Source organism: Echinicola arenosa (genome assembly GCF_014841125.1).
GTDB classification, from domain to species: Bacteria; Bacteroidota; Bacteroidia; order Cytophagales; family Cyclobacteriaceae; genus Echinicola; species Echinicola arenosa.
In genome coordinates, this window is record NZ_JACYTQ010000002.1 from 1 (window position 1) to 115343 (window position 115343).

Consider the following 115343-nt stretch of genomic DNA (forward strand, 5'->3'; position numbering starts at 1 on the left):
AAAGACAAATGCCCATAGCACTTCACCGGCTTCGTTCAACTATGTTTTAAACGCAATCTTGATTGTCTTAAGAAAATAGTTTATTTTTTTGACTAGATTACGTTTAAAACACTTTGCGTTGTGTGGCATACAAGAAAAGCCAACCGCACAAACAGCACATTTGGTTTTTGCCTACGCAAATGCCAACGCTGAGAAAACCAAAAGAGCTGTTTTTTGCCAACGCTGACAATGAAATAATTAAATATGATAAAACTACCTGAAATTGGATTGACTTTTACTGATGGTGACGAATGGGAAGAATTTTGTCAAAGTTGCTTAAAGATAAAACACCAGCAACATAACTTTAAGTCTGTACCGGCAGATTCAGGTGGTGATTATGGTCTTGATGGTTACAATTCAATCGGTGACGCTTACCAATGTTATTGTCCCGAAAAAGAATATACTGATAAGGAACTATACGAACATCAAAGAGATAAAATAAGTACGGACGTTCAAAAATTATTCGATTATCAAGTTAAGTTGAGAAAAATTCTAAATGGTAATAAGATAAAAGTTTGGCACTTCACAACACCTTTGATTAAATCCAAGGAGTTGATTTTACATTGCAATTCAAAACAAAATCTAGTTAAAAGTTGGAATTTGGATTTCATTGATGATGATTTTGAAATTGGATTAAAGGATTATGAATATTTCCTGCCCGAAATTCCTAGCATAATTGACACAGGTCGATTATTAAAACCAATTACATATCCAGAAATAGACTTTACCAGTACAGAACCAACTAATCAAACAATAGAGGATTTTAAAGCTGTTTATGAAAACAACACTTTTGTTGAAAACGGATTAAGAAAGAATGCAAAGCTTTTTCCAGATAACCCTGACAAGAATTATGCTGAAAATATAGTTGGATTGACAGATTCACAGATAAGGGACTTTATTGTAGGTGAAGATATTTTAGAAAAGTGGTCAAATTTCAACAATAAGCTTTACGAAAAATTTGTTCGGGTTAGAAATTCGCTTGGGAAAAGAGTTTCGAAAGAAAGTCTTATACCTGTAAATGATAATAGGGAGAAGCTAAAAGAAATAGATAATACAGTTAAAGCTCTTATCAACAAAGAGTTTCATTTTTTATCTGAATCTAATAAAGAAGAACTCACCGCCTATTTGGTTTCATTTTGGATTCTTGAATGCTCACTAGATTTTAGCTAAATGAAAGAGAATAAATATATATCATTTACAGAAAGAGAAATGCCATTGTATGTTAATTATAGACCAATGTACAAGGTTTCTCAAATTCTTTTAATTCTTTATTTCAATGGATATGCAGGAAAGGCAAGTTTGCTCAAGCTTCATTTGTTTTCGTGGGCTCTTAAATCCTATGAGAACTCAAGTATCCTTAAAGATTATGTTACGTCAAATTATCAAAATAAGCTTCAGTTTTTCGGGATTGAATCAACCTTAAATAGAGCATTAAATCTTGCCTATGCAGAAAAATTGGTTGACTTTGACAAAGGCAATTATACTCTGTTAGCCAAAGGCAAAAAATTTGTCGAACAAATTAATGAAGATGAAACTTTGTTTGTAAATGAAAAACAAGTTTTGAAGTTAATTGGGAAAAAAATTCCTGAAAAAATTATTAACGGTTTAATAAGTCAATGGAAGAATGCTTAAAATAAGAGCTTTACAAATAACGATTAATACTGATAAAGGTATTTACGGCACACCACTACTTCGTTTTAGTGATAGTTTAACGATAGTCAAAGGCTTTAACTCAACAGGAAAGAGTACTCTTTTTCAATCTATTCTATATGGTCTTGGCTTAGAAGAACTTATTGGTGGGAAAAACGAAAAGACAATGCAATCTGTCCTTAAAAGTGAAATCCTTGATAATCAAAATAAGATAGAAGCCAATGTCATAGAATCAAATATACTTTTAGAAATTGAAGGTACTTCTGTCGTTACTGTAAAACGATATATTTCTAGTGAAACCAAAAATTCAGGTTTAGTCGAGGTTTTTAATGGAAAACTATTAACTGAACCAAAACAATACGACTATGTTCCTATGTATGTTCACGACAAAGGAGCTGCCGATAGTAAAAACGCATTTGGTTTCCATTCTTTTCTAGAGAAACTTATGGGTTGGGAACTACCACAAGTTCAATACAAGGATGGTAGTTATCGAAAGTTATACCTTCAAAATATTTTCCCAAGTTTCGTGATAGAGCAAAAAGCAGGTTGGACAGATTTTTTAGCGACAATTCCTTATTATTCCTTACTCGATAAAGAAACACGAGCGTTAGAGTTTCTTTTAAATTTAGATTCTTGGAAAATTCAACAACGAAAATCAAAATTAAAGCAAGATAAAAATGATTTAATATTCGATTGGAGGAATAAATTCAATGAATTTAAATCACTAGCCAATCAAATAGCTTGCGAAATAAGAGGAGTAAATAATCAACCTGAGATTATAAACTCAATTAATTCGGTTTATTTGGTTTACCTAACAGAAGAAAGAACATACAACATATCAGAGTATATTAATGTGCTTGAAGAAGAGTATGAACAATTACTTGAATTAGAAGTTCCGAACGTTGGAGACCAAGCTGAAGAATCTGAAATACGTATTAATAAACTAAACGAAGAACTAAGTAACTATTCAATCAACCTATCATCAACAATTAATAGGAAAAATTTAGCAATTAGTAAGTATAAATCTTTTAAAGAGAGATTATTAGAACTTGAAAATGATAAGGTTCAAAACGAATATCATCTTAAAGTAAAAAAGAAAGGTGCGGAAGAAGGTTTTGCCATCGCACACGATAATTGTCCATATTGCAGCCAAGGGTTGAATGATTCATTGCTTCCAAAGGATATTGAAATTGTACCAATGCAGATAGAGGAAAATCTCGAATACATTAAAGCTCAAATCAATCTGATTAAAATTTATATGTCAAATCATCAAAATGACATATCTGACTTAGAACAAAATATTGAAAAACTTAACATTAAAATTTCAGAGACTAGAAGTAATATCCGAACGCTCAAAACACAGTTAACTAGTGACAATCGCTTACCATCAATTGAACTAATTGAAAAACGATTGAAATTGAAAGCAAGGTTAGATTTGTACAGAAGAAAGTATGAAGAATTAGCTTCATTTCAGGAAGCCTTTAAAAGTCTATCTGATGAGTGGGTTCAAATTCTAAGTGAAGAAAAAAAATTACCAAAATCTCTTTCTAAATTCGACTATAAAAAAATATCAGAACTAGAAACCATATTTAAACAATTACTTAGGGAATTTCATTATCGTAGCAAACCAATCGACAGTATAAGTATTTCAAGAGATACCTTGTTACCTGTTGTAGATAGATACTCACTTAAATTTGACTCATCTGCTAGTGATTTCACAAGAGCAATTTGGAGTTATACGATTGCATTAAAAGAAACATCTGAAAGATTTGATGGAAATCACCCTAAGCTATTTATCCTTGACGAACCAGGACAACAAGAAGCAGGTGATAATGACCTTCAATTCTTGTTGAAACGTTTGGGAAATTATGGAGATACTCAATCAATAGTGTTTTCTTCATTCCACCAATCTGAAGATACTTTTAATGCCTGTACACAGGATGTTGATTTTGAACTAATAGACTTAGGAGAAGAAAAATTTATTAAGAAAATATGAACGAAAAGCCAACGCTAAAAGCCATACACAATTGCAATTCGCACAAGCCTCGACTAGGTGAAGTATGCCACTTCGCCCATATATCCTGGGAATTTGTAATTCCCATTTCCGGATTGTTTTGCTAAAATGACAAATTGATTATTAGGTCAACTGACAACCTATTAATTACCCTCCATGTTGATAACAATTTCCATTGGCACTTTTGGTCATTTTATACATCTGCTTCCTGCTTTGGTCATACCAGAACAGCGAACAGAAGTAGCCCTTGGTTGGGGTGATGGTCTTGTTGTACTGGCTTTGGCCAGAGTTACATTATTTGTTTCACTTGCCACTTTAGTTGGGATACCTGTCTTATTACTTGTCACAACTGAACTAGGCTTGCACACACTTCAAGCAGTATAATCTTTCTTTTTGGCCTCTGAGGGTTGGTGGCTTATAGCATTATACTTCAAATATTTGCAGGATGATTGGTGGTATTTGGTGCCTGTTTTGGTAACATATACCTTCTGACCATATGCCAGAGCTAATGCAAAAAAAATGTCAGGTATAGTAGGAATAGGTGTTTTTCCATTAATAGAACAGTGCTGGGAATATTAAACTTTTCAAGATAGGTGTTTTGAAGCAGGTGAAAAATACCCTAGATGGGGTATTTTATTTTTAAAAGTTTCATTTTAGGTTAGGGCTTTCTATTTAAGATAGTGAAAAAGAATAGTTAAAATGCTGAATGTCTTTTAAAATAAACCTAAGATTGAAACCAAAGTTTTTAGTAAAATATGAAGAAGAATAGAGTTAAAAGTTCAATTAAATATTTGGATTATTTGATTGACGAAGGAGACCATTTTTATGTATGTGTAGAATTTGCTGAGTACAATGCTTCTCCACTACTTAATAGATTTGGTTTGCCAAAAGATTTTAAAAATGGAGAAAAATTTATTGCGAAGCCAGTAAGCGGAAAAGCAAGAGAAAATATCCAGGGCAAATGGATAAGAAAGGTACCTGAGGCAAAAACCACAATAACAAGGCACATAAAATACATACGAAAAGATGGAGTAAGAGTGGAATTTGATAGGGATTTCCATGTATGGGAAAAAGTTTTGCAGCTTCAGCCCAAATTTGAGTTTGAATTTTTTGAGAGAGAGGATGGAGTGAAATTTGTGATTTCTCCAAAATTGACTTTTCTTAAGACGGATAAGGAAGATCTAAAAAACACTTTTGTCATAAATCTTTTTACCCAAATATTTAAAATATTTGAAATCTTGGATAAGGATTATAAATATCCCATTCCTCCAGAGAAGAGATTTGACTTTAATATTTTACCTCCAGGAACAGTTACTGATGACCTGAAAATTAAAATCGAGGCATCAACCCATAAATTCCTAGACGGCAATGAAACAGAAGTCAAGGATTTTAAAGAACGATTAGATTACATTGATGAATTCGAACCAGAGTTTTTAGGAGCAGGAAATGATGGTTTTGCTGGATATTTGGTTTTTGGATTTAATGGCCACAATAAGGTGCTTGTGGAATCTATCCGTAGAGGTAATGCAACCTATTTTTTCCCAAGAGATAATTATATCAACTTGATTAAATTAGACAAACAAGCCATTATTAACGGAAAGCTTTACGTAGATCGAGTCGTCCATGATCCTGAAAATGAACATTCTTCTTGGAAAAAAGCTATTTCCAAAATAATTGAAAATACTAACTAGATTTGAATCAATATAGAATTATCGTGCAAAGACTGAATAATACCGTTCAGTCTTTGTATTTTTGATATTAACGCAAAATAGTATGATTCCAATTTTCAATGTCTGAAAACAAAAAAATTACCCAAGCTCTATTGAAATTTCGAGATGAGAGAGACTGGAAACAGTTTCACAATTCCAAAGACCTAGCTGCAGCAATCAATATAGAAGCCGGCGAGCTTCTTGAGCTTTTTTTATGGAAAGGAAATGAGGAAGTGGATCAAGAACGACTAAAAGAAGAATTGGCTGATGTGCTGAGTTTCTGTTTTTTACTGGCAGAAAAGCACGGGCTTGACATCAAAGAAATCATATTGGATAAAATAGCGAAGAATGAGGCCAAGTACCCTGTAGATAAAGCAAAGGGGACGGCAACCAAGTATACTGACTTATGATTGTTTATAATAAGACTAAGGAAGATTTTTGTAACGACATCCTTACCAATGATATAGAGAACATTATCTCTGGGGCCATTTTTACCGTAACAGGAAAACAAGTCGCCAAAAATGAAGTGATGTCTTTTAAGAATTCACTGAGTTATATGGATAGGGTTTTGAATGATCCCTCCATCCCGAGAGATAGTGGTATATCTATAGAATACCATATTCCCCAAACCTCCAAACGGGTCGATTTCATTATTACGGGTACAGAAGGGGACAAGGAAAATGTCATCATTGTTGAGCTGAAGCAATGGGATTCAGCTCAGCTGACAGAAAAAGACGGATTGGTAAAGACTCGATTTGAGCATGGAGAGTCCGAAACCAGCCACCCTTCCTATCAGGCTTGGTCTTATGCGGCACTGTTACAATCCTTTAATGCTACTGTGGAAGAAGAATCCATTAACCTATATCCCTGTGCTTATCTTCACAACTACCCTCAGGATGATATCATTAAAAATGAATTTTATGCTTATTACTTAGATAAGGCCCCTGCTTTCCTTAAGTCTGAAGCTATCAAACTGAGGGAATTTATAAAGCGTTATATACGGCAAGGGGATCGCAGCCAAATTATGTTTAGGATCGAAAATGGTAAGATCCGCCCTACCAAGAGTCTCGCTGACAGCCTTAAAAATATGCTTAACGGTAATCGTGAGTTTATCATGATCGATGACCAGAAGGTGGTTTATGAAACCGCCTTAAGCCTAGCCAAGCAGTCACATGAAAAAAACAAGAATGTACTGATCGTGGAAGGGGGACCAGGTACGGGGAAATCTGTCGTAGCCATTAACTTATTGGTAGAGCTTAACCGAAATGGTAAAATGGCCCAGTATGTCACCAAAACCAGCGCACCGAGGGATGTGTACTTTGAAAAGTTGACCAAAGAGCATAAAAAAGCCGTACTAAAAAGTCTTTTTGTGGGTTCTGGCACTTTTATCAATACTCCTAAAAACTGCATTCAGACTTTGATAGTAGATGAGGCTCATCGCTTGACAGAGAAAACTGGATTTCTTAGACGCGGAGATAATCAAATCAAGGAAATTTTGCAAACATCCTTATCCTCTGTGTTCTTTATCGATGAAGACCAGCGAGTGCATATAGAGGATTATGGTGAGTCACTCTTAATCGAAAGTTTTGCCAAAGCATTGGGCATAAAGGTGCATAAACTGAAGTTGGCCTCTCAATTTCGATGTAATGGATCAGATGGATATTTAGCTTGGCTAGATCATGTGCTCCAAATCAGGGAAACTGCTAACTATGATCTGAATCAACTGGATTACGAATATGACTTTAGAGTATTTGACGATCCTAAGGAATTGCAAGAATTGATTTATCAAAAGAATACCATCAACAATAAAGCCCGAATGGTAGCAGGGTATTGTTGGCCGTGGAAGAGTAAAAAGGATAAAAGCCAGTATGATTTCGGTGTGGAAGAGTTCGGGTTTGATATGCAATGGAATATGACTGATTATGGCGGGAAGTGGATCATTGACCCCAATTCAGTAACGGAAATTGGCTGTATCCATACCGCTCAAGGACTAGAAGTGGATTATATAGGTGTCATTATAGGGAATGATTTAATCGTGCGCAATGGGGAAGTACTGGTTGATCCTTCTAAAAGGGCTTCAGATGACAGAACCGTTTACGGTTGGAAGAAATTAATGAAAGAAAATCCTGATGAAGCTAAACCTCTATTAAGATCTATAATTAAAAACACTTACCGTACCCTCATGACAAGAGGAATGAAAGGCTGCTATATCTATTGTACCGATAAAGAGACAAGAGAGTATTTTAGGGAGTTAGTTCTGGGAAATGAGAGTAGTAAAGTTTATGATAATTTGAACAAATATTAAATCAACAATCTATTCTATTTATTATCTATTTACTATAAAATCAACGGTATTAGTATTATATAAAAGGTTATTAAGACTTTAAACCATGAACTGGAAAACATTAAGTCCATATCTTATTGGAATTTTTTCGTTTGGAATAATTTTAATGTTTATTCCATACCTCTTAACATTACCTACAATTACCGGTTTGGAGTTTTCGGATTCAGGAGCAATTGGAGATACCATTGGAGGAACAACTGCCCCTTTTATAGGTTTCCTTGGAGTTTTTTTTACCTTTTTAGCTTTTTACATACAATATGAGGCTAATGAGCAAACTAGGAAGGATATAAAACTAGAGCGCTTTGAAAATAAATTCTACGAAATGGTCCGCTTACATAGAGAGAATGTGCAGGAAATTAAAATATCAGGGAAGCATTCTGGCAGGAAAGCCTTTGTCAAAATGTACCAAGAATTTAACGTTATTTATAAGGTCTGTAATGCTATAATAAATAAATATAAAATCAAGAATATTTCAATTAATGATCAAACTAAACTTGCCTACACCATTTTTTTCTTCGGGGTTGGGGAAATCTCAAATAGAGGACTTAATTATTACTTAGGTGAATTTGAGGAAAAAATTATTTCATCAATCATAAAAGAATTGCAAAAATGTCAAAAAAAATATTCTTCCAAAAAGAATAATGAATGGCAAAAGTTTAACCTTAAGATTGGAAAAGAAAAAATTAAGTTTGAAATGGACTTTTTTCCATTTGACGGACATGTTTCAAAATTGGGGCATTATTTCAGACATATATATCAAACCATCAAATTACCTGTTGTAGATTCAGGTTTTAAGGACAAAAATAAGGAAGTTGAATATTCAAAAAGGTATTCATATGTAAAGACATTACGAGTACAACTTTCCAATCATGAACAAGCCATGATTTATTACAACTCTTTTTTTGACGCTGGTAAAGTCTGGTGGAGTGATGGAACAATTGATTTAAAGCAAAATATCAATGGGACAGAATCCAATTTAAGTTATTTTCTTGATTATGGTCTAATTAAAAACTTACCACTTAATTTAATTGAAGGAATGGGCCCAGATCCAGTAAGAGAATTTTTCTTTAAACTAGTGGAGAAAGGTTATAAAATAAATTCAGAGGATAAGCATAATAATCTTCAAAAAAGACTTGCAGATTTATTTGAGTGGCACATTAAAAGTGATCGATTTAGCCAACTAGTAGAAGAGAAAAATAAATTAGATAATAAATAAAAAAAATCACTATGCCATTCGAATTAGGGAATATCAAGCTTCCCGCAGCGATGACAATTATCATCCTTTTGGTTTCTACATTAGGTTCAGGGATATTGATGATTTATGCCTTTAATAGACCTTTGTTTTTGGAACTTGAAACAGTCAAATTAATATTGTTAGCGACTTCCATCTCTACGCCAGTATGGTTGTTGAATACTTTTCTGATTATGCATTTCGATGTTTTGGATGAAGAGAGTGAACAATTAATCTATACCAGTAGCATTTCTGGGAGTTTAATTACGATAGGGATATTTTTTATACCTATCATCTTTCAGTTGTTTTATCCATTTCCCTTAAAATGCGCCTTAGCAGGGATAATAGTTCTACAATTACTGATTATTTTCAACTGGTATCGAGATAGAATAAGCAGAATGACTCCTAAAAGTGATAAAACAGTTTAATTTTATCTTTTCTTTTTTACAAAACACTTTTTGCCATGGATGATAATTTGGAAAGTAAATTTAATGACAAGGCATTTGAAATTTATGAAGCGGCAAAAAAATATTGCGGATATAATGCCACTCGTTTCTTGCAAAAAATCAGGAAAGATGGTGGGTTAAAAGCTGCCAAATCATGGCTTGATCCTAAAGCCATTAATAAACCGCCAACCAAAGGGTTTATTACTTTGGTCAATGAAGGCAGGCTTGATATTTCATTGGAGGCCCTGGTACTCAGGGAGCCCTGGAGAGAACTGTTTACCCCTGAAGAATTATGCGTTGCTAGTCAAAGGTTGAAGGAATATGGGTATCATAATACTGAACTTATTACGCATTCAAGTGATCAAAATATTCCTGAAGAACTGACAGAAAACAGCATATATGCTGAGGGAAGTTCTAAACGTATTCTTGTAAATTCATATGAAAGGAATAGTGGAGCGCGAAAATCATGTTTAAAACATCATGGTTACTCTTGTATTGTATGTGAGTTTAATTTTGAAGATAATTACGGTAGTGATTTTAAAGATTTTATCCATGTCCATCATCTTAGACCAATTGCTAGTATAGGAAAAGAATATCAACTCGATCCTGTAAGAGATTTGATACCAGTTTGTCCTAATTGCCATGCAATAATGCATCGCAGGAACCCTCCATATACTGTGTATGAAGTTAAAAAAATGATAAAGAGTAAAAAGAAAAAATCATCCAAATCCACCAACTAGACAGTGAAAAACGATTTGATTGACAAGTTTGAAATTGAGAAATCCTGTGAATATCGAGAAGAAGTCTATCGGGTAAGGGATAATGGTGCCATTTGTAGACTTCAAAAATCTGGTAAAAGAAAAAGACCTCTGGACGAAAAATGGACTTTTGGAAAGGTCGATAAACAAAAAGGTTATATGTATCATTCATCTGAAACGGTGCATAGAATTGTGGCGACCGCTTTCAATGGAGTTCAACCATCAGAATCTCACGTAATAGATCATATTGATACCAATAAGCGAAACAATAGACCAGAAAACTTGAGATGGATAACAAGGCTAGAAAATATACTACTAAACCCTATCACCTTGTCCAGAATAATTTTCAACTATGGCAGTATTGAGAATTTTCTTTCCAATCCCAATAAGCCTCTTAATGGTAATCTTGACCAAAATTTCTCTTGGATGAGGACAGTCACCAAAGAAGAAGCAGAGAACGCAAAAAACAATTTACTGAACTGGGCAAAAGAAGGGAAAGTTTCAAAAAGTGGCCAATTAGGTGAATGGGTATATCAGAAGATAAATCCGAAAAATGATTTATCAAATGTGGAAGAACTTATAATTACATCAAAAACACCCAATGCTCAGCAAAAAAACTGGAAAACGCCAAATGAATTCCCTAACTGTCCTGCTTCAATCAATGAGAATGGATTACTAGATTATGCGCAAAGATTGGCAAAGGGAAGTGTATTTTCTAAAAATAAATATGGAGAATCGATAGTTGACTCGGCAGAAATCAATAATACTAACAACGAGCTTTTTGTTTTAACAAATGGCACTGGCATAAAACCCTATGCACTGGCAAAGGTATATATCGTTGGGAATAATTTTATCCATGAAAGTATCGGCACCTTCTTTGAATTAATTGGAGCTCAAAAGCAGTTTAATCTAGCACTTGGAAGAGAATGGGATGGAGAAGATTCTATTGATGATTATTCGTGATTTTAAATTGAAGCAATTTATAATAGATTTAATGGGTTTAGTCTAATTGAACACCTCTCCCCTACTGGGTGAATTATTCCGATCTCCTTAATATCCTGGGAATTTATTATTTCTGTAAAGAATAACTCTATCCTTGGAGGTCCAACTTATAACGAGTGGCAGAACTTAAATGACATAGCATGACTCAGGAAGTAAAAATACCTTATAGCAAGTTGAAAATTGTTCTAGTTTTTGTCGGTTCACTTTGCTTCGTTGCCATAGGAGTTATGACTTTGCTTGATGAAAAAGGACTAACCTCGTTAATGTTTAGTAGTGAAACCATGAATAAAACAATCGGGGTTCTGTCAATTCTTTTCTTTGGAACTATTGCCGTGATAGTTCCGTGGAAATTACTTTCAAAAAATTCGGGTATAGAAATCAATGAAATCGGAATAATTGACCATTCCAACTTATCAAGTATTGGACTGATTGAGTGGGAAGATATCAAAGAAATTCAGACGCATTCATTTAAAAAAACAAGTTGGCTGTTGATCTACACTTTCCAACCACAGAAGTATGTAAACAAGGCTGAAAATGGATTTAAAAGGTGGCTATTGAAATCTAACCTAAGAACTTACAAAACCCCTTTATCCATTACCTCAACCATTTTAAGTGTAAAGTTTAAAGAATTGGAAAAGATAGTGATGGATGCCTTTGAAGAGAAAAAAGCATCACAAATGATTAAATAAAGGGGAGTCTCATCCCCCCGACTAGGTGAAGTGTGCCACTCCCCCCTACTATCCTTGGAATTTGTAATTCCATAAAGTGCATAATATTTTTAGATTTGAATGATACATATCAATATTCAAGAAGATATTGAGGTGTGAGTGCAGTCAGAACATGGCGTGGGCAACAACATAGCCGGTATACTTACTTTTTGTCTTAGACACAAAAAGTAACAAAAAAGTCAAGCCAGAAATAAAGCTTCTGACCGCAAGCCCACCGCTGGCCCGCATTTCTGGCAGCCTTCTGCACTTACTTAAATTATTCTCGAGACGAGTATTCCTTATCAACAGGCGAAGCATGCCATCTACACCTAGAGGTGAGATATCCGTGGTGGGAATATTACTCTTGGCTAATATCTTAGAAATCCTGGCTTTATTGGTGAAGGGCTTGATGGACAATAAACTAAATTGCGAGTGTTTTTCAGGCTTGGGGAATTTGTGTTGCTTTATTGCTTCGGTAATTTAATAAGCATAAAACCAAGCTAAAACCATTACCTTATTAAGGTAAGCCTAAATGAAATAGTTAGTTGCCTTTAGTAAAAATACAGGATATTGAAGATTAGTGTATATGATAGTAATTAGCAAAATACTAATAGCCATAGTTGCCATTGAGCATTTATATATTTTATATATTGAAATGTTTGCATGGGAAACTAAAGGAAAAGCTACTTTTAAATCCATTCCATCAGAGTTATTTAAACCAACCAGAATATTAGCTGCCAATCAAGGCCTTTATAATGGTTTTTTATCAGCTGGATTAATTTGGGCATTGCTTATTGAAAATACATTCTGGGCAAAAAATGTTGCTTTATTTTTTCTTGCCTGTGTAATTATCGCCGCAATTTATGGCGCCGCCACTGCTAGTAAAAGTATATTTTTAAAGCAAGGTCTGCCTGCCATTATTGCCATGATTTTTGTTTTATTATTTCAATAAATGATCTAAATAAACCATTTACATGAAGGTAAGGTATCCCTAATGCATCCCCTAGATATGGAAAAGAGAGAGGTAGAGGGAAGTCGGAAGTATGGGGTTTGAGGTTTATGTACAGCAAGTGGTTCATTTCTTCATCTATAGGTGAGATAGCTTCTCTGCCTGTCTGATGCCTAGCAGCCACAGGGGATTATGATAGCATGCTTATTAAAAGGATTGGGACTGGATAAACTGGTTCCCATAAAATTGGGGTTAACTACTCCAAATTACTTTTAAAAGGATCATAGGACATCCAGTCTACCTCCATTTCGTAAGGTTGCAAGGGTTTTTCAATTGAAAGGGGATTCGTTTCAACTGGCCAATCATCAGTATGCCAAAAATTAATTCGGTAATGCGTTCGGTGTTGTGGTATGCCCTTTTTGGATCCTTTGTAATCCCACAATATTACCTTTTCACCACTGTCAGGATGAATCATCCACCATCTGATTCGATCCTCAAACCAATCAAAACCGTAGGTATAAAATGTAGATGAAGCGTCATAATCCGGTATAGCCATAATGGTCTCAGGCTGGTTTTGTTTACCTATTAATGCTATACGTTTACCTGCATGACCTTTTCTAAAGGTCGTTTCATAGATTATTCCTTTGGCAAGATTGATGGTTCTGCCAATTCGTAACAACTCACCGGATTGCCCACCAGTCCAGGTACCAATATAAACAACAGTAGGGTCAGCAGGGAGCCATTCAAAGTCAATTTCACTTAGTCCGGCCAAACTATCATCATGATAAGTAAAATAGCCTACTACTGCTCCGACATTCGGCTGAATATCTCTCACATTTGGAACTTTCAACCGCGCTGAATAGGTGCCAAAATGCGTAAAATTTTTTGAGATAATCTCAGGTCCGCGTCCAGCACCTGCCTTATCCTCCGGATCTATTTTAAAGGAAAGAATTTTAGTACCCGGCTCAGATGGAGAATTCACGCCTACTTCGTATTTAAAACTGGCTTTGTTACCGGTAGAACCATACCTAAAATAATTTAAATCAGCATCCTCAAAATTCTCAACAAATGAACGATGGTTATTATCAGCTTGAGCAACTACACCTAAGGGGATGAAAAATAATATTGCCCATAAAATGTATTGATCCATAGTTGTAGCTGGTTGATTTCAGTAATCAATATACAAAAAGAAAAACAGGTTTGTTAAGCCCACTACGGCGAATAATGCTTGCTGTCATTATTTATGCAAAAAGGACCAAAAGGAGGATTTGCATGTATTATACCCGGGCATTAAGCTATGGATTAACTATTTTTCACCCTTTAAGTAACCCTCAGCGTCAACAGGTCGTATCTCCCAACTTAACTGGGAATTTGTATTCCCTTATGAGCTTTTTGATACTATATGGAGACAAAAGATATGAAGGTGTAGATCCAATCTACTCCAAGAGGTGAAAACCTGAGGAGGGAAGAGCAGTTTGAAACATAAAGATTGCCAAGGATATTGGATCCATTGCAGGATAAGCCTTGTCTGTCTAATTTTAACCCGGACAAAGAAAGGGAAGCCTTCAAGTTTCAAAATGCCATAGGCCACAAATTACCATTAGTGAGTTTCATATTGTAAAATAGCATCTTCCTGTTACAATAATGTTAAATTTTAATATTGAAAACCCTCAATAGATTTTTCAAAAAGAATTCCTCCCTTAAACATGCTTTTAAGTATTGGATGAATTTCTTTTCCTAATTCTGTTAAACTATATTCTACTCGTGGTGGGACTTCGGGGAAAACGGTTCGAACTATTAAACCATCAGATTCCAATTCTTTAAGCTGTTTGGTAAGCATACGTTCACTAATATCAGTTAGCAGTTTTACCAATTCATTATAGCGTTTATCTCCTTGAAAAAGGTGTAAGATAATAGTTCCTTTCCGTTTACCTTTAACAGTATTGATAAACGTATCAATCGGACAATAACTTTTTTTCATTTTTTTTCTATTCATGCCTTGAAATAACTAAAAACGGAAATAAATGTTCGTATGCATACTATTTGTAAGTTATTGGTATTCAAATGTTTTTCACTGTTATTTGCATAAGACTTAATAAAATAACAGACAGTTATGAACCAAAGTAAAACTACATTTAAAGCGTTCAGAGTTGAAGAGAATGATCATAAATATACTAGTTCTATTAAAGAAATGGAATTTAGTAAATTAAACAAGCATGAGATTTTAGTAAAAGTTTATTATAGCTCACTGAATTATAAAGATGCATTGTCAGCGTCAGGTAATAAAGCCGTAACAAGAAATTACCCTCATACACCAGGTATTGATGCAGTCGGAATAATTGAAAAATCGAATAGCGATAATTTTAATTCTGGAGATAAGGTAATTGTTACAAGTTATGATTTAGGAATGAATACTGATGGCGGATTTGCAGAGTACATTCAGGTTCCTTCTGATTGGGCTGTAAAATTGCCTAAAAAGTTGACCATGAAAGAAGCAATGATATACGGAACTGCGGGATTGACAACCGGTATGTCAGTTTTAAGGCTTACTAGTTTGATAAAACCAGAAGATGGAAAGATAGCTGTTTCAGGAGCCACAGGCGGTGTTGGAGCATTAAGTGTTGCCATATTAAGTAAGTTGGGGTATTCTGTTGTTGCAATTACCGGCAAAGAGGAAGAGCGGGAATACCTCTTAACCTTAGGTGCAAAAGAGGTGATATTACGTAATGAGATTGAAAATTTTGATAAAAAACCCTTGTTAAAACCCTTATTTGCAGGAGCAATTGACACAGTTGGAGGGGTAATTCTTGAAAATATAATTAAATCAACAAGTTCAATGGGAGTTGTAACTTGCTGTGGTAATGTTGCATCTCCGAAAATTGATTTAACAGTTTTTCCATTTATCCTGAGAGGTGTAACACTTATTGGTATAGATTCACAAAATTATCCTATGAAATACAGAGCTACAGTGTGGAATAAATTGGCACAAGAATGGAAGCCAGAACAATTAGACTATACTTGTAATGAAATTAAACTTGAGAATTTGAAACAAAAAATTGAGTTAATGTTGAAGGGTAAATTAAAAGGAAGAACTGTTTTGACTTTGACGGAATAAATCCGCTCCAAAACAATTAATATACGTAATACGGGGCGATTTTGTAAATTCAAACTTTAAAGCGTTTAATGAATATTATAGCTATTAAATGGTGATGTGGTTTGAAATCCCAAACTACGAATATTTGCATTATTCTGATGTCCTCGACTGGGTGGAGTATGCCACTGCACCCTCCTATCCTGGGAATCTGTAATTCAAGTAGCAAAAACATTATCCATGAAGACCTCGTCTAAGCCGAGGCTTTTTTGTTTTTGGGGGGGATGGTAAAAATACACTAGGTTGGTATTGTGCAGGCTTGTAGTTATCATTAGGTTTAAGGAATTTTTATCATCAATTTTTAACAAGAATCAAATGGGATTATTTTCATCATTGCTCGGCAACGCTGGAGCCGTTGATCTAGAAAAATTAAACAAGGATTATGGTCAGCTTTTAGTAAATAATGAAGAAATAGAAATCGGCTTCAAGTTGATCAGAGACACCTTCATATTTACCAATAAGCGTTTAATCTTAGTGGACAAACAAGGTTTGACAGGAAAAAAAGTGGAATATATGTCTATCACCTATAAAAGTATTAGTCGGTTTAGTATTGAAACGTCAGGAACCTTTGATTTGGATGCTGAATTGAAAATTTGGATATCTAGTGAACAGGTTCCCTCCATCTCAAAAAAATTCAACAAATCCGTCAATGTTTACGATGTACAAAAGGTCTTGGCCCAACATGTTTTGGGCTAATGGATTTATGAACTCAAGTTTGGCTAAACAATATGCTGGTCAGATTTGCTGTAGCCATAGACTCCATTCCAATTCTTGATGCCATCTAATACTAGACGAGAGAATGGGAAAGTAAGGACACAAGAGAAGATCGAAACGATCTAAATTGGCTGGCTAACTGGGATAACAAAGTCTGAATGGATTTAAATAACTATGGAGTAGAGAGTCAGAGACTCAATTTTAATCGTCCCATCCTCCGCGGCGGGATCGAGACAACAGGTGCTGGAAGAAAGAAGTTTAGTGATGAGTGATTCTGTGAGTTAGAGCCAGAAGGCCTATCTGCCGCCAAGCAGACTCATGTTCATGTGCATTCCTAATTACTGCTAGGATAGAGACGTGGAACAGCTGTAGGATCAAAACCTTCATTTCGAAGAATACATCCTGAATAACTCTCAGGTAAAGTAGATCCTATCAACCTCCTTATAATCTTTATTTTATGTATATTTATAAGTATGTAAGACCAGTACTCGACTGGCCAACATTTTTACGTTATTGGACATGATTTGTTTTAAGGAAATTTCACGGATCCCCCAATTAGCTTTTAGGACCCTATTGGTCATTGGAGTGATGGCAATGTCTTTTGGTTGCGTGTCGAAAACCAGCGAAGAAACCACCAACGCTGGACCTCTAGAGGAATATCCTAGTGAAAGTCAGGCTGACGCTGATCCTGTACCTATCGATGATGAAAATACAACAGAGAAAAACAACCAGCAGCCAAGCTCTCCTGCTACTGCCGAACCTATAGAATTGCCTACATCTGAAAATGACACTGAGCCTGATATTGCCCTAGAAGATTATAGGGCTGTCCTTGCTGTAACCGAAAAAATCAAGCTACATGAAAGAGCCAGCTTGGTGATATGGATTGGAGATAAAAATGCCGAATATAATCCCGCACCAGGAACGGCTGTGGATACAGAAGACTTTCCTGCCAGGATCGGGCAGTATGCCAGGGTAAAGCCGATTGCACCGGATTTTGAGATTAGCCCCTTAGAAAAGGGATGTATCAGGATTGACCCCAGTGGATCTAAAGTGATTTTTACTTTAACGGCCCTTCGGGAAGGAACTTTTAATGTCCGCGCAGAAATAGAACTTTATGACAACCCCAACTGCGAAGGCACACCTGTTCCCAAAACCACTGAAAACTTAAGTGTCTTAGTTGAAGTGGATAAAGGGTTTCAGTGGCAGGAAAGGTTAAAAAGAGCCGGGGAAATTTTTTGGGATAAATTCTTTTCTTTTTGGGGTGCGCTAGTGGCCCTAATCCTAGGTTTCGTGATCTATATCATCCGGAAGTTTTTAAAGAAAAAAACTGGCTTTGACGGCGGAGAAGATTGAAGTAGGGAAGAACGAAGGAGGTAGATTGAAGCTGGAAGTGAGAAACCTATCTACCACTAGGACATAGCCTTCAACCCACTTTATGCATGAGAAATCGTTATAGCCTGTCCCTTTCACTGTCGGGAAGAACTGAAACTACAAGAAAATCAGGCTCTTTGGAGACTGAATCATCCGCCGCGGCGGATGGTGAATCTGCCTACCACCTGGTAGGGCCGAAAACAGCAGCTAAACGACTGATTTTGAAGTAGTTTCAGGTAGCAATACTTGTCCGCAGCGTAGATAGGTTAATGCATAATGCGGGTTTAATTCCTTTAACTTATTGCGGGAGCTCTGGCCTTGGCATGCGGTAGATAGTGGTCGTCATAGATTGCAGAAAAGCCATCAAGTCTTCCTTTTCCTCTTGCGTCAAACCCAGAGGCTTCAATATTTCTGAGGTAGTTGGCCAAAGCGGATCATCTTTGAATTCGGGTCTGGGTTTTGGCCTGGCCATACCATGATCATACATGTTCATGATGCCTTCCATACTATGAAAAAGGCCATTGTGCATCCATGGACCTGTGCGCATGACTTCTCTTAAAGTAGGGGTCTTGAACTTACCCACATCCGCCGTGTCCTTTGTGATATTATACCTTCCCAGATCTTCATACTTCCTGCCAAAATAATGAAGGCCCAAATTGTGGAATTTATTGTCCGTAAGAAAAGGGCCATTATGGCAGTTCATGCACCTCGCCTTGGTTCTAAACAGGTGGAGCCCCCTTAGCGTCTCATCACTTATGGCGTCTTTTTTTCCTTTCAGGAACTTATCCAAATCACTGGTTCTCCCTTCTAACGTACGCTGAAAGTAAGCCAAGGCAGAAGCAATCCGGTCCACCGTAATTTGACCATCTCCAAATGCCTCTTCAAAATAAGGATGGTAGCCCGGTATTTGATCCAGTTTGGCAGGGAGGTCATCCAAACCTTGGTGCATTTCCACTGGATTGGCCACTGGTTGCTTCGCCTGGTCCTCCAAGCTATTTGCCCGGCCATCCCAAAAGAAGCTCTTGCCTGCCCAAGTATAAAATAAGCTTGGTGTATTTCTCTGGCCCAACTGGTGGTCATGTCCTATTCCCACGGTCCTACCATTGCTCCAGGAAAGCTGGGGATCATGGCAGGAAGAGCAGGAAATTTGTCCCGAAGAACTTAGTCTCGGATCAAAAAACAATACTTTACCCAAATCCACCAAAGTTTGCAGTGAGTCCACATCCTTATAGGGAGAAGGGGGAATCGGCGCAATTTCTTCCCAAACGATGCCTTCATCTACATTTGGAGAAGGCCATTCAGAAGAAGGTTTGCTGTAGATTTCCCGCAGTTCATCCGCTGTGTACTGACAGCGTTGGTAAGTAATAAAGCCACACCACAAAAGGGTGGCTAAGATTAAAATGATATTGACTGACTTATTTTGACGTGTTTTCATAGGTTTGTTCAGGATCAAATTCCCGCATGCTCGTTATTACCTGATTCCATCAAGCAATGGCTAATGCAAAATGGTAATTCCTAAATTTATATGATCTCTTCGGCCCTCAGGAGTATAAAGAGAGGCTTCCATGCTTCTTACCTGAGTGGCTATGCTTGTTTTATAGCCTATACTCCCTTGGAAACCGACCTTTTTCAGGTATTTCTCCACCTTCATCTTCACCATAGGCATTAAATAATCGGCGCTACCATAAATCCATTCAGGATAGACGATGGATTGGGAAACTATATTTTCGTATTGGGCATTGACATCGATTTGTGCGTTTATGTTATGCCTGTAACCAAGTCCAACATTAAGTTTATACACCCAGTCTGCCTTATCCCAACCCTTCTCTGCCATGAGACACATCTCGATATTGGTATAATCATAAGCATGTGAAGCATTGTAGTCTTGTTTGGACACTTGCTCAACACCCAACTTTCCGGTAAAGCTTAGTCTGGATGGATTGCTTGACAACTGATAAATCAGGTCCTGTCGGAATGCGTTATAGAAATAGTTGGCCCCAAGGAAGATATTATTAAAGTCCTTGCCTCTTTCCACCTTGGTCAATAACACCAATTGATGCATCCAGTTGCTTTGGGATCTTTCCGCGTAAAATCGGTTGTGGTAAGTTTTTAGTTTATAATCACCTATATTTTCGATGATTAATTCTCCACCATCTGAGCTACGACGTTCATAATTTGAAATGAAAGAGGAATAAGTAAACTCATCATTTATCCTCCACTGATTTTTTTGAATGCTATAATTCGCCCCAAATCTTTTACTATGGAAATCTTGGTAATACCTTGATCTTCTTACCAAGTCAAAACTCCCAAGTCCGTACAAGTTGTAAACGATATATTCCTCAGCCCCAAAGCTCTCGTTATTGTCATCATAGTACCTATATCCTCCCTTTTCATCACTATTCTGTAAGCCTGCGGTAAGCCCAATATATTGACCTTGGCCGATCTGGTATGCCAACTGCACATCCCAGGAAAGGTCATAATAGTTGATTAGGATCCTGGTGTCATTGTATCGGGCATGTTGCTGTAATTGATAATCGATACCTATACCTAATAACAGTTTTTCATTCGCTATTGGCCTGACGGCCTTTAGGAATAGGTCAAAATAGTCCTTGTCCCAATTGCCTTTCTTGATATTTCCTAGGTAATAGGGATTTGAACTGAGCTCTCTCGAGAGGTTCCAGCCGACGCTGTCACTGAAAACCTTGCGATAGCTAAACCCTCCTTCCAGCCAAAAGCCATTTACTTTCCGGATTCCTTCGGAGAAAACATGAATCCCACTTTCTTGTTCCGCTTGCTGGGCCGTGATAAAATTGTCGTTTTGCCGGGTTACGGCAAGCTGACTGCGTCCAAATTCCTCCTGCACCCAATAGGGATGAAGCGGAAGAGCCGATAATTTCAACCATTTCAGCTGAAAAGCGGGAGATAGAAAATGCGAATCCACTGAATCTACTGCTACACTGTCCATCTTCTCAGCCATCAGGGGCTGAGAAATTAAGGGCCATGCCAATAGCAACAGACAATATCGGAGGGTGTTTTTCATTGTATGTTAAAATATACCGGGGAAAGTGCTGTTCAGGGCTTTCCCCGGTACTGATTCATTCTTTAATTGGCAAAACCTTTTGGAGCAGCCATTTCCAGGTAAGTAAAGTCTTCCGATGAATTATTTGTATCCTTCAAGATCACCCTATCCCCTACTTGGGAAGCTGTTTTTCTGATCACTGATTGTGAACTGAATGAACCGCCCGGTACATAGGTATAGGACGCATCCACATCATTGGTCAACTTCTTGGGAAGCAAATTGGTCGGAGCTCGTTGAATTTCCACCCCATCAATAATATACTCTTTAGGTACTTGAATTTTCACATCCGTTTCCGAAGTGATTTCACGATCGGTAGGATCAGCATAGGTAGGTAAGTCGTTTATGTCCCCATCCATTCTGAAAATCAAATAACTGTCCCTGCCAGGGTTATCCAACAGAAAATCCCTTCCAAAAATATAATGGGCAATCATATTCGGCACACCTGGATTATCAATATCACTAGGCATAGGATTGGAGATTACATCTGCCACATATACTTCAAACTCAGCACCACTCAGGTCCACCGTCAATGCAGGATTCTGTACTGAAATGGTTTCCCCTTCTGTATCCGTAAATGGTGCTTTGTGGTTTTGCGCCGATTGGGCAATCACAATGCTTTCACCTGGTTCTAAAGGATAATCATCCCCATCACCGGGTACTTGATATAGCCATCTGGTGTAGAAATAGTCATTATTTGGATCACCATCCGCACTCATCCCCACAGATTGACTCCAGTCATATTGACCGTTGGGCTGGTCATAATCTGATTCTCTTGTACTGTTTTTACCATACGCCCCCATCACATAGAGTCCATCCACAAAGATGGTTTCATTGGAATTATTATAGATCTCAATAAACTGGTCTCTGAAAGAAGCTCCTTCCCTGGTGTTTGAACCTGCAAAATAAACCTGCTTGATCAGAAGGTCGCCTACTTTACCCACCTCCAAGGTCATCATGGCCGGCATACTGGTTTGGGCATTCACCACCAAGGCGGGAGATGAAGCATTGAATACTACCTCTTCCTCCTCTATGCTATAACCAAATGTCGAGGAAAACTCTTCTTGATTAAAAGTACGTGTAGCGACCACATCATAAGTACCAGAAGGCAATGCTTCAAATTCCACGAAACCATCGACATCTGAAATGGCAGAAAAGGTTTGAGTGGACGTGACGTTGGTAAGTTTTACTTCCGCGTTGGCCATAGGGTCGCCACCAAAGCTTTCATCCACCATCACCTGAATGGTCAGGTCAATAGGCTGAACAATAGGTTCATCATCCTGATTACAGGCACTGAACAGGGTAATTACAGTCAATAATAGTAGTAGTGACTTTTTCATTTTGATATATGATTTAAAATTTAAAGTTTAATTCCATCCCGAAATAGGGAGCTTGGTTAAGTGGGCCATAGCTTGATTCCTCTCCCGAGGACAGGCGGTAGTTTCCTTCAGGTCTGATATTCAAGAAATTGTTGGCGAAGAAGGTAAACCGTATATTTTTGCTGATGTTTTTGGATAGGTTCAAGTGCGCATTGAAATAGGCTACAGGTGGGTTTTCACTGTAGAGCGCATCATCCCCTTCCCTTGCCAATAAATCATAGGTCGAGTCATTCCTTTCACTTTCCGGGATGAAGACATAATCCAGATTTTGGTCAAAATATGCTTTGGCCCTATCCGACTCCCTTTTGGACCTGGTATAATTGTAGATGAAGGACTCTACCCTAAGGCTTATCAACAAGCCCAATGAAGAAAGGTGGTAGTTAGTCGATAAGCTACCTTGCAGTCGTCCAGACTGCCTCCAAGTTGGTGGGTATAGGACATATACATAATCTGATTCTACAAAAAAGCCAGCGTTTTTATTGTCATCATAGGTATCTGACAAACTATAGCTGATGGTATTGTAATAACTCAGCCAAAAATTAAAGCTGGCATTTAAGGCATCGACTTTGGGAATGGCCCCCATCAATTCAAAACCGCGACTGTCCGTATAATTTGTGTTGGTAATTCTGTTTGATTTAAAAGCATATTTTTTTGTTTCACCTGTTTCTGCATATTCAGGGGTACTTCCCTCTGGGTAACCTGTAATTTCATAATCTGATACCTCCACAACCAATGGGACTTTATCGATGCTAATTCCTCCTGCATTTTGGTTCCCAAAATAAGTGAATGCCAAGCTGAGACCTTTGGATTTGTAGTTGACCCCAATTTCATGTCTTTTGGAAAGCATGGGCTCAAGCCCTTGAGCATTGGATGTTTCCACATGGGTATAAGCCAAGTAAAGACTTTCATTGACCTTTCCGTTAAAACTATTGAGCAGGATTACATCTTCATAGCTAGGCCCCGGATAGAGGTGGGCCAAACCCGGTGCTTTGGTCTGAATACCATATGCTCCTGTCAGGGACCATCTTTCAGCCAGTTTATAGCGTGCATTGATTCTGGGCGATACTGTAAAATAACCAACTTGCAGGTCTCCCCTAACACCCAAACTTAGGTTTAAATCCTTATCCAGTAGTTTTCCCTTGATACCATCCTGAACATAAAAACCTTGCTGCACCAGCTCAGGTTGAACATCCCTAAATGAGTACGGCCGGTCTGAGGTAGGTGAAGAACCTCCCGAAATGGGCCTAAAAGGATCAAATACCCTTCCATCTCCCCTATTGGCACTGTAACTTATATTATAGCCATATGAAAGTGCATGCTTCCATTTTCCAGTATTGAATTCCTTGGAAAAATTGAGTCGGGCACCTGCCGATATGGGTTTGCCATGTACCCGCATGGAAGCGGTGTAGGTACCTGGTGTGAAAGTACCTTCATGCACACCTTCTTCCGTAACATCCGTTACTCCAGTTACTCCCCTATTGATCAATTGTATGGTTTCAGAGGTACTTTCTCCATAGGAATAGTTGATGGAGGCCTCCAAGCCATCGAATATTAGGGTAGAATAATTGAGGCTTATTTTATCGGATACCGAAAATGCCCTACGCTGATAGCGGTTGCGCAAAGCATATCCAATATCAGGGTCCGACTTGAAATCATCCAGGTTGGTATTGAAGTTCATACTCAGGTTATTTCTGATCTTCTTGCCTGCTCCGATATAAGTGGTCCACAGCGCATTTCCGTTCACCTGATTGTAGGACTTCATCCGGTCTATAGGATTGGCATTACTGTAGACGTAATCCAGGCCCACTGAGAGGGAATTTCTTTCATTTAGCTGGAAGCCTTTATTAGCGAAGACATTGGTATTTCCCCCGGCATAACGTACTGCAAAGTTTAAGGGTGATTTGCCCGCAATGGTTTCCACGATAATGGCCCCTTCAGTAATATCCCCGTATTCTGCTGAGGCCACGCCCTGGACCAGTTCCACCTTCTCCACATTGCCCACGGGAATCTGTCTCAGGTCAAAGCCTCCACCAGGATTGTCACTGGGTGTATATTTAGTCCCATTTAACTGTGAACTGGTATAGGAATCGAAAGCTCCTCTTTGGACGGGGTTGACACCTTGCATGTCTGAATTTTTGGTCAACTGACTGCCATTGATAAAAATCCCAATGCCGAAAGCATTGTTCAGGGCATCTTGAGAGGATATATTACTAGACCTGAAGGTGATGGTCTGGGCGCCGTGGAGCATTGGATTTTTGACGGTTTGGCCAGGTGCCATCTGCAATAAGTCCGAAAGGTTGTTGGCCCGGGCTTGCTCAACGGCCGTCCTATCGATTTTATAAGCCGAATTGGACACATTTTCTTCATCCCTTTGGGCGGTCACTTCCACCTCGTCCATATAGAGGTCATGATCCTGAAGCAAAACCTCTTCTACCTTAACAACATAAGTATTTGGTCCAATTTCGATTTCTCTTTTAAGCGCCTGTTTGCCTACCAAACTGAAATACAAGGCCAGTTTTCCGCTAGTAGGCTTACGAAACCGCAATTCATAGTTTCCTTTTTCATCAGAAAGCGCATAGGCAAAGTTGGCCGCTCTGACCGTAACATAAGCCAAAGGCTCCCGGTCGCCGTCAATGATGCGCCCCTTGATGGTCAGCATCGATTGCTCTTGTGCTACCAGTATGGTCAATGGCATTAAAATGAATATGATCAACAATAATCTTCGCTTCATAATCTGGGTGATGAAGCGGCAAAGGTATAATTATTTAGATTAAGTTTAAATAAAAACTAAGAGTAAAATTCTATTGAATAGCTACATGTCATAGCTAAAAGCTATTAGCTGTATAAAGGCACTCTTAAGGGGGAAGTGAGAAGTAGGAAGTATGAGGAGGGAAGGGGGAAGTTGGAAGAATTATCTGCAAGCTGGCTGGACAATCAATGAATAGAAATAGCTGAGTCAGAGACTCAATTTTCATCGTCCCGCAGTTCAACTGACGGGACAACAGAGAAACCTATCTACCACTAGGACATAGCCTTCAACCCACTTTATGCATGAGAAATCGTTATAGCCTGTCCCTTTCACAGTCTGGAAGAACTGAAACTACAAGAATGAAGGGTACAAAGGACGAAGTGGGAAGTTTGGAGGAGGATGACGGTGTGAATGGGGAGACCTTCTGCTGACACATAAACTCCTGAACTTATTCATTCCAGGTTATCGTATGCAATAGTCTTGAATTAGCTGTGGGATCGATCACTTGGCGGTTGTCTAGTGAGTGGTGACAATAAAATTAGGGCAAAGGTATCATTGCCAAATATTTTATTTAAAAAATCCCTTTATTGGTAAAAAACAGTTTATATTTCTCATTTTAAAAACAAAATTATTAAATTATCAACTCAAATTAACAAATAATTAATCTTATTCTATGTTTTAGATATCAGCCAATGGGTTAAATTTAAGTTTTGTGCAAACCTTAACCCACTGATCACCGGTGCTTCTTATTGGAGAAGCTGCCGCTCACAAAAACCAACTGTCCATGGCAAACCACATCAATAAAGCGGCCCAAAACCAAGAAATGGCTAATTTATCGGACCTGGAAACAATTTTTTACGCCTACCATAGGAAGTTGGTCTATTTTGCCTTTCAATACCTGAAGGACCAAGACTTGTCAGAAGATGTGGTGCAGGAGGTCTTTATTAAGCTGTCCCAAAATGACCTGCTACTTAGGCAGGACAGGCTTGCCATCCAACATTACCTGTACAAGGCCGTCAAAAACAAGTGTTTCAATCTTATACGTGATCAGAAAGTACATGACCGCGTCAAGGAACAACTGACCGAATCGGAATGGGATGATCAAACGATCATTCACAAAATCATTCAATCCGAGGTCATCGCGGAACTCTATGCTGCCATCAGCTCCCTTCCTGAAAAGTGTCAGGAAATATCCCGAATGGGCTACCTCCATGGAAAAACCAACCAGGAAATTGCCCAGGAACTGGGAGTATCTGTCAATACCGTCAAGACCCAAAAGCAAAGAGGCTTAAAGCTGCTCCGCCATAAGTTGAACCCTGAAGCTTTGGGTTGCCTTTTGATGATGGTTGAGCAATTGTAGCAGTTTCACCCTCAATTGGCTGTTTACTTTTCCTAGTTATTTTAGCCACCCTATAGGGTCTTCTATTTAGGCCTTCATTATTTTCTATTTTTTTTTACTTGCTTTCACCCCAATGCAGGAGTTAAGTGTAATGGAAATAAAGAACCATCTCTATGCCATTAAACGACCCTTATATTCAAGAATATACACAGTTGATTCTTAAAAGCTTTCGGCAGCCTTTGAGTGATCAGGAACGTGCCAAGCTAGAGGGTTGGCTGTCCGAGCATCCCGATAACCAAGATTTTTATGATAGGATGAACGGACAGGAAGGTTTTGACGAGGCCATGGACATGATGGCCTCTATCGATAGTGAGCGGGCTTTTAGATCCTTGCGCCAAAAAATATCCTCCCCTACCTCAACCGCTCTCCAAAAAAGGCAGTGGCCCCAATATGTGGCAGCATGCCTGTTGATCGGTATTTTGGTGAGTTGTTTTTTCCTGTTCAGGCCAGATATCCCTTCTATTTTCGAGGAACAGCAATTGGCCAATGATGCGCTTCCCGGAGAATCTAAAGCCAATTTGATTTTCCCAGATGGCAGCGAGGTATCTCTGGATAAAGCGTCCGAAGGATCACTAACCCAATCCAACGGAGTGGGTATTACGAAGGATGGGGCGCAAGTAATTTTCGAACCCCAGCCTACCAAAGCAGATAAGTTAAAAGCTTTCCACACCATTCAAGTTCCCCGGGGTGGAAAGTATAAGGTAGTCCTGTCCGATGGCACCAAGGTATGGCTTAATTCCGCCAGCTCCCTCCACTTCCCTCCTAATTTTCTGGACAAAGAGAGGGTGGTGGAGCTCAACGGAGAAGCTTATTTTGAAGTGGCAAAGCAGGAGGACTGGCCATTTGTGGTCATGGCCAAAGGCACGGAGATCAAAGTGCTGGGTACTCATTTCAATGTAAAAGCCTATCCCAATGAACCGTACACGCAGACCAGTCTCGTGGAAGGATCGATAGCCGTCACTTATCAAAAGCAGCGGAAGCTAGTCTCTCCGGGAGAATTGCTGATCTCAGATGAACAGCTTACCAAAAGAAAGATCAACCCCCAAGAAGCGACTGCATGGAAGGACGGGGTGTTCATGTTTAAAAGCACCCCATTGGATGAAATATTAAGGCAGTTAGAGCGCTGGTACGACATTCATGTCGCAAGCAGCACCCAGGTGCCGGACATGCATTTTAGTGGGACGATCACCATGGACACCAAGCTCAGTCAGGTACTTCAAATGCTGGAAATATCAGGAAATGTAAAATTCGAAATTAAAAATAAACTCATCTATGTAAACAAACCTTAAAAAAACAACCGACAGTTGTGCGAGAACTGTCGGTTTAGCCGATCAATGGCATTCTAACATCACATTAAAATTCTATTAATCAACTTCTAATTGGTAAAGTTATGAAATTAACCTCCTTTGGACAAGGTGGCCAGTGGCTATCTTTTACTCCTCCAAATCTACTCTTAGTTATGAAATGTACTTTTATTTTATGTTTTGCACTCTGTATCCAGGTCTCGGCCAGTGTGCACTCACAGAACATTTCCTTGAAGGCCAATGCGGTCAAGTTGGAAAAAGTACTGGAGATGATCGAAGGCCAAACCGGCTTCCGGTTTATCTACAATGATGAGCTAGTGCGGCAATCCGTACCGGTGAGCATCGATGTAAAGGATGGTCCCTTGGACAAAACGCTTGAGGAAATCTTCAAGGACCAGCCCTTTACCTTTGGGATCATGGAGAACTATATCGTGGTCAAACCCAATAAAAACAACAAACTAAACGACATTACTATTGGAGGAAAAATTTACGATGAAGAAGGCTTACCGCTTCCCGGCGCAACCATATTAGTAAAAGGAACCAACATCGGGACCGTGGCGGATTATGATGGCCAATATAAAATCAAAGCCAAAGAGGACGCCATCCTGATCTTCAGCATGCTGGGATACAAAGCGCAGGAAGTGTCCGTCCAAGGTCGTGACAACATTGACATTACCTTGCTACAGGAAGCTACTGCCCTGGATGAGGTGGTTGTCTTAGGCTATAATACGGTAGAAAAGCAGCACATCGCGTCCTCTATTTCTGAAATGGATATGGACAGGGCCAAATCCCGTCCCATTTATAAATTGGAGGAGGCCTTCAGCGGTACCCTAGCCGGGGTAACCTTGATGCAGGGCAATAACTTGCCAGGAAGTGTACCGGGTACTATCTCCATCAGAGGAATCAGTACTTTGCAAAATGCAGATCCATTGGTCATCGTAGATGGTATGGAGCAATCCCTGACGGACATTGACCCCAATGAAATCAAATCTATCAGTGTCCTCAAAGATGCAGCTTCGGCCTCCATGTATGGATCTCGTGGTGCCAATGGGGTAATCATCATTGAGACCAACCGAGGCACGACCGGCCAATTTAAAGTCGATATACACTCTTGGGCAGCCATCAATGACCCAATAGACCTGCCCAACTTTGTGGGAGCAGCCGATTATATGAGGCTAAACAATGAAGCCAGAAACATCCAAGGCCAATCATTGCTGTACACGGAGGATGAAATCGCACAAGCTGCCCAAGGTCTCTCCACGGATACAGACTGGCTGGATGAGGTGATCGAAAGGAGAGCCCATTCTTATAATTTCTCCTCCAATATCTCCGGAGGAGGCGGTGTCGGTACTTTTAACCTGATGCTAGGTTACCTGAAAGAAAATGGCCTTAACAACTTGGAAGGAACGGACCGCTTCAGCGCCCGATTCAATACCAATATCAACATAGCCGATAAGTTTGTATTGTTGGCAGACTTTTATGCCAGGAGGCTTCAGGTGGATAGACTCCATGCCAACTCTGATGGTCATGGTCTTTACCAGATTGCTTGGAGGATGAACCCTACCCAGGGCATATTCTATGATTCTGACCTACCGGAGCATTATATCCTGCACAATGACCTGAACCCTGTGGCCAGAATCTACCATGGTGGATCCAGAAATTATCTCCATGACCGCAGCACGATCAACCTGAGACCTAAATATCATATCAACGACAACCTTCATATCAATGGGAACATCTCCTATATGATCAATAAGTCTGCTGAAAAGTACAAGCGGGAAACTTTCAAGTTTTTTGATGGAGATGGAAGGCCTGTCACCACCTGGGCCAACAGTGTAGGGGCTTCCCAAGGAGTCAGTGTCAGCCAGATCACCGCCAGGGCCAATATCAACTATGAGAAAGACTTACGGGAAGAACAGGACAAACTCTACTTGGTGGCAGGGTCAGAAATCATGAATTATAACTATACGGACTACCGCGAAATCTCCAAAGCTTCCTTTTACTCCAAGCTAAACTATTCCTTCGACAACCGCTACCTCTTGGAGGTAACTGCCAGAAAAGATGGGAGCAGCAAATTTGCACCTGGACATCGGTGGGGCTTCTTCCCATCAGGTGCATTGGCCTGGAATGTCCATAATGAATCTTTTATGAACGGCCTCAAAAACAGCGGTGCCATCAATAACCTGAAATTCAGGGTTTCTTATGGGCTGATCGGGAATGAAAATGTAGATCCCTACTTATGGCAAGAAGTGGTCAACACTTGGGGATGGACCATGCGGGTTCCCAACCCTAGTTTCTCTTGGGAAAAACAAAAACAGGGAAATATCGGGGTTGACCTGACCATCCTGGACAATAGGCTTTCCCTGACGGCTGATATTTATAAAAAACATTCTACAGACCTGATCTATTCCAATTTTCCTGTACCACCATTGACAGGATCCTATTACCTGGAGTCCTCTGTAAATATCGGGGAAGTAGAAAACAAGGGTTGGGAATTGACCGCCAACTGGAGTGACCAAATAGGGGATTTCAGTTATTCTGTAGGGGGAATTCTATTTGATAACAATAACAAAATCTTGAAAGCCGGCTATTCGGATTCCGATACGTTGATCTTTAAAGGAAACAGTGATAAAATCTGGTACAGAGGAATCGCATTGGACAATTATTATGGTTATGAGAGTGATGGATATTTTCAGAACCAAGAAGAAGTAGATGCCACTCAGGCAAAGCTGCCGAATACCCTTTCAGGAGATATCCGCTATGTGGACCAAAATGGCGATGGGATCATCAATGACAAAGACAGGATCAACCTCGGAGATCCCTTCCCCCATATGAACTACTCAGTTACTTTGGACCTCCGCTACAAGAACTGGGATTTCAGCTTCTTGGGACAAGGTGTAGGCAAGAGGATGGGAAGACTCAATGGACAGGAAGGTTATCCTGTGCTGATGGATGGCAGCGGCAATGATCTGGGAGCTCCACGCCAAGAATATATGGACAACCGATGGACGCCGGAAACTCCCAACAGTCGCTTTCCAAGGGTATGGACGGGACCAAGCTCCAATGCGGTCCTCAGTGATGTCTGGCTGAGTGATGCTTCTTACTTCCGTATCAAGACCCTACAGTTGGGCTACACTATCGCCCGACCTCTAAAAGGTGTCAGAAACCTCCGCGTCTATATGAATGCCCAAGATGCTTTTACCTTCACCAAATGGGAAGGCTTGGAGCCAGAAAGGAATGGAGGAAATGGCAACTACCCCCGAATGGCCAGCTACAGCTTAGGCCTTAAACTAACCGTACTCTAAAGCATTAGCCTTATGAAAAAATATATCTTCACTATATGCCTATTGTCCCTGCTTTCCTTTAGCTGTGAAAGCTTCTTGGACAAAACCGACCCTACAGCGACCTCCTTTACGGAGTTCTATAATGACGAGGAAGACCTGAGAAGGGTAACCTACAGTAGTTACTTGGATATGTTTACCCATCAGAGTGACAGAAGATTATTATTCTATCTAAAGGATGGAAGGTCGGACAATGCCTATTCCCGCATAGCGAGTGACCATCATCAGGTCATCGCCAATGGTAACCTGAATAGCAATGCCACTGTACCAGAGTATTACTATTCCATGCATATGAAACACCTGGGCCGTCTCAATAACTTTATTGACAATATCAACGAGCCCTACGTGGAAGATGAAGCGGTTCGTACCCGCTACCACAATATCTTACAAGGACTGCGTGTGTGGCATTATTTCAGACTTACCTTCCGATGGGGGGACGTTCCTTTTGTACTGCAACCTGCTGATTTGGACGAAGCCAGGCAGCCTGCCACTCCCAAGGAGGAAATTCTGGATACGATCTTTCCACTGGGAGAAGAAATCGCCAATAGCCTTCCTGAAGATGAGTACACTTCGAACAAATACATGTTTAATAAATTCTCGTTGAAAGCGCTTATCATGCGGTACGCCTTATACAATGAACGGTATGAGCTGGCCGCCAGACTGGCCAAGGAAATCATGGATAGTGAAAATTACAGTCTTCATCCTGTATACAGGGATCTTTTCCAATATGAAGCTGCTTCCAACAACAATGAGTTCATCATGCATATGGACCAAGAAAGCCATAGTGGAAGCACCACTTACTCTTTTAGAGACCTGGGGCCCCACTTCCGTACCGGGGATGGGCAATCCTATGTGGTCCCATTGAAGTCTCTAGTGGACAGTTATTGGACCTTGCAAGGTAGGCCTATTGACGATTGTCCTTACTATAGTCAAACAGAATATGAGCTGGACCCCAACCTAAACCGTGATCCAAGGTATGAAGCTTCCATTATGGGACATGGAGATGAGTTTTATGGAGAAACCATCGATATCTATAACCCGAACAGTCCCATGTTTTATGAGAACCAGAGAGCCAGTGGTTCGGGATATTGGTTCAGGAAGTTTGTATCGGACAACGATGCTTTTCGAAGTGGTAACATGGAATTTGGGCTGCTTCGTTATGCGGAAGTACTCCTCACCTATGCAGAGGCCAAAATCATGATGAATGAAATCGATGATCTGGCCAAAGACTGTATCAACCAGGTACGGGAACGCGCAGGACTAGACATGACCGAAGCCAATGTCACCCTGCCTGAATATGCCTCCTATACCCAAGACGAATGGATCGCACTGGTCAGAAATGAGAGAAGGGTAGAGTTTGCTGGCGAAGGACTACGCTATGATGACATCATACGTTGGAGAATAGCAGAGGAAGTGCTCAACCAACCAGCTTTAGGACATACCAAAATGGAAAACGGAAACCTTGTGACTCTCAAGATTGAAGATAGGACCTTCAAGCAACACCAGTATATCTGGCCTTTTCATGAAAGCAGCCTTAAGGTCAACCCTGGATTAAATCAAAATCCAGGATACTAGATAAACTATTTTTTTCGCTTTTCGCACAAGTTGGGTCGGCCTGAATTTGATCATTCATTTTTAGGCCGATCATTTTTTGTGGTCATGCCAATGGATACCTGTCATGGCGCCGCATTTCTGGCGACATTCGCACATTGTGGAGATTTGGAGTGAGTCTGGATTGTCCACAGATGAATGGGATAAACACTGATGGATGGTGCTGGAAGTGGAAAGGGGAAAGTATGAAAGAAGAAGGACGAATTGGGAAGCTTAAAGTACGAAGACTCACTGTGGCGCAAAGGATAAAAAAGGTGTAGATGCAATCTACACCAAGACCAAGCGAAACTTTCTTACTGCACAGCTGCCTCGACAAAACTTTCTTCTTTCTGTTTTTGACTTTGCTGAAAGAGCAGGTAAATGCAGGCGATATCAAATGCTGCGCCTGTCAATACGCCAATCAAGACCAAAATCACAGAAATAAATATAAAGGCATTGACCAGTCCCAAAGCTCCTACCACTAAGTATGGCTGTCCCAGTTGTTTTTTGGACATAATCAGGCCCAATGAAAATGGAATCATAGAAATACCAAAAGCCACCACCTCAAACACACCTATCCAAATGTCTTCTGAGGCCATCCCTTTCCCATAATAAATATCCACTCCAATCAATACCGCATTGACCAAGATCAAGAACACTGCTCCTAACTGCAATACTTGGTTCCCCGTACGTTTCCCTAACAGCCAAAAACCATAGGCAAACCCAGCATATGTAACTAGCACCGCCACCTTCAGCATTACGAAATATTCAGGTTGTTGAACTTCTTCTCCTGACATCAAGGCCATATTCCATAATATCTCAAAAGAGGACAATATAAAATAAACTATACCTGTCAGGCCAGCCCACCAAAGCTGCCTTTTATCTAGATAAGAGAACAGGGGCGGGATACTTTTATCCTTCTTTTCTTCTGTTTCGATCGACATCGGGATTTCCAGTACTTCCATGATCGTCCTCACTGTATATGCTCGTGGTGTCACTTCTCCTGCCTCTATACGCTGAATGGTACGGACGTTGATGTTACACCGCTCTACAAGTTCTTCCTGGGTCATTCCCTTTGACAAGCGTCTTTGCTGTATGACCTTGCCTAGTTCAGGTTGCTTCATTGTTGTTAGTTGTTGGTTGACCATTGCAAATTGAGATTTTTAATTATACCATTGGCCGAAAAACGAGCGGATTTCACCCGACATTAACCCGACATATGCCATTAAAGCTGTTTTTGAAGGGTTTTTAAACTATCTCAGTAGATACATTTTCCCGTAGCCTTTTTTGAAGGCTTTGTCACCAGCAGTGGCACGGTGCTCCACAAACTGTCCATCCTTACGGATCAAAACGCGGTAGATATAAACTCCATTAGCCAGTTGATCCCCAAATTCATCTTTGCCATCCCAAGCATATTCCGAAATGTTGTGCCCAATTTTGATGGGGCCGAGCTCATCCTGCAAAATTTCGCGCACCACTTTTCCAGTGACGGTCATGATCTGCACTTTTACCTGATCTGGTGGCTCCATGCCTGTAACGGTAAACACAAACCTTACGCTTGTACTGAACGGGTTGGGATATGGATAAAAATGGGTAATCGTAGACTCATTGATCACCTCAAAGCTTACCTCGTAAGGCTTTTCACCCGCCTGATTCCCTGACGCATCGCTGGCATTGATGCGCAAGGTATAAATGCCATCTTCCAATGGACCGGGCAAATATTCTAGTTTAAAGTCGGAGTTTTCCGCGGCTTCAAACCACTTTAATGCAGGATTGCTGAATGAAACCCTTTGGAAAGCACAGCCTTCGCAGTCTTTCTTGAGATAAACTTCCACGCCAGTGGTATCTTTTTTCAACAAAGCTTCATTTTCATCCTTCAACAAAGCAGTGACCAACACATTGGGGGAAACAATGTCCCCATCCATAATGTATGTCCCATCAAAATTGACATCCAAAACCGGATTCTGGTCATCCGCCATAACGGTAAAATAATTGGCCAAGTCCAGAACATTGTTTTTATAAGACTGCTCCAAAAACTCCCTTGGGTTGGCAATGATGTTTAAGGAATTTTTTCCGGCCTTGCCCATTGAGTTGAAATCAATTTCAAAAACATGGCTTTCTCCTGCTTTGATCGGTGGAATTTTAATACTGTAATTTTCAAGGGTGTTATTGGTCTTGTTCTGCAAGCTCCACTCCACTGTCAAAGAATCCGTAAAATTGTAATTGGAAATATTGACAAATTCAAATTGAACGGTGGCTTCTTCCCCTTCCTGTAGATTGAAGGTTTCCTCCTTGGACTTTAAGACCAGCACCCCTTCCGGCACACCGGTATAGTTCACTTGCCACTGCTGTAGCTGTTCGGGGAGCCTTGATGCTGAGTTTTCGAGCCTGTACCTAAGTCGTAAATAAGGGTAAGTAATGGCATTGATCTCATCCAATCTGATTTCCCCGTCTACCACATTTTCAAAAAGAACCGTTTCTGCCCCCTCTTTGGTAACCCCAATTACATCAAAAGCAAATATTTCATTTTCCGCTTCCTCAATGGTTTTCGTTTGGTTGAAGAAGGCTGCCCAAGCTGATGCTGGCCCCACCCTATCGGTGGAAACCGTTCCTGCATCATAGAAACCTTCCATTGTGGTGTTAAAAGTGATGACTTGTTTAGTGGTCGGAATTTCGGAGTTTTTATCAGCCACTATTTCCTTGGCTTCCCCAGGCCGCATACCTTTTCTGCCCAGAAGAATATAAGGCTCTCCATTCTTCATATTCCGTAAGGTTGCCTCATTGGCTCCTATTTCCTTCATTTTTAGGAAAGCTTCGTCTGGCCAGTCTTCAAAAGTCACCGCTCCCACCGAGAAAATCACCACATAATCCCCTTCCTTCAATCCATCTATATAGTCCAATAGCATGGTTTGCCCCTCACCGGTAATCCAACTGTTCCTGATATTCTGAATGATCTGCGGGGTTTTTCCACAGCTTTTCCCATCCAACACATCGAAATTTGTCAAAGGGACCACTAAATAGGGAGCTAAACTCCTTTGGTCAAAAGCCATCAGGCCAAAAGAGCCATTGGTACATCTTCGCTGGAAAAGGTCCTGATTATAGGAAGAACCATCCAGCTGAATCTGCACCTGCCCATAGCTAAGTCCCTCCGCTTGCGAACCAAAAGTGTATACATCCAAATTGAGTTGGGTACCTTTGTATTTCCATTGCCTAGCAGGTTGGTCAATTTCCATGTTTTGGATATGGTTTTCTCCCAGCTGGGTAAACTGTCTTTGGACCCACCCTTCCGGGCCATTGGGAATATAGGTAAAACTACTCCTAGTCCAATCCTTGCTTTCACCTTCCTTTTGCTGAAGGAATCTGGTCCTCCAATAAAAGGTCACTGAATCACTGGCGTTGACTTTATCGGCGATACTTTGCTTCCACTTGGCAATATTACGGGTTGTCACACGGGATTCCTTTCGCCAAGCGCTGCTGAAATCAGGGGAAGTATCCAATTGAAAAACAATGGTCCTGTCTTCCGTGGATTTGCCAGGAATCTGAGCGATCATCTCCACTTCCAATCTTCGCTCAATGGCATAATTGAGCGGGCTGAGGTTTTGGGTACCGCTGGATTCGATAAACTTGTTCACCACAATGGTATTATTGGCATAGGTCAACTCTGGCACTTCCCTGGTGGTATTAACAGCAATGGTAAATACATTATCCCCAGCAGCTACTATTCCAACATTGGGCACCGAAAAATGAATGGTATCCCGGTAAAAAACAGGAGCCAAGTCTTCAGTTTTAAACGAAATGACGGTGCCATCAGGCAAAGTTCTGCTGACCTTAAAATCAATGGTATCCAGATTGACACGCCCCAAGTTTCTCACCACAAAAGCCATATCAATGGTGTCAGTCAGTGAGTTGATATTCTCTCCATTCAAATCTGTAAAAACAACCTCCTCAGTACTCAATGCATAATCAGCCTCTTTGGCTGGAAAGATCCTTACTGCCGGGTCTCCCAACATGACCATTTGGTTAACGTGAGACTGGTTGATCTCTGAAGTTCCGTACCTATTGTAAAAATATTTTTCTGCTTCTATTTTCACCTTACCGATAGGGCGGTAGATCAGAGAGGAATCTGCAAAGGATTTGGTATAAAAAGATTCAGAATATCTTCTCAAATACACATCTACCCCAATACTGGCATGGGCCAGGAAATTCGAGGCTCCCCTGTCCGGTGTCAGGATCCAATCCTCCCCAAAGGTATAGGCCGTCCCAAAAGCATTTCCAGCATCACAGCCATTCAGGAGCAAAAAGGGATATTTACCCTTATTGTCATAGCCTAGCTCGTCTTGGCTTACAAAGCCAATATCGATATCCGTCGTCGATGTGGCCGCATGCCCAAAGAAAGTGATCATGCTGACCCCTTCATTGACTTTGTCCGAAATATTGATCAGCTCCACTGGCTCATTGGACCGCTTTCTAAATGTGGTTACATCGGCTCCATAATAAATGTTCTCAGCAATATTCTCAAAGCCTTTGACGAAATTATAATACCGCTCCAACTCAAAAGCGGAAAGCCCCCCACTCAAATGGGCCATATCTTTTTGCCAAGGTGCTGAAGCACCAAGGGCCTCTTTCTCTTTTACTTTATTGAGGTAATCATTTACCTGCTCGGGTGTCCGAACAGGAACCCTACCAATGGCAATATCCTTACGCATAGGCTCATTCTCATCAAAGCCAACCGCAAAAAGGTTGTCATTATAAGGATAGCCATAAGTGGGTACCAAGTCTTGTATGCTGAATAAGTCTGGGCGATCTCTGTAAAAATAGGTTACTCCTCCCGAGTTAGTGGAATTGTACATTCCAAAAGCCCTGCCCATCATTAAAAGGTACTCGGGTGCAAACTTGCTGGAATACTGCCTTAAAAACTCCTTCACTGCTAGAGGTGATTTTTCCCCATAATTGAACTGGTTGTACAGTTCATTGGCTGTTACGATCAGGGTGTCGTAGCCTCCCCCTGCCGGGCTGTGTCGGTAACCGGCATAGGCCGCCACGGGATCGGTATTTACAGAAGTAGCTTGTCTTAGGCTTTTATGGGTTAAGATGATATAATTGGCGGCTTGGTTCATCAGGTGTCTAAACTTGACCCGCTCCAAAACATTTGGCTCGATGATCGCACTTCTCTGCTGAACCAAAATTTCACTTTCCCTTGCCGCTGTTCCGGCTGAAATGGTCAGGTCTCCTAGCTCCTTCTGGGCAATTAGCCTTATGGGATTATAAATATCAGACACCTCATATGCCAAATATTCCGCCTCCATGTTTCCAAAAGTAATGTTCTGTTCACTAGCTTTTACCCTAAACTTGTTGGAGGTAAACTCTCCCTCTTGTTTGAGGGTCTTGTAGGTTAAAGTAGCAAAGCTGATGGACACATTATCGCTGCTTCCCTCTGTACTGACAGGCTTGACCTGAACCACAAAACGTCCATCAGTACCCACATCACTTGCTTGCAAGGAAGCCTGAATGGCCCTGTATTCAAATTCTAGAAAATTTTCTGTCTGTAAAAGCCTTAATTGGTCACTATTCGGCCCCACGTAAACTTCCACCCTATGGGGTGCATCAGAACGGCCTACAAGTCCCATTTCCAAGGAAGCTTCAAAGTCTGCCGCCATTGTCCCCAACTCTCTAAACACCACTTCTTCAAAGTTCCCTCTAGTGATGGCCCTTCCTGTCCATCCTTGTCCCACATCATACTTCCCCAACCTTACCCCAAGAGAGTACGTTTGGCCCAAAGCATATTGGTCAGCAAAAACCTGACTGACCTCCTTGGTGTATTCATTGGCTTCAGGAGCTGAAGGGTCAACATTTCTCCTTCCCATTCTTTTACCATAAGTACCCGGTGTCACCGTCAAAAAGAAAGCGGTGGCATCGCTGTGGTTATTGTACTTTGGGTTGGCCATGTTGTCCGGATCAGGATACAGCTTAATGTCCGAACTGCCATCGTTACGCTCCCCTATAAACTGGATATAATCTGCCTGATCGAATCTTCCATCCTGCTCCCCAGCAATATAAATAGCCACTTCCTGCCCTCTATGATATATCCGAATGGTTCTCGGATCAACGCCATTAAGGTTCATTCCAGAAGCTGAGAGAGTCGTATAACTTATATGATAAATGCCATCTGTGGATGTTGGAATCTTATAATAGGTAAGGGCATGGTTGATCCATTCGCTTTGTCCCTTGCTGAGGTGAAAAAAGGCAAACACCAATAAGAAAAGTAGTATAAGTTTCTTCATGCAATCCTTAGTTTTGTCCCCAACCTTTGTGTAATCTAAAACCTTCTGCTAAAGGTTCAAGGCTGACCTTTAGGCTAAAAACATGCGAATAGGGAGTTTCAGAAACACCACCTATATCTGTCAACGCATAGTCTATATAAGCTTTTTCATTGAGAAATACCCCCAATCCAAAACTGGGCTTTAAGGCCAAAGATTTTTGTCCGTCAAAATCTTTGATGTATTGGAAGTTGCTGACCCCTCCCCTAAGATAGGCCACATTCTTATACCCAAACTCCAAACCCAACTTAGGGTCGATACTCATGACACGGGTACTGATCAAGGTATTTCGCTCTCCATCAAAGGTCATGTCCAAATCCAGCACTGCTTCGGCAGTCAGCAATTCCTGAATATTCACCGATCGGGAAATGCTAAAGACAGCTCTTGGCAGGGTCAACTCCACAGTATTTAAGGGCACTTCATTATTGGTTGCTGCATAGATTTCCCTGACCATTTCTGCATTATGGGACCAAGCATTAAAGGTGGTGGTGATATCTCTGAGCATCACCCCTATCCTCCACTCATCCAACAGCAGTATTCCTCCCAGGTCAAAGCCGAAGCCCCAGGCCTTGGCAAACTTCCCTACGTTTCTGTGAATGATCTTGGTATTGATCCCTGCTTTGAAAACGTCACTGACATCCCGGGCATATGATAAAAGCAAGGCATAATCCGCTGCATTGAAAAACTGGATATTGTCATAATTGACCGCACCATTGGCGTCATATAAAAAACGGGTGTCCGGAATATCGTCCACTCCGAAGCGGATCAAGGAAATCGCTATTTGATTGTCTTGTTCTATGTTGGTGGAAAACCCTGCATAATCATACTTGGCTATTCCTGCAAAGTACTCCGCATGCATCAAAGAAAATTCATATTGGTGTTTGATCCCCAACAAAGCTGCGGGATTCCAATAGGCCGCTGTCACATCATTTGTACTGGAAACCTGCGCACCTCCCATGCCTAAAGCCCTGGCTCCTACCCCTATATTCATAAATTCGTTAGAGTACTTGGGAGCAATTCCCTGCGCCATACCCTTCCCAAACACCAAAAGAAATATGAGTCCCAAAAAATACCGATAAAGACCTTTTTTTCTGTTCTTTTCCACCTGTGCAAAGTAAAAAATAAATTATAATAAACGAATACCGAACAATTAAATTATACCTTACATTACTTTTTCGACACTGTTCATAACCGTACAAACCATGTTCATTCGATATACACCTTTAATCCATTTTGACTAGGGTTCACTTGTTTTTAAAAAAATATTTTACATTTTTTCACATGGTTCAAGCGCACCCAAAAACGACACAAACCACTATTTAACAATAACTTACAACACAAACCCTATATAAGAAGTATCCTTCCCTTACAAGGAAATAGGTATAACAAGGTAGCTTCTTTAACTTTGGTATTATTTTTCGGTATAGGATGGGTGAAGTTAAACAGATCATGCACGGGCATGAGTAAAGCAATGATGAAACCTTAATCACTCTAGATTCATCTTCACTAAAATTAAATTAGATGAAAGCATCAAACACACAGGTACAAATGCGAAAAGGAATTTTAGAATTCTGCATTTTGCACATCATAGCGAGAGGGGAAGTATATGCCTCCGATATGATCGAAGAGCTCACAGAAGCTAAGCTGATTGTGGTGGAAGGCACCTTGTACCCTTTGCTAAACCGGCTAAAAACTGCTGCTTTAGTATCCTATAAATGGGTCGAATCCGAATCCGGTCCGCCAAGAAAGTACTACTCCATCACCCAAGAAGGAAGTGAATTCCTAAACAAGCTGAACGGGACATGGGACGACTTGGTCAAATCCACCACATTAATCACTTCCAAAAAATAAGATCATGAAAAAAACTATCAGCATAAATATCAGCGGTATCCTTTTTCATATCGAGGAGGATGGCTACGATAACTTGAAGAAATACCTGGAGGCTATCAACAAGCACTTCTCGCACTATGAGGACAACCAGGAGATCATCAAAGACATTGAAAATAGGATTGCAGAGATATTCCTTAGCAACCTAAAAAACAATAAGCAGGTTATTTCTGCGGAAAACGTGGATAAACTTATCGAAAAGATGGGTACCATTGCCGATTTCAAGGCAGTAGAAGAAGAGAAGGAGCCTGACGCTAAACTGCACCATGAAGAGGAAAACGAAAATGGGGACAGCGAATTCTATAAATACATTACCCCTCCAAACCAAGAAGCTGGCAAAGGCTATAAAAAGCTTACCCGCCTAGAGAGAAGCAAAATCCTGGGCGGTGTCTGTGCCGGGCTGGCCCATTATTTGGCCATCGACCCTTTGTGGACCCGATTGGTAGCGATTCTCCTTCTTTTCAGTGGGGAATTTTCACTCAGGAACTTTGATTTCTTCCCTTGGGACTGGAACATTTCCTTGTCCCTAGGTTGGTGGGCCGTGCTTGCTTACATTGTGTTGTGGGTGATTCTTCCGGTATCCTATGATGAACCTGAAGACAAGCAAATCAAAAAACTATACCGAAACCCTGATGACAGGGTAATCGGTGGCGTATCCAGTGGCTTGGCTGCCTATTTCAATATAGAAGTGCTTTGGGCCAGACTTGCTTTCGTCGGATTGATCTTTGCGGGTGGGGCAGGCTTTGTGATTTACCTGATCCTCTGGATCATCACACCACTGGCCAAGTCCATTACTGAGCGGATCAAAATGAAAGGTGGGGAAATCACCTTGAGCAATATCGAAAGTACCATTATTGAAAACCGCCAGATTCCTGAAATGCCTCAACCCAAGCAGCATCAAAAGGCTTGGCTGGCCCCCTTCAGATTTCTTGGAAATATCATTAATGAGCTGGGAAAGGCCTTAGGCCCACTCGGAAAGTTCATCATTGATGTTATAAGGGTGGCATTTGGACTGATCATTTTCTTTATCGGATTGGTCATCACCTTGACACCGCTTGCTTTCCTAGGGGCCTATTTCGAATTCTTTACCAATGATAGCTTCAAGTACATGATCGACAATATCCCTGTGGAAATGTTATCCGAGCTACTTCCTGTATGGCTGGCCCTTGCAGCGAGTGTAACAGTGCTGATTCCGGGAATTGTGATCACCCTATTGGGCATCAGTGTGCTGATCAGAAGAAGCCTGATTGACTCGAGGTTTGGCTTGGTAACTTTTGGGATTTGGTTGCTCAGCATCATGGTTTGCGCGTTCCAGATTCCTAAGACCATTGCCCAATTCAAGAATGAAGGCACTTATACCAAAGAATCAGTTATTGATATACCTGACAGTATTGTAGTGATAGAAGCCACCAAAAGAGAAAGTGAATTCAATGAACTGGGCTTGGTACATGTGGAGCTCAAAGGTACGGAAGACAGCACGCTGATGTTGGAACAGAAATTCCAATCCCAAGGTAGAAGCCTGGATGATGCAGTCAACAATGCCAAATCCATCCAATACGAATACATGGTGGTGGATTCTGTCATTTCCTTCAATAGGTCTTTGGAATTCTCATCCATGGCCAAATTCAGGGGGCAAAACTTAAGGCAGACCTTATACATCCCCTATAACAAGCCCTTCGTGATGGATAAGTCTTTACTTTCTATCATAAGAAACACCATTTACTCCAATGGCTACAAGTTGAAAGATGTTACTTCCAATAACTATTGGGTGTTCAATGAAGATGGCTTGCTATGCTTGACCTGTACTAGCGAGCATAAAACGAGTGAGGCCGACAGCCTCTCCAGGGTCCAGTTTAAAGACCAAGTGTTCATGAAAGAATAGACTTAAATATGCGTTAATTTGATTTTAGAAAAGCAAGGGTGGCTCATCCTTGCTTTTTCTTTTTTAGCTACTTTTTGACTATCTTTTTACAAACAATAAACCATTATGGACATCAGGGTTAAATTTTTGGGAGGTGCACAATCTGTCACCGGGTCCCGGTATCTTCTTGAAATCGACACCACTAAGATACTTGTGGATTGCGGCTTATTTCAGGGAATCAAAGAACTCCGAAAGCGCAACTGGGACAGTTTTCCAATCGATCCAGCCGAAATTGAAATGGTCTTGCTTACCCATGCCCATATTGATCACTCTGGCTACCTACCCAAACTGGTCAAAGAAGGCTTTAGGGGCCAGATTATTCTGACAGAACCTAGCCTCGATCTGGTCAAAATACTATTGACTGATGCAGGAAAGCTCCAAGAAGAAGAAGCGGATTATGCCCAAAGGAAAGGGTATTCCAGTCATGAAAAACCTGAACCACTGTATACCAAAGAAGATGCAGAGGCTGTGTTTGACCTGCTTCATCCTATCCAATTTGATGAGGAAGTCAGTCTAACCGACCGTATCACACTCACTGCTTATAATGCTGGTCATATCTTAGGAGCTTCTATTTTGAAGTTGCGTGTCCGGGGGGAGCACCAAACAAAAACCATTGTTTTCTCTGGAGATCTTGGAAGGTATAATGACCCCATCTTGAACCCTCCTATTGGCTTACCTAAAGCAGATATCTTGTTTATAGAATCTACATATGGCAATAGGCTCCATGAAACCAGTGCCCCCGAGGAATTACTTGCCAAAGCCATCAATGACACTTATCAAAAAGGTGGAGTGGCTGTCATCCCTTCTTTTGCTGTCGGCCGTACCCAACTGATCCTATACTACCTCTTCAGGTTGCAGCAAAAAAGTAAAATTCCACAGATCCCCATTTATGTGGACAGCCCAATGGCCATCGATGTCACCAAACTGTATAAAAACTACCTGAAGTATCACCGCTTAGGACCATCATTGCAGGAAGAACATGCCAACCCTTTTGCCCATAAAAACCTGCATTATTATCAAAGTCAAGAGTCTTCCATGTCCCTAAACAACCTCCGAGGTGATGCCATTATTATCTCCGCCAGTGGCATGGCGACTGGTGGCAGGATTTTACATCACCTTTATAATCGCCTTCCCAATGAACAGGACAGTATCATATTCGTAGGCTACCAAGCAGAAGGTACCCGAGGAAGAAAAATATTGGATGGGGAAAAATATTCAAGAATGTATGGCCTCGACATAGAAGTCAAAGCTGATATTTATTATATCAACGGACTTAGTGCCCATGCCGATCAAAACGAATTGATCAAATGGGCAGACTGCATTGCGGACAAGCCCAAAATGACCTTTGTCATTCATGGAGAAATAGAAGCAGCAACCGTGTTTGCACATAAGCTAGAGGAACTTTTCGACTGGAATACCATGGTTCCCAATTACCTTGAATCAGTAGAAATTTTTCAGGGTATTTGATTGGCACAAAATGTGATGGATCGAAAGCAACTTTTACTTTAACTTAATAAGAACTACCATGAAAACCCATTCCATTTTGAAGTCTTTTACCTTTTCATTTTTATTGCTAGGAATAGCACTCTTGATCTATGGCTGCAAAGCGCAGCGAGTAGACACCCAAGGCATTGTCGGCCAAGTGTACTGGGTGGAAGGCAATTTGATGCCCACCATCACTGAAGATAATTCTACTGTCCCTGAAAAGCCGGAAAGAGAAAAAGTAAAAAGAACCATCAGGGTGTATGAGCGTACCCATATCAATCAAGCCACTATGGGAGATGTGCTGTTTAAAGCTATTGAAACCCCTATGATTGCAGAAATAGAGACAGAAGAAGACGGAAGTTTTATCATAGGACTTGCTCCCGGCAGTTACTCAATCTTTACCGTAGAAGAAGACGGTTACTTTGCCAATATCTATGATCTCGATAGTTATATCCAACCTATCGAAGTGCATGATGGAGAATGGACGAGCACCGAAATACTCATCAATTATAAAGCCGTTTATTAGACTAATTTACCATCCACTAGACTTCAAGCACTCCCGACCCAGGAGTGCTTTTTTTATTTATAACACAATTTTTCTTCTTTTTTTTCGATAAGGCGTGCAACCCTTTTTGTGTAACTTGTATCTACCTTATTGAAAGCCAAACAATATGTTTATCAGAAAGACTTTTACAACAGAAGCTGACATCATAAAAGGTTGCCTCCAGGGAAATAGAAATGCCCAGAAGCACCTGTATGATCAGTATGCTGGAAAGTTTTTGGCCATCTGCCGCCGATACATTAAAGACCGTGATCTGGCGGAAGATGTCATGATAGAAGGCTTTATGAAGATCTTTGAAAAATTGACTCAGTACGAAAGTAAGGGAAGTTTCGAAGGGTGGATGAAAAGAATCATCGTAACCCAATCACTACTGACCTTGAGAAAAAACCAAAAACTTTCCATGGAGGTCAACCTGGAGCATCACCTGGAAGCGGGTATGCCACATTATGAGTTTGTGGACATGGAAGCCAATGAGTTGATGGAAATGATCCAAGAGTTACCTGTTGGATACAAGACAGTTTTCAACCTCTATGCCATAGAAGGTTACTCCCATGCTGAGGTCAGTGACTTATTGGGAATTTCGGAAAACACTTCCAAATCCCAATTGAGCAGGGCAAGGGCCTTGTTGAAAGAAAAGATCACCCAAATACAATCAAAAGAAAGGAGCATCAATGGATAAGCAAAAACACCCAATCGACGAACTTTTTAGCCAAAAGCTAAGAGAACATCAAGAAAAGCCAAGCGCTTTGGCTTGGGAAAAGCTGGAATCCCAATTTGGACCTGCTAAAAACACAGCCAAGTGGGTTTGGATGAGGGCGGCGGCTGTTTTCCTTGCCGTTTTTGCCTTGACCTATATACTCTGGGATCAGTCAGAAACCATTAAAACCAATAAGGGACCCGAACTTGCCCAGCAAGATATCCAAACCAGTCCTGCTGATACAAATGCAAAGGATCAAACAGAAGAGACCATAACCACTTCCGAAAGTATTTTAAATACTACAACAGAAAATGAAACTGATCAAGTGGATAAGAAAAGTATTCCGCCAACAATAATAGAAAACAAAAAACAGCCGGTTCGCAAAATCCAAAAAGAGGAGAATGTACCTCAGGCATCTTTGGTCGCAGAGAAAGTAACGCCGGTAGCAGTGCCTGATCCAAGTAATAACGTAAAGGAGTTGGTTCCTGAATTGGAGGTGCCCGAAGTAAAAATGGAAGAGCTGATTGCTGAAAACTCCCCGACTGCTCCTTCTGAAATTCAGGAAGCTGTTGCTTACAAAGTCAGCATCAAGTCCAATGGATTGACTGAAAAACCTAAGAAAGAAAATATTGTCGAAGAGATCGGAGACAAAATCAATACCCTAGGTGGATTATTGGGCAAAGTAGACCAAGGATATGCAGACCTGCAGGATGCAAAAAACAATCTCTTTGCTTCATTGATTACCAAAAAAGACAGAAACTAAGCATTAACTTTAATTTCAATAAGATGAAAAGATATTTGTTGGCCGTCATTTTTATGGCCCTGATACAGACCGCCTTTGGTTACGACAGCACCTCAGTGGCTGCTAAAGACAGCATCATCGTAGAATATGGACATTCCGGAAAGATCGTGATCCTTGTCGATAACAAAGAAGACTTCCAAAAACTAAAAGCACTGGATGTCAATCAGATCATCCGGGAATTGGACTTGGAGTTGGACGAAGAAAGCGGGGAGCTTACCGTAGTGGAAATCAAAGACAAAGATGGTAAAGGAAAAGAAATCGTCCGCGTAGAAGAAGGGGGAGCAGAAACTGCTGTATCTGTAGGCCGCCTCAAAGTGATCGTCGATGAGTCTGGTCCAAACACGCAGGTGCGTATTGAAAAGCGAAAAAAAGTAGAGCCTCCTTTCAGAACCTATTTCAATGTAGATCTGGGCATCAACAATTACCTGCGTGAAGGTGGTGGCTTCCCGACCTCAGATGACCCTTATGCAGTGAAAGGCTGGGGAAGCTGGAATGTAGGACTTAATTGGATGGCCAGCCAACGATTATCCAAAGGATTCTACTGGGATTTCGGCCTAGGGGTACAGTGGTACAATTTTAAATTTGAAAACCGGGACTACCAGGCTGTGAGGGGTGATGAAAGCGTAGAATTTATCCAAAGAACGGATGTGGATGGCTTCAAAAGTAAAGTATCTGCCTCTTATATCACCGCCATGACGCTCTTAAAATTGGATTTCGGCAGGATGAATGACAATGGCGAAAAAGGACTTAAAATCGCCGCAGGACCCTATTTTGGTTACAGAGTAGGTGGAAGGAGCAAATATGTTTACCGTGAACTTGATGGTTCTGGAAGACATAAGGACAAGTTAAACACAGGCATCTACCTTAACAATGTGAGATATGGCATTCGCGGAGAAATTGGCGTTGGCAGGGTAACTTTCTTCTCAACATACGACCTTAATGAGCTCTTCCAAGATGAAAAAGGTCCTGCATTGAATCCAATTGTTTTTGGACTGGTGTTTTAATCATCAACAGGGAGCCCATCCCTGTATTTTAAAAATGACTTTGACATGAAAAAACTGATTTATACCATCGGGCTGATATTATGCGCATCCTCTCTTTCCATGGCCCAAGAGACTGTAAGAGATAATGATATTAAAAAGACCAAAGAATTCATGCTTTTTGGAAGTGAGTGGAAATATGAAAAGTACCATGATGCAAGCTGGAGTCTGACGACAAAAGGCACCAATACTGATATCGAGATCAGTGATGACAAAAACCGTCGGCACAGGTCTTCCCTGCACTTTGACCTAGGGATCAACTCTTGGGTCAATGACAACTCTGCCCCTACTGTTAAAGCATGGGGAAGCTGGAATGTGGCCATCAATTACCAACACCAATATAAGCTTTCCGATCACTTCTCTTTGATCCCCAGCTTGGGCGTAAGTTGGTATAACTTCAAATTAGAGGACAAAGACCTTATTGCTCTGAAAACCAGTGAGGGGATAGTTTTCGAAGAGTATGAAGATGGTGAAGGCACAAAGTCAAAAATTGCAGCCTCCTTTCTCAATTTAAGTTTCATCCCTACTTTCCACAGTGCCAATCAGCGCTTAGGCGTTGGCTTAGGCCCTTATGTGGGTTATAGAGTGGGTGGTAGGGGTAAATTCGTTTACGATGACGAAGATGGAAAATCCCATAAAATTATTGAGAATTCAAACATGTATGTCAACAACATCAGGTACGGGGGAAGACTGACTGTAACTGTAAGCAATGTGGACTTTTACGTAAATTACGACCTCAATGAGCTTTTCCAACAAGACAAAGGGCCGAAGGTAAACGCCCTTAGCTTCGGTTTGATTTTATAAAATTATCAGAGCAGGATTACAATCTTTCCAACATTCATAACCAAGAACAGTATGAAAACATTGACCAATACACTAAGGATAGCTTTCCTCTTCCTTTTTTTAGGAATAGCTTCCTCCTACGGACAATCGAAAATTCAGAAGAGTTTCGAGAACATCAGCAAACTTGAAATTCAAGGTGGTAGCATAGAAATCAGCTACGAAGGTAACAGTTCCCAATCCGACATACAGGTGGAAGCAGATATGGGAAGTACAGAAAATGCGGATAAAAACCTGATATTTATTACGGTAGGCAACACATTGAAAATATCCTATCAAACTCCTTCCAACAGCTGGAAGAGCAATGACAGGGGTAAAAAATATGTACATATTTCCGGTCCTAAAAACATAGAACTTAGCGCAAGCAATTCCTCAGGAAAATTACATGTCAAGGGAGTATCTTCACCTAGCATTGACCTAAAGGCCAGCTCGGGAATGATCTTAGTCGAGGATATTGAAGGGGAGCTTAATTTGGCAGGTTCTTCTGGTAAGGTTGAAGCCAGAAATATTTCTGGTGAAGTAAACTGTAAAATGACCAGTGGTATTATGGAATTGGAATACATCAAAGGCAATACCAACTTAAGCTCTAGTAGCGGGAAGATCAAAGCCCAACATATTTCCGGGGAACTGAATGTTAAAATCACCTCAGGGAGTGTGGATCTTGAAGACATCTCCACATTGGGAGAGCTAAAGCTTTCTTCAGGAATGATGAGTGCAAAAAAAGTAGGCTTTGGTCCAAACACCTCATTTATGGGATCTTCAGGTGCTTTCAAAATCAAAGCCGCAGCTATGCTTGACCAATATAATTATGACATGAGCGCAGGAAGCGGAATGGTAAAGGTAGGTAAAATGTCCTCTAGTGACCACTTGGTAATCGACCATGATGCCGATCATACCATTATCGGAAAGATTGGATCGGGCATGATCTCCATTGAAGAATATTGACAAAAAAATCCCCGGAAATCTATAGATTTCCGGGGATTTTTTTATTCTTCTCTTCGGCCGAAATCCACCACAGTTTGCAGGTCTTCTCCTTTTAACTTCAGAAGCCTGATAATCCTATCAGGAGTGGGCTTGCCCAAGGAAACAAAAACCAAGGTCACTGCATAAAGCACGGTAAAACCAGCATTTTGATATATCAGAAGCCCTATGGCACACAAAAAACCTGACGCAAACAATTGCCAAAACCTGGTCATGGTCATATTACTGTATCTTTCCAGTTTTGCTTCCAAGGGCATTAACGGGTTTCTTAACTTTTTCAATCCTTGATTGAAGTTCACAAAGCTGATCAGTAGCAAAGCTGAAACCAACCCCAGCAACACCGGCTTTAAGGCATCTGGCAAACTAGGGATGTCCAGGTCCATATTACTGCTGGTTGTATACAGGTAGGCAAATGCGAAAGCGGGCAAAGGAATGGCAATCAAGATGAGTACATTCCTTTCCAATACCCTAAAATTCTTTTTCAGCATATTCATCAGCTTATCCGATATCTACTTTGACATCTTCTGAGGTAGGGTGAGAAACACAGCAAAGAATGTAACCTTCTTTCTTTTCGTTTTCACTTAGTCCTGCATCTTGTTCCATGCTTACCTCTCCACTGGTCAGCCTGCCCCTACAAGCTGTACAAAGCCCACTTTGACAGCTATAGGGCATATCATGTCCTTCGTCCAAGCCTGCTTCCAGGATGGTCTTCCCAGGAGGTACTTCAAAAGTATAGGTCTCCCCTTCGAGATTGATACTTACCTCACGTGTCAAAGCTGTTTGGCCCTCGGATTTTTCTTTAGCGGCTTCTTCCGCCTCATCAGAGGAAGATGTATAGAAGCTCTCCCTATGGATAGAATCATGAGAAACGTCCATTTTCAACAGTGCTTCCACACTCGCTTCCATTAATCCTTCTGGACCACATAGAAAATACAGTTCTTTTTCGGCTTCTGAATAATGTTTTGTCTTCAACACATCTTCTATCACACTTTCATTTAGCCGGCCCTTAAAACCTGACCATTCTTCTGATGGCTGGGAAAGGATATGCACCACTTCAAATCGGCCTTCATATTTCTTGGTCAAATCCTGAATCTGCTGATCAAAGATGATTTGATCTTCCGATCGGTTACAATAAATCAAAGTCACCTTAGACTGTGGTTCATTGACCAAAACGGACTTACCAATCCCTATAATCGGTGTAATACCACTTCCTCCTGCAATCATAATGAAGTGGTTTTTGTTCTTCGAATGAAAATCAGTAGTAAAGTGGCCTAGGGGTTTCATCACCTCTATGGTCTTTCCGGGCTTAATATTTTCATTGAGAAAATTGGACACCACGCCACCGTCAATCCTCTTTACCGTGATACCGGGATGTGGGTCTAAATATGGAGAGGTACAAAGGCTATAAGACCTTCTTTCTTCCTTCCCGTTTACCTCTAATATCAAGGTCAAAAATTGACCCGGCTGATATTCCAAGTATGGTTCTGGCTGCTCAAAATATATACTGACTGCATCAGGAGTTTCCTTCACCACCTCTCTGACTTTCAGCGATAAATATTGACCTCCTCTTTTCTTCTCTTCTTTATTTTTTTTGAATAGGCTAAATAACATTCCTCTTTGAATTTTATCCTGTATTGTTATTTGGCTTCAAAATTAAGGCCGATTTTTTTAAAATCCCCCTAATCCTAAAGTTAAAATCCTTTATACAACATATTATTCAAAAAGATGTTCCCAAAAGCGGAACAATAGATCAGTTCAAACCATACATCTAACATTGATAAGCGCGTTTTGTACCTATATAGATCACTGCACGGATATTTTTTTTTCACGGCTTTGTAGCGTTTTTACATAAGCTTACGTTTCGAGAACAAAAGCAGAAAAAGAAAGAGAAGTAATAGATTAAACCAACATGATTATGTTAACCGGAGTAAACAAAAACAAAATGCTTATGAATTGGAAGAGAACACTTGGACTCTTTTTCCTAGCCCTATCACCTTTAGTGATTACCAGCTGTTTGGATGATGAAGATGCAGCAGACATTCCTCCTGTCGCTTACGTGGCTTACTACCATGGATCACCTGAAACGGGAGCTGTCAGTATCTATGCGGACGGAAGACTATATAACACCAATAACTTTGAGTATACTGACTTCTTTACTTATGGAAATTATTATACGGGTGAGAGAAACCTTTCATTCAAAAACAGGAATGCGGCCAATTCATTGTTGGACACAGCCGTAACGCTCAATGAGAACCAACCCTACACTTTCTTCTTTATTGATGGAGAAGAGTCAGCCATGGAAACGGTCATAGCTGAGGATAACTGGGATGAACCTTCTGAGGGTAAAGCCATGATCAGATTGGTGCACTTATCTCCTGATGCTCCAGCAGTAAATCTTGTTGTAAATGATGATGAAGCAGCAACATTCTCCAATCAGGAATACAAAAATGTTACTGATTTCGTAGAAATAGATGCGGAACTTACTTCCTTTAACATCACCAATGCGACAACAGGCGAAGTAATCTTGACGGCTGAAGACCTTGACCTTCGCACACAAAGAATCTATACCGTTATTGTAAGAGGTTACGCAGCTCCTGAAGAGGCCTCTTCTTCTATCGATGACCTAAGCTTGCAAGTCATCAGGAACTATCCGAATTATTAAAAATTATTCCAACTATTGTTCATAAGCACAGGGGTAGGTTGTCCAAGGGACAGCCTACCCTTTTTCGTTTGAGCCAGTATAACAAGCCTTTGAATGAAAATAAAACCAAATAAGGGGGCTTTTACGTTATAAAAAATTATTTTTGCAGCGTCATTCAATTTCAAACAGAAGTTATCATGAATTTAAATACGCTGACCGCTGTATCCTCTGTAGATGGAAGGTATGGAAGTAAAACAGCCCCTCTAAGAGCCTTTTTTTCTGAATATGCCCTAATCAAATATAGAGTACGGGTTGAGGTGGAATATTTCATTGCCTTATGCGAAATGCCTTTACCTCAGCTAAAGGGCATCTCCAAAGATCTTTTCCCAAAACTCCGTGCCATAGTAGATAACTTTTCAGAATCAGATGCAGAGGCCATCAAAGAAATAGAAAAGACTACCAACCATGATGTGAAAGCGGTGGAGTATTTTTTGAAAAATGAGTTTGACAAGCTGGGACTGGAAGCCCAAAAAGAGTTCATCCATTTCGGGTTGACTTCTCAAGACATCAACAACACTTCTACGCCTCTTATGCTGAAAGAAGGTTTGGCAGAGGTTATACTTCCTTGCTTAAACGAAGTTATCAGCAAACTCAAAAGCCAAGTCGAAGAATGGAAGGATATCTCCATGCTCGCCAAGACCCACGGACAGCCTGCTTCTCCTACCCGTTTAGGAAAAGAGTTCCAAGTGTTTGTCACGAGACTTGAAAACCAACTGGCCCTTTTGGAACAAGTTCCCCATTCAGCCAAATTCGGTGGAGCTACCGGAAATATGAACGCCCATAAGGTGGCCTATCCTGAACTGGAGTGGACTGCTTTTGCTAACAATTTTGTGACGCAATATTTAGGCTTAGAAAGAAGTTTCCCAACCACGCAGATTGAACATTATGACAACCTTGCTGCTCTATTTGATGGTCTAAAGCGTATCAATACCATTTTGCTGGACCTCTCGAAGGACGTTTGGCAATATGTCAGCATGAACTACTTTAAGCAAAAAATCAAAGCAGGTGAAATTGGTTCTTCAGCTATGCCCCATAAGGTCAACCCTATTGACTTTGAAAATGCAGAAGGTAACTTGGGCATTGCCAATGCCTTGTTGGAGCACCTGGCGGCCAAACTCCCTATCAGTAGGCTTCAAAGAGACCTTACAGATAGTACGGTATTGCGCGTAATCGGTGTGCCATTGGCCCATATGTTGATTTCATTTGAGTCCTTGAAAAAAGGTTTGGGCAAATTGGAGCTTAACCAAGCGGCGATTGAGGCGGATTTGGAAGAAAACTGGGCTGTAGTGGCAGAAGCCATCCAGACTGTCCTCAGAAGAGAGGCATATCCTAAACCGTATGAAGCATTAAAAGAACTTACCAGAACCAATTCCAAAATCACCGAACAATCTATTAAGGAGTTTATTGAAACTTTAAATGTTTCGGATGAGATCAAAGCAGAATTGAGGGTAATTTCTCCATTCAACTACACTGGCTTGTAATAATTATAGGATTTAAAAGAAAGAGGCTTTCCCTGAAGCATTAAGTTACAAGGAAAGCCTCTTTTTATTTTATCAGTTTCTTAGGCAAAAAAATCTCCGCCAACATGCAGCGTACACTACCTCCCCCGACTTTTTCGATGGTTGGGATTTCCGGGATAATCACCTCTGTATATTTTTCAATAATCTGCTTTTGCCCTGCTTTCAAACTTTTATAAGCTGTCCTTGACATTACGGTAAACTTCTTCCCTTTGTCATTATGCAATTCCAGCATGTTACCTGCAAAAGCAAACTTTTGTGGAATAGTAATGGGTACAATTTTCTTTCCATTCTTTTCCAGACTTTCCTTGATCTTCATCTTTTCGGCTTTTCGCTCGACACTGTCCAAGCAAACTACTGCCAACTGCGTCCCAATGTGCATCATCACATTAGTATGATAGATAGGGATTTTCTCTTTTTGCAGCACTTGTACAGCCGAAAACTCTATAATTTCATATCCCATCAACTGTTCAAAATAATGTAAGGGAACTAGATGGGTTCTTTCTGAAATACATGCATAGGCCAATTGATATTGTCTATCCAGCACCAAACTCCCTGTACTTTCCAGAAATTGACCATCATCCTCAAAAAATGTAAGATCTACAATTTCCTCTACCTTATACCCCTCTTTAGAAAGTACATCAACCAGGTCTTTTCTTCTTTCCTTTCTCCTGTTTTCTGATAGCATGGGATATAGGAGCAATCGACCATCCTGGTGGGTGCTGAACCAATTATTGGGAAAAATAGCGTCTGGCTTAGTTGGCCTTTCACTATCCTCCATAACTATGATGTGAATGCCCTTTGATTTGAGCTGTTCCACGACCCCATCAAACTCCTTCAATGCTAAATCTTGCAGCTCCTTCTCATCTCTTCGGTCAGATTGTTGGTATAAATTGTCCTCGGCTGTCTCTGGATTAAACCCAAAAGCTGCCGGCCTTACCATCAATACCGTTGAAGTTGTTTGTAATGCCATCTTTTCATTTTATCCCAAAACACAATCGCCCCTCTTTATCGAAAGTGTAAAGTTACAAAACAACAGCTTTCTAGCTTATTGTTTTTTATAGTACTGGTATAAAATTGGTTTGATCCGGAATCGCTCTTCACTTAATGAAAAATAGCTGTTTCCATTTTTGGCAAACCCAATCGCTTCACCCTGAGGTTCTGGCACATAAGGCAATTGAACGGGGTTTCGTGATAGGGCTTCAGCTAGGCTCTCTCCTTCATTTCTTTCCCAATGATAAACCACCCAATAGTTTTTGATGATGATCTCCTTGCCATCTGGAGAAATATCTCCTCCAACGGACATGGTAATAGGCAGTTTCTCTATTTTTTCAAGTTCCAGTTCTTCCTGCTCTCTCAACTGATCTACTGGAGCACGGTATAAAATATTACTGGAATCCCTCTTACTAACTATATAAACATCACCGTTCCATGGATCTACCATGAGTGTTTCAGCGTCCTTAGCTCCATCAGGATAAATTAGTTTGATCACCTCAGGCTCTACCTCCACTTCTGATTCATCAGCATTCGGTTCCTCAAACCTTAATAGTTTGATGGAATGATATTGAGCTTCATTATCTCCTATTTCTCCGACATAAATATAAGACTTTCCTTCATCTCCACCTGGCCCTACTGCGATATCCTCCCAATCCCTATTGTGAGTATTCAACAGCTTAATTTTACCGATAGAGTTCCCCATTGAATCAAGCTTATAGATAATAGGTTCTCCTCCGCTATCATTATGGGTATATAGCAAATTATCATACGTTCTGGAAGCGGCTATGCCACTGGCTTCGTTTAGAAGTTTTGGGTCAACTTGTCCTCTTTCCTTGCCGCTATAATACAAGGAATCCTGAACTTGTGGATTAATTCTGACTTCATACTTGTTGTAGATTTTCTCTGACAATAAATAGGGCATCAATGAAGCCAAAAAGGTCAGTTTCAGAATGATGTGGAAAATAAATTTCATAAGCCAGCATTAGCAAAAGAAAGACCAATGAATAACAGGAACACGGGATTTAATGTTAAAAAAGCCTAAAAAAAGTGGTCCGCCAAGGCGAACCACTTTCGAATAAACCGTTTATTAAAATCTAATCTGCTTTTTCTTTTTTCTGTACTGTAATCGTCAGCTCATCCCCTTTACCGGAATAGTCTGCCTTGATCACATCCCCTTCGGACAGCTCACCACGAAGAATTTCCTCAGCAATAGCATCTTCCAGGTATTTCTGGATTGCCCTGTTTAGTGGTCTTGCACCATATTGCTGATCATATCCTTTGTCGGACAAGAAGTCCTTGGCTTTATCAGAAAGTTCAATTTTGTAACCTAAATCAGTAATTCTACTGAAGAGTTTTTCCAAACTGATATCGATGATTTTGTGAATATCCTTTTTATCCAAGGAGTTAAAGACCACTACATCGTCAAGTCTGTTCAAGAATTCTGGACTGAATGCTTTTTTCAAAGCACTTTGGATAGTTGACTTCATCACTTCATCCATGTTCTCTTCCTTGGCTTTAGAGGCAAATCCGATTCCTGAACCGAAATCTTTCAAATCCCTCACACCAATATTGGAAGTCATGATAATCACTGTATTTCTAAAGTCCACTCTTCTGCCCAAACCATCAGTAAGGATACCATCGTCCAACACTTGTAATAATAAGTTGAATACATCAGGGTGAGCCTTCTCTATCTCGTCCAATAAGACTACTGAATAAGGCTTTCTACGAACCTTTTCAGTCAGCTGTCCACCTTCTTCATATCCGACATAACCCGGAGGCGCTCCTACCAAACGGGATACGCTGAATTTCTCCATATACTCGGACATGTCGATACGTACCAATGAATCTTCTTTATCGAACAAATAAGTAGCCAGCGTTTTTGCCAACTCTGTTTTACCAACTCCTGTTGGGCCAAGGAAAATAAATGACCCAATTGGTTTTTTAGGATCTTTCAAACCTACTCTTGTACGTTGAATGGCTTTGGTTAGCTTCTTGATCGCGTCGCTTTGGCCAATAACCTTACCCTGCAATTCATTACCCATGTTTAACAACTTGCTGCCCTCATTTTGCGCAATTCGCTTGGCAGGAATGCCTGTCATCATGGCAATAACCTCAGCCACATTGTCTTCCTCTACTGTGTATCGCTTGGTTTTGCTTTCTTCTTCCCACTTGGCTTTCGCATTTTCCAACTGTTCCAGTAGTTTTTTCTCGCGGTCTCTTAACTGGGCAGCCTCTTCATACTTCTGACTTTTGACTACCCTGTTTTTCTCAACTTTGATATTTTCTACCTCTTCTTCCAACTTTAGGATTTCGTCTGGCACATGGATATTGTTGATATGTACACGGGCACCCGCTTCATCCAAGATGTCAATTGCCTTATCCGGTAAGAATCGATCTGAAATGTATCGATCTGAAAGTTTCACACATGCATCTATGGCCTCAGGGGTATAGTTTACATTGTGGTGATCTTCATATTTGTCCTTAATGTTGTTTAGTATCTGGATGGTTTCTTCTGGTGAAGTGGCATCTACCATCACCATCTGGAACCTTCTGGCCAAAGCACCATCTTTTTCGATGTATTGTCTGTACTCATCCAAAGTAGTCGCACCGATGCATTGGATTTCTCCACGGGCCAAAGCAGGCTTGAACATGTTGGACGCATCCAACGAACCGCTTGCTCCTCCTGCACCGACAATAGTGTGCAACTCATCAATAAAGAGAATCACATTTGGAGATTTTTCCAACTCGTTCATCACCGCTTTCATCCTCTCCTCAAACTGACCTCTGTACTTGGTTCCAGCCACTAAAGAAGCAAGGTCCAAAGTCACCACTCGCTTGTTAAAAAGCACTCTGGAAACTTTCTTCTGAACTATTCTTAAAGCCAAACCTTCCGCGATGGCAGTTTTTCCCACGCCAGGTTCCCCGATAAGAATAGGGTTGTTTTTCTTTCTCCTGGAAAGAATTTGGGCAACTCGCTCAATTTCTTTTTCCCTACCAATGATAGGATCCAGTTTATCATCTTCTGCCATTCGGGTAAGATCTCTACCAAAATTATCCAAAACAGGAGTTCTGGACTTTTCTGTCGAACCTTTTCCTCCACCACTGGAAGAACCACCGGACGAACCAAATAATTTGCTGCTTTCCTCATCTGTATCATCCGCCTCTGCACCTGAGCGAGGGGTCTGATCAGTTTGGAACTCTAACATTTCTTTTACGGTATCATAAGTGGTATCGAATTTATGCAGAATCTGGGTAGCAATATTGTCTTCATCCCTAAGGATCGACAATAATAAATGTTCCGTTCCGATAAGTTGGCTTTTAAATATTTTAGCTTCCAAGTAAGTAATCTTCAATACTTTTTCAGATTGCCTTGTCAATGGAATATTGGCCAAGTTTTTTACATTATGGTTGGCCGTCCCTTTGACCGCACGCTCCACAGAGTTGCGAAGCTCATCCAAAGGCACTCCTAATTTCTTTAATATGGAAACAGCGACACCCTCCCCTTCACGGATCATGCCCAGTAAGAGATGTTCGGTCCCAATGTAATCGTGTCCCAGACGCAAAGCTTCTTCACGACTTAGAGAGATCACCTCTTTCACTCTATTTGAAAATTTTGCTTCCATTTAGTTCCTTTCTGAATTGTGAATAATTCTATACTTAATTTTACCGAATTTGTTTTAAAAACACAATTCTTTTAAAGATTGTTCAGTTGTTTTTTTTGGATCTTGCAATAACCTCTTTAGCCAGAGGGCCTTCGCAAAACAACAAATCGATAATACTTAAATTCGGTACAAAGTCTGAGCCAAATAATTGGTGATAGGGGCTGGGGTAATATATTTCTCTGGACTCAAATGCCTCCTTTGCAACGATTTTACTTCTTAGGTCTACCCCCGTGGGCTTATTGGTGTAGTTGGATGTTAGGGTAATTCTTGTCTTGAACTTTAAGAGTTTCAGACAAAGTGTCAGTAATTCGAGATTGAAATCAAACAAATTGTCAACTTCTTTCTGAAATACATCCTCAAAATACGGAAAAAAATATTCAAAAAAAGGAGCCTTCCCATAAGCACTTTTGATCCCTCTTAGATGAACATTCTTCCATTTTTGGTGATAATCGATCTTTATCTTACTATATTTTACTTTTTTGTTACCTCCAACTACAGGTATACTGAGTGTCTCCACCTTATTGGCCAAACGAACCAACGACCTATTTCTGTATGTCTGCTTCTGATAATTGTCATGCGCTTCCAGCCTTAATTCATCAAAATCCTGTACGACTACAAAAAACTCGATTGGCGGCAAGTAAAACAAATCAGCTAAAATCACTTTATTTTCCATGCCCAAAAATAATCAAATCATGCCAGCCTCCACCTGATTCCTTCAATCTTACAGCATTTCCTCCAAATCACCTTGCCCCTGCCTTACCACTTCGATATCTCCCCCTGTACAATCCACCACTGTGGAAGCGACATTGTTTCCATACCCTCCATCAATCACCACATCTACCAAATCCCGATATTTCTCATAGATCAATTCAGGATCTGTACTGTATTCCAATACATCATCTTCATCTCTTATGGAAGTTGTCACTATGGGCTGCCCTAGCTCCTTAACCAATATACGAGGAATACTATGGTCGGGGATTCGAATTCCCACAGTTTTCTTTTTACTATGCAGCAATTTGGGCACATTATTATTGGCATCCAATATAAACGTGAACGGCCCCGGCAAGGCTTTTTTCATTACCTTAAACACTGGTGTACTCAGCGCCCGGGTATATTCTGCAATATTGCTAAGGTCATAGCAGATAAAACTAAAATTCTGTTTCTGAGGCTTCACCCCTTTGATCAAGCAGATTCGCTCTATCGCCTTTTGATTATAGATATCGCATCCAATACCATAAATGGTATCCGTTGGATAAATGATAACCCCTCCTTTCCTCAGCACATCAACCACTTGATTTACTTGGCGGGGGTTTGGGTTTTCAGGGTAAATTTTAATCAGCTCTGCAGGCATAACATTCAATTAAAATAAAAGCGTTAAACTAAACTAAAACAAATCAAGGGCCAAAACACGGCATTTTAATCTCTATACATTTCCTTCTTGAAAGTCTGAAGACTTAAAAATACCTTTTAATTTTATTTAGCTATTTTTGCCCAAAGCTAAAACCTGAGCCGTTTATTATCTTATGATCACAAAAAAGAATCAAAAATATTACATGGTAGGAATGGTGGCCTTTTCCGTATTGGTTTCCTCCTTTGTTTTTTACTTCTACCAAGTATTCTTCAGTCCTAACACCCTAACAGAAACTGACCAAGCAGCTGTATTGTATATTCCGAGTAATGCTACTTTCCAACAAGTTTCTGACAGTCTCACCCATAATGAAATCATCACTGATGTCATTTCTTTTAGCTTTGTAGCCAAAATGATGAAATATCAGGAGAATGTCAAACCTGGACGCTACACCATCGAACCTAAATTGTCCAATAAAGAACTGGTCACCTTGCTTCGATCAGGAAAACAAACACCTATCAACCTGACATTCAACAACATCAGAACTAAGGAAGATTTAGCTGAGAAAATCAGTAAAAATCTAGAAATCAGAGAAGATCAATTTCTCGAATTAATCCGTGACAGCTTATACATTCGGAAATTTGACTTCAACGAGGAGACCATTATGAGCATGTTTATACCCGATACCTATGAGGTATATTGGGACATGACTCCGGAACAACTCTTTGACCGCATGTACAGGGAATACAACAAATTCTGGACCGATGACCAGAAGGCGAAAGCGGAAACCTTGAACATGAGTCCAGTGGAAGTTTCCACGTTAGCATCCATTGTACAAGCGGAAACAGCCAAAAAAGATGAAAGGGCCAAAATAGCAGGTGTATATATCAACAGGCTACAAAGGAATATACCTTTACAGGCTGATCCTACTTTGGTCTTTGCCTTGGGAGACTTCAGCATCAAACGTGTCCTGAATGTACATAAGGAGATCGATAGTCCCTATAACACTTACATGTATGCAGGTTTACCTCCAGGACCAATCAACCTCCCTGACAAATCTTCTTTGAATGCCGTATTAAATTATCAGGAACACAATTACCTTTACTTCTGTGCCAAAGAAGATTTCTCTGGTTACCATGTGTTCTCTACCAATCTCCGGGACCATTTAAACCAAGCAAGGAAATACCAAAACGCATTGAACGCCGCGAAAGTATTTTAATATGTTTACAGCTGAAACCCAAGTACGTGTAAGGTATGCCGAAACAGATCAGATGGGCTATGTATATTACGGCAATTATGCTATGTATTTTGAAGTGGCCAGAGTGGAGTCCATGCGCCAAATCGGCTTTTCCTATAAAAGAATGGAAGACGAGGGTGTCATGATGCCTGTTTTGGAAAATCACAATAGTTATATCAAAGCAGGCAAATATGATGAGCTTTTGACCATTAAAACCATCATCAAGGAAATGCCTGGCATCAAAATCAGGTTTGATTACGAAATAATGAATGAGACCAAAGAACTGATCCATAAAGGGTATACCATATTGACTTTCATAAAAAAAGACAACTACAGACCGTGTAGACCTCCCAAGGATTTGTTAGATTTATTAAAAGCTTACTTTTAGAGATACAGCACTGATGGTCAAAAAGAAAGTGCATGATATATTGGAAAGGCTGGACAAGCAAGCCCAAAAGCTTCGATGCATCCACCTCAAGAACCCTAATCAGAACCTTTACGATGTTGGGAAAATCTTTATTCACCAACTGAAAAAAGATGAAATTGATGACCGTGCCAATGCGGTGGCCTTTAACTTTACGGTAGCCCTCTTTCCATTGATTCTATTTTTGCTGAACATGCTTCCCTTTGTGGAAATCTTTTTCCCGGAAGTCACTCCTGAAAACATCCTTATTTTTATTAAGGAAGTAATGCCTCCTCCTTTGTATGAAGGCACCGAAGCCACCATTCGGGACATCATCAGCAGACCCAGACAAGGCATGCTTTCCTTTGGATTCTTTTTAGCACTTTATCTCTCTACCAACGGCGTTGTGTCTCTGATGAGTGCGTTTAACGCCTGCTATAGAACCAAAGAAAACCGAGGCTTCTTTCAAACCAGGGCTATTGCTGTCACCATTATTCTCATTTTGGTTTTGGATATTTGTGCTGCTGTACTAACTATGATTCTTGGCAATAAAACATTAACCCTGCTCACAGAATACGGTGTTGTCTCCAACAATATCCTATATTACCTTATTACCTCCCTCAGGTTCTTTGTTCTCCTGGTGCTCTTTATGGTGGCCACTGCATTCATCTTCCGAATTGCTCCTGCTGTCCATGACAAGTGGCATTTCTTCTCCATAGGGTCTACCACTGCAGGTCTATTGATTACTTTGGGGTTCTACCTCTTCTCTTTTTATTTGAATAATTTCGCCAGCTACAATAAATTATATGGTTCCATCGGCACCTTGATTGCACTAATGCTCTGGTTGCTGATTACCTCCTTTATCATTTTGATCTGCTTCGAGATCAATGTAAGCTTGGACAAAGCCGCCGAGGGAAAAAGATATTCAAAAATTTAGTCGCCCAAAACCAGTGAGTTAGGAAAAATAAAATATTTTTATCAAGCCAAGTATTGCAAATATCAAACTAAGCCGTACCTTTGCAAACCGTAAGACAAACATAAACGTCTTCAAAAAATACGCATCAGACCCAGAGGAGTGGCAGAGTGGTCGAATGCGGCGGTCTTGAAAACCGTTGTACCGCGAGGTACCGGGGGTTCGAATCCCTCCTCCTCTGCACTAAAAAGCTAGGCATAAAGCCTGGCTTTTTTCGTTTGGAGTCGTCGGGGCTACCCTGCTTGCTGGCCCCTCGTTAAAACAGTCCACCGGACTGTTTCTTAACACTCGGTCCTCTCCTCCTCTGAAAGACAAAACTTAATATTCTGAAATAGTGATATTTAGCGTTTTTTTTTATTTTTAGATCAGTAGCGAATTTAGTAGCGATTTTATCTGATTTTTGGATCATAGAGCGTCACATTAGCATTTCTTTCCTAAAGCAAGTTCAAACTCTAGTACAATTCGTACTGTACGAGGGATACAAGCTGTATGAAGTGTACGATTCGCAAAAACTAAATTTTGGTGAAGGAAGATTATGGGAATAAAATAGTTGACTCATTTGTCGGAAAAGCATGAAATTCCTTTTGAATTTCTAGGTATTGAATTTTCAAGGATACTTGATGTATTTTCAAAAAAACCTGAGGGTCGTCAAATTTATTGAGTCGCCCAGTTATGAAATATTGGAATACAGAATGAGTATAAGATCTATTACTTTAAAACTTCATATATCATCCTACAAACTAAAACTCTCGCTTCAAGTCAATGTCATAGGAGAAAAAGTCCGTGGCATAATAGACCACATTATACTCCACAGGCCTATCCCCTTGATCTAAGACAATTCTTTCTCTTTTCAATACAGGATCTCCTTTTTTGATATCAAGTGCTTTCGCAATTTTGCTGGATGCGGCTACTGCTTTGAGTTTTTCCTTGGAGATGGCCACAATCACATGAAATTCCTTTTCCAACATCTCATAGAGAGGCTGGTAAAAATCTTCCTTCCCCGTCAAGCCTATCCTAGGATGGAAAAATGAAGTACTGTAGAGATACTTCGCGTCTTTCGCACCTCTCACCCTTTCCATACAGCACAATACTGTCTCTGTAGAAAGATTTAAGGCTTTTAATATTCTTTCCTCCGGCAATTCGAATCCCACTTTCACAGAATACTCCACTACCTCAATCCCCTTATCCTTCATTTCTTTGGTAAAGGAGATCCACTGATCTAGCCTTGTGGAGATATTCTGACTAATGACTTTGGAACCTACTCCCCTCTTCCTTTCCACCAGCCCTTCCTGCACGAGCTTATCAATAGCCTGCCTGACGGTATTCCTAGATATACCAAACCGCTTAGCCAAACTTTCCTCTTTGGGCAAAAAGGACTCTCCCGATGCATATTCCTTTATTCGAATAAGTTCTCTTAGGTATTTTTCTACCTGTACATGGTAAGGAATAGAACTTTTGAGATCTACTCTAAAATCTTTAATCTGCATGTTTCACTTTTAAAGTTATTCGAAGTAAAGTATACAGACATATCTCCGACATTACTTTACATTTCTCCTGAATCATACTATTTCTTTAAATTCGAGATGCATTTTTCCAGCACCTTTAATAATGAGGCAGGCATTTTAAAACCCAACTTATGATTCTACAATATGATTTTTTTTCAGTATACTCGCAAAACCAGTAAGGATTTTAGATACATCATTTTGATAAACATACCAATTCCCCTCTGTATCATTGGATCTACGATTTATTTAAACTTTAAAGCACTTCCAGTTTCAGACCTTTTGAGCACCCGGTGAGAAATGGAAATTATTACAGCAGAGACAATCAGTACAATAAACCCTTCATTCACGGTAAAGCTTTTCTGCACCAATCCCATAAGCAAAGGAACAATCGCCCCGCCAATAATTGCCATGGTCATCAAACCGGAGATTTCATTACTTCTGGACGGTCTTTTATTGATTGTCAAAGCAAAGATCAAGGGAAACAGATTAGCTGATGCTAACCCTACTAGGACTATAAATGCCAGGGAGGTAAATAGGCTGGAAGAGAAAATCAACCCCAAGAAAAACAATACTGTAAGTAAACTAGACCATTTTAGAAATTTCAGATGGCTCATTTTATTGAGAATAATTGCACCTACAAACCGGCTCACCATCAAGGAGAAAAAATAAAGACTAATCCCTAGGGAGGAATCTTCCAGACTCAAACCATAGTTGGAGACGAGCAATCCTTGAATGTTGGTATTCATGCCTACATCTATTCCTACTATCAGGAAAATCGAAAGCACCATAAATGCAATCAAGGGATCTCCAAGTAATGCAAAACATTTTCTGAAACTGGTCGCATCTGCCTTGAATTTCTCATTCACCACCGTCTTACTAAGCCACGCAGCTGTCAGGATAGAGATCAAACCGTATGCAAGGAACACATTCTTCCAGTCCCCGGCAAACGTCACCATAAATGCTACAATAAGAGGCCCCAACAAGGAACTGATAGCCTTCACAAATTGCGAGATACTCAACAGGCTTGGATACTTTCCTTCAGAAACCACCTCCCTCAGCAGCGGGTTGGAAGACACTTGGATGAAGGTGTTCCCTATTCCCAACAATACAAATGAGAAGAGAAAAACAGGATAGGTATAGCTGACAAATGGCGTAAACATCCCTACTGCAGTTGCAGCAATTCCAATTAGCAGTGTATTCTTTTTCCCAATCTTATTCTGTAACAGGCTTACAGGAATGGAAAGAATAAAAAACCACACAAACACCATTGATGGAATCAGTTGTGCAAGTGTGGGAGTCAAATTGAAATCTTTCTGGGCAAATCCTGTGGAGACGCCCACGATGTCCACAAACCCCATCACGATATAGCTCAGGAGAATTGGTGCGATTGATTTATAGTTTATTTTCGCTTTATTGGTCTGATGCATCACATTTCCTCGATTAGATCTGACAATTCCCCAAAATATTCATCACCCATTAATAATGCCCCGCTGATCAAATCCGCCTGATCCATCATTCCTGACAGGTGTATCTCAGCTATCGGCAACTCAGCTATCAACTGTTCTTTGAAGTTCTCAAAAGCATTGGAAATATTACCGCCCAATACCAAAAACTCTGCCCCAAATTCCTCTATAAAAGGAGCCAAAAATCTCCCCAGATCCCGACTACACAACTGGAAGGTTTCTCTAACTTTGATATAGTCAGTAGCCAGTTGGTAGATTTCCAATGCATTGGCTGCAAATTCCCTACTTACTTGATAATAAAGATAAAGTAAACCTTTGGTCGGAAACAACTCACCAGCCTTCACTCCATCTATCGATTGATCGTATAAAAAGCCTCCTTTAGGAACCAAAGGATCGGAAAATACCGGCTTGCGGTTAACAATAAACGAAGCTATAAGACCGGTACCTAACGTAATTGCCAAGCATCTGTCAAATGATTTGACTTTGCCAATCATAGATACAGCAATGGCAAAAACTGATGCATCATTGATAAATCTCACCTGAGAAACATCCATTTCCAACCAGGTAGCCAATTCATTTTTAACATTCATGTCGTAGAGACATTCATATTTATTAACACCTTTGATTTGAATAATCTCTTCATAGTAATCAGAAGGTCCCGGAATGGCCATTCCAGCACCTAGTACATTACTCAGAACATATGATGAGATGGTTTTGCTGATCGCTTCGCTCCACACACCCAATATCCTCTCAGCCTCCCAGTTGGGATTTACAGAACAGGTACTTCTGGAATCCAAAATCAACTTCTGATCTCTGACTTTATAGTGGCATACCATAAAATGACTCCCTCCTATATCCATACCGACCTGAATCATTTTAAATCCAGCTTTAAAACCATTGAGTATTCCTTCATATCCGATATAATTGTTACTTCAGATAAATTTATAAGGGAAGTTGAGGTTAGCATTCTAAATCTTTGACATAAGATATCACGACTTTGGCTCGCTTAGAACCAAGGTTCTTAAGCCTATAACTCCCAGTGGCTGCAGGAATAGCGAATGTTTCGGCGAAATGGAATTTCGTGTTGCAGTCAATAGAAATGTCCAGTTCAAGACTTTCCCCTTCCACAAGCATCAATAAATGACACTGTCCACCTGTAGGTATGATGACTTCAGAATCAAATTCATATCTGATCACTTCATAAAAATGATCCGGATGAGTCTGAAGGAGGATTTTTTCCCAATCCTCTCCGGCCTCAACCACTTCTGGCCTTGAGATCAACGTTTCTTGAACCACCTGGCCTTTTTTGGAAAAATCGAGATTTTCAAACGCTCGGCCCACATTTAGTGGTCTGGGCTCTCCGTTCAAATCCAACCGTTGCCAGTCGTAGATTTTGAAAGTATAGATGTAAGGAGTAGCACTGATTTCCAGCACCAGATTATCAGTACCACTACAATGGATAGTTCCATTTGGAATCAAATATAAACCATGTTTTTCTGAAGGAAGCTTTTGAACAAATCTCTCCACATCGATGGTGGATTTGGTAGCAATAGAATTCTCCAGTTCCTCCCTAAATTCATGAGGATTAATATTTTCTTGAAATCCCAGATATACATGTGACTCCGGAGTGGTTTCCATAATATAATACGTTTCATCTTGGGTGAAATTCTCTCCAAAATGCTCCTTAGCATAGGCAGTAGATGGGTGACACTGCACGGATAGATTATCCCCGTCAAAGGTGTCAAGAAAATCAAATCTAATTGGAAAATCATCCCCAAACCGTTCATATGCCTTGCCCAAAACTTTCTCCCCTGCCCTATACATTAGCCAATCAAATGAGACTTCGAGTAATATTCCTGATGAAGAAAAAATCAGCCCGTTTTCCGGGACGATCATTTCAAAAGACCATGCATAATTGGGCTCGTTTTTTGGCAAATCCGGAATATTTTTTGCCAGCCATTGGCCTCCCCAAACACCAGGCTCAAACCAAGGCCTCACGCGAAAATAAGTTTCAGACATCGCATCCAGTCCAGTCCTTAAGACCACTCCGCTCATCCAAGCAGGGTTGTTGGATCTTTGCTGATCGACAATGAAATCCACTTGGGGCAACAACCTTTTTTTCTCTTTGTTGCAAACCACCCAATCCACGAAAAAAAAATGCTTATACGCTTGCTTCGGGTCTTTTATCTCATCCGTGGCTAAATTGGTGACAGAGCCTGCCCTCATCCTGTATTGAAGCTCATTTTTAGGAAGATCGAAATAAACAAGAATGCCGTCTAATCCGCTTAAAGATGCTCCGCAACCATACACAACTGTAGTGACTTCGCTTGCCTTATCAATATCTAAAGTAAAGGAGGAAGTAAAAAAATCGCTTAGATCAAGATCTGTTTTCTTACCAAAAACCGGATCATCACCTCCCAGATAAGGGGCGACCATTTGTAGGATTTCTGAAGATGGTTTATAATAATCGGCACAATTGATCAAATTAACCGCTTTGTTTTTTACGGAAAAATTGGTTTTGATTGCAGATGAAACTTCATCCCAGTCCACGCCGATATACCCATCTAAGATTATATTTTTAGAAGACTCAAGCTTCTCGAAAAGACTTTCATAACCTGCATGTATTTTCTCCGAACCTAATTCAAACGCAGGAAATATATCGTAAACGGCTGAATCCTGTTTTTTCTTTACTAATGGAACTTGGGGCTGATTGCTTAATCTTTTCATAATTTCTAACTAAGGGGTGTGCACACGGTAATTTATGCGTATGTTTTAAATGGAATAATCAGAAAATAGAGACACTCTCCCTATTCCAACTTAGGTAATAATTAAATTGATTTTGAATTTAAAACCAATGTTCATATGTTTAAACATTTAAACTTATGTAATAAACTCTTCTTCACAAAAATCTTAGCACTTAAAATCATAAAACGGCAATGAATACTCCACGTCTTAATTAAAAGCAAGCAGGCCTAGTTGGAAAAATCCGTAACGATTTGCCAACTACCAATTCAAATTCAGTGCTTAAACTAGCTTATCAATTACCCCATACAAACCCATGAGAAAACTACTCGTATCAAGTTTTATACTTTTCATTTCTTTCTTGCCTGAGCTATTCGCCCAGGACCCAATCAAGTCAGTTGATCCGCTGATTGGAACTGCGCATGCAAGATATTTTCATTTTGCACCTGGCGCGATGCCTTTTGGTATGGCTAAACCTGGCCCCTCTACCAATGGAAGTCTAGGAAATAAAAGCGGATGGGAAGCCACTGGATATGATTTTAGGGATAGTTCTATCGAGAGTTTTCCAAATTTCCATGAGTTCCAAATTGGAGGAGTATCTCTCATGGCTACCACAGGGGAATTGAAGACCGTTCCTGGAAAAATCGATGACCCAAGTTCAGGATATCGCTCCAGCTTTGATAGGAAAGATGAGGTTGCACAAGCAGGGTATTATAGCGTTCTGCTAAAGGATTACGGAGTAAAGGCAGAACTCACTTCAACTGAAAGAGTCTCATTTCACCGTTATACTTTTCCTAAAAGTGATCAGTCACATATCCTTTTTGACATAGGAAATATGATGGGTGAGAGTGGAAGAGTCAAGGATGCTGAAGTAAAAATCAACTCCGATGGGACTGTAGAGGGCTTCGTGATTACAGCTCCGGTTTATGTGGAAAAGTATCAGGCAGGTGCTGATATCAGAATGTACTTCTATGCTGTTCCAAGCAAACAACCTCAGAACTTTGGGGTATTTCAGGGAGAAAAGATCATAAAAGATGCAGCGGAAATAAACGGCAAATCAAGCGGTGCATATTTTACTTATTCAACTAAAAAAAATGAAGCTGTAGAAATAAAAATTGGCTTATCCTACACTTCTGTGGATGCTGCCAAGGTAAACTATTTCGCTGAGGCAAAAGACCTGAATTTCGATACTGCAAAGGATAGGAATCAAAAAACCTGGAACTCTATGTTGGGAAGAATCAAGGTTGAGGGAGGAAAAGATGAAGACAGAACAAAGTTTTATACTGGACTTTATCATGCCTTACTGGGAAGAGGGTTGGCAAGTGATGTCATGGGAACCTATCCTAAAAACGATGGTTCTGTAGGACAGATAGCACTGGACAATAATGGCAAACCAATCCATCCTCATTATAATACGGATGCGATATGGGGTGCATTTTGGAACTTGACTCAAGTTTGGACAATTGCCTATCCAGAATACCTATCCGAATTTGTCAATTCCCAGTTACTGGTTTACAAGGATTCCGGTTGGTTGGCTGATGGTATTGCCAACAGCAAATATGTCTCCGGTGTAGGAACCAATTTCGTGAGTTTGGTCATAGCAAGTGCCTACCTTCAGGGGATTAGGGATTTTGATGTGGATCTGGGATATGAAGCTGCTTTAAAAAATGAATTGGAGGGAAAAGACAGACCTCGTGGAGCCGGAAAACTGGATGTAGATCGCTTTGTTGAGAAAGGTTATGTCGCCCATATTGATGAGTCGGACAATGAAGTACAAGAATCATGGATGTTCTCAGCCTCACATACCATGGAATATTCCTTTAGTTCCTATGCCGTAGGACAATTTGCAGAAGCTCTGGGGAAGACTCAAGATTATGAAAAACTGGACAAGCTCTCTACTGGCTGGAAACACCTGTTTGATCCCAACCTCAAATTAATCCGTCCAAAATTTGAAGATGGTTCTTTTATAGAAAACTTCAATCCCACCCAGGCTTGGCGTGGATTTCAGGAAGGCAATTCCTATCAATATACATTCTACGTACCGCATGATGCCGAAGGGTTAATCGAAGCCATCGGAAAAGATGAATTTAATGCAAGATTGGACAGTATATTCCTGAAAGCTGAGCCTTTAGAATTTGGCGGAGGTAAGACAATAGATGCATTTAGTGGCTTGGAAGGTATGTACAATCAGGGAAATCAACCGAATCTACATGTGGCATGGATGTTCAATTATTCTGGGAAACCGTCTTTAACACAAAAATGGGTACAGGAAATAAGCAATAAATTTTATGGAACTGAAGGTGTTCATGGATATGGATATGGACAGGATGAAGATCAAGGGCAGTTAGGTGCTTGGTATGTTTTAGGAGCAATAGGATTGTTCGATGTAGCTGGACTTACAGAACCTGATGCAAAAATGGGATTATCCTCTCCTCTATTTGATAAAGTGACTATCTCTCTGAGTCCCAAATACTATTCAGGTAAGGAGTTTGTAATCAAGAAAAAATCAGGTCACACTAAGGGAATCTATATTCAGAAGATTATGCTAAACAATAAAACAGTGAATGAGCCTTTTATTCCATTGAAAGCAATTACTTCTGGTGGTATATTAGAATTGGAAATGGGGAATACTCCAAGAGATTCTTACAAATAATCTATGATGTTGATCTGGCTATCTTTTTAGCCAAGTTATTTATTTTCCGAACTTTAAGTCCTGAAGTGACATCAGTTGTCTCGTTTAGTCGTGTGCAAGGTTTCGTAAAGTCAGAATAATTAACATGCATTATATTTCCCTAATTCAAGGCATTCACAAAATTGTCTCTCCCAAATATGCTTCTTGAAAAACACTAATTTACATATTTAGCCACAAAGCTGTTTATCCGCTCTACATACCAACCTCCAAATCCTTTGCTATCAAACTGATGATGGAAACCTGTTAAATGTTCCCCTGGATATTGAACCACCTCACAATGATCACCAAGGATTCCTTGAAGAGCCAATGCATCTTGATAGGTAGTGATGGTATCCTCAGAGGCAGCAAGCACCATTAGGGGGACATCTATTGAACGTATTGCTTTCTTATACTTCCTATACTTTTCTGGAAGTTTTAAAGCTTTATCCAGCGACTTGTAACGATCTATTATAGCCAAAGTATCTGTTACATAACCTTCCCCAATGATAAAATCTATTTTCTCCTTTATATTGGGATATGCCCGAGAAGTAATGGTGGTTCCCATGGACATGGCCCAAACTCCTATTTTTTTACTCTTGAACTTTAATTCGACTGTGTTTATCACAGCTTCAAGATCCTTGGAAAACTCAGTATAGTAAAGGTAATCCGCCTTGATTTCGAAATCATCACTTTTCCCAAATCCTCTATAATCGAATGTAACTACAGTATAACCTGCATTTGCCAGTATCCCTGCATAATAGACAAAATAGGACATGTTTCCTGCATCAGGATATGCTAAAATCAGTACCGTATCTTTATTATTCTCAGCCTTTGCTTCATAGATCCATGAATTTAGGCTGTAGCCATCTTCAGTAGTGATTTTAAGCTGCTCATAATCCCAATTAATAGAATCAGGGGTCATAAAATATTCTCGATCCGGCTTAATGGCAAAGGCATCATTCAAACAATAAAAGAGAAGGACAAAAATAAAGAGAGATGCTAAAGTTTTCATAATCAATTCTCAAGTATTCCAACTATAAATAACTGGCTTTAAAAATTTGTTATTGATTCTATTAAAACAAAACTGCCCCTAATATAAAAATTTAATACTATTCCCTATTTATTTCTTCATTGGTAATTCACCCAACCTCTCATAACACTCCTCCGCCAACTTACTTAACTCTTCGCCTAAACTGGAAATAGGATATTCTAGGCATCTATCCATATAGCCCATATAAGTATCTAAAAAATCATTCTCCAAAGGTTCTGCAACTTCCATCAGTCGCTTGACCAAATCCCTAATACCCAGATGATGGCGATGGCCAGCATCCAAGTCCAAATTATCCAAGCCTTTAATCAGCTGATTATGCTTAAGATCTCGAAGGATCAATTCTATGATAAGCTCGTCTTTTTGAATATTGATCATAATGCTCTTATTAAGTTTAAACAATAGCCTCCTTTATCAGGCTTTTTAAAGTATCATTACTGTCTTTGAGTTCGCGGAGTATTTCGAGTAAGGCATCAAACTGCTTGCTATCCATTTGAACTTTTCTTTTTTCGAGTTCATAAAAATACTCAATCAGCTGTCCCGGCCTAATGGTCAATACATGAATGGGATCAACCTGTACATAATCAGCATATCTTTTAATCAACTCCACGGTGATTTTGGTTTCCCCACGTTCATACTTGGTATAAGCGGCCTCGCTGATTCCTAAATGGAAAGCAAGCTCAATGGCCTTAACCCCCCTCAGTTTTCTATAGTTCATCATATTTTGTCCTATTGATTGATTATCAAGGAGCGCTTCTTTAAATTGGCTTAGATCATTCATACCTGTTATGTTTAAAAAGGATTATGACTACAAATACAATTTCTTCAACCTCCCATTTCTAAACTATTCCTACAGGAATATCTTATTCCTTCATTCCTTTTTGGCTCTAAATGAATTAGAAAATCACCTTGCTAAAATCTGAAGGGAATTACTCAAACATATAGATAGATGATCCGCCTTGCATATATTGAGCGTTAAGAAATTAAAGAAGAGGGTAAGCAAAAAGGCAGGCATGTTTGACGCAATGGAGATCAAAATGGCAGTAGGCTATATATCAGGAGGAGTTTGCCTGCATGTGGGCTGGCTTTAATTTTAGCTCAATAGATGCATAGCGGCGGGTTTTTTGGGTTACTTTTTTGACCTGCAGCAAAAAAGTAACAAAGTATGAGAAGCTTATTAGGGTAAAATTATACCAATAAATCAACTTCAGAAAATCCTATAAATCATAAGAAAACAGCTTTTCCAACCATTTATAAAAACACATTTCCCAAATTCCACCAATTTCCTTAACTTGTCTTTTAGTTTTTTAATAGCCAAGACTTATGACCAATTCAGCTGCACGAAATATCCATCAGGGACGCAATATCAAACGCTTTAGGGAAATGCTGGGCATCAAGCAGGATGCCTTGGCCCACGAACTGGGAGAAGAATGGTCCCAAAAGAAAATCAGCCTACTGGAACAAAAAGAAAGCATAGAAGAAAATATCCTAAAGCAGGTGGCAGAAATTCTCCATATTCCTGTTGAGGCCATCCAGAACTTTGATGAAGAACAGGCAGTGAATATTATTTCAAATACATTTTCTAGTCACGACACTTCAACACTAAATGCCGTAAATCCTCACTGTACCTTTAACCCGATTGATAAAATTGTACAGTTATATGATGAAAAAATTGAATTGTATGAAAGAATACTAAAGGAAAAGGATGAAATGATGGCGAGGCTGGAGAAGTTGATTAACAATAAGTAACTAATCCTTACAATTAACGAACTCCAAACTTTTAAGCATGCATCTTTTTAAATCAAGGGCGGTATTTTTGACCGTCATATATTTTTCCCTTTTCTCATCCCTACATGCTCAAAACATTGAAACCTATGTTAAGAACAATCTAACCCCCATTAACTCCATTGATCCCAAAACCAATGATTACAGGGAATTAGAAAAACTTGGGGAGGCCATCGGTGATTCAAAAATAGTTATGCTTGGAGAGCAGGACCACGGTGACGCACCTGCCTTTCTCGCTAAAACCAAAATCATAAAATATCTTCGTGAAAAGAAAGGATTTAATGTAATCGCATTTGAAAGTGACTTTTATGGATTAACCAAAGGATGGGAAGAAGTTCCAAAGAAACCTGATTCGATCTATCAATTTTTAAAAGCCAATATTTATCCTCTCTGGACAAAAAGCGATGCTTTTGAATACCTACTTAAAGAATATATCCCGGAAAGCTACCAAACTCCTAAACCTTTGCAATTAGCGGGTTTTGATAACCAGCTTATTCTAGATTACTCTTACTTTCATCTTGTAAAAAACTTAGATGGATACCTTAAGCAGCAAGGATGGCATAACACCTTATTTTCAGGTAAAGAGTATCAAGATTTCCTAGAATCTGTTCGTGCATTGATAGCCAAAGCCAGAGAGAAAATTGATTTTAGTAAGGATATGCACAAAACTTTAAAAAATGGACTAGCCCGAATATCCGATGAACAAAAAAAGATTGACGGCAAGTCCTATTGGGCTTTAGTCATTCAAAACCTTATCTCCTACAACCTAAATTCAAATGAGATTAGAGATAAAGCCATGGCTGATAATCTTAGGTTTTTAGTAACACAAAAATACAAAGATGAAAAGATCATTGTTTGGGCAGCCAATAGCCATATCATGAAATATACCGACCTTTTGAACAGCGATAAAAAGGACTTTGGTCAAGTTATATGGAAAAATATGGGAACTGACTTTACAAATGATCCTTCATTATCTCAAACCACTTATGTTTTAGGATTTACTTCCAAAGAAGGTACCGCGGGCAGATTGGGAACAAGTCCTTTTCCGATACAAAGCCCTCATAAAAAAGGGCTAGAAAATTGGATACCTGATAACTTAAATTATTGTTTCATAGATTTTGAAGACTATAATGCAAAGTTCAACAACCCCAATTCACCATTTCTGATGAAAGGTCCAATGCATTTTACCGTCCCTAAAAAAGTGGTTAAAATTCCTTGGAACAAGGTGTATGACGGCATTTTTTACATTAAAACCATGTATCCTACCAAAAGAGTATCAGAATGATGCTATACCTCAGTATTTAGATCAAAAAAATCAGCAACTCTTGTTTCTACAGAATAAATTATCCACTTAGAGAATTTTCTAGCACCTAGTTAAAAATGAACTTCCTTCAGCGGGGAGAGTTTATGTCAATAAAATATTACAATCATGAAATTAATACTAAATCTGCTAATACTGCTCACGACAATTGCAATTAATAACGTACATGCTCAATCAAGTGTCCCTGATACATATCAATTGGTTAAAGGTGGTAAATCATATCCTAAAATAAATTTGTATTTATTTTATAATCCTGATCATGGATGGACAAAGGATACAATAAACAATAAAACCGTTTTTAAAAATGGGAAAGACCTTTTCAGTTTAGCCCCATCGAAAACACAAGGAATAGAAATCAGTGAAGATGAATACGACGAGATTGAATTCACCAACGTTAAAAATTTATATGAAATAGAAAGTTTGGAAATAAACAAAAGGTCTGAACAGATAGAGAAAACCGAAAAAAGGAAATTAATCCCTCAACTGGATCATCGTGTATTGAAACTACATTTGATTAAAGAATACAATGGTTCTTATTATGTCTATATTGTAGATTGGACTTCCCTTACTTATTAGACCAGTTCAAACCTATTCTTCTAATCCTTTTTACGTTTCTTACTTTTCTTCTTTGGAATTCCCCCTACCTCCACAGTATCAGGAATAGGCCTAAGCAGCAAATTAAGAATATCAATGGTGCCACCAACAATTTGATGACTAAGGTCAATTTCTTTTCGATCTTTTGTTGCTGTTCGTGCTGGTGTTGAAGCTCCATTTTTATCACCTCCAGTTTAGAATTCATTTTGACCCCGCACTGATTATTGGTATCGATCTGATCGTTCTGCCTGTCCAGCTTTCTGCTGATGTGCAGGAGACTGTCCTGTATCTTGGGAATGTACCCCAGGCTGGGTGTAATTTGCAATTACACCCTTCTATCTCTACCAATTTGTAATTGGCTTTTTCAAAACAAAGGTACTACGAAAGCCATATCTTTAAATCACTGAATTGCAAATTCAAAGGGATATTAGGGTGTAGTCACAGACATACACCCAGGCCAACGTCTATTCTACGGCTAGGGGGAGAACAATAACCTTAAATTGTATGGCTTTGTGCACCATTGCGGTTACGCATTCAAAAACGACCGCTATCCAAGTGGCATGTCATAAAATATTCTTCAGACGAATTTTCTAGTTCCTGGTTAAAAATGAACTTCCCCCCATGTTTCATCTAAACTTTTAAGCTATGCTAGTGATCAATAATTTCAATACAGGAAATAATAGTCGGACCATTATTGCCGATCAGGTTTTTGCCACAGATGAGGAGATCTATATCCCCTCACTCCTTTCCCAATCCGAGAAAGAAGATTTACCCGCCTTTTTCACCCATTTTTTCACGCAACAATATGCCTTACCAGAAGCCAGGGCTGCTTTGGGTGCCTTATCCATAAAAATTATTCATGGGGGACTGGTTACTTATTGGGAATCTGTAAGCCATGCATTTAATTTTAAGCAGGATTTCGCCAAGCTGATTGAAGCGGCATTTCTGATTTCACAAGAAAACCACCCACACTTGAAGGTAAAAACCATCTCAAAAACCAATCTTGTCCCCAAACACATTTTAAAAAAGAGCAGAAAGCTTTCCCATATCCTGCCCTATTTACCTTATTCCACCGACCCGAAAGATTCCTTAGATCCACTCCTTAACCTAAAGATGCTTTTTATCGACCCAAAACCTAAAAAACTACTCACTGTATTAAATGAATGGAGCCTTTGCACCTTAGGGGACTTAAAGCCTTCCTTTGAGTTAAAAAGCGACCATTATTTTTATGATATGGTATTTCATCTGGTTTTGGATGCTTGCCATTTGATTTATGTAAGAAGTGAGGATTAGTAGAAATATCCCCTTTCTTAATTGAATGTACCAATCAATAATTATCAAAACACACATTATTTTTCATATTATACTATGAAAAACACTAACCTATCCCATAAAACTATTAGGAAACACATTTATTTTCACACTATAATGTGATTTATATTGATTTACAATTGACTTTTTGCTATTTTTATCAAAAATCACATTATAATGACAATTAATGAGATAGGAAATAGCATTAGGGAGCGTCGCAAAATGTTGTCTATAACCCAACCAGACCTAGCGGAAATGGCCCAAATCAGCATCAACACCCTCTACAAAATCGAAAGAGGTGAGGCAAACCCTTCGGTAAGGGTCTTGAACAAAATTGCCAATATCCTGGGACTGGAAATTTCAATAGCTGTCAAAAAAGTAACTGATCGATGAAAAGGGCCAAGGTATTAAGAAACGGGGAATTGGTAGGCTGGCTGACCAAGGAAGGCCCCGAAAAGTACACCTTTTCATATGACCAGACCTGGTTTGATGATCCCCAAAAACCTGCGCTTAGCCTTACTTTGCCCAAAAGCCAAAAAGATTATCGATCAGAACACCTATTTCCTTTCTTTTTCAATATGCTTTCCGAAGGTGTAAACTTAAAGCTCCAAGCCCGTGAATACCAGATTGATGAATCCGATTACTTCGGACTTTTATTGTGCACCGCTGACAAAGAAACCATTGGTCCCATCACTGTCCACCCCATAAATGAACCATGATTAAGATTACAAACTGCCCTGGCACACTAGCACCCGATCACAAGACTTATAGTACCCGATGTATCAGGCATATGTTTGAAGGTAAAAAAACAAGCCATTTTTTACCTTACCAGAGCCATCTGTCCAATAATGATCAGGAAATGGCAGCCTTGATGGATAACCGGAAACGGATATCCATTTCCGGAGTCCAAGAAAAATTATCTGTGATTTTGGATAAAGGAGTAATCCGCTTGACCAAAGCAGGTGAACAGGGCACTTATATCCTTAAACCAATCCCTAGAGATTTGGAAAGAGTGGACCAGGTTCCCGCAAATGAACACCTGACCATGCAGATCGCCAAGCAAGTGTATGGATTGACAACCGCCGAAAATGCCTTGATATTCTTTCAAAATGGAGAACCCGCATATCTCACCAAAAGGTTTGATGTATTGAATAACGGAAGAAAATTAGGGATAGAGGATTTTGCCACACTAGCGGGTAAAACAAAGGAAACCGATGGTGATGAATTCAAATACAATTACAGTTATGAGGGTATTGGAGACCTCATTAAACAATATGCCGCTGCTGCTCCCATAGCTTTGGAAAACTTCTATAAATTGGTATTGTTCAATTTCCTGTTTTCCAATGGAGATGCCCACCTGAAAAACTTTAGCCTTTTAGAAACCCCTGCAGGAGATTACCAATTGAGTCCTGCCTATGACCTGACAAATTCCCGACTCCATGTAAAAGATCCAGAACTCGCCCTAAAGGATGGACTTTTCAAGAACGATTATGAGACCGAAAGCTACAAAGCCAATGGGTTTTATGCGTACGATGATTTCCTTGAATTTGGAATAAGGATAGGAGTTCTAAAAACAAGGGCACTGAAGATTTTAGGGGATTTTAAAACCGAACAAGAAGAGGTTGCAACCTTAATTTCCAGAAGTTTTCTGGGGGAAGATGCGAAACAAATCTATTTGCAAACCTATCAAAAACGATTAAGCTCCCTCAATTACTCATTTAGCAACAACATCTAACAATTCACCATTCTCTTCCACTTACTTACTTAAACCCGCATCTTGGGAATGTAGCCTAAGAACTCGAGTTGTTTTTTTGATCATTGCTCCACCATAAAAGGCCCCATCCATTTTCCTTTAATCGAACACGATGGTCCGCTAAGATTTATTTAATTTTAAGCATGGAAAACGTACATGACTTAAACCGATTAAAATTCCCTATTGGCAATTTTGAGAAAAAAGAGTTCTATTCACATGATGAATTGAAGGAACTTATTAGGATCAATGAATCAGCACCTGCCAAGTACAGAAAAATAGTCGAAAAACTGAAACCTGAAGACTTGAACAAAACTTACCGTGAGGGGAGTTGGACTATCCAACAATTAATCCATCATGTTGCGGACATCCAATTGCTTCATTTTTTGAGGCTAAAAAAAGCATTGACAGAGCCAAATTACAAGGAAGTGACGCTTATTGACATGGATGGCTGGGCCGGAACAGCTGATGGAACCAAAGCGCCAGTTGAAGATTCATTGATGATGTTTGAAGGAGCAAATAAAAGATATGTATTTCTTCTCAGGTCATTGAACGATGAGGCCTTGAAAATCGAGTACTATCACCCGGTACGGAAATTCACCATCAACCAAGCACAGGCCATAGCGATGTCTGCATGGCATGTAGACCATCACCTTGCCCATATTAAAATAGCTTTGGGAGAATCACTTTAAATTTGGCTTATGTGAGCAGTGAGATATAGTAGAAATAGTCTCTTACCTAATTGAATATCTCAAACAACAATCATTAAAACGCTTAGCTGTTTTTCACATTATATTATGAAAAACATAGAATGATTGATGATATAAGCAATTTTCTAACCCTTTTTTCACACTATAATGTGATTTATATTGATATTAAATCTTAGGTTAACTAAACACTTCTAACCCGCGTTTGCAATGGAGGTTGCTAAATAAAGCATTTGTAATGCGACCATTGATAAAAAATCTGAAAACCAAATTCCACGGGTACTTTTAAGGGCCGGAGAAAATGGGAGGCCATGCCGAATTTGTTCCTGTAAAGTTGCTGGATGGGGGAAGGCTCACCGACCTTGGGTTCCTCTACATACTCCCTGACATAGGTCTCTCCGTCTACTACATAAAAAACAACTCCCCCCCTACTTTCCCCCTGGTTTTCCTGAATATTCCATCTGCTTTTGCCATCGTCAAAAAAGGTTAAAGCTAAAACTGGCTAATAATAAGTCTCAATAAGTTAAGCAATTACCTTACATCAGTCAAGCATTTAAGTTACACTTCCTCTGGATTGATCAAGGAACAATTCCAAATTATCTTCGGATTTCACTCGGGTATTTCCGAGCTTGATCCGAAGGTGATCCGAAGGAGATCCCTGAGTGATCCGAAGATTATTCTGTTTTCACCCAAATGGAAGTAAAGGATGTGTAAGGACTATAAGGGAGTTGGAGGTAATAAGACGGGACTATTATCAGATCCTCAGAGAGGAATTCCATACATAGAAATTATAACAATACAGAGAGGATTACTGCCATCAATCCATGTGATACCAAAAAGTAGACATCTCGACTAAAAGCAGGGTTCACCGTCCTCGCATTCATGACCTACATCTACTTCATCAACTACCTCAATGTGCGTAAATCCCCCCATAAAGAGTCGGAAAAGCCCCTTAGAATTTATGAAGGAATTATCGAAATTTGATATATTGATAATTTTCACGGATCATTACAACAACTAAACACTATGGCAGCAGTAAGTACATACCTGAATTTTGAAAGAGATACCGAAGCGGCTTTTCTCTTTTACCAATCTGTTTTTGGAGGAGATTTTTTTGGCGATGGTTTTATGCGTATGGGAGATATCCCTCATCAAGAAGGCATGCCTCCATTGGCAGAAGAAGACCGTAACCTGGTCATGCATGTTGAGCTGAAAATCCTTGGGGTGCACCATCTCATGGGAACTGATGCTCCGGAAAGTATGGGTTTCAAGCTCAACAAAGGAAACAATGTCAGCATCAACCTCCAACCCGATACCAGAAAAGAAACCAAGAGACTGTTTGATGCGCTATCAGAAGGCGGTCAGGTCACTATGGAACTCCAAGACATGTTTTGGGGCGATTATTTCGGAAGTTGCTTTGACAAATTCGGCGTTCAATGGATGTTCAACTGCGGTGAAAAGCCATCCTAAATAGGGCCCTTTGATAGTTCATCAGTATGGAACATGATAACCGAAAATTTGTATCTTCCCCAATGATTAATTTATTTTCGTAAACGTACCAAGCTAAGCCCATTAAAATCTATCTGATTATCCACTATGATGCCAGACCATACATCCTTTGCTCAAGTGGTCGGAAGTCTGCCTAACTGCCAGATAAAACTGAAGTCTGAAGACCGAAGCAGTTGATACTTTAATCAAAAGGGTAGTTTCTACTCACTTTTAATCTTTACTGGTAAAATTACGGATATCTATAAAAACCTATCAATAACCTAAAGCAAACCACTATGAGTCGGAAAATTTTAAATGTCGTGGCCATAATATTTTCATTACTTATGGTCAATGCTGGCCTAAACAAATTCTTCAACTACATGCCCATGCCCGAAAATCTACCAAAAGAAATCCTACAGGTAATGGAAGCATTTTTACAAATTGCCTGGCTATTTCCTTTAATAGCCATAGGGGAAATCCTAGGAGGAGTATTCTTTGCCATCCCAAAATACAGGGCATTAGGCGCCATCATGCTCTTTCCCATTATAGTCGGAATCAATTTGCATCACGCTTTTTATGCTCCAGAAGGAATGCTCATCGCACTTATCGTATTAGCGATAGACCTTTGGGCCATTGCTGAAAACTGGCATAAATACATCCCAATGATTCGCTAAATCTAGAAAACACTCAGATATCTTCGAGTATTACCCTAAAACAACAGAAACAATTCTTCCCACTATAACATGCATTTTATCTTGACCTATCACACCGTTCCCAATTATACAGAATTAAGAAAACCTTATAGGAGTGAGCACCTTACTTATATTCAGGACTTTTATGAGCGCGGATTGGTAACCATGGCTGGAGCTTTGGAGGACCCCGCAGACCAAGCGGTGATTATTTTCAAGTGCGATAACCCCTCAGAGATTGAAAATTTTGCTAAAAATGATCCTTATGTTAAAAATGGCCTAATTGCTTCTTGGAGTATTCGTCCCTGGAATGTAGTCATTGGTAAACAATAATTATTCACTGCTTTTATTCCAGAAAATAAGTTAAAATACCAGCGCATATCAAGCACTAAAAAATTCGATTTTTTATTCATTAGACCTCTTGGATTCCTTAAATTATGCTGGAATCTGACCATTCAATTTACTTTAAACATTTAACTTCAAATTCACAAACCTATCATCTTTAAAAACCCACCTTAAAATACAAAGCATGCAGTTGTTTATCATTGGCGACATTCACGGGTGCTACCATACTTTTCAAAAAATGCTCAATCATTGGAACCCAGCGGAAGAACGACTGATCCAAGTCGGAGATTTAATCGATAGGGGAAACCATTCTGTCGAAGTATTACAACTGGCAAAGAATCTTTCTAGCGAGCATCTGGAAAAAAGTATTTTTCTAAAAGGCAATCACGAACATATGATGGTCGAACATATAGAAAACGGGTACATCGGCGGGAGCTGGCTTTTCAACGGGGGAAAAGGCACATTGACCCAATTCAAAGAAAGAAATGTAAACCCTGAGCAAATTCTCCCATGGATAAAGGCCCTGCCACTAAAATGGGAAAATAGCCATGTAATGGTCTCCCATGCAGGTATCTCAAAAAGCCTGCATCCTCTGGACCCAAATAGCCGGGACGGTATACTCTGGAATAGAAAACCTTTGAAAAAACTTCCCAAAATCCAAGTGATCGGACACACTCCCCAGCAAAATGGCAAGGCCAACTTCACCACTTCTTCCCAATCTTGGAACATTGACACTGGAGCTTACCGGGGCATCTGCCTAACAGGCTTAAAGCTCAGAGAAAATGGTGATTTTTTGGAAGAAATCAACATCCCTACAGATGAACGGGATCTGGAGCAGCAATTGTAATTTCCCTTTTCAGAGCCTTCTCCAATACAAAACGGTGACGCATTGCATCCCAAATCTCCAAATCAGGATTCTCCTCACCTTTTACGGTAATGGCTATGTGTTCTGCTGTCCACTTGCATGATAAAGAGTCCACCCATTGGTTTTTGGTCTTGTCCAAACCTATGGCAATCCTCATAATTCCTGACAAGGTTCGCACGAGGTATTTTTGTGCCTTGGTCATTTTTTTAAATTTAGAATGCCTTTTCTTTGGTCCAGACTTCCTATGGTACCTTGCCAAATGCCCGAGCAAGGTGATCTCCTCATTGGTAAATCCTCTCAATCGGGAATTAGAAATAATATAACGGGAATGTTTATGGTACTTCGGAAAACCGATAAAATGCCCCACTTCGAAAATCATACAGGCAAACTCCAACAATTCCTTTGCAGCATCATCCAATCCATGTAATTGCTGAAGTTGGTCATAAAGCTGAAGAGACAGATGGGCAACATGTTTCTTTTGCTCAATATCACTTTGGTACCGTAATGCCAAATGCAGCACACTTCTGTACCTGAGGTTTCCTTCAGGGCCTAGTATTGTTTGTTTCCTCCCCAAACTGTCTAAATAATCCAAAATCAATCCTTCTCTCAAAGAAGCATCACAAAGCGTGATTTCACTGGCTTGAGCCATTTCAAGTAAATTCACCAAAAGCATGCTCCCCAGGTGTATCGCATCCGCTCTATTGCTGCTGATCCCTGGCACTTTTTCCCGCTCTTCCAAAGTCATCTTCAGTAACTTCTTGGACAGTTTGGAGAGTTCTTTTGTACTGACCACTTCTGCATTGACGGTATCCAAAGAACTGCCCTTTCCGGCCAGATGAGCAGCTTCACCTAATGCCCTGATGGTCCCTGAAGTACCTATCACCTTGGTAAAGCCTTCGGTAAGTACTTCCTTCATCACCTCCTCAGCCGCCAACTTAATATGTCCCAATAGCTCCGTCGCATCTGTTTTTGTCAACGTTTCCTTTCCTCCTGCCATATCCAGTAGACGAAGTACACCCAGCTTGATACTTTTCTTAAAATAAATATTTTCTTGGTCCCCTACCGTAGCTTCGGTACTTCCTCCACCGATATCCAGCACCAATACCTTTTCATTTCCAAAAGCAATCGCCCTGCGAACAGCTAAAAAAATCAGTCTCGCTTCTTCCTTTCCTGAAATCACATGAGGTGTCAAGCCAGTCTCTCTTGCTAAGGCATCCAAAAACTCGCCACCATTTTTGGCTTCTCTGGTTGCACTGGTTGCAGCCGTGATGATCTCATCAACCCCAAACTGATCTGCCAATTGAACATATCTTTGGATCACGGCAATCCCTCGTTCAAAGGCCTCTTGGGAAAGTTGGTTGGTCGCAAATACCCCTACCCCCAGCTTCACCATTTCCTTTTCATCAATCAGCACCTTGAGGTTTCCCCTTTGGGTCACCTCTGCAATTACCAGATGAATGGAGTTGGTACCGATATCTATCGCTGCTAAGTTCATATGGATTTATAATTTAATCTGATTATCCGCAATGATGCCAGTAACCTTACATCCTTTGCTTAAAGTGGTCAGAAGTTTGAAGCCTGAAGACCGAAGCAGTTGATATTTTAATCAAAACGAACATTTCGACTCGTTTTTAACCTTTACTGGTACAATTGCGGATATACATTTAATTTAATCTGATCATTTTCACTGAAACCAATATCCCCATGCCATATTGCCTTCCTTATTGGCCTTTCCCGCCTTTATTCTGGTCGTTCTTTTTATTTAAAGAACATCACAAGTATTCCACAAGGCCATCATAAAAGAAGGTAAATTCGAATCGCTTAGAAAATAGAGAATAGAACTTTCAATCTATTGACTTTACAAAAACGAAAACCTATTCCATAAATACCTTGCCTTACTCCTTATTCCAATTGTTCTTATAAACACTTCCGGAAGCATCATTTGCGAGACGATAACCATGTTCACCAAAATAATCCCTTTGTGCTTGTACCAAGTTGGCGCTGGACTCTCCGGTGCTCATACCATAGAAATAATTGATGGCTGCAGACATGACCGGCATGGCCACCCCTGCTTTCAGCGCAGCACCTACCACCTCTGCCATAGCAGTTGCTTCCTTTTCAAAATTTTGCTGAAGCACTGGAGACTCCATCAAGCTACTGGCTTTCTTGAAAACGCCTGAAATCTTCTCCATCAAACTGGATTGGATGATGGAACCACTGGTCCAGCAGCGAGCAATTTCACTCATGTCCAAGCCCCAATTTTCATCTTCCCCTACTTTTCTGATCAATGAAAACCCGATTTCATGGTTGATCAAGCGCCCCATTTCATAGGCACCTTTTAATGAAGTTAGCATTTCTTTCTGATCTAACTCCACCGCTTTACGGTCATATTTTTTTGCCATTGCTACCCTTTGAGCTTTCTTACTGGATATCAACCTTGCTGTCACCGCAGCAGTTAGCGGCGCATAAGGCACTCCGTATTTTGCGGCAGTGCTGACAGCCCATCCCCCTGTACCGGTTTGCTCGGCCACATCCAGTATCTTATCCAATAACAGGTCTCCGTCCTCCTCGTAATTCAGTATGGCCAAGACCGCATCCATTAAATAACTATCTGCACCCTCCTTGGACCACTTTTTAAATACTTTCACGATTTCTCCAGTCGACATTCCCAGGGACTTGCGCATCAATGCGTAGGTTTCTGCCAATAGCTCCATTTCACCATATTCGATGCTATTATGTACCATTTTTATGAAATGCCCTGCTCCATCAGGCCCCACATAATGCATACAAGGCTTCCCATCCTTATCCTTTCCTGCTATTTTTTCTATAAAAGGTTTAATCAAGGCAAAGCCCTCAGAAGTCCCCCCTGGCATTAATGAAGGGCCTTTTCTTGCTCCTTTACGGCCACCGGAAATCCCCATGCCTACAAAATGAACCCCTGGCCCTTTGAGGTATTGCTGCCGCTTGGCACTGTCCTCAAAGTAAGAATTCCCCCCATCTATGATTACGTCCCCTTTGTCTATAAATGTCAACAATCTGGCAATCTGCTGGTCTATGATTTGGCCTGCAGGAATCATCATCAGGATTTTGCGGGGCTGTTCTAAGGATTCTACAAATTCATCCAATTTGTCAAAAGGTAAAACTCCCTTCATATCCGGATTGGCATCCACAAACTTCTGTGCTACATCCTCCTCCACACCTTGAAGGGTTCGGTTGTACACACTGATCTTGATGCCTTTTTCAGCCATATTCAGGGCGAGGCTACTGCCCATCACGCCCATTCCAATAATTCCGAAGGAAGAAACTGCTTTTTTGTTTTTGAGGTTGCTCATAATGTCTTGAAGTATTTTTTCAGGTGTTTGATCAATATTGATGTGTTCGGCATGCTTGGGAACTTCCAGTGTGTCAAATTGTGAATTCAACAGCTCCTCAGGCATATAGTGCCCCTTTCTTTGTGCCATCCGACTGCTGATCAGCTGTGGATCTCCCTTTAGATAAAACCAACTGACCTGTACCGCCTTGCTTACCAAAATCCTTCTATAGTCTTCCTTTAATGCCGAACAGGCCAATATCGCCCCGCCTTGCTCTTCCCAGTTGACCATTTCCTTGGATAGACGCTCCAGCCAAGGTGCACGGTCATTGTCATTGAGCGCGACACCCGAAGTCATTTTGTCCACATTTTCTTTGGGATGAAAATCATCTGCATCATAAAAAGGGAGGCCCATTTTTTTACTGAGCATCCCGCCGATGGTAGTTTTTCCGCTTCCGGACACACCCATTAACAAAATTATCATGCTTTAATTTATGGAATAATTTCAAAAATTTAGTACCACTGACACTTAAAAATTGAAGGTTTAGTTGTCTGTAAAATCCTCTCAGTAAAATTGTAAATAATGAAATTTAAGGCACCAAATATTATTGATCAGCTAGCTGTGCACATCATTCACTTTGGCCATATTTGAGAACAATGATTATATTTTTAGAATCCTTGGTCTTTGATTTCAATCGACCCGTTTCTCCAAAACCTATTGGGATAAAGTTTTCATCCCGCCTGAAAAACTTTATCGTTTTAGTATATTTGAACAACCTTAAAAAAAGACTTATGACAAATTCCCCTCTTCGGATTTTAGTAGTAGGATGTGGCAATATGGGAGCTTCCCATGCTTTAGCGTACCACCAAATGGATGGCTTTGAGATTTGTGGACTAGTTGCCAGAGGCGATAGCAAACAAGTACTTAATGAAAAACTAAAGGCCGATTATCCATTATTTTCAAGTTATGAAGAGGCCTTGGAAACCACCAAACCAGATGCTGTTTGTATTTCCACCTATCCTGACACCCATGAGGAATATGCGTTGAAAGCCTTGGCAGCCGGCTGCCATATTTTTATAGAAAAACCCTTAGCAGATACCGTTGCCGGTTCTGAGAGGATAGTGGAAGCCGCAAAAGAAGCCAACAAAAAAGTGGTGGTAGGCTATATCCTTAGGCACCATCCATCCTGGATGAAGTTTACGGAGATCGCCCAAGGGCTGGGACAGCCACTGGTGATGCGCATGAACCTCAACCAGCAAAGCCACGGCAGGATGTGGGATGTCCATAGAAACCTAATGAAAAGCCTGAGCCCGATCGTGGATTGTGGCGTACATTATATTGATGTGATGTGCCAAATGACCGGCTCCAAGCCAGTGAGGGTATCGGCCATCGGGGCAAGGCTGACCGATGATATCCCTGAGGACAATTATAATTACGGACAATTACAGATCACCTTTGAAAACGGCTCGGTGGGCTGGTATGAAGCTGGCTGGGGACCAATGGTGAGTGAAACGGCCTTTTTTGTCAAAGATGTATTTGGGCCAAAAGGTTCCGCTTCCATTGTGGCCAAGGAAGCCAGTGGAGCGGGAAAATCCGATTCTGTGGATGACCATACCAAAACCGAATCCATCCGCATCCACCATGCTGCCATTGATGCCAATAATGAATTTGTAAAAAATGATGAATGGGTAGAAATGAAGGATGAACCCGGCCACCAGGAACTTTGCGATCGTGAACAAGCCTACTTCCTCAAAGCGATCCAAGAGGACATCGACCTGGCTTCCCATCTGGAGGATGCCGTCAATAGCTTAAAAGTAGCCTTTGCCTGTGATGAATCCGTAAAGACGGGCAAGATGGTAGAGTTGTAATTTGGAATACTTGAATCATCAATTAGGGGACTTATAAATCACCTTATGATGACCTGTAATATAAAATAGCCAAAGGTGTACCAAGCCAATAGAATATGGTGGCTTGGTACACCATTGGTTTACGGATATACTACTTTGGGTGCAATTACAACAGAGCACTGTGCTAAAATATTGAAAGATGAGATTTGATATATTTATTGATAAGCATTGGGATATTTTTATTTCACACATTTGTGAGTTTCATCCCTTAAATACAGAATTTATTGATAAGTTTAATTATGAGCTTAGTTGGACTTCTATTAGCAAAAACCAAAATTTAAAGTGGAATGTTGATTCCCTTGAAAAGTATGAAAATCGATTTTTGTGGCATGAGTTAGCATGGAATTCTGGAATTAATTGGTCTACTGATTTAATAAAGAAATTTAACAAACGACTGGATTGGTATTACTTGGGAAGAAATAATAAACTTCCAATTTCAGAGACTTTTATTAATGAACACAGAAAGAAGATTTTTATAATAGAGTCAAATGTATTTTTAACTGAGCAGTTAGAAAAAGTTTATGGTAAACCTCTTTTGCCAGCACTAAAAGGCAAAACTGAAAAAATACTAATTGACGACTTTAATGATGTTGATAAATTACTCATTGACAAGAATAAGGAACTCAGACAAAATAGCAGATTGTTCTATGAAAACTATATTAAAAAAGAGATAGAAGGTAGAAATCTAAATGATATTTTTGAAAGCAAGTTTGATTATTCTCAGCGATTCTTTTTTATGCAACCTATTGAAAATGACGAATACGGATTAACTCCTGAATTTGAAGTTGACGGTAGAAATCCTTTTGATATATTGCAAAATGACCGAAATATAATTGAACTTAAAAACAACCTTGTTTTAAAAAGTGGTTCTTTACAAGAAGGAAAATCAAGATTGTTGGAAATGCCACGTTTTTCAACATTTTCCTACAATCCAATTTTGTTAGTAAGTGAGAATATTAAAACCATTTTAGAACAATTTAATCTTCCTGACTATACCCTCACATTGGTAAAATTAAAACCGAAAAAAATAAATACTAGAGATAAATTCTACTTACTCCAGATAAATCACGATACTTTAACAAAAGAGTTGGATTTCGAGAAAGTACATTTTTCCTATCGCCTTAAAAAAGGAATCATTGCTTCTCAAGCTTCATATAGTGAATGGAAAAACATAGAAACTCCAATTACTTCATATGCTGATTTGCAGGAGTTTTTAAACAATTTAAATAAAGAATTAAAAAATAAAGGAATGAGGGAAAGCATCGAATTCCGACCATCAGAATTTATTTTAAACACAAAATATGATTTGTATTCTTATTCAGTTCATAACAAATTCATAGTTTCAGAATTTTTAAAAAATGAACTTGAAAAACATTTGCCAAGTCAAATTTCATTTCATTCTGCACAACTTCTCTCCATAAAAATAGAACAAGAACAATACGACTTGATGTCAAAGAGAGAAATCGATTTGATTGACAAAGTTACACGAATTAAGTACACTAATGCTTCAGAAGACTTGTTCTATTATGACAAAATGCAAAGATTAGAGGAGGCTGATTCCGAATTACCTGAGAACAGTTTTAAAGGAGATGAGTTCACTAATAAAGAGAAAGAACTAAATGTTGTTCTTCCTGAAAAATTTAAAAGACTTTTTAGGAAAGGGAATATCGATGATGAGTATGAGCTACTATCAATTGATGATTTTTATATACAAAACGAATTTGCAGATAGAATTCCCGAGACTTATAAATCACTGATATTTGCTGAGAACGGCTGTGGTGATTCATTGGGCTTAATTTTAAATAAGAAAAGTGATTATAAATTGAAGTCTCAGATTTATGAATTTTTACATGAAACAGGTGAGGTTGAAAAGAAGTAAAAGCACCCAGTCGAGTAGGCAAAGGGGAATACCACCACTTTACCTTATGTCATCGCTGTTGACAATAGCTTTGGTTTCAATTAACTACTCGCCAATTTTTAGGACATCACTTAAAACTACATGACCCCCACTAGGTGTAGTCTGAGACTACACCTTCCTATCCATGGAATTTGCAATTCCCAGTTTAGAAAGAGTCATGAATGGGTAAAGCTATTCCATTTGGACTGACTCATACTACGATGGTGCGTATCTTCAGAAAAAATACTTACCCTCCGTTGACGCTAGTGAACATCAATTCCAATAAATATCTTAGGTAATTTTTCCATTTTAATGATTGATAAGCTTTGGTTCTGATTCTTAAATGAAACAGTTATATCATGACCATCTTTAATAAGTAGAGGTTTTAGTGCTTTATAAAAAGTTAATTTTAAAAATTTAGATCGGTTGTAAATCGAAAATAAGTTCGTAATATCCACTACTTTTCATCTAAAAGACCATTGTACTCAAATTGACCTAAAATGAGAGAATATCAATTAGAGATTTTTGCTGATTATTTCCAGTTTCATCTTTATGATGAAAAACTGAACCCAAATTTTGGAGAAGCATGGAATCAATTTTCAGTGGATAACTTTCTTGCATTAAGAAGAGAGGGCATTGGAATTGGAACAATAAGAAATATGGACGTTCCAGTGAATATTAAAATATACGATTCTGAACCCAAAATAAAAGAAGACTTGAATCAAGTTTTCCAAATTAACGAAACCGATTTAACTATAATCTCTGGAAAATTAGTCGTGATTGGATGCACCGAATATTTTCCTGATGCAAAACGCATTGAATTGGATAGAGGGATATACAGAGTTAGAATTTATTATTCTGACTTAGACAAACTATCTGAGGACGGACTTGATGGCGAGGACAATTACCATTTAGAGATTTGGAAAACAGATAATACTAAAGAACCGATATTTAATAAAATAAAACCTGCGCCCAAAAAAGTATAAGTAATTGCTTGCTCTCGCCTATTTTGGAATTTGCAATTCCCAGTTTAGGAAGGATCATGAATGGATAAATCGGAGCCATGCTCCACCACCTCCGTTTTGGTACAAACCTAATCGATAACATAGCCTGACGTATTTTATCCCCCTCTAAGCCCTTTTCCTTATCAATTCCCTTTCCTTCCATTCTGTTGGGGACATGCCTTCAAACTGTTTGAATACCCTGGAAAAATAATTCACACTGCTAAAGCCACTTTCAAAGCAGGCTTCGGTGATATTGCTGCCCTTCCAGAGGATTTGCTTCTTGGCCAATTCCAACCTTTCCCTGTTGACAAACCTTACGGGCGTTTCTCCTAGCTCCCTTTGGAAAGCCCTGAAAAACTGGGCGCGTGAAAGACAGGCTTGACTGGCTAAACCATCTACGTTCATCACTTGATGCAAATTCTGGCGGATGTACCGCACCACATGGGCCAGCCTGTTTCGGGTGCTGAGCTTATCGACATTTTTCAATAAGTAATGTCTGGCTTGGGTTTGCATCAAGCTGGCAATCAGCTCCCGGGTGGTATTGGAGGCCTTCATTTGTTTCCCAAAGCCATTGTCCACCATCACCCTGATCAGGCTATTGAGGTTTTCCTGAACCAATTGGTTGTTCATCAGTAAAAAGTTATCCTTGCTCCAAGTCCATTTTTCCTCATCTATTTTGGGAAAGTGTTCATTGAGCCAAGCCATAGTTTCCTGTACAAATCCCTCACTGATTTCCAATGCCAAACATTGTGTGGGGTCATCGAAAGTAGCTTCTGGAAAGTCGATGTACATCAATTCGGATGCCGGCATCACAATGGATTGTCCGGGTAAAAACTCAAATGCATCCTGTGACCTGAGGTGCATGATTTTCTTGCCCTGAATCATGCTTACAATAACCGGATTGTCAAACTGCAGGTCAAAATTATGGGCCAGCTTACTGGTTTCATAGACGTTCAAAACCGCATGGTCTGCCTGGTGTGCCGTCCTGTGCTCCACCTCTGATTTAGGAGAGCTAAAAATCTTATACTTCTCTTTGATATGGATGGTGTTCAGCATCTTAGCTTTTGGGTTTATTCTTTTCTCTCGGATAAATTACTCAAAATGAGACGGTACTCCAAGGCTTTGATAAAAATGAGATTATTGTGCTAATGGATGAAACTATCCTGAAAGAGTAATTAATAGAAACTGGTCAACTTTATCCTAAACCAAAATAATCAGTAATAATGACAACTATTGCACAAGAGAAGCCAAGTACCCAGTTGGCACGCCCAGAATTTAAATCCCATTATGACAATTTCATTGGCGGTAAATTCGTCGCTCCCGTAGGTGGAGATTATTTCGATGTCATCAGTCCGGTAGACGGCAAAGTTTTTACAAAAGTAGCTCGTAGCAAAGCTGCAGATGTAGAATTAGCCTTGGATGCCGCTCATAAAGCTTTCCCAAAATGGAGCAATGCTTCTGCAACAGAAAGAAGCAATGTCATGCTTAAAATTGCAGATAGAATAGAAAATAAACTGGAATACCTAGCAGCCGTAGAAACCATTGACAATGGTAAACCAGTGAGAGAGACCATCAATGCTGACTTGGCGTTGGTGGTCGATCATTTCAGGTATTTTGCTTCGGTGATCAGAGCTGAAGAAGGCTCTGTCTCTGAACTCGATACCCACACGGTCTCCATGAACATCAAGGAGCCTCTTGGTGTGGTTGCTCAAATCATTCCATGGAATTTCCCCATCCTGATGGCCACCTGGAAAATTGCCCCAGCCATGGCGGCAGGTTGTTGCACAGTGGTCAAGCCTGCCGAACAGACTCCTGCATCAATTATGGTATTGATGGAGCTGATCGGTGACCTGATCCCTGAAGGCGTGGTCAATATCGTCAATGGCTTTGGTCCGGAAGCGGGCAAACCTTTGGCCCAGTCACCCAGAGTGGCAAAGGTTGCCTTCACAGGCGAAACAACGACCGGAAGACTCATCATGCAATATGCCTCTGAAAACCTCAATCCTGTGACCATGGAGCTGGGAGGCAAGTCTCCTAATGTCTTCTTTCCTTCGGTCATGGATGCTGATGATGAGTTTTTGGATAAGTGCATTGAGGGGGCTGTAATGTTTGCCCTCAATCAGGGAGAGGTTTGTACCTGCCCAAGCCGCATTTTGGTCCACGAAAAAATATATGATGCCTTTATGGAAAAAGTAGTGGCCCGAACAGAAGCCATCAAAATGGGCCACCCCTTGGACAAAACCACCATGATGGGCGCCCAAGCTTCGCAGGATCAGTATGAAAAAATCCTCAACTATATTGATATCGGAAAGCAAGAAGGTGCTGAAGTCCTTACCGGAGGAAAAGCGGCCGGCCTGAACAGCGGCCTTGAAAACGGCTACTATGTCCAACCAACATTGCTTAAGGGCAACAACAAAATGCGGGTCTTTCAAGAGGAAATTTTTGGCCCCGTCTGTTCTGTAACTACTTTCAAAGATGTGGAAGACGCCATTGACCTTTCCAATGATACCTTGTATGGTTTAGGAGCTGGGGTGTGGACAAGAGATGCCCATGAAGCCTATCAGGTTCCAAGATCGATCAAAGCTGGCAGGGTATGGGTCAACTGCTACCACGCCTATCCAGCACATGCCCCATTTGGAGGTTATAAAAAATCAGGATTTGGGAGAGAAAACCATTTGATGATGCTAAACCATTATCGTCAAAACAAAAATATGTTGATCTCTTATGATAAAAACAAACTAGGATTCTTTTAGGAATATTGTTTGGGTTAAGAAGGGAGCTGAGTGGATGCGGCTCCCTTTTCTTTTCATAAAAATAACATATCATGAGTTTTCAAAGAATAGACATTACCAACGCTGCAAAAGAACTAATTGACCAACTCAGGGCTGACCATGGCCCGCTGATGTTTCATCAAAGCGGAGGGTGTTGCGATGGTTCCAGTCCCATGTGCTACGCCAAGGGGGAATTTAAAACCGGCGCGTCCGATGTGTGGATGGGGAATATCCATGATTGCGACTTTTACATGTCCAAAGATCAATTTGAATATTGGAAACACACCCATTTGACTTTGGACGTAACGGATGGCCGAGGAGCAAGCTTCTCTTTGGAAATCCCCTATGGAAAGCGCTTTTTGATCAAAAGCCGCATGCTGACAGAGGAAGAGTTGGGTGACCTTGAGCCTATCCAATCCGGAGATAACAGTTCTTAACCGTTGCCTGTTTGGCGTTAGGAAAAAAGTAAAACAGTTTAAATGACAAAGGGTGGTGACTTGCTAAAGTTGAAGTCACCACCCTTTTAGGTTTAACCCAAAGATCTGTCAATCTACGAGTCTTATCACATAGCTATATTCAAACTGCTTCTCAGTCAACAAGTATTCCCTGTGGGGATAAGCACCCCAGCTGTTGTCTCCGCCTAGACCACGCTGCTTGTAATCAATGTGCAAATAAACCGTATTTTTAGCTTTAACATCTGTAGGGTGTTGTTGCTTTTTAGTCAATCCTGGATCCAAATCTTCAGTAGCTACATTGGTAGCGCTCACACTCAAAGGCTGAACGCCTTGGATTTGTATACCCTGTCCTTGTTCATTCCTCAACTCAAGCCACCTTACATCGGTCTTATTTCCTGACTCCTGAGGCCTGATATAATCCCAGTGAAATTGATTGGCTACTTTATCCTCATAAATCCCCACGAAAGAGGAATGCTTTCTATCAATATAGTTTTCCCATGGTCCCCGGCCATAATAGCTCAGGTTATCATATTCTCCCGGGACCAACATGCGCATACCATATCTTGGCAATTCCGGTAATTCCCTGCCCTCCAAGTCCAGTGCTGCGGTGACCTTTACAGAACCATCTTTTTGGATCAGGTACTCTATCGTATAGGGTGCTGCAATGTTAGTTAAATTATATTTCACCATTATCGGTAAACCCTTTTCGGTCTCCTCCCCAAGTGCTACATCCAACACTTTCTGACCTTCATGTGCTGCTCTCCAAACACCTAGCCTCTCCGGCATGTGATTGCCAAAGTCATTGTCCGTTGGTGCTCTCCAAAAATAAGGGCTTGGAAAATCCCTGATCAACCAAGGCGCTCCATCTTTCAAGGTGTATTTTCTAAACCTTCCTCTCTTCAGGTCAAATTCTCCTACAACCTTAGCTGTAGTGAAATGCAATATATCGTCTTTCTCCTCCCACTGAAGGTCCCCAGAAGGTGCTTCTAAATTACTGAAGTAAAGCCCATCATTGATCCCAAACTGCTCACGAGCGACTTCATGCTTGGCAGGGATCAATGGACTGGTCTCTTTGGTGTAGGCAAATACGTTTAAGAAGCTTTCCTTTGCATCTCCAGAAACCTGAGGAAGATCCAAATTTATTTCCTTGGTACCGTGTGGTGCCAAGTCTATAGAAAACGACGCTGATTCCACTACTTCCCCATTCTCTATCCATTCCCATTTGAAATCATAGTCTGTTAAATTGGTGAAATCATTTAGGTTTTGAACCTGAAGCTTGCCAGCTTTCCAGCCGAAAAGGATGTTTTGGTAAACTTTCTTTACTTCATTTAAACCGGGGTGTGGGCTTCTATCTGCCGTAACCAAACCATTGGCGCAAAAATTCTCATCATTTTGAAAGAAATAACCACCAAGGTCGCCTCCATAGGCCCAAAACTTTCTTCCATTGTCATCTTCTGTCAGCAAGCCCTGGTCTACCCAATCCCAGATAAAGCCCCCTTGCATTTGCTTACTGCTCATGATAATGTCCCAGTATTCTTGGAAGTTCCCCGTACTGTTACCCATGGCATGTGCATATTCGCACATGATGAATGGACGGGTTTTGTCAGTAGCTTCTGCGTATCTTTTCATGCTATTGATGCCTGGATACATGGGGCACACTATATCCGTATCCTCATTTTCACCTGCCTGTTCAAACTGCACCAGCCTTGAATTATCCCTATCCTTCATCCACTTATACGCTTCATAAAATACCGGACCATTGCCACATTCATTGCCCATAGACCAAATGATGATAGATGGATGGTTTTTATCTCTCTCCACCAATCTATGAATCCTGTCCAAATGCGCCGGAGCCCATTCTTCCAGGTACGCTGGATGCTTCTCTTTGTTGAACCTACCTTGCCATTCGGCACCCATGCCGTGCGTTTCGATATTTGCTTCATCCACTACATACAACCCATATTCATCACATAACTCATACCATTCCGGAGCATGAGGATAGTGGCTCATTCTTACTGAGTTAATGTTGTTTTGTTTCATCAGCTGAATATCCTTCAACATAATATCATGATCTGGAACGTGCCCTTTGGTTTCATGGTGCTCGTGTCGATTGACCCCTTTGACCAATACAGATATCCCATTGACCATCAATTGGGCATCCTTGATTTCTACTGTTCTAAAACCAGTTTTCTTGCTCACTACGGCCAGGCTCTTGCCCGAACTATCACTTAACTTGATCACAAAACGGTAAAGGTAGGGTGTCTCGGCACTCCATTTTGTTACATTTTTGATGGTACTGGAAAAACTCACCGGCTGATCATAATCGCTGATTGATTTTTTCTGTGCATACACGACCTTACCCTCAGCGTCTCTCAGCTCAAAACTTAAAGTAGTGGCGGCATTGGCCTCATCAAAATTCCTCAAATCCACCGTGGCATCTAATTTACCATGCTTGTAATTGGCGTCCAACCCACTTTTTACGAAGAAATCCCAAATGGTCTGCTTTGGCACCGCCTGCAAAAACACCGTTCTTTCTATGCCACTCAGCCGCCAGAAATCCTGATCTTCCAAATAACTGCCATCATGCCATCTAAAAATCTGAACAGCCAAGGTGTTTTTTCCCGCTTTCAAATCATCAGTAATGATAAACTCCGCAGGGGTTTTGGCTGCTTTGGTCATGCCTACTTCTTTCCCATTGAGGTAAACCTTGGCATAACCTGAGATAGAACCAAAATGAAGGATGACTTCCTGCTCATCCCAATCGGCTGGAATGGTAAAGGTCCTTCTGTAAGTTCCAACCGGATTATATTGGTTGTCCACCATAGGCGGATTAGCAGGAAACGGATAAGACACATTGGTATATATAGGCATGTCATAACCCTCCAACTCCCAATTAGAAGGTACCTTTATTTCATCCCAATGCTGATCATTAAAACTTTCTTCGTAGAAATCGGTAGGACGGTCTTGAGGACGCTTCACCAAAGAAAACTTCCAAAGACCATCCAGGCTTTTATAAGTTTCATTGGTTTCCCTATTGCCCTTAGTGGCTTTGTCTTCTGTGGGATAGGTAATAAAATATGCCCGGGCTGGCTCCTTATTTCGATCAACTATGCTGGGGTTTTCCCATTCATTTTTCTCAGACTGCGCATGAAGGAAGCCTGACAATAAGGCCACCATACCGCTGGTCATCAAAAGTTTTTTTAAATACATGATTTATAATTTGTTTAATAGGTTTTATGAAGATACCAGCAAGAAATGCTGACTTTGGATTTAGTTGTTAATAGCTGTATAAAGTACAATGTAAGAGAATCAACTATTGAATCCCTTTGACACCCTCCACCGAAGGTTCTACGGGTATAATATTTCCCTCTGCATCGAAGGTCAGCGGATCAATACACACTTCCCTATGGTATCCCGCAGCTCTTCCCATTGCAATGCCATGAGGACGCGTAAATCGGTGATAAATAATGTACCATTCATCCTTTCCAGGCACTTGAATCACTGAATTATGACCTGTCCCATATATTCCCTGATCGGGCGCTTTAGCGATCACCAAGTTATTATCAGGAATGGTCAAAGGCCCCATTGGAGAATCCGCAAAAGCATATCTGACACGGTAGTCTTCATCACGGGTATCATTTTCTGACCAAAGGAAATAGTACTTACCATTCCTAAAGAAAACTTCTGTGCCTTCACGGAAGGTGTTATCTGGAGTCAGCACCTTCAGCTTACTTTTATCAAAGCTGACCATATCCTCATTCAATGGAACCGCTGCCAAGTAGCCATTGCCCCAATACAGATAATCCTTTCCTGTTCTTGGATCTGTAAAGACATCTGGATCGATTTCCTGACCACCTCTGACGCCTTCAGGTCTAAAATCTACCAAGGGTTTTCCTAAATCTTCAAATGGGCCTGCAGGATCATTCGCCACTGCAACACCCACTTTTTGTCCAGCGGTGAAATAATAAAAGTACTTGTATTCTCCGTCTATTTTCTTTTCAATGGCACAAGGAGCCCAAGCATTTCTGCTTGTCCATGCTACATCTTTGGTCAAATCCAGGATAACACCATCATCTTGCCAGTTGGTCAAATCCTTTGATGAGAAAGATTTAAAGTAAGTTCCTGACCATCCCGTAAAACCATCGCTGGTAGGATACAAATGAAACTTGCCCGTCTTATCCGAATAAATGATTTCAGGATCGGCATAGTATCCCTTTAGAGCGGGGTTATTGTCTTTTCTGGCCACCACTTGAAATACTTTCTCAGTCTCATCAGGCATGGTCAAGGTATAATCCACCGATCCATTGTTGAAATCCTGTGGACCTGAGGGGCTGATCTCAAACCCAGAAAACATTTCAAATTGAGGATCTAGTTGACCTAAATCTGCTCCTTCCTTCAAAGGAAGATAAATGGTACCCAGCTGCTGATCCAACATCACATTGTTTCCATAAATCTGTTCCGAATTAGTACTTAGGATCCAGTTTTGATCATCAATCCCATATGCTTCCACCAACCGATTGACCTCTTCCATAGTGATCGGCAATACGGTGCCATGACGAGGATGGAAGTTCATTTTTACTTGATCGTCTATGATCCTGAAATTTTCCAAATCAGTACTTTCCGTAAACTGATAAGCCCCTTTCATGTAAACATCGTACATCAAAATATAATTATCAGTGCCATTTAGTTTGAAAATGCCAGACCCCTCTACGGCTTCTTCTGTTTGTTGTAAGTACCTATCTTCCATGACGTACCCTGTGGTCAATTGATCAGAAACAGCTTTTTTAATGCCATTTCCATGCCCTTCGGTTTTAAAGAACAGGTGATATTTGCCTTCATGAAAGATGATATCACCATCAATACATGATTTACCCTCTGGATGAAAAAACAGTTGTTTTGGCGTCGTTTCCAAGCCAGTAAAATCTTCATTGGCATAGGCATAATAAATGATATCATGCCCACCTTCCTGTAACATGGAAAAATAAACCATGTATTTACCTGCATCCTGGTCATAAAAGGTTTGAGGAGCCCATACACGTTTGACATCACCAAACTCTGCAGGAAAAACCTCAGGGATTTGAATGGTACTGTGCGCCCAATGAATCAAATCATCAGACTTCAAAAACACCATCCCCTGATTGGTCCATCCATCTTCAGGAACATACAAATCTGTCAATACCATATAAAAACTCCCATCTTCACCTCTCAAAATATGAGGGTCTCTTACCCCTCCTCTGGTACTTATAGTGTCTGCGCTGATCACGGGTTGGTTGTTGTTCAAAGCCCTAAAATCAAAGCCATCTTTACTGATGGCATAGTGAACAGACTCTTCTCCCGGCCCATTGCCAGTAAAATAGGTAAAAAGATACGCTTCGGTATTTTGAGGAGGTGTGCTACAGCCTGTTCCTATCCATAATGCACAGGCTAGAAAACACGATAAGTTCAATAGGTTTTTCATTTTGGTTTTTTCTGATGCTAATTTGGTTTTAACCTCCAAATTATTAAATGTTTAATCTACACTTTTGTAAAATCTCTATTATTTTATAAAAGTATATTTTTTGTCTTTGAGGGGTAAAGCAACGCCAAGATAAACTCTAGATCATTTGGGGTAAATCACTGCCCCTCCTTCAGGTAGTAGTTTCAACTTTACTTTACCATTTTTATTTATGGTCATTTCTTTGAGTCCTGCTGTTCGATCTTCTTTGTCAAACAAAAAGTTTACTTCTTGATCGGCAAGCATAGGAAGTTCTACCATGATGTCCTTTTCTGTCTTCTCTCCATTCACAGCAACAATGTACCAATTTTCTCCTTTTCTACGAGCCATCACCACATGCTGACCAATAGCTCCAGATATCAAAACAGTTTCATCCCAGGTGGTAGGAACCTCACGCATAAAATCAAGCACATAAGCGGGCTGTTCAAACAGATTGTTTGGGGTAATTCCAAAATGCTGAACTGGCGAAAAATACAACACTGAGGTGGCCACCTCGAAGGCATCCGTTGTTTTGCGGTGGTTTCCTTGGTTTTTAGGATCTTTGGCTAACCTTTTATTAAAAAAGACGGGTGCAAAATCCATCGCTCCAACTGCATTTCTGATAAAGGGTAAAACCGTTGCATTGTAAGCTTGCTTGTCGGTATGATACTGATTAAAAATCAGGTTTTCCGAGGCCAATACAGCTTCCGAAGTTACGAAATTGGGATACATCCTTTCCCAGCCTCTCGGTAACGTACAGCCATGAAATGTGATAACGAGGCCGTAATCATTGGCATCAGAAAGGATATCTTCATAGAGCTTCATGGTCTCCTGCTTATCCCCTCCAAAAAAGTCAACTTTGAGCCCCTTTACACCTATGCTTTGTAACCATTCCATTTCATTTTTCCGGGCAGGGGCAGAATTCATACAATCCTGAGGCCCTTGTGGAGCATTGTTCCACCAACCATTGGAATTGTACCAAAGCAATACACCCACCCCTTTAGAGCTAGCATATTTAACCAAGTCTTCCATTCTCGCCCTGCCAATGTTATTATCCCAATAATTATCTATCAGCACAAACTCAAAGTCCATTGCTGCTGCCAAATCAATGAACTTGATCTGATCATCATAGTTGATACTCTGATCTTGCCATACAATCCAGCTCCAGGTAGAACGGCCCATTTCATAGGACTGGGAAGCTTCATATAATGGTTTGACGACATCGAAAGCGACGGTTGATTCCACAATGGGCTTGAGGTTTTTTCCGACAGTGATGGTTCTCCAAGGCGTTTGCGCAGGAAGTGCCATTGCTGCAAAAGTACCCCCGATGGAATTGTTTTCGCCAGCTTGCGGGAACTCCAATGGATACAGGCCTGTTGGACTCCCTTCTCCCAGTCTGGCTCCAACATACTTACTGTCCACGCCTGTTTCTGAAATCAGTGCCCAGCCCTTATCTCCAATTTTAAACAAGGCAGGAAAGGTATATCCGACGCCATATTTGGAAGCGGTCCCCAAAGGCTCATCAAAGGTATATTCCTCTTCATAGCTTGGTTTTGTATTCATCCATCCTGTCATGGGCAAAGCCTGAGGACTGAGATACGTCTTAGCATCATCCGGAAGATCAAAACCGGTAGCTTCTCCTGTCACCAACAAATTAGTGGCTTCTCCAGCCGTCATCACTTTATATGAAAAAGCCACATCATGATTGCTCACTCTAAAAATTGTGTTCAGCGTATCACCCTTGGTATTGATAAACTGGCAGGTAAGTTCATTGGCTTGGTAATGAATGTGACTGACCTTGCCCCTATCCATTTCATAATGCTCATCAATGGACCGGTTTGAATGCGCCACATAAGTCAAAGAATCAGAAAAGTTCCCTATGGAGGTTTTTAAACCCAAGGGTGAAGGCTCCAAAAAAACCGCTCCTTCATAGGCTATCCCATACCATACCTTTCCCCCATCCATTTTTATCTGTACCTCCAAGAGGCCATCAGGCCCTTTTACACTCTGGGTCTGGGCTACCACACAAGCCCCTATCAAGTATAGAATTCCTCCAAGAATATATTTTTTCATCATGCGATTCATTATTAATGAAACAATCATTTAATCACCCACTTCCACCCTGTTCAACATGGGGCAAGAGCCACTATTGAACGTAACGCAACATCGCTTCGACCAAATAATAGTCTCCATAGGTAAGCGGTACATCTATCTCGGAATTTTCAGGAATATGGCCAACACCATGTTTCAGTAAAAATCCTCCGTTGGTGCCTGCTGCTGCAATATATTCCGGGCCTGTCAAGGTAGTGATCATTTCCTTGGCATTTCCCCAATACTTCTCTGATTTATCAGCATCTACATAGCCCGAAAGCTCCAATAAAGCCGACGCCATGATGGCGCCCGCAGATGAATCCCGAAGTTCATTGGGAATTTGGGGTGCATCAAAATCCCAGTAGGGAATTTTATCATCGGGCATATTTGGATGATTGAGTACAAATTCAGCAATGGCAACTGCTTGATCCAAGTATTTTTGGTCTTTGGTCACCCTGTACATCACCGTGTAACCATATAAACCCCAAGCCTGACCTCTTGCCCAAGCTGATTCATCAGCGTATCCCTGAGCAGTTCTTTTTTTGTTGACTTCTCCTGTTTCTGGATTATAATTCAACACATGATAAGAACTATGGTCCTCGCGAAAATGATTCTTCAAGGTGGTGTCAGCATGCTTGATAGCAATATCATAATAAGTAGAATCACCCGTAGCGGCTGTCGCCCAAAACAGCAACTCCAAATTCATCATATTGTCGATGATTACCAAAAAATCTCCTTCCCTTGAATCCCAGGATTTGATCGCTCCAACCTTCTCGCTAAAGCGGCTGGAAAGGGATTTGGCGCTTTGAATCAACACGTCTTTGTAGGCTGGATTGGGATCAAGGCGAAAAGCATTGCCAAAACTGCAATACATCATAAAGCCCAAATCATGGGTAGAAGTATTGTACTGCTCCTTTTCCAATAGATCCAGGGCACGTAACGCTTCATTTTTTATGGCTTCATCTTTATGGTATTCATCTAAATACAATAGGGTCCCAGGGTAGAATCCACTGCACCACCACCCCGATCCACTTGCCTCGAATCGATCTGTTTTAGGATGATACGTTTTAGGAAATTTGTCTTCCGGCAACCGGGTCATCATGTACTTATACTGCTCATTAGCCCTGTCAAAGGTACTACTGATTTGTTTGCTGAGATTTACTTCCTCCACTTCCAAATCTTCCTTATGTTGGGATCCATTTGTGTTTTGCCCACAACTGGCCAGCAAGCCCGATGCTACTACCAATCCAAACAAGTGCTTTTTCATCAATTTATTTTCCGTTTAATAGGTTGTTCTTTTATTTTACTTCGATGACTTTCACGGGCGTCACCAAACCCTCCAACAAGCCCTCGCCGTCGATTTGCTCTACCCTTTGGACAAATAACTGGAGCCGTTGGCGTTGTTTCCATAATTCAATATCATAAGACGGTTCCCACTGTCCTACCGTCTCCTTAGTCAAATCGATCAATTCCCATTGGTTTTCATGGAGATCTGGCGAATAGGCCATGGACACTTTATTGCCTCGCTCTTCATCTCTAAACAGTAAATAAAGCTGAGTTTGCTTTCCTTTTTGTTTTACCAAAACCTGAGGTCTTGAGATAGGGATTCTCTTGGTTCCACCGCCTCCAAGCTGAAAAGTCGTTGATCTAAATTCCGGGCTAGCCCTCTTCCATTCCTGATCATGTTTATAGACCACCTGATATTGGGTCTTTCCGTTTTGATTCCAATAAGTAGCAATGTAGGGGTTCCCCTTTTTATCAGCATAAATAGCTGTTTGGTTAATCAAACTACTATTCTGGGGAATTTCCCATGCATATTCAGCTTTTTGTAAATTGATGGGCAAGTTATAAGCTGCTCCATTGGACTTCATCCAAGTCTTCCCACCATCTTCAGATTTGGCGTAAGCTAAATCGTGATTGGTGGAAACATCCCAGGTCTCCCGCCATACCCAAGACAGGTGAATGGTACCTTGCTGATCCACACAGGCCTGCCAGTAGGCATTACGTTCCCCTTCACCATCTATCAAATTATCGTGGATTTGCCGCCATTGCTTGGTACTAACATCATATCTGTTCATGACCAAATTACCTCTTCCAGACTCACCTGATCGATAAAAGAAAAGGAGATCTCCATTGGGCAGGTTGTGAAATTCCGGATAGGTAACATCCTGCTCCAGCTTCCCTGTCATGGATTGCATTTCACCTAATTCCAAACCCAAAGCTTCCTTGCTTTGGGCATAATGCAAAGGATTATTATGATGATCCCAACTGACGTGAAGAAACCCTTCACCATCAAGGGCAATACTGATGGTATTGTGCGCATCTGCCGTATTGCCAGTAAAGGTCGTTTGATTTACTTCCCACTCATCACTACCCAATTTCCGCTTTGCCAAAACCAAATGGCTACTTGAATCATAATAAGCGGTAAACTGTGTGTCTTTGTAGGTTGTTATGGAATTCCTTCTAAAAATCACCGCATTGACAGAGTTGTTGGCCCAACCTTTTCCCACAACCGTTTCATTTACCGATGAACCAAAGGGCTTACTGCTGATGCAAGCAGACAATAGGCCTACTATCAAAATCAATATACTGCTTGCGACGATTCTACTCATTTTATCCTCTTCAAATTTATTTTGGACTTGATACAGCTCTTGCATTGTTTTTTCTATCGTTCGGCATGATCACGGGTGGCATCACCACCTGACCATATTCTTTTTTGGGTCCAGTCCACTGCTGGATCAGCCCAAAAAGGAGCATTTGCAGGAAGCCCTAATACCAAAAAGACCTCTGCACAGAGATAAAGGCTTCCCGTAGAAATGTAAGGTTCCGCTACTTCCGGTTGATGGCCATAAAAGCCTAAAGTCAACCATCCTTGGTCATCAAACATATCTTCTGCCTCCATATGCCTCCGGATAACAGATGCTAGGGCACCTCTCACTTGAGCAGGCTTTACTTTATCGGGCAATTCTTGCCATAAGGCTATTTGGGATAAACATTGAAAAGCGCCAAAACGATAAGCCATTGACCTTCCAATGATTGGATAAGTCCCTTCTGGAGAGATCAGCCTTTCTTGAATGGCCGCGTACCTTTGGGCGCGCTCCAAGAAAAGATCAAAGTCTCTACCCATTCCTAGATCTTTTTCTTTCAGCACTTTGGTAATGTCCAATAACATGGGTTGAATGACAAAACTGTTGTAATAATCCCAATGAAATTCAGGACCATCACCATACATCCCATCGCCCAAATACCATTCTTTATGTTTGTTAATGGGATAGGCCAATCTTACCATATCCGCTTCTCCATCAAACTTCAGCAACGCTGCTTCTACCATTCCGGTAAACAGCAACCAGTTGCTGTAAAAGGGAGAAATTACCCTTGAAGACTTCAATGCGGCAATGACATTGGCTTTAGTTTCCGGGGAAAGAGGCTCCCAAAGTTGGGTAGGCGCTCTTAAAAGTCCCTGTGCAAAAAATGCCGCATCCACCAAAGGTTGCCCGTTTTCGGTGAAGTTCATAAAGTCTGCTGATTCAGGATCCGTAGCATTGTGGATGGATTGTTGCGCCAAAAGGATGTATTTTTTCCTCAATTGTCCCTCAGGGGTATCGTCAGGACCAAGCTCTAGCCAAGGTCCTATCCCCGCTAAAAGTCGACCAAAAGCTTCTAAGTAAGTTACCTGCTCTCTACCTCCATAGGCATCTTTGGTTTTTTCTACCGGCATGGTCGCTTTAAGCTCCTGCTTGCTCAACGCCGATAGGACAGGGTCTGCAATTTTAGTCAACACTTCCACATAATACTCCCGAGATTGTGCTTCACCTTTATTTTCTCCAGTTCCCTGAGCAAAGGAAGCTTGGCACAGCAATAGCAATCCCAATAAAAGTCCTTTTTGAATCTTATTTTTTCTCATCTTGAATCTATTCATTTTATTACTTTGGACTATATTTCAACATCCATCAAATGCGGTTCACCCCACCCTTTTTTCACGGTTAGGTTATTTATCCTTCTGATAAACACGCACATAGTCCACTTGATAGGTCCTCGGAAAACGGGTGTTCGTCGGATCTCCACCATTGCCTCCAATGGCCAAATTGAGCAAAATATAATGGGGCTGATGAAAAGGATTAAAGCCATCAGGGTTGATAGTAGTCTTCAGGTCCACCTCGTTTAGCAGCTCATCATCAAGGTATAGTTTGATATAATCTTCGGTCCAGTCCATTTTCCATATGTGAAACTTACTGGGCCAGTCCGGGTCTTTTTCCAGGAATTTGCTGAAAAGGATTTTCTCTTCATCCCATTGAGAGGCGTACTGACCTCCCGCTTTTTTCCAGGCGGCATTGGCCAATATGGTGGCTTTCCCATCTACCCGATAATATTCCATGATATCCACTTCTCCATTAGCCGGCCATCCTTTTGAGACACCCAATGTCCAAATGGCAGGCCACATGCCCAAGGCTGTATCGATTTTGGCTCTGACTTCAATCAGACCATATTTGAATTCTTTTTTCCCTCTTGTATTGATACTGGAAGAACTGTAGTGTGCATACGCTTGATTCCTTCGCCAATCTTGGCTCTTGGCATCATAACGTGCATTCTTTACTTCTTCTCTTTTGCCTTCAATCACCAATAAGCCATTGCTCACTTGGGCATTTTCGGCTTGATAATATTGTAATTCGTGATTTCTTACCAAACCGGTTTCATAGGACCAAAAGGCCTCATTCGGCTTACCCTCGTAGTCAAATTCATCCTGCCAAACCAATTCATATCCCACTTTTTGGGAAGCATGGTGGGGATTTTCTTTGCTCTTGCTTTTTACACTGGAGCAAGACCATGACATGAAAGCAGATAGCAAAAGGAATAATAAATGTATTGCTTGGGTTCTCATGCCGTTTACTCCTCTACGGATAAGTCCTTAATTTTTATCTCTTTGAACATTACTCCTTGTCCTTCAGATTGAAGCCCTATGTATCCTTCTTTTAAAAGCTGTCCATCGACCTTCAAATCTGGATTAAATCCATGAGCTACACCACCTCCAATTTGTGGGCGTGTGTATTGCAAAACAGTATCTCCATTGACCAAATGAATTACCAAAGAGTCACCATAAACAATGAGGTCCGCTTTAACCCATTCATCCCATTTGTAAGTTTCAGAAGTTGAATTGATACAATGTCTTGGATCCATTTCTCCTTCAAAATAGACTTCAGTCCCCGGCGAACACATATTTCCTGTAGGTCTCGGTACTCCTTCTTCTGCTTCTGCCAGCATTTGCCATTCCACAGAAATCGGCCAATCCTGTTCTTTCAACTGACTTTCTGGAGATTGGGAATGGAACATCACACCACTATTTCTATAAGTATAACTTGGGGCATCTTCGAGCCATTCATCTGTAAATCGGTATTCCCATTTTAAATGAAAGGAAGAAAAAGGTTTTTTATAAAATAAATGGCCATAGCGTTCATCAAAGCCTTCATCATAACCATCGTACTTTACCAAGATTGCTCCGTCTTTAACGCGGAAAGTTTCTCGATAATTTTCTCCTGATTCGTGGTGATGAATTTTTGGAATCCACCCGTCCAAGTCTTTACCATTAAAAAGCGTTTTCCATTCTTCTTTGGACGCTTCTAAATCTTTTTCTTGTGAGGAGGTGCAAGCTGCGCCCGCAAGGAAACTTACCACGGCAAGTCCTAAAATCTTCATGTTCATTTGCTGCTTTACATTTAGTAAATCACTAAAATAGCTTAAGACTTCCTTATAGAAAAATTGGCCGCCCAAAGATAAAGCATATATTCTCTTTGGACAGCCAATCATTAACCTTATCAATAACCTGTATTCTGACCTAGATCAGCATCTTTATTCAAATCAATTTCAGTTTGTGGAATTGGCATCAACATATTATAGTCCTCCAAGCCATTTGTAGTTTCAATAGCGCCACCTGCTAAAGGTGTGGTTCCTGTTAATCTGGTCGCCCTTTCGACTAATGTACCTGTTCTGACAAGGGTTTTTCTTCTGTTTTCTTCCGCCAACAACTCACGCACCCTTTCGTCCAAGATAAAATCCAAATCAATATCAGCACTACTCACCAAGCTGGCATTTGCACGGTCTCTCAAAACATTGATATCTGCTGCTGCACCATCCAAATTTCCTTGTTTAAACCTTGCTTCAGCTCTCAAAAGATAAGTCTCTCCTAACCTCATGAGGATAAAATCTTTCCACATACCATAACCGAAATTATCTCTTTCATCATATTGACCCCACTTGAGGGTATATGGAACATACTTGTAAACGGTATCCGCGGCGAATATTTTCACAGATGAACCGTCGCTCAAAACAAATTCGGAATCGACACCGTAAGGTACTTCTTGCCCTCTGATGGCATCATATTTTGCCTCAGGATTATTGAAGTATAGGGTTCTTTTCAAATTGTACTTCGAATTTCTCATGTCCATTTCTTCGTACAAGTCATACACTACCCAATTGTTCAGCCTGATTCTGGCAATTCCTCTTCCACCAGTAGTGTCAGATGGATGCATTCCAGGAAGGTCATGATAAGAAGCTACCCATATCCTCCTTTGTTGAGGGGATCCAGAACTTCCGCCAGTCACATCTGCTGGATTTTCAGCTTCCAATACCCATATGCCTTCTGTATTACCCTGACTTCTTCTTTGGTTTCCAAAAAGGAACATATCCGAAAAGGCATCTCCGGGATCATTGGCTCGAACCCCGTACCTGTCTTGTACCAGGCTCAATCTACCGCCATTGATAATTTCTGTGCATTGTGCTTCCGCTTTGGCATCTTCTCCCATTCTTAGGTATACTTCTGCCAAAAGCTGTCTGGCCATTTCCTTATTAGCTCGGCCGCCTTCGGGTGCATCACCAATATTTGGCAAAAACTCCACTGCTTCAAGCAAATCTTCCTCGATGACATTGTCCACCTCGGCGACTGCTGTTCGCACAAAATCTGTTTTGGGGGCAGATAAAGGCTCCGTCAACAGTGGAACATCACCAAAATGGGTCACCAAATTGTGATAAGCTAAAGCTCTGAAGAACTTCCCTTCAGCTCTAAAAATAGCCATTTCATCTGCTGTAACACCAGCGACAGACTCTCCTGAAGTACTCTGGATCAGGATGTTGGCATTATTGATCAGCCTATAATATGCCCCCCATATTTTTCGGGCAGCATTATCTGTCGAGTTAAGGACGTCATAGTCAAAGTGAGGCCTTGCATCACCATTGGACCGACCTGCTGGCGCCCAGGCAATATCAGTACCTAATTGCCATACTCCACGGATGGTTTGGTCATCGGTAGTGGTAAACATCGTGCCATATTGATAGTGCAAACCGATCACGGCAGCTTTAAAGCCGAGTGCGTCTTTTAACACTTCTGGCGCATAACTGTCCAGCACTTCTTCATCCAGAAAATCTTCACCGCATCCGGACAAAACGCCCATTAAACACAGGCCACTGAAGAATAGTTTTATATGTTTTTTCATTGGAATTTTCATAATTCAATGGGTTATTAAAGGGTTAAATTTAGACCAAAGGAGAATGTTCTGATCAATGGGTAGTTATTTTCCCAACCATTAGATCCTCGGGATACCTGGTTGTTTTCAGGATCCCAGCCAAACCAATTTGTAAAGGTATGTAGGTTTCTTCCCGCCGCATAAAGGGTCAAACTACCAATGTTATACCGATCCAAAAAGGTTTGCGGTACCATATAGCTCAATCTCACGTCTTTGATCCTTACATAGCTGTAGTCTTCGGCAAACTGGAAACCTCTGTAGCGATTGTATGCTGACAAGGAAGGCCAGTAGTCACTAGGGTTATCCGGAGTCCAATATTGGTAATCTGCCGGAAGGTTTCTTCTCCATGCCTCATCCGCATAGGTAAGGTCTCTGTTGCTTTTGAGTCCACCCTGAGAAGTTTGGATGAAAACACTTAAGTTCCAGTTTTTGTATCGGAAGGTATTGGTAAGGCCTCCGATCCACTTTGGATCTCTTTGTCCTACAATCACACGGTCTTCTGCAGTGATCTGCCCATCACCATTCTGATCCTTAAATTTAAGGTCTCCAGGTTGTGCCACAGGATCTACTGAAGAAGCATCTTCTCCTTCTTGCCATATGCCGGTTTTCTCATAATCGAAGATCACCCGCAAAGGCTGACCAATAAACCATTGGTTCCCAATATCATCTTTACCATCTCCATAAAGATCAACGATCTCGTTTTTATAGGTGGAGAAGTTCAGGGATGTTTCCCAAGAAAAGTCCGAATTTTCAATATTCACGGTATTAAGGGTCAGCTCAAAACCTTTGTTTTGCATTTCACCAAGATTGGCCCACACATTATTATACCCTGTAATCGTTGGGAGATTTCTTCTTAGTAGAATATCCTCTGTATTGGTTTTATATACTTCCACCGTACCACGGATTCTGTTTTGAAGAAAACCAAAGTCCAAGGCCAAGTTAGCAGAAGTGGTCGTTTCCCAAGTAAGATTGGCGTTACCAAGTGAGTTATACAATACGCCTACTTGAGCGGCTCCTCCAAATGGCTGCAATACCGTATTGGCAGTAGAAACAGTTTGGTTAGGATCGATGGCCTGATTACCAGACTGACCATAAGAGAACCTCAGCTTCAACTCACCCAATCCTGAATGATTTTGCATAAAATCTTCATTGTGGATATTCCATCCCAAAGCCATAGACGGGAAAAGACCATACTTACTGGTATTGGCTCCAAAAGCAGAATAACCATCTCTCCTAGCGGTAACAGTCACCAAATACTTACTGTCATACGAATAATTCAACCTTCCCATTTGAGAAAGCAAAGTATAGTTGTTGGCATCAGACCAGGTTGCCTGTGTGGTACCTGCTTCCATGCCGTTGTACGAAAGGGCATCATTGATAAAGCCTCTGGACTGACCTGCAGACCTGAAGTATTCCACGCTTTGCGCACTGTACAATGCCGTAACATCAAAATGGTGCTTTTCAATGTCTCTGGCATAAGTCAGGATATTCTCTACCACCCAGTTGGCACGCTCTGTATTGGAAACATCAGCTGTCCCATTTTGATCATTAAACTGTCTTCCGGTATACCCTGCAAAACGATCAAAATTATATACGTAAGTGGCATTGAATCGATAGGTAAGCCCTTCTACAAATCCCGGTGTAATATCAGCATATCCTGAACCAGAAAGGGTTCTCCTTCTATCCAAACGGTCTGTAGTCAGCCCTAAAAGCGGGTTTTTGAATAATTGCTCAGGATTCATTGGGAAAATAACATATTCTCCATTTTCATCATAAGGAACCGAATATGGGCTCATAGCAGTTGCTTCCAACCAATTGACCCTACCACCATCGTAATTGTTGTCCGTAAAAAAGGAAGAAGTACCCACTTTCAGCCAATCTGTGATTTCTGCATCAATATTGGTTCTGAAATTTGTTCGCGCATATTGATATCCTTTGACCACCCCTTTTTGCTTGAGGTGACTTCCTGATACATAGTATTGAATTTTTTGGGTACCACCAGAAATGCTCAAGTTGTGCTCAGAAATTCGACCAGGCTGTGTGGCCTCATCCAACCAATCGGTTGTAATACCTGCTTCGTAATTCTCCACTTCAGAGGCATTGGGAAGTACATTGGTTTGAGGCTGATTATTAGCGGTTAGATAATCTGCATATTTCTGCACATAAGCATCTGGGCTCATGGGGTCAAGTACGTGGGACATTCCTTCAAACCCCACATAACCACTATAATTGATCTTTGGTGTTCCATCTGTTTGGTTTCCCCTTTTGGTAGTCACCAAGATTACCCCATTGGCACCCCGCGTACCATAAATAGCTACGGCCGAAGCGTCCTTTAAGATCTCTATGGATTCAATATCACTCGCATTCAAATCATTGATTGAACCAAAAAATGGTGATCCATCAACCACCAAAAATGGACTGGTATTGGCGTTAATGGAGTTAACGCCCCGAATCTGAAGACCTCCAGTACTACCGGGTACAGACGAACCCTGACTGACTGTCAAACCTGCCGTGGTACCCTGAATCGCCTGGGTGAGGTTAGTTACAGGTAAATTGCTTAACCGGTCTTTAGGAACCGAAGCGACCGAACCTGTGATATCTGACCTTTTTTGAGTTCCATATCCTACAACGACCACTTCGTCTAGTTGGCCAACATCCTCGCTTAAGCCTATCGAAAGTTCAGATGCATTACCCACCGTTACTACTTTGCTCTCATAACCAATAAATGAAATGTTGAGCACTGCATTTTCCGTCGTTAGTGATAAGGTGAATTTTCCATCTAAGTCTGTTGCAGTACCATTAGAGGTGCCCTGCTCTAAAATCGTCGCCCCTGGGATGGGCTCTTGTGTAGATTCGTCAATGACGACTCCGGTAATTGTCCTGTTCTCTGTTTGCGCTAGCAATGAGGAGCAGAAAAGGCAGGATATGATCAAAATCCCCACCATTTTTAATACATAGTGCTTCATAATTTTAAAGGTTATATTGTTAATTTTTCTTGGGTAAATCATCAGTACTTTTAAAATGCCCGTCTTCGAATTCTTTTTTAAAAAAACCTCGAAGGACTTTTTCTTTCCTTCAAATTCACAATTGAAATATGGCTATTTAAAACAATTAATGTAAGTTTAACACTTATTTAACGGTAATCTTAACGGTTAAACAAATGCCTTTAGAAGCCCTACAGGCTTATTATGAAGATTAATGCCCGCAAAAATGAAACAAGCTAAATTGGACAATAAGGAAAAGCTCGAAATAATTGAAAATATTATAAAAAGTAAGACTTTCAATAGAGCTCCTTCTAGCTGCGTACTACTGAAGTTTCTTGCAGAAGCAACCCTTGCAGGAAGAGATTTAAAAGAGACCACGATTGGCATGGAGCTCTATGGGAAGTCCTATGAAGATGAAAAGAGTGCCGCACATATCCGTGTTAATGTTTATCATCTGCGAAAAAAACTGGACAAATATTATCAGGAAGAAGGGGCTGATGATGCCTGGAAAGTGCAAATAAAAAAAGGGCAATACCAAGTCAACTACTTTAAAAACCAAGTGGGTAAAACAGCCTCAAGCCTAGCCATACTGGGTATAGGAGTTGCCGCTTTTGTGCTACTACTTGCCGTGGCCTTTTGGCTGCTCAGCAGAAAAGAAAATATCCCGCTTTGGCAAGTCTATTTTGACAATGGGAAAGAAACCAAGCTATTTATTGGTGATTTTTTTGGTATAATGGGAGAAACCGCCACTGGTGCAATTGGATGGAACAGGGATTACAATATCAATAACTTAGAAGACTATTATCGCTACCTGGAAGACAACCCTGAGAAAAAAGGCATGATCAATCCAGCCAACTATCCCTATGTTACGGGCATGGCCGCTACTGGCACCATGAACATCTCTCGACTTTTTCATCGAAAAGACAATGATTTCAATATTTTATTTAGCTCTCAGACATCCATCAAGGACATCACCGAATCAAACTCTATTTACATCGGCCCTATTAAAAACGGAAATCCATTTATTGACTTTTTTAATGATGCCAACCCCCATATCTCCATCAACCGTGGAATGCTTGACTTTAGGGACCCTGACCGAAGCATCGACACCCTGATCAACTTAAGTGTGGACGATGGACAAGTTTACGAACATGCGGTGGTTTCAAGATATAATGGTCCAAATGACACCGAACAATTTGTTTTCTTCTCTGATCACGATATTGGTGTAAAAGCCACTACTGAGAAATTCACAGACACCGAATGGCTCAATAACCAATTCAAAAATTTGATCAAAGACTCGGAGCATTTCACCGCCATCTTCTTGGTCAAAGGTAAAGAAAGGACCAGCATGGAGCTGGAATTACTGCTTTGGGATGTTTTGGAGGAAGAATAGTTCTTCCTCATTAGGGAACATAAGGCTGTACTATTACCAACTGATCTCCCGACAAATCCACTTCAAATAAGTGGGGAATTCGAATATACCTTCCATTCTCGTCCCGATGGCTATGTGCTGCCATCAACCATTTTCCATCAAAAGTTTGAAAAAGCATCCCATGACCAAAATTAGGAGGAGTGATCGGTTTTTCTTCTTGGATCCAAGGACCATCTAGTGTTCCACTTTTGGAATAGGCCACTCCTTGAGTATATTCATCAAAAACCCAACTCGTCCAGATCATACCCAGACGTTCGGTTTCAGTACTGAAAAGATAAGGACCATCGGTCACTACATTGGGTACTACTTTTCCATCTTTACGTCCCCTACTCCACGGTGAATCACTAGCCAAAAACAAAAGCTTACTTTCTCCCACTGTTCCACTCAAATCATCCTTCAAAAGGATCTTTTCCATGGTCCCATCTCCAGTTTGCAGCCACTCATGACAAAAAACCATATACGGTTTCCCATCCTTATCCACCCAAAAAGTACCATCCAAAGTGGCCCAGTTTTCTGGCAAATAGTCCTCATTCCCAATAGGCTTATATGGTCCATCCGCTTGATCACTAACCAGCACATGGCTCGCCCGGCGAGGAACTTTGGTTTCAGCCACCGTATCAATGATGATATCATTATTGGTAAAAGTGGCAAAATTATAGTATTTCCCTTGATAATGATGGAGTTCCGCTGCCCAAATGGCAGGGCGCTCTCCCATCCATGAATCGGGATCTGTCTCTACCACCCGGTACGGGCCCGACCAGTTTTTCAAATCTTTGCTTTTCCACAACCAGCCCCCTGTCCCGGTCATATAATACATTTCCGTTTTTTGATCGGCCAGTATACATGGATCGCTGAGTCTAATGGAATCCAAAGGAATATTGTCCCTAACCCTTCTTTGTCCCTGTACCTGAGATGGCAAAACATTAAGTGCCAAACAGAACAAAAACAGCAAACATTTATAATTACTCATCGTGATTGTTTTATGGTTATTTACATTCGTGATTTACTTATTTTAATGGAGGAACACTTTCTGAAGTCATGACCACTCGCTTGATAGTGCCATCTGGATTATACACCAACTTATCGATACAAACTGATCTACTGTAACTATTCCCCTCTCGCTGCATTCCACCATTATGGTAAAGGAAATACCAATTGCCTTTAAATTCCACAATGGATTGATGATTGGTATTACTATTCCCAGCAATTTCATTCAAAATCCCTTTGTATTCATAAGGCCCCTCTATTTGATCCGCCATAGCATAGGCGATTTTTTCCGGGAAGCCGGAAGCATAAGTTAGGTAATATTTCCCGTCCTTTTGATGGATCCAAGGAGCTTCCTCAAAGACAAAACCTTCAAATTTGACCTGTTTGATTTCTCCATCAATCTCAATCATATTATCCTTGAGCTTGGCATAATAACATTCGCCGTTGCCCCAAAATATCCAAGACTGACCATCGTCATCGGTAAAAATTGCAGGATCAATACAGGCCCAAGAGTGATCTGAGGCAAAACAGTCCTCATTGGTCAAGAGAGGTTTGCCCAGCGCATCTTTGAAGGGCCCCTCAGGGTGATCACTAACTGCCACACCTATGCCCGTCCAGTTGGTACTGATATACCAATAATATTTACCATTTTTCTTGGCCACATGACCTGCAAAGGCATCTCCACTTTTCGCCCAACTGAAATCAGTAATTTTCAATGGAACGGGGTGCTCCGTCCAATTTTGCATATCTGTGGTGGAAAAAACGCACCAATCCTTCATTTTATAGCCTTTCTGCCTACCTTCAAAATCGTGTCCTGTATACATCCACAAGGTACCATCCTCAACAATGGCCGCTGGATCAGCAGTAAATTTATGGGTAATAACGGGATTGCCTTTGGCCTTGAAACGGTATAGCGAATCTTGGCTATGTGCCTGTAACAT

Annotated in this window: 94 protein-coding genes and 1 tRNA gene (1 of these 95 running past the window's edge); 56 read left to right on the forward strand and 39 right to left on the reverse strand. The window is 40.6% G+C overall.

Features of this window, described 5'->3' with window-relative positions; genetic code table 11:
• Positions 1-243 precede the first annotated feature (243 nt).
• The 12 genes from IFO69_RS04935 to IFO69_RS04990 all read left to right on the forward strand — a co-directional run bounded on the left by IFO69_RS04935 (position 244) and on the right by IFO69_RS04990 (position 11882).
• A complete protein-coding gene (locus IFO69_RS04935; protein ID WP_192008983.1) occupies positions 244-1209 on the forward strand; it encodes a hypothetical protein in 966 nt (321 codons plus the stop codon).
• A complete protein-coding gene (locus tag IFO69_RS04940; protein ID WP_192008984.1) occupies positions 1210-1671 on the forward strand; it encodes a hypothetical protein in 462 nt (153 codons plus the stop codon).
• Positions 1664-3685, forward strand: coding sequence for a mitotic spindle assembly checkpoint protein MAD1 (locus IFO69_RS04945; protein WP_192008985.1), 2022 nt, complete (start codon positions 1664-1666; stop codon positions 3683-3685). Before IFO69_RS04940 ends, IFO69_RS04945 begins: the two co-directional genes overlap by 8 nt.
• 174 nt (positions 3686-3859) lie before the next feature.
• Positions 3860-4087 (forward strand): hypothetical protein, encoded by a 228-nt coding sequence (locus IFO69_RS04950; RefSeq protein ID WP_192008986.1) that lies wholly within the window; start codon positions 3860-3862, stop codon positions 4085-4087.
• Positions 4088-4458: 371 nt separating this feature from the next.
• Positions 4459-5394 carry a hypothetical protein gene (locus IFO69_RS04955; RefSeq protein WP_192008987.1) on the forward strand — a complete coding sequence of 312 codons (936 nt, stop codon included), beginning with the start codon at positions 4459-4461 and terminating at the stop codon, positions 5392-5394.
• Positions 5395-5492: 98 nt separating this feature from the next.
• A complete protein-coding gene (locus IFO69_RS04960) occupies positions 5493-5822 on the forward strand; it encodes a nucleotide pyrophosphohydrolase (RefSeq protein WP_192008988.1) in 330 nt (109 codons plus the stop codon).
• Positions 5819-7717, forward strand: a complete 1899-nt coding sequence (locus IFO69_RS04965) for a DUF2075 domain-containing protein (RefSeq protein ID WP_192008989.1) — start codon at positions 5819-5821, stop codon at positions 7715-7717. The genes IFO69_RS04960 and IFO69_RS04965 overlap by 4 nt, the downstream gene beginning before the upstream one ends.
• A gap of 85 nt (positions 7718-7802) precedes the next feature.
• On the forward strand, positions 7803-8972 hold the full coding sequence (locus IFO69_RS04970) for a putative phage abortive infection protein (RefSeq protein ID WP_192008990.1): 1170 nt from the start codon (positions 7803-7805) through the stop codon (positions 8970-8972).
• Between the two features lie 11 nt (positions 8973-8983).
• Positions 8984-9415: a hypothetical protein gene (locus tag IFO69_RS04975; protein ID WP_192008991.1), complete on the forward strand. Its 432-nt coding sequence runs from the start codon at positions 8984-8986 to the stop codon at positions 9413-9415.
• A 35-nt stretch (positions 9416-9450) separates the two neighbouring features.
• Positions 9451-10173 (forward strand): HNH endonuclease, encoded by a 723-nt coding sequence (locus tag IFO69_RS04980; protein ID WP_192008992.1) that lies wholly within the window; start codon positions 9451-9453, stop codon positions 10171-10173.
• Between the two features lie 3 nt (positions 10174-10176).
• Complete coding sequence (locus IFO69_RS04985) at positions 10177-11154, forward strand: HNH endonuclease signature motif containing protein (RefSeq protein ID WP_317173425.1); 978 nt, start codon at positions 10177-10179, stop codon at positions 11152-11154.
• A gap of 179 nt (positions 11155-11333) precedes the next feature.
• On the forward strand, positions 11334-11882 hold the full coding sequence (locus tag IFO69_RS04990; protein WP_192008993.1) for an STM3941 family protein: 549 nt from the start codon (positions 11334-11336) through the stop codon (positions 11880-11882).
• Positions 11883-12026: 144 nt separating this feature from the next.
• Here the strand turns inward: IFO69_RS04990 and IFO69_RS04995 are convergent, their stop codons facing one another.
• Entirely contained in the window at positions 12027-12317 is a 291-nt protein-coding gene (locus tag IFO69_RS04995; RefSeq protein ID WP_192008994.1) for a hypothetical protein, read from the reverse strand.
• A 169-nt stretch (positions 12318-12486) separates the two neighbouring features.
• Between IFO69_RS04995 and IFO69_RS05000 the strand changes: the two genes are divergently transcribed.
• Positions 12487-12852 (forward strand): DUF1304 domain-containing protein, encoded by a 366-nt coding sequence (locus IFO69_RS05000; RefSeq protein WP_192008995.1) that lies wholly within the window; start codon positions 12487-12489, stop codon positions 12850-12852.
• A 253-nt stretch (positions 12853-13105) separates the two neighbouring features.
• Here the strand turns inward: IFO69_RS05000 and IFO69_RS05005 are convergent, their stop codons facing one another.
• Both IFO69_RS05005 and IFO69_RS05010 read right to left on the reverse strand, forming a co-directional pair.
• A complete protein-coding gene (locus IFO69_RS05005) occupies positions 13106-13999 on the reverse strand; it encodes a glycoside hydrolase family 16 protein (RefSeq protein WP_192008996.1) in 894 nt (297 codons plus the stop codon).
• Between the two features lie 504 nt (positions 14000-14503).
• Complete coding sequence (locus tag IFO69_RS05010; protein WP_225444004.1) at positions 14504-14845, reverse strand: winged helix-turn-helix transcriptional regulator; 342 nt, start codon at positions 14843-14845, stop codon at positions 14504-14506.
• Positions 14846-14962: 117 nt separating this feature from the next.
• Here IFO69_RS05010 and IFO69_RS05015 point away from each other — a divergent pair, with 117 nt between their 5' ends.
• The 4 genes from IFO69_RS05015 (at position 14963) to IFO69_RS05030 (ending at position 18315) form a co-directional block, all read left to right on the forward strand.
• Complete coding sequence (locus tag IFO69_RS05015; RefSeq protein ID WP_192008997.1) at positions 14963-15964, forward strand: YhdH/YhfP family quinone oxidoreductase; 1002 nt, start codon at positions 14963-14965, stop codon at positions 15962-15964.
• A gap of 351 nt (positions 15965-16315) precedes the next feature.
• The gene (locus tag IFO69_RS05020; RefSeq protein WP_192008998.1) at positions 16316-16696 is read left to right on the forward strand and encodes a PH domain-containing protein; all 381 of its coding nucleotides are present in this window, start codon (positions 16316-16318) and stop codon (positions 16694-16696) included.
• A 537-nt stretch (positions 16697-17233) separates the two neighbouring features.
• On the forward strand, positions 17234-18067 hold the full coding sequence (locus tag IFO69_RS05025) for a hypothetical protein (RefSeq protein ID WP_192008999.1): 834 nt from the start codon (positions 17234-17236) through the stop codon (positions 18065-18067).
• Between the two features lie 86 nt (positions 18068-18153).
• On the forward strand, positions 18154-18315 hold the full coding sequence (locus IFO69_RS05030; RefSeq protein ID WP_192009000.1) for a hypothetical protein: 162 nt from the start codon (positions 18154-18156) through the stop codon (positions 18313-18315).
• A 68-nt stretch (positions 18316-18383) separates the two neighbouring features.
• On the opposite strand, the gene IFO69_RS05035 is transcribed toward IFO69_RS05030, so the two are convergent.
• The 4 genes from IFO69_RS05035 to IFO69_RS05050 form a co-directional block, all read right to left on the reverse strand.
• Positions 18384-19520, reverse strand: coding sequence for a cytochrome-c peroxidase (locus IFO69_RS05035; protein ID WP_192009001.1), 1137 nt, complete (start codon positions 19518-19520; stop codon positions 18384-18386).
• A 60-nt stretch (positions 19521-19580) separates the two neighbouring features.
• Positions 19581-21125, reverse strand: coding sequence for a DUF6850 family outer membrane beta-barrel protein (locus IFO69_RS05040; protein WP_192009002.1), 1545 nt, complete (start codon positions 21123-21125; stop codon positions 19581-19583).
• 62 nt (positions 21126-21187) lie between these two features.
• Complete coding sequence (locus IFO69_RS05045) at positions 21188-22501, reverse strand: DUF4876 domain-containing protein (protein ID WP_192009003.1); 1314 nt, start codon at positions 22499-22501, stop codon at positions 21188-21190.
• A 13-nt stretch (positions 22502-22514) separates the two neighbouring features.
• A complete protein-coding gene (locus IFO69_RS05050) occupies positions 22515-25271 on the reverse strand; it encodes a TonB-dependent receptor (RefSeq protein WP_192009004.1) in 2757 nt (918 codons plus the stop codon).
• Between the two features lie 320 nt (positions 25272-25591).
• Here IFO69_RS05050 and IFO69_RS21680 point away from each other — a divergent pair, with 320 nt between their 5' ends.
• The 5 genes from IFO69_RS21680 (at position 25592) to IFO69_RS05070 (ending at position 32908) form a co-directional block, all read left to right on the forward strand.
• Positions 25592-25720: a hypothetical protein gene (locus IFO69_RS21680; RefSeq protein WP_262891606.1), complete on the forward strand. Its 129-nt coding sequence runs from the start codon at positions 25592-25594 to the stop codon at positions 25718-25720.
• A gap of 353 nt (positions 25721-26073) precedes the next feature.
• A complete protein-coding gene (locus tag IFO69_RS05055) occupies positions 26074-26649 on the forward strand; it encodes an RNA polymerase sigma-70 factor (protein ID WP_192009005.1) in 576 nt (191 codons plus the stop codon).
• 152 nt (positions 26650-26801) lie between these two features.
• Positions 26802-27977: a FecR family protein gene (locus IFO69_RS05060; protein WP_192009006.1), complete on the forward strand. Its 1176-nt coding sequence runs from the start codon at positions 26802-26804 to the stop codon at positions 27975-27977.
• Positions 27978-28078: 101 nt separating this feature from the next.
• Complete coding sequence (locus IFO69_RS05065) at positions 28079-31297, forward strand: TonB-dependent receptor (RefSeq protein WP_225444005.1); 3219 nt, start codon at positions 28079-28081, stop codon at positions 31295-31297.
• Positions 31298-31309: 12 nt separating this feature from the next.
• Positions 31310-32908 carry a RagB/SusD family nutrient uptake outer membrane protein gene (locus IFO69_RS05070; protein WP_192009007.1) on the forward strand — a complete coding sequence of 533 codons (1599 nt, stop codon included), beginning with the start codon at positions 31310-31312 and terminating at the stop codon, positions 32906-32908.
• 329 nt (positions 32909-33237) lie between these two features.
• Here IFO69_RS05070 and IFO69_RS05075 read toward each other — a convergent pair whose 3' ends face one another.
• From IFO69_RS05075 to IFO69_RS05085, 3 genes are all read right to left on the reverse strand, one after another.
• Positions 33238-34047 carry a helix-turn-helix domain-containing protein gene (locus IFO69_RS05075; RefSeq protein ID WP_225444006.1) on the reverse strand — a complete coding sequence of 270 codons (810 nt, stop codon included), beginning with the start codon at positions 34045-34047 and terminating at the stop codon, positions 33238-33240.
• A 129-nt stretch (positions 34048-34176) separates the two neighbouring features.
• Positions 34177-39204 (reverse strand): putative type IX secretion system sortase PorU2, encoded by a 5028-nt coding sequence (gene porU2 / locus IFO69_RS05080; protein WP_192009009.1) that lies wholly within the window; start codon positions 39202-39204, stop codon positions 34177-34179.
• Between the two features lie 7 nt (positions 39205-39211).
• Positions 39212-40345 carry a putative type IX sorting system protein PorV2 gene (locus IFO69_RS05085; protein WP_449390407.1) on the reverse strand — a complete coding sequence of 378 codons (1134 nt, stop codon included), beginning with the start codon at positions 40343-40345 and terminating at the stop codon, positions 39212-39214.
• A gap of 416 nt (positions 40346-40761) precedes the next feature.
• On the opposite strand from IFO69_RS05085, the gene IFO69_RS05090 reads away from it, so the two are divergent.
• The 9 genes from IFO69_RS05090 to IFO69_RS05130 all read left to right on the forward strand — a co-directional run bounded on the left by IFO69_RS05090 (position 40762) and on the right by IFO69_RS05130 (position 49419).
• Positions 40762-41091: a PadR family transcriptional regulator gene (locus IFO69_RS05090; protein WP_192009010.1), complete on the forward strand. Its 330-nt coding sequence runs from the start codon at positions 40762-40764 to the stop codon at positions 41089-41091.
• Positions 41092-41095: 4 nt separating this feature from the next.
• The gene (locus tag IFO69_RS05095; RefSeq protein ID WP_192009011.1) at positions 41096-43009 is read left to right on the forward strand and encodes a PspC domain-containing protein; all 1914 of its coding nucleotides are present in this window, start codon (positions 41096-41098) and stop codon (positions 43007-43009) included.
• A 105-nt stretch (positions 43010-43114) separates the two neighbouring features.
• Positions 43115-44515 carry an MBL fold metallo-hydrolase RNA specificity domain-containing protein gene (locus IFO69_RS05100; protein WP_192009012.1) on the forward strand — a complete coding sequence of 467 codons (1401 nt, stop codon included), beginning with the start codon at positions 43115-43117 and terminating at the stop codon, positions 44513-44515.
• A 58-nt stretch (positions 44516-44573) separates the two neighbouring features.
• Positions 44574-45059, forward strand: a complete 486-nt coding sequence (locus IFO69_RS05105; protein WP_192009013.1) for a carboxypeptidase regulatory-like domain-containing protein — start codon at positions 44574-44576, stop codon at positions 45057-45059.
• Between the two features lie 145 nt (positions 45060-45204).
• Positions 45205-45774 carry an RNA polymerase sigma factor gene (locus IFO69_RS05110; RefSeq protein WP_192009014.1) on the forward strand — a complete coding sequence of 190 codons (570 nt, stop codon included), beginning with the start codon at positions 45205-45207 and terminating at the stop codon, positions 45772-45774.
• A complete protein-coding gene (locus IFO69_RS05115; protein WP_192009015.1) occupies positions 45767-46555 on the forward strand; it encodes a hypothetical protein in 789 nt (262 codons plus the stop codon). The genes IFO69_RS05110 and IFO69_RS05115 overlap by 8 nt, the downstream gene beginning before the upstream one ends.
• 23 nt (positions 46556-46578) lie before the next feature.
• Positions 46579-47598, forward strand: coding sequence for a porin family protein (locus IFO69_RS05120; protein WP_192009016.1), 1020 nt, complete (start codon positions 46579-46581; stop codon positions 47596-47598).
• A 45-nt stretch (positions 47599-47643) separates the two neighbouring features.
• The gene (locus IFO69_RS05125) at positions 47644-48438 is read left to right on the forward strand and encodes a porin family protein (protein WP_192009017.1); all 795 of its coding nucleotides are present in this window, start codon (positions 47644-47646) and stop codon (positions 48436-48438) included.
• A gap of 51 nt (positions 48439-48489) precedes the next feature.
• A complete protein-coding gene (locus IFO69_RS05130; RefSeq protein ID WP_192009018.1) occupies positions 48490-49419 on the forward strand; it encodes a DUF4097 family beta strand repeat-containing protein in 930 nt (309 codons plus the stop codon).
• A gap of 41 nt (positions 49420-49460) precedes the next feature.
• On the opposite strand, the gene IFO69_RS05135 is transcribed toward IFO69_RS05130, so the two are convergent.
• Positions 49461-49943, reverse strand: a complete 483-nt coding sequence (locus tag IFO69_RS05135) for a hypothetical protein (protein WP_225444007.1) — start codon at positions 49941-49943, stop codon at positions 49461-49463.
• A gap of 10 nt (positions 49944-49953) precedes the next feature.
• On the reverse strand, positions 49954-51066 hold the full coding sequence (locus IFO69_RS05140) for a ferredoxin--NADP reductase (protein WP_192009020.1): 1113 nt from the start codon (positions 51064-51066) through the stop codon (positions 49954-49956).
• A gap of 337 nt (positions 51067-51403) precedes the next feature.
• On the opposite strand from IFO69_RS05140, the gene IFO69_RS05145 reads away from it, so the two are divergent.
• The gene (locus IFO69_RS05145; protein WP_225444008.1) at positions 51404-52117 is read left to right on the forward strand and encodes a DUF4397 domain-containing protein; all 714 of its coding nucleotides are present in this window, start codon (positions 51404-51406) and stop codon (positions 52115-52117) included.
• A 176-nt stretch (positions 52118-52293) separates the two neighbouring features.
• The gene (gene purB, locus IFO69_RS05150) at positions 52294-53637 is read left to right on the forward strand and encodes an adenylosuccinate lyase (RefSeq protein WP_192009022.1); all 1344 of its coding nucleotides are present in this window, start codon (positions 52294-52296) and stop codon (positions 53635-53637) included.
• A gap of 64 nt (positions 53638-53701) precedes the next feature.
• Here purB and ctlX read toward each other — a convergent pair whose 3' ends face one another.
• The 5 genes from ctlX to IFO69_RS05175 all read right to left on the reverse strand — a co-directional run bounded on the left by ctlX (position 53702) and on the right by IFO69_RS05175 (position 59682).
• Positions 53702-54646: a citrulline utilization hydrolase CtlX gene (ctlX, locus tag IFO69_RS05155; RefSeq protein ID WP_192009023.1), complete on the reverse strand. Its 945-nt coding sequence runs from the start codon at positions 54644-54646 to the stop codon at positions 53702-53704.
• 75 nt (positions 54647-54721) lie between these two features.
• Positions 54722-55642 (reverse strand): hypothetical protein, encoded by a 921-nt coding sequence (locus tag IFO69_RS05160; RefSeq protein WP_192009024.1) that lies wholly within the window; start codon positions 55640-55642, stop codon positions 54722-54724.
• A gap of 121 nt (positions 55643-55763) precedes the next feature.
• Positions 55764-58292, reverse strand: coding sequence for an ATP-dependent Clp protease ATP-binding subunit (locus IFO69_RS05165; RefSeq protein ID WP_192009025.1), 2529 nt, complete (start codon positions 58290-58292; stop codon positions 55764-55766).
• 82 nt (positions 58293-58374) lie between these two features.
• A complete protein-coding gene (locus IFO69_RS05170) occupies positions 58375-59004 on the reverse strand; it encodes a WbqC family protein (protein WP_192009026.1) in 630 nt (209 codons plus the stop codon).
• Between the two features lie 48 nt (positions 59005-59052).
• Positions 59053-59682, reverse strand: a complete 630-nt coding sequence (locus IFO69_RS05175) for an L-threonylcarbamoyladenylate synthase (RefSeq protein WP_192009027.1) — start codon at positions 59680-59682, stop codon at positions 59053-59055.
• Between the two features lie 172 nt (positions 59683-59854).
• Here IFO69_RS05175 and mltG point away from each other — a divergent pair, with 172 nt between their 5' ends.
• From mltG to IFO69_RS05195, 4 genes are all read left to right on the forward strand, one after another.
• Positions 59855-60898, forward strand: coding sequence for an endolytic transglycosylase MltG (mltG, locus tag IFO69_RS05180; RefSeq protein WP_192009028.1), 1044 nt, complete (start codon positions 59855-59857; stop codon positions 60896-60898).
• 1 nt (position 60899) lies between these two features.
• On the forward strand, positions 60900-61304 hold the full coding sequence (locus tag IFO69_RS05185) for an acyl-CoA thioesterase (protein WP_192009029.1): 405 nt from the start codon (positions 60900-60902) through the stop codon (positions 61302-61304).
• Positions 61305-61317: 13 nt separating this feature from the next.
• Complete coding sequence (locus IFO69_RS05190) at positions 61318-62256, forward strand: YihY/virulence factor BrkB family protein (RefSeq protein WP_192009030.1); 939 nt, start codon at positions 61318-61320, stop codon at positions 62254-62256.
• Positions 62257-62388: 132 nt separating this feature from the next.
• Positions 62389-62473 (forward strand) — tRNA-Ser (locus tag IFO69_RS05195).
• A gap of 559 nt (positions 62474-63032) precedes the next feature.
• Here the strand turns inward: IFO69_RS05195 and IFO69_RS05200 are convergent.
• The 4 genes from IFO69_RS05200 to IFO69_RS05215 all read right to left on the reverse strand — a co-directional run bounded on the left by IFO69_RS05200 (position 63033) and on the right by IFO69_RS05215 (position 67987).
• The gene (locus tag IFO69_RS05200) at positions 63033-63779 is read right to left on the reverse strand and encodes a GntR family transcriptional regulator (protein WP_192009031.1); all 747 of its coding nucleotides are present in this window, start codon (positions 63777-63779) and stop codon (positions 63033-63035) included.
• A 260-nt stretch (positions 63780-64039) separates the two neighbouring features.
• A complete protein-coding gene (locus tag IFO69_RS05205) occupies positions 64040-65224 on the reverse strand; it encodes an MFS transporter (protein ID WP_192009032.1) in 1185 nt (394 codons plus the stop codon).
• Entirely contained in the window at positions 65224-66135 is a 912-nt protein-coding gene (locus IFO69_RS05210) for an ROK family protein (RefSeq protein ID WP_192009033.1), read from the reverse strand. Before IFO69_RS05210 ends, IFO69_RS05205 begins: the two co-directional genes overlap by 1 nt.
• An 85-nt stretch (positions 66136-66220) precedes the next feature.
• Positions 66221-67987, reverse strand: coding sequence for a class I mannose-6-phosphate isomerase (locus IFO69_RS05215; RefSeq protein ID WP_192009034.1), 1767 nt, complete (start codon positions 67985-67987; stop codon positions 66221-66223).
• Between the two features lie 331 nt (positions 67988-68318).
• Here IFO69_RS05215 and IFO69_RS05220 point away from each other — a divergent pair, with 331 nt between their 5' ends.
• Positions 68319-70655 (forward strand): GH92 family glycosyl hydrolase, encoded by a 2337-nt coding sequence (locus IFO69_RS05220; RefSeq protein ID WP_192009035.1) that lies wholly within the window; start codon positions 68319-68321, stop codon positions 70653-70655.
• A 193-nt stretch (positions 70656-70848) separates the two neighbouring features.
• On the opposite strand, the gene IFO69_RS05225 is transcribed toward IFO69_RS05220, so the two are convergent.
• The 3 genes from IFO69_RS05225 to IFO69_RS05235 all read right to left on the reverse strand — a co-directional run bounded on the left by IFO69_RS05225 (position 70849) and on the right by IFO69_RS05235 (position 72502).
• Positions 70849-71685: an alpha/beta hydrolase family protein gene (locus IFO69_RS05225; RefSeq protein WP_192009036.1), complete on the reverse strand. Its 837-nt coding sequence runs from the start codon at positions 71683-71685 to the stop codon at positions 70849-70851.
• Positions 71686-71793: 108 nt separating this feature from the next.
• Positions 71794-72099, reverse strand: a complete 306-nt coding sequence (locus tag IFO69_RS05230; protein WP_192009037.1) for a hypothetical protein — start codon at positions 72097-72099, stop codon at positions 71794-71796.
• 16 nt (positions 72100-72115) lie between these two features.
• Positions 72116-72502, reverse strand: coding sequence for a helix-turn-helix domain-containing protein (locus IFO69_RS05235; protein ID WP_192009038.1), 387 nt, complete (start codon positions 72500-72502; stop codon positions 72116-72118).
• A gap of 542 nt (positions 72503-73044) precedes the next feature.
• Between IFO69_RS05235 and IFO69_RS05240 the strand changes: the two genes are divergently transcribed.
• From IFO69_RS05240 to IFO69_RS05295, 12 genes are all read left to right on the forward strand, one after another.
• Positions 73045-73470: a helix-turn-helix transcriptional regulator gene (locus IFO69_RS05240; RefSeq protein ID WP_192009039.1), complete on the forward strand. Its 426-nt coding sequence runs from the start codon at positions 73045-73047 to the stop codon at positions 73468-73470.
• A gap of 37 nt (positions 73471-73507) precedes the next feature.
• The gene (locus tag IFO69_RS05245) at positions 73508-74791 is read left to right on the forward strand and encodes an erythromycin esterase family protein (protein WP_192009040.1); all 1284 of its coding nucleotides are present in this window, start codon (positions 73508-73510) and stop codon (positions 74789-74791) included.
• A gap of 144 nt (positions 74792-74935) precedes the next feature.
• The gene (locus IFO69_RS05250) at positions 74936-75403 is read left to right on the forward strand and encodes a hypothetical protein (RefSeq protein WP_192009041.1); all 468 of its coding nucleotides are present in this window, start codon (positions 74936-74938) and stop codon (positions 75401-75403) included.
• A gap of 663 nt (positions 75404-76066) precedes the next feature.
• Positions 76067-76714: a hypothetical protein gene (locus IFO69_RS05255; protein ID WP_192009042.1), complete on the forward strand. Its 648-nt coding sequence runs from the start codon at positions 76067-76069 to the stop codon at positions 76712-76714.
• 195 nt (positions 76715-76909) lie between these two features.
• Positions 76910-77125, forward strand: coding sequence for a helix-turn-helix domain-containing protein (locus tag IFO69_RS05260; protein WP_225444009.1), 216 nt, complete (start codon positions 76910-76912; stop codon positions 77123-77125).
• Entirely contained in the window at positions 77122-77451 is a 330-nt protein-coding gene (locus IFO69_RS05265) for a HipA N-terminal domain-containing protein (RefSeq protein ID WP_192009043.1), read from the forward strand. The genes IFO69_RS05260 and IFO69_RS05265 overlap by 4 nt, the downstream gene beginning before the upstream one ends.
• Complete coding sequence (locus IFO69_RS05270; RefSeq protein WP_192009044.1) at positions 77448-78467, forward strand: type II toxin-antitoxin system HipA family toxin; 1020 nt, start codon at positions 77448-77450, stop codon at positions 78465-78467. Before IFO69_RS05265 ends, IFO69_RS05270 begins: the two co-directional genes overlap by 4 nt.
• A gap of 161 nt (positions 78468-78628) precedes the next feature.
• Positions 78629-79174, forward strand: coding sequence for a YfiT family bacillithiol transferase (locus IFO69_RS05275; protein WP_192009045.1), 546 nt, complete (start codon positions 78629-78631; stop codon positions 79172-79174).
• A gap of 1041 nt (positions 79175-80215) precedes the next feature.
• Positions 80216-80659 carry a VOC family protein gene (locus IFO69_RS05280; protein WP_192009046.1) on the forward strand — a complete coding sequence of 148 codons (444 nt, stop codon included), beginning with the start codon at positions 80216-80218 and terminating at the stop codon, positions 80657-80659.
• Positions 80660-80973: 314 nt separating this feature from the next.
• Positions 80974-81351 (forward strand): DoxX family membrane protein, encoded by a 378-nt coding sequence (locus tag IFO69_RS05285; protein WP_192009047.1) that lies wholly within the window; start codon positions 80974-80976, stop codon positions 81349-81351.
• Positions 81352-81420: 69 nt separating this feature from the next.
• Entirely contained in the window at positions 81421-81699 is a 279-nt protein-coding gene (locus IFO69_RS05290) for a YciI-like protein (protein ID WP_192009048.1), read from the forward strand.
• A gap of 196 nt (positions 81700-81895) precedes the next feature.
• Positions 81896-82558 carry a metallophosphoesterase gene (locus IFO69_RS05295; protein ID WP_192009049.1) on the forward strand — a complete coding sequence of 221 codons (663 nt, stop codon included), beginning with the start codon at positions 81896-81898 and terminating at the stop codon, positions 82556-82558.
• Here IFO69_RS05295 and IFO69_RS05300 read toward each other — a convergent pair.
• Both IFO69_RS05300 and gndA read right to left on the reverse strand, forming a co-directional pair.
• Positions 82524-84071, reverse strand: a complete 1548-nt coding sequence (locus tag IFO69_RS05300; protein WP_192009050.1) for a Ppx/GppA phosphatase family protein — start codon at positions 84069-84071, stop codon at positions 82524-82526. The two genes, IFO69_RS05295 and IFO69_RS05300, sit on opposite strands and share 35 nt — an antisense overlap.
• Before the next feature lie 400 nt (positions 84072-84471).
• On the reverse strand, positions 84472-86370 hold the full coding sequence (gene gndA, locus IFO69_RS05305; RefSeq protein ID WP_192009051.1) for an NADP-dependent phosphogluconate dehydrogenase: 1899 nt from the start codon (positions 86368-86370) through the stop codon (positions 84472-84474).
• Between the two features lie 308 nt (positions 86371-86678).
• Here gndA and IFO69_RS05310 point away from each other — a divergent pair, with 308 nt between their 5' ends.
• The 3 genes from IFO69_RS05310 to IFO69_RS05320 all read left to right on the forward strand — a co-directional run bounded on the left by IFO69_RS05310 (position 86679) and on the right by IFO69_RS05320 (position 90677).
• The gene (locus tag IFO69_RS05310; protein WP_192009052.1) at positions 86679-87755 is read left to right on the forward strand and encodes a Gfo/Idh/MocA family protein; all 1077 of its coding nucleotides are present in this window, start codon (positions 86679-86681) and stop codon (positions 87753-87755) included.
• Positions 87756-87933: 178 nt separating this feature from the next.
• Complete coding sequence (locus tag IFO69_RS05315) at positions 87934-89673, forward strand: SMI1/KNR4 family protein (protein ID WP_192009053.1); 1740 nt, start codon at positions 87934-87936, stop codon at positions 89671-89673.
• Between the two features lie 518 nt (positions 89674-90191).
• Positions 90192-90677: a hypothetical protein gene (locus IFO69_RS05320; RefSeq protein WP_192009054.1), complete on the forward strand. Its 486-nt coding sequence runs from the start codon at positions 90192-90194 to the stop codon at positions 90675-90677.
• A gap of 144 nt (positions 90678-90821) precedes the next feature.
• Here IFO69_RS05320 and IFO69_RS05325 read toward each other — a convergent pair whose 3' ends face one another.
• Positions 90822-91751 carry a helix-turn-helix domain-containing protein gene (locus IFO69_RS05325; RefSeq protein WP_192009055.1) on the reverse strand — a complete coding sequence of 310 codons (930 nt, stop codon included), beginning with the start codon at positions 91749-91751 and terminating at the stop codon, positions 90822-90824.
• A gap of 167 nt (positions 91752-91918) precedes the next feature.
• Here IFO69_RS05325 and IFO69_RS05330 point away from each other — a divergent pair, with 167 nt between their 5' ends.
• Both IFO69_RS05330 and IFO69_RS05335 read left to right on the forward strand, forming a co-directional pair.
• Complete coding sequence (locus tag IFO69_RS05330) at positions 91919-93448, forward strand: aldehyde dehydrogenase family protein (RefSeq protein ID WP_192009056.1); 1530 nt, start codon at positions 91919-91921, stop codon at positions 93446-93448.
• 71 nt (positions 93449-93519) lie between these two features.
• Positions 93520-93903 (forward strand): DUF779 domain-containing protein, encoded by a 384-nt coding sequence (locus tag IFO69_RS05335; RefSeq protein ID WP_192009057.1) that lies wholly within the window; start codon positions 93520-93522, stop codon positions 93901-93903.
• Positions 93904-94011: 108 nt separating this feature from the next.
• Here IFO69_RS05335 and IFO69_RS05340 read toward each other — a convergent pair whose 3' ends face one another.
• The 10 genes from IFO69_RS05340 to IFO69_RS05385 form a co-directional block, all read right to left on the reverse strand.
• Positions 94012-97131, reverse strand: a complete 3120-nt coding sequence (locus tag IFO69_RS05340; RefSeq protein ID WP_192009058.1) for a glycoside hydrolase family 2 TIM barrel-domain containing protein — start codon at positions 97129-97131, stop codon at positions 94012-94014.
• 103 nt (positions 97132-97234) lie between these two features.
• Positions 97235-99379 (reverse strand): family 43 glycosylhydrolase, encoded by a 2145-nt coding sequence (locus IFO69_RS05345; RefSeq protein WP_192009059.1) that lies wholly within the window; start codon positions 99377-99379, stop codon positions 97235-97237.
• 141 nt (positions 99380-99520) lie between these two features.
• Positions 99521-101470 carry a glycoside hydrolase family 97 protein gene (locus IFO69_RS05350; RefSeq protein WP_225444010.1) on the reverse strand — a complete coding sequence of 650 codons (1950 nt, stop codon included), beginning with the start codon at positions 101468-101470 and terminating at the stop codon, positions 99521-99523.
• A gap of 70 nt (positions 101471-101540) precedes the next feature.
• Positions 101541-102752, reverse strand: coding sequence for a glycoside hydrolase family 88 protein (locus IFO69_RS05355; protein ID WP_192009060.1), 1212 nt, complete (start codon positions 102750-102752; stop codon positions 101541-101543).
• A 31-nt stretch (positions 102753-102783) separates the two neighbouring features.
• Positions 102784-104142 carry a BNR repeat-containing protein gene (locus IFO69_RS05360; RefSeq protein ID WP_225444011.1) on the reverse strand — a complete coding sequence of 453 codons (1359 nt, stop codon included), beginning with the start codon at positions 104140-104142 and terminating at the stop codon, positions 102784-102786.
• Positions 104143-104150: 8 nt separating this feature from the next.
• Positions 104151-105389: a DUF2264 domain-containing protein gene (locus IFO69_RS05365; RefSeq protein WP_192009061.1), complete on the reverse strand. Its 1239-nt coding sequence runs from the start codon at positions 105387-105389 to the stop codon at positions 104151-104153.
• A gap of 84 nt (positions 105390-105473) precedes the next feature.
• Positions 105474-106364, reverse strand: coding sequence for a glycoside hydrolase family 16 protein (locus IFO69_RS05370; RefSeq protein WP_225444012.1), 891 nt, complete (start codon positions 106362-106364; stop codon positions 105474-105476).
• A 5-nt stretch (positions 106365-106369) separates the two neighbouring features.
• Positions 106370-107176 carry a 3-keto-disaccharide hydrolase gene (locus IFO69_RS05375; protein WP_394354459.1) on the reverse strand — a complete coding sequence of 269 codons (807 nt, stop codon included), beginning with the start codon at positions 107174-107176 and terminating at the stop codon, positions 106370-106372.
• Between the two features lie 119 nt (positions 107177-107295).
• Positions 107296-108969: a RagB/SusD family nutrient uptake outer membrane protein gene (locus tag IFO69_RS05380; protein ID WP_192009063.1), complete on the reverse strand. Its 1674-nt coding sequence runs from the start codon at positions 108967-108969 to the stop codon at positions 107296-107298.
• A 26-nt stretch (positions 108970-108995) separates the two neighbouring features.
• Positions 108996-111965, reverse strand: a complete 2970-nt coding sequence (locus tag IFO69_RS05385) for a SusC/RagA family TonB-linked outer membrane protein (protein ID WP_192009064.1) — start codon at positions 111963-111965, stop codon at positions 108996-108998.
• Positions 111966-112209: 244 nt separating this feature from the next.
• Between IFO69_RS05385 and IFO69_RS05390 the strand changes: the two genes are divergently transcribed.
• Positions 112210-113376, forward strand: coding sequence for a helix-turn-helix domain-containing protein (locus IFO69_RS05390; protein ID WP_225444013.1), 1167 nt, complete (start codon positions 112210-112212; stop codon positions 113374-113376).
• Positions 113377-113386: 10 nt separating this feature from the next.
• Here the strand turns inward: IFO69_RS05390 and IFO69_RS05395 are convergent, their stop codons facing one another.
• Positions 113387-114385, reverse strand: coding sequence for a glycoside hydrolase family 43 protein (locus tag IFO69_RS05395; RefSeq protein ID WP_192009065.1), 999 nt, complete (start codon positions 114383-114385; stop codon positions 113387-113389).
• Between the two features lie 37 nt (positions 114386-114422).
• Positions 114423-115343: the 3' portion of a glycoside hydrolase family 43 protein gene (locus IFO69_RS05400; RefSeq protein WP_192009066.1), read on the reverse strand. 60 nt of this gene lie beyond the right edge of the window; 921 of the gene's 981 nt are visible here — the last part of the coding sequence; its start codon lies off the right edge, out of view; it ends in the stop codon at positions 114423-114425.

Coding starts and splice junctions, on each gene's coding strand:
- IFO69_RS05115 (WP_192009015.1), top strand. CDS start 45,767: ATGGATAAGCAAAAACACCCAATCGACGAACTTTTTAGCCAAAAGCTA.
- IFO69_RS05165 (WP_192009025.1), bottom strand. CDS start 58,292: ATGGAAGCAAAATTTTCAAATAGAGTGAAAGAGGTGATCTCTCTAAGT.
- IFO69_RS05295 (WP_192009049.1), top strand. CDS start 81,896: ATGCAGTTGTTTATCATTGGCGACATTCACGGGTGCTACCATACTTTT.
- IFO69_RS05355 (WP_192009060.1), bottom strand. CDS start 102,752: ATGAAAAAGCACTTGTTTGGATTGGTAGTAGCATCGGGCTTGCTGGCC.
- IFO69_RS05170 (WP_192009026.1), bottom strand. CDS start 59,004: ATGGAAAATAAAGTGATTTTAGCTGATTTGTTTTACTTGCCGCCAATC.
- IFO69_RS05175 (WP_192009027.1), bottom strand. CDS start 59,682: ATGCCTGCAGAGCTGATTAAAATTTACCCTGAAAACCCAAACCCCCGC.
- IFO69_RS05035 (WP_192009001.1), bottom strand. CDS start 19,520: ATGAAAACACGTCAAAATAAGTCAGTCAATATCATTTTAATCTTAGCC.
- IFO69_RS05270 (WP_192009044.1), top strand. CDS start 77,448: ATGATTAAGATTACAAACTGCCCTGGCACACTAGCACCCGATCACAAG.
- IFO69_RS05385 (WP_192009064.1), bottom strand. CDS start 111,965: ATGAAGCACTATGTATTAAAAATGGTGGGGATTTTGATCATATCCTGC.
- IFO69_RS04965 (WP_192008989.1), top strand. CDS start 5,819: ATGATTGTTTATAATAAGACTAAGGAAGATTTTTGTAACGACATCCTT.
- IFO69_RS04970 (WP_192008990.1), top strand. CDS start 7,803: ATGAACTGGAAAACATTAAGTCCATATCTTATTGGAATTTTTTCGTTT.
- IFO69_RS21680 (WP_262891606.1), top strand. CDS start 25,592: ATGAGAAATCGTTATAGCCTGTCCCTTTCACAGTCTGGAAGAACTGAA.
- IFO69_RS05005 (WP_192008996.1), bottom strand. CDS start 13,999: ATGGATCAATACATTTTATGGGCAATATTATTTTTCATCCCCTTAGGT.
- IFO69_RS05300 (WP_192009050.1), bottom strand. CDS start 84,071: ATGAACTTAGCAGCGATAGATATCGGTACCAACTCCATTCATCTGGTA.
- IFO69_RS05235 (WP_192009038.1), bottom strand. CDS start 72,502: ATGAATGATCTAAGCCAATTTAAAGAAGCGCTCCTTGATAATCAATCA.
- IFO69_RS05310 (WP_192009052.1), top strand. CDS start 86,679: ATGACAAATTCCCCTCTTCGGATTTTAGTAGTAGGATGTGGCAATATG.
- IFO69_RS05315 (WP_192009053.1), top strand. CDS start 87,934: ATGAGATTTGATATATTTATTGATAAGCATTGGGATATTTTTATTTCA.
- IFO69_RS05100 (WP_192009012.1), top strand. CDS start 43,115: ATGGACATCAGGGTTAAATTTTTGGGAGGTGCACAATCTGTCACCGGG.
- IFO69_RS05205 (WP_192009032.1), bottom strand. CDS start 65,224: ATGCATCAGACCAATAAAGCGAAAATAAACTATAAATCAATCGCACCA.
- IFO69_RS05185 (WP_192009029.1), top strand. CDS start 60,900: ATGTTTACAGCTGAAACCCAAGTACGTGTAAGGTATGCCGAAACAGAT.
- ctlX (WP_192009023.1), bottom strand. CDS start 54,646: ATGGCATTACAAACAACTTCAACGGTATTGATGGTAAGGCCGGCAGCT.
- IFO69_RS05140 (WP_192009020.1), bottom strand. CDS start 51,066: ATGTTATTTAGCCTATTCAAAAAAAATAAAGAAGAGAAGAAAAGAGGA.
- IFO69_RS05345 (WP_192009059.1), bottom strand. CDS start 99,379: ATGAAAAACCTATTGAACTTATCGTGTTTTCTAGCCTGTGCATTATGG.
- IFO69_RS04935 (WP_192008983.1), top strand. CDS start 244: ATGATAAAACTACCTGAAATTGGATTGACTTTTACTGATGGTGACGAA.
- IFO69_RS04945 (WP_192008985.1), top strand. CDS start 1,664: ATGCTTAAAATAAGAGCTTTACAAATAACGATTAATACTGATAAAGGT.
- IFO69_RS04955 (WP_192008987.1), top strand. CDS start 4,459: ATGAAGAAGAATAGAGTTAAAAGTTCAATTAAATATTTGGATTATTTG.
- IFO69_RS04940 (WP_192008984.1), top strand. CDS start 1,210: ATGAAAGAGAATAAATATATATCATTTACAGAAAGAGAAATGCCATTG.
- IFO69_RS05375 (WP_394354459.1), bottom strand. CDS start 107,176: ATGAAGATTTTAGGACTTGCCGTGGTAAGTTTCCTTGCGGGCGCAGCT.
- IFO69_RS05290 (WP_192009048.1), top strand. CDS start 81,421: ATGCATTTTATCTTGACCTATCACACCGTTCCCAATTATACAGAATTA.
- IFO69_RS05130 (WP_192009018.1), top strand. CDS start 48,490: ATGAAAACATTGACCAATACACTAAGGATAGCTTTCCTCTTCCTTTTT.
- IFO69_RS05105 (WP_192009013.1), top strand. CDS start 44,574: ATGAAAACCCATTCCATTTTGAAGTCTTTTACCTTTTCATTTTTATTG.
- IFO69_RS04990 (WP_192008993.1), top strand. CDS start 11,334: ATGACTCAGGAAGTAAAAATACCTTATAGCAAGTTGAAAATTGTTCTA.
- IFO69_RS05090 (WP_192009010.1), top strand. CDS start 40,762: ATGAAAGCATCAAACACACAGGTACAAATGCGAAAAGGAATTTTAGAA.
- IFO69_RS05135 (WP_225444007.1), bottom strand. CDS start 49,943: ATGCTGAAAAAGAATTTTAGGGTATTGGAAAGGAATGTACTCATCTTG.
- IFO69_RS05025 (WP_192008999.1), top strand. CDS start 17,234: ATGATTTGTTTTAAGGAAATTTCACGGATCCCCCAATTAGCTTTTAGG.
- IFO69_RS05120 (WP_192009016.1), top strand. CDS start 46,579: ATGAAAAGATATTTGTTGGCCGTCATTTTTATGGCCCTGATACAGACC.
- IFO69_RS05265 (WP_192009043.1), top strand. CDS start 77,122: ATGAAAAGGGCCAAGGTATTAAGAAACGGGGAATTGGTAGGCTGGCTG.
- IFO69_RS05045 (WP_192009003.1), bottom strand. CDS start 22,501: ATGAAAAAGTCACTACTACTATTATTGACTGTAATTACCCTGTTCAGT.
- IFO69_RS05055 (WP_192009005.1), top strand. CDS start 26,074: ATGGCAAACCACATCAATAAAGCGGCCCAAAACCAAGAAATGGCTAAT.
- IFO69_RS05395 (WP_192009065.1), bottom strand. CDS start 114,385: ATGAGTAATTATAAATGTTTGCTGTTTTTGTTCTGTTTGGCACTTAAT.
- IFO69_RS05095 (WP_192009011.1), top strand. CDS start 41,096: ATGAAAAAAACTATCAGCATAAATATCAGCGGTATCCTTTTTCATATC.
- IFO69_RS05225 (WP_192009036.1), bottom strand. CDS start 71,685: ATGAAAACTTTAGCATCTCTCTTTATTTTTGTCCTTCTCTTTTATTGT.
- IFO69_RS04980 (WP_192008992.1), top strand. CDS start 9,451: ATGGATGATAATTTGGAAAGTAAATTTAATGACAAGGCATTTGAAATT.
- IFO69_RS05250 (WP_192009041.1), top strand. CDS start 74,936: ATGAAATTAATACTAAATCTGCTAATACTGCTCACGACAATTGCAATT.
- IFO69_RS05275 (WP_192009045.1), top strand. CDS start 78,629: ATGGAAAACGTACATGACTTAAACCGATTAAAATTCCCTATTGGCAAT.
- IFO69_RS05200 (WP_192009031.1), bottom strand. CDS start 63,779: ATGCAGATTAAAGATTTTAGAGTAGATCTCAAAAGTTCTATTCCTTAC.
- IFO69_RS05335 (WP_192009057.1), top strand. CDS start 93,520: ATGAGTTTTCAAAGAATAGACATTACCAACGCTGCAAAAGAACTAATT.
- IFO69_RS05215 (WP_192009034.1), bottom strand. CDS start 67,987: ATGAAAAGATTAAGCAATCAGCCCCAAGTTCCATTAGTAAAGAAAAAA.
- IFO69_RS05380 (WP_192009063.1), bottom strand. CDS start 108,969: ATGAAAAAACATATAAAACTATTCTTCAGTGGCCTGTGTTTAATGGGC.
- gndA (WP_192009051.1), bottom strand. CDS start 86,370: ATGATAATTTTGTTAATGGGTGTGTCCGGAAGCGGAAAAACTACCATC.
- IFO69_RS05040 (WP_192009002.1), bottom strand. CDS start 21,125: ATGAAAAACACCCTCCGATATTGTCTGTTGCTATTGGCATGGCCCTTA.
- IFO69_RS05370 (WP_225444012.1), bottom strand. CDS start 106,364: ATGAGAACCCAAGCAATACATTTATTATTCCTTTTGCTATCTGCTTTC.
- IFO69_RS05070 (WP_192009007.1), top strand. CDS start 31,310: ATGAAAAAATATATCTTCACTATATGCCTATTGTCCCTGCTTTCCTTT.
- mltG (WP_192009028.1), top strand. CDS start 59,855: ATGATCACAAAAAAGAATCAAAAATATTACATGGTAGGAATGGTGGCC.
- IFO69_RS05350 (WP_225444010.1), bottom strand. CDS start 101,470: ATGATGAAAAAATATATTCTTGGAGGAATTCTATACTTGATAGGGGCT.
- IFO69_RS05210 (WP_192009033.1), bottom strand. CDS start 66,135: ATGATTCAGGTCGGTATGGATATAGGAGGGAGTCATTTTATGGTATGC.
- IFO69_RS05075 (WP_225444006.1), bottom strand. CDS start 34,047: ATGAAGCAACCTGAACTAGGCAAGGTCATACAGCAAAGACGCTTGTCA.
- IFO69_RS05255 (WP_192009042.1), top strand. CDS start 76,067: ATGCTAGTGATCAATAATTTCAATACAGGAAATAATAGTCGGACCATT.
- IFO69_RS05110 (WP_192009014.1), top strand. CDS start 45,205: ATGTTTATCAGAAAGACTTTTACAACAGAAGCTGACATCATAAAAGGT.
- purB (WP_192009022.1), top strand. CDS start 52,294: ATGAATTTAAATACGCTGACCGCTGTATCCTCTGTAGATGGAAGGTAT.
- IFO69_RS05000 (WP_192008995.1), top strand. CDS start 12,487: ATGATAGTAATTAGCAAAATACTAATAGCCATAGTTGCCATTGAGCAT.
- IFO69_RS05230 (WP_192009037.1), bottom strand. CDS start 72,099: ATGATCAATATTCAAAAAGACGAGCTTATCATAGAATTGATCCTTCGA.
- IFO69_RS05125 (WP_192009017.1), top strand. CDS start 47,644: ATGAAAAAACTGATTTATACCATCGGGCTGATATTATGCGCATCCTCT.
- IFO69_RS05160 (WP_192009024.1), bottom strand. CDS start 55,642: ATGAAATTTATTTTCCACATCATTCTGAAACTGACCTTTTTGGCTTCA.
- IFO69_RS05325 (WP_192009055.1), bottom strand. CDS start 91,751: ATGCTGAACACCATCCATATCAAAGAGAAGTATAAGATTTTTAGCTCT.
- IFO69_RS05245 (WP_192009040.1), top strand. CDS start 73,508: ATGCATCTTTTTAAATCAAGGGCGGTATTTTTGACCGTCATATATTTT.
- IFO69_RS05050 (WP_192009004.1), bottom strand. CDS start 25,271: ATGAAGCGAAGATTATTGTTGATCATATTCATTTTAATGCCATTGACC.
- IFO69_RS05060 (WP_192009006.1), top strand. CDS start 26,802: ATGCCATTAAACGACCCTTATATTCAAGAATATACACAGTTGATTCTT.
- IFO69_RS05280 (WP_192009046.1), top strand. CDS start 80,216: ATGGCAGCAGTAAGTACATACCTGAATTTTGAAAGAGATACCGAAGCG.
- IFO69_RS05065 (WP_225444005.1), top strand. CDS start 28,079: ATGAAATTAACCTCCTTTGGACAAGGTGGCCAGTGGCTATCTTTTACT.
- IFO69_RS04960 (WP_192008988.1), top strand. CDS start 5,493: ATGTCTGAAAACAAAAAAATTACCCAAGCTCTATTGAAATTTCGAGAT.
- IFO69_RS05340 (WP_192009058.1), bottom strand. CDS start 97,131: ATGTATTTAAAAAAACTTTTGATGACCAGCGGTATGGTGGCCTTATTG.
- IFO69_RS04950 (WP_192008986.1), top strand. CDS start 3,860: ATGTTGATAACAATTTCCATTGGCACTTTTGGTCATTTTATACATCTG.
- IFO69_RS05320 (WP_192009054.1), top strand. CDS start 90,192: ATGAGAGAATATCAATTAGAGATTTTTGCTGATTATTTCCAGTTTCAT.
- IFO69_RS05330 (WP_192009056.1), top strand. CDS start 91,919: ATGACAACTATTGCACAAGAGAAGCCAAGTACCCAGTTGGCACGCCCA.
- IFO69_RS05285 (WP_192009047.1), top strand. CDS start 80,974: ATGAGTCGGAAAATTTTAAATGTCGTGGCCATAATATTTTCATTACTT.
- IFO69_RS05365 (WP_192009061.1), bottom strand. CDS start 105,389: ATGAGAAAAAATAAGATTCAAAAAGGACTTTTATTGGGATTGCTATTG.
- IFO69_RS05015 (WP_192008997.1), top strand. CDS start 14,963: ATGAACCAAAGTAAAACTACATTTAAAGCGTTCAGAGTTGAAGAGAAT.
- IFO69_RS05190 (WP_192009030.1), top strand. CDS start 61,318: ATGGTCAAAAAGAAAGTGCATGATATATTGGAAAGGCTGGACAAGCAA.
- IFO69_RS05030 (WP_192009000.1), top strand. CDS start 18,154: ATGAGAAATCGTTATAGCCTGTCCCTTTCACTGTCGGGAAGAACTGAA.
- IFO69_RS05220 (WP_192009035.1), top strand. CDS start 68,319: ATGAGAAAACTACTCGTATCAAGTTTTATACTTTTCATTTCTTTCTTG.
- IFO69_RS05390 (WP_225444013.1), top strand. CDS start 112,210: ATGAAACAAGCTAAATTGGACAATAAGGAAAAGCTCGAAATAATTGAA.
- IFO69_RS05360 (WP_225444011.1), bottom strand. CDS start 104,142: ATGCAAGAGCTGTATCAAGTCCAAAATAAATTTGAAGAGGATAAAATG.
- IFO69_RS05240 (WP_192009039.1), top strand. CDS start 73,045: ATGACCAATTCAGCTGCACGAAATATCCATCAGGGACGCAATATCAAA.
- IFO69_RS05010 (WP_225444004.1), bottom strand. CDS start 14,845: ATGAATAGAAAAAAAATGAAAAAAAGTTATTGTCCGATTGATACGTTT.
- IFO69_RS05145 (WP_225444008.1), top strand. CDS start 51,404: ATGAATTGGAAGAGAACACTTGGACTCTTTTTCCTAGCCCTATCACCT.
- IFO69_RS05260 (WP_225444009.1), top strand. CDS start 76,910: ATGACAATTAATGAGATAGGAAATAGCATTAGGGAGCGTCGCAAAATG.
- IFO69_RS04975 (WP_192008991.1), top strand. CDS start 8,984: ATGCCATTCGAATTAGGGAATATCAAGCTTCCCGCAGCGATGACAATT.
- IFO69_RS05020 (WP_192008998.1), top strand. CDS start 16,316: ATGGGATTATTTTCATCATTGCTCGGCAACGCTGGAGCCGTTGATCTA.
- porU2 (WP_192009009.1), bottom strand. CDS start 39,204: ATGAAGAAACTTATACTACTTTTCTTATTGGTGTTTGCCTTTTTTCAC.